A 114,966-nucleotide genomic window follows, 5' to 3' on the forward strand; every position below is an offset into this window, starting at 1 on the left:
CGGCGTGGTGATGCCCGAGCACGACGTGTAGACGGGTGCTCCGGTGAGTCCGAAGGACGTCGTGCCCTCGCGCCGCGCCACGTACAGCGGGACGGCGACGCACCGCCAGGAGCCGTCCTGGATCTGCACGGTCGCGTGCACCGTCCCCCGGTCCTCCCCGGTCCGCTGGACGTCCCGGCCGATCACCATGTCGAGCACGCTCTGCCGTCCCGAGCCGTTCCAGCCGAGCTGCGGGTCCAGGCCGTTGATCGCGTACGGGGCGAGGGCCTGGGAACGCTGCTCGGCGAGTTCCGCGTCGTAGGTGGCGAAGGCCTTGACGACCGGGGCGGCCCACAGCTGCGCCGCCCCGTCGGGGAAGGTGTCCTGCTCCGGCTCGGCCTGCCCGTCCACGATCGCCCGCACGTCGGCGGGCGTGGCCTTGCCGTTCACGGTGACGGTCAGGAAGAACAGCAGCAGGACGGCCAGGACGCCCAGGAACCGGCGTGCCATCACCGGCCGACGCGCCCCCGCCCACTTCCGGGCGGGCGAGACGACGCGGCCCTTGGGCGCCTTGCCCGACGTCCCCGCCGTTCCGCCGTCACCCGGGGCGTCGGCCGTCTCCGGCGCGCGCTTCCGCTTCCCCTCGCGGCCCGCAGGCCGCCGCCCGCGCCGGTCGCGTCCCTTTCCGCCCGTGCGCCCCTTCCGGCCCCGGCCGCCCCGGTCGCCCGCCGTGCCGTCGGCCGTGCCGGTCCCGGGCTCCGGGAGCGAGGGGGCGGGCTCGGCGCGTACCGTCGGCGTCCACGCCTCGCCCGGCGGGGCGGGCTCCGACAGCTGCTTCCGCCGGCCCGCGAGCCCCCGCACCCGCTCGGACGGGCCGGTCCGTCGCCGGATGACCATGTCCTCGGTCAGGGGCGGCAGGTGCGCCTGCGCGCGGCCGTCCTGCTCGGCGGGGGCGCCGCCGTGCGCGGCTCGGCGGGGTTCCTCCGGCGGCTGCGTGCTGCCCTGGGGCGGCGTGGTCACGGTGTCCCCTTCACTGCCACCGCGCTCCGGCACGGAACGCACGAACGGTTCGCGGGCGGCGTCGGCGCGCTGGTCAGCGTGGACCCCCCGGGCTTCTCTGTCTATACACTGGTCAGTATAGGGCCCGGTGCCGACATCGTCCCTGGTCGGTCGTCGTGCGCCCAGGGCTGCAGCAGGACTGAGACCTTTTCAGCACCCCCGCGCGACAGGGTGGTTGACGTCGAGGAGGCACCCTCGGGGGCGTCCGGGCCCGACGGACGCGTGGCCGCGGGGGCGGGCCGGCGCCCGTCCGTCCGCCGACCTGAGGACGGCCGCACAAGCGGCGCCGGGACCGGGCACGGTCTCCGGCGCCGGGGCGCGGGTCATCGTCCCGAGCGGTGCCGCGACGTCGTCGCACCACGCCCGCTCCCCACCTCGCACCGGGGGCCGACCGAGGTGTGGGGGCGCGTCCGGCGACCGCGCCGCCGTGCCGCCCGGCGGGTCAGCGGTTGCCGCGGTGCTTGACGGTCGCCTTCTGCGTCTTGCCGTGGTGCTTGGCGTTCCCGCCGCCCCACGCCTCGCGCATCGCCTGCCGGGTGTGCTGCCGGAAGGCGGCGTTCTTCGAGCTCTCCTGCTCGGCGAAGCCGCCACGGTCCTGCCGGTGCTTCTTGGACATGGCCTGCCCCTCCTCGTCGTCCCTCCACTGTCGCCCGAACGGAGCAATCCGGCATCTCGGGCCGCCCCTCGCCCCTCCGCACCCCGGGGCCGTACGATCCGGCCATGGCGAACAACGGCCCGAACGGTCAGTGGTACCCGCCGACGTGGCCGGACCGCATCCGCGCCCACCGGCGCGGCGAGCTCACCCCCGTGGTGCCCCGGCGGGCCGCCACCGTCATGCTCCTGCGCGACGGCGCCGGGACGCGGACCGGGCCCGAGGTGCACATGATCCGCCGCCGGGCGTCGATGGCCTTCGCCGGCGGCGCCTACGCCTACCCCGGCGGCGCCGTCGACCCGCGCGACGAGGCGGAGGTCCGCTGGGGCGGTCCGGACCGCACCGCCTGGGCGGACCGCCTCGGAGTCGGCCCCGCCGAGGCCCAGGCCGTCGTCTGCGCGGCGGTGCGGGAGACCTTCGAGGAGGCGGGCGTCCTGCTCGCCGGCCCGGACGCGCGGACCGTCGTCGCGGACACCACCGGCGCCGACTGGGAGGCCGACCGCCGGGCCCTCGTCGAGCGCGAACTGTCCTTCGCCGCGTTCCTCGCCCGCCGCGATCTCGTCCTGCGCAGCGACCTCCTCGGCGCGTGGGCCCGCTGGATCACGCCGGAGTTCGAGGAGCGCCGCTACGACACCTGGTTCTTCGTCGCCGCCCTGCCACCGGGCCAGCGCACCCGCAACGCCTCCACCGAGGCCGACCGCACGGTGTGGACCGCCCCCGCCGACGCGGCCGCCGGGTACGACCGGGGCGAGCTGCTGATGATGCCGCCCACCATCGCCACCCTCCGCGACCTGGCGGGGCTCGACGCGGCGGCCGACGCCCTCACCGCGTCCGCCGGACGCGACCTGACGCCGGTCCTGGCCGAGGTCACACTGGAGGGTGAGGAGATCGTGCTCAGCTGGCCCGGGCACGAGGAGTTCGAGAAGAGGATCCTCCCCCGATGACGAACGCCGCCGAGCTTCCGGGGCAGCCGCGCGGAGCCGTGGTCAGCGGACCGGCGACGCGGCGGGCCCGCTGCGTCCTGGCGCCCAACCCGTCCGCGATGACGCTGGACGGCACCAACACCTGGATCGTCGCCGAGCCGGACGCCCGCGACGCCGTCGTCATCGACCCCGGGCCGCTCGACGAGGGCCACCTGCGCGAGGTCGTCGCCACGGTGGAACGCGACGGGAGGCGGGTGGCGCTCACCCTGCTCACCCACGGCCACCCCGACCACGCCGAAGGCGCCGCCCGGTTCGCCGAGCTGACCGGGTCGAACGTCCGCGCGCTCGACCCCGCCCTGCGTTTGGGCGACGAGGGGCTCGGCGTCGGGGACGTGGTGACGACGGGCGGCCTGGAGCTGCACGTCGTCCCGACGCCCGGCCACACCCGGGACTCGCTGAGCTTCCACCTCCCGGCCGACGCCGCCGTCATCACCGGGGACACCGTCCTCGGGCGCGGCACGACGGTCGTCGCCCACCCCGACGGCCGGCTCGGCGACTACCTGGACTCGCTGCGGCGGCTGCGCTCCCTCGCCGTGGACGACGGCGTCTCGACGATCCTCCCCGGCCACGGGCCCGTCCTCGGCGACGCCCAGGGCGCCATCGACTACTACCTCGTGCACCGCGCGAAGCGGCTGGCCCAGGTGGAGACGGCGGTGGAGAACGGCCTGCGCACCGCCGCCGAGGTCGTCGCCCACGTCTACGCGGACGTCGACCGGAGCCTGTGGCCCGCCGCCGAGCTGTCCGTCCTGGCCCAGCTCGACTACCTGGAGGAACACGGCCTCGTGTGACCCGGCCCCGGCGGTTCGGCCACCGGGGCCGCGGCGGCCGGTGGGGCGGCGGCCGTCAGCGGGAGCGCTTGGCCAGCCGCTCGACGTCGAGCAGGATCACCGCACGCGCCTCCAGCCGCAGCCAGCCCCGGCTGGCGAAGTCGGCGAGCGCCTTGTTGACCGTCTCCCGGGAGGCGCCGACGAGCTGGGCCAGCTCCTCCTGGGTGAGGTCGTGGACGACGTGGATGCCCTCCTCGGACTGCACGCCGAACCGGCGGGAGAGGTCCAGCAGGGCCTTGGCCACGCGGCCGGGCACGTCGGAGAAGACCAGGTCCGACATGGAGTCGTTGGTGCGGCGCAGCCGGCGGGCCACGGCGCGCAGCAGCGCGGAGGCCACCTCGGGCCGCACGTTCAGCCACGGCTGGAGGTCGCCGTGCCCCAGGCCCAGCAGCTTCACCTCGGTCAGCGCGCTGGCCGTGGCCGTGCGCGGGCCCGGGTCGAAGAGGGACAGCTCACCGATGAGCTCGCCGGGACCGAGGACGGCGAGCATGTTCTCCCGGCCGTCGGGGGAGCTGCGGTGCAGCTTCACCTTCCCCTCGGTGACGACGTAGAGCCGGTCGCCGGGGTCGCCCTCGTGGAAAAGGGCCTCGCCTCGGGCCAGCGTCGTCTCTGACATGGAGGCACGCAGCTCAGCCGCCTGCTCTTCATCCAGCGCCGCGAACAGCGGGGCGCGCCGCAGAACGTCGTCCACGAGTGTTCTCCTTGTCGACCTGCGCATGAGGGTACGGGGCCCATGATGCCGGACGTCTGAAACAGTGCGATCAATCACAAGTTTGACGCACCGGGCCCTCACAGTGTGAGGCAGGGGTGCGAACGGGCAGGGATTGGTCCGGGTCAACGGCGAATGTCGGCCCGCCCCCGTACGCTGGCCGGGTGGTCGATAGCCCAGTGAGAGCACAGGAGAGGGGGCCGGACGGGTGAGCGCTTCCGGTGGTTCCGCCCGGGGCGAACGTGGTTCCGCCAACCGGTCGAAGGCGGCGAGCCCGGGACGACGGAAGGGTGCCCGCGCGAAGCCCGAGACCCGGCTGGGCATGGTCCGCCGGGCGCGTCGCATCAACCGCGAGCTGGCCGACGTCTACTACTACGCCCACCCCGAGCTGGACTTCGACAACCCCTTCCAGCTCCTCGTCGCCACCGTCCTGTCGGCCCAGACGACGGACCTGCGGGTCAACCAGACGACGCCCGCCCTCTTCGCCGCCTACCCGGCCCCCGAGGACATGGCGGCGGCCGACCCGGAGCTGCTGGAGGAGCTGATCCGCCCCACCGGCTTCTTCCGCAACAAGACGAAGTCGCTGATCGGGCTCTCGGCGGCGCTGCGGGACGACTTCGCGGGCGAGGTGCCCGGGACGCTGGAGGAGCTCGTGAAGCTCCCCGGCGTCGGCCGCAAGACGGCGTTCGTCGTCCTCGGCAACGCCTTCGGCGTCCCCGGGTTGACCGTCGACACCCACTTCGGCCGCCTCGTGCGCCGCTGGGGCCTCACCGACCAGACCGACCCCGACCGCGTCGAGGCCGAGATCGCGGAGATCATCCCGAAGAAGGAGTGGACGGACTTCTCGCACCGCACGATCTTCCACGGCCGCCGCGTCTGCCACTCCCGCAAGCCCGCCTGCGGCGCCTGCCCGATCGCCGAGCTGTGCCCCGCCTACGGGGAGGGCGAGACGGACCCGGAGAAGGCGCGGAAGCTGCTCAAGTACGAGATGGGCGGGCAGCCCGGCCAGCGGCTGCGGCCCCCGGCCGACTACCCCGGCCGGCCCGCCCCCGGCCCCTCCGCCGACCAGCCCGCCGATCCGGGGGCGGCCCGGTGAGGGTCCCGGAGACGGACGGCGCGCCCGTCCTGGTCAGCGCGGACGGCATCCCCACCTGGCTGGAGCCGGTCGCCGAGGCCGTCGCGACGGTCCGCCCCGAGCAGCTGAGCCGCTTCCTGCCCCCGGCCACCGGTGGGCGGCAGTCCGCCGTGCTCGTGCTGTTCGGCGAGGTGGCCGGACCCGACGGCGCCCCGGGAGCCGACCTGCTGCTCATGGAGCGGTCCAGCACCCTGCGGTCGCACGCCGGTCAGCCCTCCTTCCCCGGCGGCGCCCTCGACCCGGAGGACGGCGACCCGCAGGGCGACGGCCCGCTGCGGGCCGCGCTGCGGGAGGCCCAGGAGGAGACGGCGCTCGACCCGGCGGGCGTCCAGGTGTTCGGCGTGCTGCCCAAGCTCTACATCCCGGTGAGCGGATTCGTCGTCACGCCCGTGCTGGGCTGGTGGCGGGACCGCACACCCGTGCAGGTCGTGGACGTCGGGGAGACGGCACGGGTGTTCACCGTCCCCGTGCACGAGCTGGCCGACCCCGACAACCGCGGCACCGTCGTGCATCCCAGCGGCTACCGCGGCCCGTGCTTCCAGGTGCGCGGCAGTCTCGTGTGGGGCTTCACGGCCGGCGTGATCGACCGCATCCTGCACTACTCCGGCTGGGAGCGGCCCTGGGACGCCGGGCGGCGCATACCGCTGGACCGGTCCCCCTGAGCCACCCGCCGCGCGGCGGTCCGCGGCGGAGGTCCGCAGTGCGGCCGGGACGGATGGTGCATACGGTGCTGCTGATGCGGACGACGAAGAGACGGCGCACGTCGACGACGGCCCTCGGCGACGCGCGCGCACGTGGTGAGACGGCGAACGAGGCGAGGCTGACACGGTGAACGTGCTGGACATCCTGCTGGTGCTCGCGGCCCTGTGGTTCGCCGTCATCGGCTACCGGCAGGGCTTCGTCGTCGGCGTGCTCTCCGTCGCCGGCTTCCTCGGCGGCGGGCTGGTCGCCGTCATGCTGCTGCCGCCGCTGTGGAGCGAGCTGAGCGGGGGTGCGGCGGCCGGGACCTGGCAGGCGGTCGCCGCCGTCGTCATCGTCATCGTGTGCGCCTCCGTCGGGCAGGCGTTCACCACGCAGCTGGGGAACCGCGTCCGCCGCCACATCACCTGGTCGCCCGCCCGGGCCCTGGACGCCTCCGGCGGGGCCCTGGTGCACGTCGTGGCCCTGCTGTTCGTCGCCTGGCTGATCGGCTCCGAGCTGGCGAAGACGTCGCTGTCCACGCTCGGCCGCGAGGTGCGGGGCTCCGTCGTGCTGCACAGCGTGTCGCAGGCGATGCCGCGGCAGGCGAACACCTGGTTCACGGGGTTCAGCACCGTCCTCGGGCAGAACGGCTTCCCCCAGGTGTTCTCCCCGTTCGCCAACGAACCGATCACCGACGTCCCCGCGCCCGACCCGCAGCTCGCCACGAGTTCCGCCGTGGACCGGGCCAGGGGCTCGATCGTCAAGATCACCGGAACCGCCCCCAGCTGCGCCAAGGCGCTGGAGGGCACGGGCTTCGTCTTCCACCCCGAGCGCGTCATGACCAACGCCCACGTCGTCGGCGGAGTCGACGAGCCGACGGTCCAGGTCGGCGGGGAAGGACGGCTCTACGACGCGCGGGTCGTCCTCTACGACTGGGAGCGCGACGTCGCCGTGCTCGACGTACCGGGCCTCGACGCGCCCGCCCTGAAGCTCTCCGACGGCGACGCGACCACCGGCGACGGCGCCGTCGTCGCCGGCTTCCCCGAGAACGGCGGCTTCGACGCCCGCTCGGCCCGGGTCCGCGGCCGCGTCCAGGCCAAGGGCCCCGACATCTACCACCGCGGCACCGTCCGGCGCGACGTCTACTCCCTGCGCACCGTCGTCCGGCAGGGGAACTCCGGCGGGCCGCTGCTCACGCCACAGGGCGAGGTGTACGGCGTCGTCTTCGCCAAGTCCCTCGACGACCCGCAGACCGGCTACGCCCTGACGCTGGACGAGGTCCGCGAGAACGTCACCCGGGGCCGCGCCGCCGGGCGTCCGGTGGACAGCCAGGGCTGCGCGATGTGAGACCCGCGAGGTGAGACCGCCGCCCGCGCCGTGGCGGGGTCAGCCGCGCGGATGGCGCAACCGGGCGCCCACCCAGCGGGCGCGGCGGCCCAGGATGCGGGGAATGCCGATTCCGGGATCGCCCCCCTCGCGCGGCTCGCGCAGGACGCGGGGATGATGCACCGCCCGTCCGGCCGGGTACGAACCGGCCCCCCTGCCACGGATGTTGCGAGACACGTCACGTTGGTCGTGCGTCCAGCCCATACCTCCGACTGTGCCCGCCCGGTGGCGCGGGTAACCGCGAAAAGTCCCACCCGATCGGCCTATGCGCCGGTCACGTGTCGGCCCGGGCGGCCGACCGTCGGAAGGATCCGGCCGGCCCGGTCAGCGGTCCGGCTCGGGGTCCTTCAGCCAGTCGACCAGCTCCGTGTTGAACGCCACCGGGTCCTCCTCGTGCGGGAAGTGCCCCAGCCCGTCGAAGAGCCGCCACCGGTAGGGCGCCTCGACGTACTGCCCGGACCCGGCCGCGCTGCGCGTGCGCAGCACCGGGTCGAGGGAGCCGTGCAGGTGCAGCGTCGGCACCCGGACCAGGCGTTTCATCCGGCGGTAGTACTGGAGGCCGTCCGGACGGGCGAGCGAGCGCACCAGCCAGCGGTAGGGCTCGACCGAGCAGTGCGCGGTCGACGGGATGCACATGGCCCGCCGGTAGACGTCGAGCACCTCGTCGTCGAACGCGGCGGACACCCGCGGCCCCGCCCACTCCCGCACCAGACGGCCCACGAGGGCGCCCTCGTCCGCCACGAGCTGCCGCTCCGGCACCCACGGCCGCTGGAAGCCCCAGATGTGCGAACCGGCGGTGCTCTGCCTGACGTCGCGCAGCATCGACGCACGCCAGCGCCGGGGGTGGGGCATCGAGACGACGGCCAGCCGCCGGATCAGCTTCGGACGCATCACGGCGGCCGTCCAGCCCAGGTAGCCGCCGAGGTCGTGGCCGACCAGCGCCGCGTCCGGCTCGCCCAGCGAACGCACCACGCCGGTGATGTCCAGCGCGAGGTTCGACGGGTCGTACCCGCGCGGCGTGCGGTCGCTGCCGCCCACGCCCCGCAGGTCCATCGCCACGGCCCGGTAGCCCGCGTCGGCCAGCGCCGTCAGCTGGTGGCGCCAGGTCCACCAGAACTGCGGGAAGCCGTGCACGAGCAGGACCAGCGGGCCGTCGCCCAACTCGGCGATGTGGAAGCGGGCGCCGTTGGCGGCGACGTCCCGGTGCGTCCAGGGGCCGTCGAGCGCCGGGACGGAGGGGCCGGGTGAGGCGGGGTCGGTCATAGCGAGGAGTCTGTCACTTCTCCAGCGTCGCGCCGCCCGACCCGGCCCCCACGGCGGGTTCCCGGTCGGCCGAGGACACCGGGACCGGCCCCGGCGCCGGACGCTCCCCGGCCCCGGCGCGCGGGTGCGGCTTGGCGTTCGACAGCACGGCCGCCGACTCCTTCGCCGAGGCGATGGACCGCTTCGGCGCCTGGATCTTCTTCAGCAGCGACTTCGCCACCAGCCCGCACACCACCGCGAACACCAGCATCAGGGCACCGACGATCGCCAGCGCGACCGCGAGCGGGATCTTCCACCACGCCTCCAGCCAGTACGCCAGCGCGAAGCTGAAGACCGGCACGGAGAAGAGCGCCAGCACACCCGCGACGATGATCGCACCGCTGCCGGCGACGCCGCGCGCGACGGACTGCCGCATCTCCGTCTTCGCCAGCGCGATCTCCTCGTGCACCAGCGCCGACAACTCGGACGTCGCCGAGGCGACCAACTGGCCGAGGCTGCGCCCCTCCTGGGCATCGCTCATCGCTCACTCCTTGGCTGACTTCTCTCAGCGTGTCGTTCCGTCGGTCGGGTCACACCACTACCACGGGTACCCGTGGTACCCGGGGTATCAGCATGCCGGACGGGCCCGCCCCCCGCCGCGTCCGGCTCCGCGTTTCGACCCGCCGCCGTGCCCGCCGGGGGCTCCCGTCGCCGCGCGTACCCCTGCGTACCGCCCGATATGCGGCACCCCGCACCCCGGCCACCCCCAGCGGAACGGCGAAGGTGCCGGGACGCCCACGCGTCCCGGCACCTCCTCGGCCCGCGCCCCGGAACCCCCCGGGGCCGCGCGCCCGCCGTCAGTCCTCGCCGGGGGCGCTGGGCAGCTTCTCCTGGATCAATCCCATGACGGAGGGGTCGGTCAGCGTGGTGACGTCCCCGAGCTGGCGGTCCTCGGCGATGTCCCGCAGGAGACGGCGCATGATCTTGCCGGACCGCGTCTTCGGCAGCTCCGCGACCGCCAGGACGCGCTTGGGCTTGGCGATCGGACCGAGCTGCTGAGCCACGTGCGCCCGCAGCTCGTCGACCAGCCCCTCGCTCTCGGCCGCCGTACCGCGCAGGATGACGAACGCGCAGATCGACTGCGTCGTCTGCGGGTCCGCCGCCCCGACGACGGCCGCCTCGGCGACCGAGGGGTGCGACACCAGGGCCGACTCCACCTCCGTGGTGGAGATGTTGTGCCCCGAGACCAGCATGACGTCGTCGACGCGGCCGAGCAGCCAGATGTCGCCGTCGTCGTCCTTCTTCGCGCCGTCACCGGCGAAGTAGCGGTTCTCGAAGCGTGCCCAGTAGGTGTCCAGGTAGCGCTGGTCGTCACCCCAGATGGTGCGCAGCATCGACGGCCACGGCTCGGTCAGCACGAGGTAGCCGCCGCTGCCGTCGGGCACCTCGCGGGCCTCGTCGTCCACCACCGTCGCCGCGATGCCCGGCAGCGGGACCTGGGCGGAGCCGGGCTTGGTGGCGGTGACGCCCGGCAGCGGGCTGATCATGATGCTGCCCGTCTCCGTCTGCCACCAGGTGTCGACGACCGGCGTGCGGCCGCCGCCGATGTGCTCGCGGTACCAGACCCACGCCTCGGGGTTGATCGGCTCGCCCACCGAGCCCAGGATCCGCAGCGCGGAGAGGTCGTACTTCGCCGGGATGTCGTCGCCCCACTTCATGCAGGCGCGGATCGCCGTGGGCGCCGTGTAGAAGATCGTGACGCCGTACTTCTCGGCGATCTCCCACCAGCGGCCCTTGTGCGGGGAGTCGGGCGTGCCCTCGTACATGACCTGGGTCGCCCCGTTGGCCAGCGGGCCGTAGACGATGTACGAGTGGCCCGTCACCCAGCCGATGTCGGCGGTGCACCAGAAGACGTCCGACTCGGGCTTGAGGTCGAAGACGGCGTGGTGGGTGTAGGCGGCCTGGGTCAGGTACCCCCCGCTGGTGTGCAGGATGCCCTTGGGCTTCCCGGTCGTGCCGGAGGTGTAGAGGATGAACAGCGGCTGCTCCGCGCCGAACGCCTGCGGGGTGTGCTCCTCGCTCTGCCGGTCCACCAGCTCGTGCCACCACACGTCCCGGCCCTCGGTCCAGTCGACGTCCTGGCCGGTGCGGCGCACGACGACGACGCTGCGGACGTCCTCCGTGCCGGGGCGGGTCAGCGCCTCGTCCACGGCGGGCTTCAGCGGGCTGGCCCCGCCCTTGCGGTAGCCGCCGTCGGAGGTGATGACGACGCGGGCCTGGGCGTCCTGGATGCGGGTCGCCAGCGCGTCGGCGGAGAAGCCGCCGAAGACCACGGAGTGGGGCGCTCCGAGGCGGGCGCAGGCCAGCATCGCGAACACGGCCTCGGGGATCATCGGCAGGTAGATGGCCACCCGGTCCCCGGCCCGGACGCCCAGCTCGGTGAGGGCGTTGGCCGCCCTGGAGACCTCGCGCTGGAGGTCGGCGTAGGTGATGGTGCGGCTGTCGCCCGGTTCGCCCTCGAAGTGGATGGCGACCCGGTCGCCGTGCCCGGCCTGGACGTGGCGGTCCACGCAGTTGTGGGCGACGTTCAGCTCGCCGTCCTGGAACCACTTGGCGAACGGCGGGTTCGACCAGTCGAGGGTCTCGGTGGGCTCGGTGGCCCAGTCCAGCCTGCGGGCCTGCTCCGCCCAGAAGCCCAGCCGGTCGGCGCGCGCCCGCTCGTAGGCGTCGGCGGTCACGTTGGCGGCGGCGGCCAGCTCGGTCGGCGGCTCGAACCTCCGCTCCTCCTTGAGCAGGTTGGCCAGGCTTTCGTTGCTCACGACATCTCCCTTTCCCAGGGTGTGCGCTGTGTCCCAGCTCATACCTCAGCAGCTCGCCGGGGGGTGTGACAAGGGTTTCCCGATGATTGGTTTAGACCTCTTGCGCCAAGTGGTCGAACCCCGGGCCGAGCGGCCCACGGATGGCCCGTGGGCGGCGGGGGAACGGCGGCCTCACTCCGCCCGCACCGGGGTGAAGACCGCCGCACGACCCGTGGCGCCGTCCGTCGCGTCCAGGACGTACGCCTGCGCGTCGCCCACGTGGAAGTACATCCCGTGCAGCTCCAGCGACCCCTCCGCGACCCGCTTCGCCACGCACTCGTGCGCCCGCAGGTGCTGGATCTGCTGGACGACGTTCGTCAGGCACAGCGCCTCCACCTCGTCGCCGACCGGCCGGTCGGCGAGGCGGGGCTCCGTTTCGCCCCGGGCGGCGAAGCGGTCGAGACTCGGCCGCCCGTGCCGGAGCCAGCGCGCCAGCGACTCGGGCAGGGCGTCGGGGGCGCTCCCCCCGGTGTGCAGCGCCTGCATGGCACCGCACCCGGAGTGGCCGCACACCGTGATGGAACCGACGCGCAGGACGTGCACCGCGTACTCGATGGCGGCGGCCACCGAGTCGTCGCCCCGCTCGGCCCCCGGTTCCGCCGGCAGCGGTACCAGGTTCCCGACGTTGCGCACGGTGAACAGGTCCCCCGGGCCGCTCGACGTGATCATGCTGGTGACGAGGCGCGAGTCGGCGCAGGTGAGGAAGAGGTGCGACGGCTTCTGCCCGTCCCGCGCGAGCCGGGCCAGCTCCTCGCGGACGAGCGGTGCCGTCGTCCGCTGGAAGTTCCGCACCCCGCCGACCAGTTGTCCGCGCCGCTCCGGCTGCTCGCTCCCGGAGGTGTTCTCCGTGTCGGGGCGGGTGCACTGGTGGTTCCGCCACGGCGTCCACGGCGTGCAGTGGTGCACGGCCGACGGCTCGGCGATGCGTGCTCCGGCCCGGCCCGCGAGGCGCACGGTGCCGCCGTGCGCCTCGTGCGCCGCGCGCCAGTCCTGCAGGGTCTCGTACGCGGCGTGGTCCATGAACGAGCCGTCCAGCTCCACCACGACCGGGCTGCCGGCGGGGACCTGGTTGAGCGCCCGGCTCAGCCGGGGCACCGCGAGGAAGGTGAGCTGGCCGCGCACGGTGATCCGGTGCACGCCCTCGTCGGCGCCGCCCCCGGCCTCCGGGCCGAGGGCGGTGGCGGACGTCACCGTGTGCACGACACGGGTGTGCGCCAGCCGGTGCAGGGCGACGGCGACGGCCACGGCGATGCCGATCCCCACCCCCTCCAGCACGCCGAGCAGCACCACGCCCGCCGCCGTCGGGATGTAGACGACCACCTCGCGGTGCCGGGTGACCGTGCGGATGTGCGTGATGTTCACCATCTGCACCCCGACGACCATGACCAGCGCGGCCAGGGAGGCGAGCGGGATCAGCTCCAGGACGCCGACCAGCAGGACGGTGGCCAGGGCCAGCCAGCAGCCGTGCCAGATGGCGGAGTTGCGGCTGACGGCTCCGGACCGGACGTTGGCCGAGCTGCGCACGGCGACACCGGTGACGGGGAGACCCCCCAGGGCGCCGGAGACCATGTTCGCCGCGCCCTGGCCGCGCAGCTCGCGGTCGAGGTCGGCACGGGGGACGGGGACCTCGCCGGTCCGCTTGGCCCGTGCGGCGGCCAGCTTGTCGATGGCGCAGGCCGACAGCAGTGACTCCACGCTCGCCACCAGCATCACCGTGAGGACGGCGGCGATCAGGCCCAGTACCGGGCCCTCGGGCAGGCCCGGCAGTGCGTGGCTGCTCCAGGACGGCAGGTCCACCCGGGGCAGCTGGAAGGCGGCGAGCGCGGCCAGGCCCGTCGACAGGACCACGGCGGCGAGCGGCCCCGGCACGACGCGCAGCGCCGCGCCGAACCGGCCGCGCAGCCGGGGCCAGAGCAGGAGGACGGCCACGGTGAGCGCGCTCACCGACAGCGCCGCCGGGTGCGGGTCGGACAACTGCTGCGGCAGTTCGCGGACGTTGGCGACGACGGAGCTCTCGGGGCTGCCGCCGAGCACGATGTGCAGCTGGGCGATGGCGATGGTCACGCCGATACCGGCCAGCATGCCGTGCACGATCGCGGGGCTGACCATGAGCGCGGACCGGGCGACCCGCAGGTGGGCCAGGGCGAACTGGGTGAGCCCGGCGAGCACGGTGATCGCGCACGTCGTCCGCCAGCCGTAGACCTGGATCAGCTCGGCGGTGACGACCGTCAGCCCGGCCGCCGGGCCGCTGACCTGCAACGGCGCGCCGCCCAGCCGTCCGACGACGATGCCGCCGACGGCGGCGGCCACCAGGCCCGCCTGGAGGGGGGCGCCGGTGGCCAGCGCGATGCCGAGGGACAGCGGCAGCGCCACCAGGAAGACGGTGATGGACGCCGACAGGTCGGCCCGGTGCCGCTGTCGCGGCCCGGGGGCCGTGGCGGCGGTGGGCGGGGGGTCGGGCGGCGGTGCGGTGAGCGCTCCGGTGCCGGGCGTGGGGGTGCGGTCGGACATCGATCCCTCTCCGTCTTCGGTCGCGGCGGCGCGCCGGGTGCCCGTCAGCGGGCAGCCGGTCGTGCGGCACAGACGTGGGTCACGGTGCGTGCTGGATTGGCTACTGCCAAGGTTTCGTAAACGAAGCGTAATGCCGGGTAAAGAGCCGTGGAAGCGAGCACGGGCGTTCGGCCGTCGCTTTCCCTCGCAAGGGTGAAGAGTCCTCGCTAAGTCGGTTTGTCATACCGGCGTAATAAGTCACATTGTGCGATTTTCGGTTCACGCGGTGTGGAGGTCCGCGCCGGACCGGAGCGCACCGCGACAGGACGTCGATGTGACGAGGTGACCGATGGCGGGCGTTCGTGGCCGTCGCGGCGGAGCCGTGGCGATGATGGCGATGACGGTGCTGGTGGCGGGCTGCGGAAGCGGCACGACCGACGAGACCGGCGAGTTGAGCGGCAAGAGCCGCACGGAGAAGCAGGCGAACGAGAAGCAGCTGCCCCGGATCATCGGGGACGGCTCGACGTCCTTCACGGGAGCCCAGCCCCACCAGCCCGAGGTGGCGCGGCTGAAGCCCGGGGAGCGACCGCCCCAGTTCGTGGTCTTCTCGTGGGACGGGGCCGGGGAGGACGACAAGAAGCTGTTCTCACACTTCCGCGAGGTCGGCCGGAAGTACGACGCGCACATGACGTACTTCCTCAGCGGCATCTACCTGTTGCCGGAGGACGAGGCCCCGCGCTACCGGCCGCCGGGGCGCGCGCCCGGCGCGTCCGACATCGGCTACCTCAAGGACGAGAACGTCCGGGCCACGCTGGAACAGATCCGCGGTGCCTGGCTCGACGGCAGCGAGATCGGCACCCACTACAACGGTCACTTCTGCGGCCCCACCGGGGTCGACACGTGGTCGAAGGCGGACTGGCGGAGCGAGATCCGACAGGCCAAGTGGTTCGTCAAGAACTGGCGCACCACGACGGGCTGGCAGGACGTCGAGGCGCTGCCCTTCGACTACGAGCGGGAGCTCATCGGCGGCCGTACCCCCTGCCTGGAGGGGCGGGAGAAGCTCGTCGAGGCCGCCCGCGAGGCCGGCTTCCGCTACGACTCCAGCGGCATCGGACGCCAGGTCTGGCCGCAGCGGGCCGGCGGCCTGTGGGACATCCCGCTCCAGCTCGTCCCCATGCCCGGGCGCGAGTTCGAAACGCTGTCCATGGACTACAACTTCATGGTCAACCAGTCCGGGCCCGGCAGCGGCGACCCCGCCAAGCGCCCGCACTGGCGGCGGCAGATGCGTGACGGTCTGCTCCAGGGCTTCGAGCGGGCCCACGACGGCAACCGGGCGCCGCTCATCATCGGCAACCACTTCAACAACTGGAACGGCGGCATCTACATGGAGGCCGTCGAGGACGTCATCAGCACGGTGTGCGTGAAGGACGACGTGCGCTGCGTGTCCTTCGAGCAGCTCGTCGACTGGCTCGACGCCCAGGACCCCGCCGTGCTGGAACAGCTCCGCACGCTCGGCGTGGGTGAGGCTCCGACGCAGGGGTGGAAGGCGTTCATGACGCCGATCGCGGCCCCGGACGAGGACACCCCGGGGACGCGGAAGTCCTGACGGACGGGCCGCTCCGCGCGTCACCGCCCCACCGCCCCCGCCGCGTCCTGCGGTGGGGGCGGGCGCCGGACGGGGGACGGCCGGAACGCCGTCCCCGGCGCGTCAGGCGGGCTGCGCGGTCGTCGTCAGCGAGCCCTCGCGCAGGACGAAACCGGGGTCGACCTGCTCCGCGAGATCGACTCCCGCCCGCGCGTTGCCCCAGCTCTCGGCGTTGCGCAGGTGGAAGTGGACCATCTGGCGGGTGTAGCGCTCCCAGTCGCGGCGTGCGTAGGCCGCGTCGGCCGTCCCGAGGAGGGTGTCCAGCGCCTCCCGGTTGACCTCCTCCAGCGCGGAGAGCGGCTGCTGCCGTCCCTTCTCCATCGCCCGCACCCACCCGGAGTGACCGACCGTCACGAGCAGGTCGTCCCCCACCTCGTCCCGGAGGAAGGCCAGGTCGTCCGGCCCCTGCACCTTGTTCCCGACGACCTTCAGCGCGACGCCGTAGTCCCGCGCGTAGCTGCGGTACTGCCGGTACACCGCGACGCCCTTGCGGGTCGGTTCGGCGACGAGGAACGTCATGTCGAAGCGGGTGAACAGGCCCGAGGCGAAGGAGTCCGAACCGGCCGTCATGTCGACGACGACGAACTCGTCGCGCCCGTCCACCAGGTGGTTGAGGCAGAGCTCCACCGCCCCGACCTTGGAGTGGTAGCAGGCCACGCCGAGGTCGGCCTCGGTGAACGGGCCCGTGACCAGCAGCCGGACCGTGCCGCCCGCCCCGCCGTCCAGCACGACCTCACGGGCGCAGGCGTCATAGACGGGGTTGTCCTCGGTGACGCGCAGCAGCCGTGAACCCGCACCCGGGGGCGTCGTCTTGATCATCGACTGCGCGTCGGCGATCCGGGGGTTCGAGCCGCGCAGGTAGTCCTTGATGAGCGGCAGCCGGGCACCCATGGCGGGCAGGGCCGCGGCCTCGTCCTCGGGGAGACCGAGAGCGGCGCCGAGGTGCTGGTTGATGTCGGCGTCCACGGCGACGACCGGCGTGTGCCGGGCGGCGAGGTGGCGGATGAAGAGGGAGGACAGCGTCGTCTTGCCGCTGCCGCCCTTCCCAACGAAAGCGATCTTCATGTTCAATAGACTAGGCCGCGCGGCCGGGCCGCACGGGAAAGCGGGTGATCGAGTGAACAAGACCACTCGAACGTGGGCCGTGGGCGCCGGACGCGGTGCGTAGGGTCGTGCCCATGATTACGAAGCCTGACGCGCTGGCCCCGCTCGGCGCGCTGCCCGGCGTCGACGACTCCGTCGAGGCGATGCGCAAGGCCGTGGACCGCGTCTACGGGCACCGGGTCATGCGGCGCCGCAGCGCCGAGGTCACCTCCGAGGCGGTGCTGCGCGGCGCGCGCGCCTCGGCGGCCCTGGCCGGAGCCGACTGGGCGCTCGAAGAGGTGCGCCGCCGTACCGACTTCAGCGGTGACCCGCAGGCGCGGACGGTCGGCGCGGCCCTGCGGGTCACCGCCGAGGCGGGCCACCTGCTCTCCGTCTGGCGCCAGTCCCCGCTGCGCGTGCTGGCCCGGCTCCACCTCGTCGCGGCGGGCGGGACGGACTCCGAGGAGACCGTCGGGCGTCCCCGGCTGGCGGGCGAGGCCGTCGACGAACCGGCCGTGACCGCGCCGCTGCCGGACGCCGAGGAGGTGGCCGCACGCCTCGACGGGCTGGCGCGGGTCGTCGTGACCGGATCCTCAGCCCCCGCGCTGGTGACCGCCGCCGTGGTGCACGGCGAACTGCTGGCGCTGCGGCCCTTCGTCTCGCACAACGCCCTGGTCGCGCGCGCGGCGGAACGTGTCGTCCTGGTCGGCAGCGGGCTGGACCCGAAGTCGATCTGCCCGGCGGAGGTCGGCCACGCCGAAGCCGGGCCCGACGCCTACCGCGAGGCCCTGGACGGATACCTGGCCGGGACGCCCGCCGGCATGGCCGCGTGGATCGCGCACTGCGGTCGCGCGGCGGAGCTCGGAGCCCGCGAGTCGACCGCGGTGTGCGAGGCCCTCCAGCGCGGCGCGGCGTGAGCGGATGCCGGAAACGCGCCCTTCCGGAGGTTGAACCGGAAAGTAAAGTTCCTTGCCTCGGCTTCCGCTTCGTCCGCTTCGGGGGTACAAAGGACTTACGGCCCGCGAGACCAACGGCATCCGAGACGGATCACCGTACGCATCACGGCCCCACGGACCGAGCATGAACATCGGGAACCCACGCGACGCCGACCCGTCGATTACGGGCCTACCGCACCAGGGACGGGCGAAGACTCCGCCCTGAGCGGCTACTCGAGCACGCACTGGTACCCCGGTGGACATGCCAGCGGCGGCACGGCTCCACGGAGTGGTGCCGCCGCACACCTGTGTCCGGGCCCGTCCGTCAGGGTCGGGCGCGCAGTCGCGTGCGCCGTCGGCTGGAGTACCAGACCAGCCCGGCCGTGGCCGCGGCCGCGCCCACCGCGGCGGCGGCCAGCAGCGGCGGGGGCGGCATCGAGAGCGCCGGCAGCCGCTGCTTGAGCCGCACCGGACGGGTGAAGGTGAGGACCGGCCAGTCGCGGGCGGCGGCCTCGCGGCGGAGAGCCCGGTCCGGGTTCACCGCGTGCGGGTGGCCGACGGCCTCCAGCATCGGCACGTCGGTTCCGGAGTCGGAGTAGGCGTAGCAGCGGGAGAGGTCGTAGCCCTCCGATTCCGCCAGTGCCGCGAGGGCGTCCGCCTTGGCCGGGCCGTAGGCGTAGTACGCGACCTCGCCCGTGTAGCGGCCCTCGTCGACGACCATCCGCGTGGCGATGACGCGGTCCGCCCCGAGCAGCTCACCGATGGGCTCGACGACCTCGGCCCCCGAGGTCGAGACGATGACCACGTCCCGGCCCGCGAGGTGGTGTTCCTCGATCAGGGACGCGGCCTCGTCGTAGATGATCGGGTCGATGAGGTCGTGCAGGGTTTCGGCGACGATCTCCTTGACCTGCTCCACGTTCCAGCCGCGGCAGAGGGCGGACAGATACTCCCGCATCCGCTCGATCTGGTCGTGATCGGCCCGGCCGATCGACAGGATGAACTGTGAGTACGCGGTGCGCAGGACGGCGCGGCGATTCATCAGGCCACCCCGGTAGAAGGACTTACCGAAGGTAAGCGTGCTGGACTTCGCAATGACCGTCTTGTCCAGGTCGAAGAAGGCGGCGGTGCGCGGCGGCGGGGCGTTTTCCACATGGAGAGGATAAGGCCCGCCATTCGGCGTAAGCTGTGGCGCGTGGGTTTGCCTGAGAGGGCTCTCGGGTACACCATGGAAGTCACGGATCGTTCGCGACCGTGCTAACCCGGTTCGACTCCTCCCCCCCCGAGTCGACCGAGGAAGACGACCCCCGCTCTCCCCCCCGGCGGGGGTCGTCGCATGTCCGGGGGCGTTTTCGCGTGCTGCCACGGGCCTGCTGCGGCTCGGTGCCGCCTGCGGTCGTCATCACGTCGAGGCTGCCGTCACCCGTCAAACACGTAACCGAACGTAATCGTCAATGTGCGTTCCGGTTGCCACTGAGACGAGTGGCGAAGTTATTCACAACCGTTGAGTTCTCCACAGATTTGGACCAAGATCCCCGGAATTCTCCAAGGTTCTGCACGGTGATTGCGCACGGCCTCCGCGGGTGTTCGCGGATGCGAGAGTGCGAAGCCGGAAGGAGAAGGCCCGATGGCCGAATCCCGTGTGGAACCGATCCTGATCGTCTCTGAGAACGCACAGCTTCTCGACGACCTGCTGCGCCTGTGCGCCGCGGCCGGGGCTGAAGCGGAAGTGGCGCACGGTGCACCCGTGAACGAAGAGGCATGGCGCGCCGCGCCTCTCGTCCTCGTCGGCGACGACCGCGCCGAGCGGCTGCGCTCGCCCGGCGGGCGCCCACCGCGCCGCCCGGGCGTCCTGCTCGTCAGTCACGACCCGAAGGACCGGGGCGTGTGGGAGCGAGGCGTCGGGGCCGGTGCGGAGCAGGTGGTCTTCCTGCCCGACTCCGAAGCCTGGCTGGCGGGTCGTATCGCCGACGCCACCGAGGGCACGGCCGAGCCGGCCCTCACCCTCGGAGTCGTCGGCGGCCGGGGCGGCGCGGGTGCGTCCACCCTGGCCTGCGCCCTGGCCGTGACGGCCGCCCGGGCCGGCGTCCGCGCCGTCCTGGTCGACGCGGACCCCCTCGGGGGCGGCCTCGACGTGCTGCTCGGCGGGGAGACGGCGGACGGGTCGCGCTGGCCCGCGTTCAGCCGGTCGCGCGGCCGGGTCGGCGCCGTCGCGCTGGAGGAGTCCCTGCCGATGCTGCACGGCGTGCGCGTCCTCAGCCAGGGACGGGATGACGGCGGCGGCACGGAAGCGAGCGCACCGCACCCCGAGGCCCTGCGATCCGACGCCCTGCGTTCCGTCCTGGCCGCCGCGCGGCGGCCAGGCGGCGTGGTCGTCGTGGATCTTCCACGGCACATCGACGACACCACCGCGGAAGCGCTCGCCCAACTCGACATGGGCCTGCTGGTCGTCCCCGCCGAGCTGCGCGCCGTCGCCGCCTCCGGGCGGGTGGCCGCACAGTTCGCCGCGGCACTGACCGATCTGCGCGCGCTCGTGCTCCGCCCCGCCACCTCGGGATTGGACGGCTGCGAGGTCGCCCGGCTGCTGCGGCTTCCCCTGGTCGGCGAGCTGAGCGCCGAGAACGGGCTGCCCCTCGCGGTCGAGCGCGGCATCCCACCCGGCGTCACCCCCGGCCCTCTGGCCCGCTTCTGCGCCGCCTTCTGGGAGCACGCCCTCCCGGCCCGACCGCTGGGGGGCGTGGCGGCATGACGACGCACGCCCTTCCCACCACGCCGCAGCGGGCACGGCCCGACGGCGCGTCACCCGAGCTCCTCGACGCCGTGCGGACGCGGCTCGCCGCCTCCGGCGCCGAGCCCAGCCCCGCCGCCGTGGCGGCCGCTCTCCGCGCACAGGGGCGGCTGCTGGGGGACAGCGCCGTTCTCGGGGTGGTCACCGCCCTGCGCTCGGAGCTGATCGGCAGCGGCCCGCTCGAACCGCTCCTCGCCGATCCCGCCGTCACCGATGTCCTGGTCAACGGACCCGACACGGTCTGGGTCGACCGGGGGAGCGGCCTGGAGCGCACGACCGTGCGCTTCCCGGACGCCGCCGCAGTCCGGCGACTGGCCCAGCGGCTCGCCTCGGCCGCCGGCCGTCGGTTGGACGACGCCCGGCCCTGGGCCGACGCCCGGCTGCCCGACGGGACACGGCTCCACGCCGTCCTGCCGCCCGTCGCCGTCGACGCGCCCTGTCTCTCCCTCCGGGTCGTCCGGCCACGGGCGTTCTCCCTGAGCGAGCTGGTCACCGCCGGCACGCTGCCACCGGGGGGTGACGGGCTGCTGCGCGCGGTGCTCGACGCCCGCCTGTCGTTCCTCGTCTCCGGGGGCACCGGTACCGGCAAGACGACCCTCCTGAGCGCGCTGCTCGGGCTGGTCGGCCACGGGGAACGCATCGTCCTCGCCGAGGACTCGGCGGAGCTGCGCCCCGACCACCCCCACGTCGTGCGGCTGGAGGCCCGCCCGGCCAACCAGGAGGGAGCGGGACGGGTGGACCTGCGGGACCTCGTCCGTCAGGCCCTGCGGATGCGGCCCGACCGCCTGGTCGTCGGCGAAGTCCGGGGCGGTGAGGTGCTCGATCTCCTCGCCGCACTGAACACCGGCCATGAAGGAGCCGCGTGCACCTTCTCCGAACTAACCCATGGTCCTGGTCTGCAACCAGTCGCTACTGTGTGTCGATGCAAGCGAAGAGGGCCATCGAAGTCCTGACAGAACTCAGGGAAGAAGCTGACCGGCGAGGGGTGGAACTCCGGCCCGCCGGTGAATTCTCGTCCTGGAAGGGTCGGGTTAGGTCGACTCTTATCCGGTCACTCGGCAAAGACCATCACTTGCTGACGGACTTCGAGAACATCAAGTATTCACTGATGGCATTCTCCACGGGAACGTCCGATTCATCTTTCGAACGCGCCTTTCTGGGCGGCTTGCGAAAGGCTGGAGGCGTCATCGAGGCCGCCATCTTCGAGCTGCGAGAAGCCGGGACGAGCGATGATGCAGCAGACGAGACTGCATTCGATCCCGACTTGTGGTCTCACGTCCAGGCTCACGTTCATAACGAGGACTGGCAGACGGTTGCCAGCCAGACGGCCATCTTTGTGGAGGATTGCGTTCGAAAGTGGTGCGGAAACCCGCGCGGCAACAATGGGCAGACATTGGTTGGCAAGGGTCTCTTTGCCGCAGTCTTCGCGACCGATGCCCAATTTCGCCTCGGAAAGGAACCCGGCGAGTGGGAGGGATGGCGAGGGCTCGGCATGGGATTTGCTCAAGCGTTGAGCAACGTCGACCGCCACAACATCCAAAAACGTGATGACGCCAAGCGATATGCGTTTGGAGTACTTGGGGTAGGGAGCCTGATCCTAACCCAGCTTCGCTACCAATATAGCGACGACCTGCATAAAGAGTAGAGATGGGGGCGGAGTCTCAGCTCCGCCCGCTCTTTTAGGACGCGACGTGGCGTCACCGCTGCAGCGGGCAGCTCGATGATGACGCTTCGCGGTCACGAGGGCTCCTGCTGCGTGCCGACCGTAGTAGTGCGGGCAACGATTTCCCGGAAGGTAGGGATTCCCAGATCGATGGCCTCCTGCTTCCGAGCAATCTGCGCATCAAGTTGGGCGAGTTTCTCCTCAGCGTGAGTGAGACTGCTCTGCAGTCCCTCGATTTCGCCGAGCCAGCCTTCACGTTCGGCTTCCTGAATCCGGGCTTGGAGGTTGTCACGAATCTCGACCATTCGCGGCCTTTCCGTCGCGTGCACGATCAGGACTGGGCAGCGGACACAAGCGTGTTCATGAGCGCAATCGGTGCCGTAGGCGCGACCGCAGTCACCCATGGCTAGTTTGCGACGTTCGAAGTGCCCAAGGAACTCGTCCCATTCCTCCGGCGTGACCGTGCGATATTCCTCGACCGGCCTCAGGGCCCGACGACGGGCAATGAACGCCCGATGGGCCTCGATGGCGTCCGCAGGATAGATCGCGGCGTATCCCATCGTAGTTCCGATGTGTTCATGGCCTGCAATCACTTGTGCAATATGAGGAGGCAGGCCGTTAAGGATGGAGTCCGTGATGAAGATCCTGCGGAAGTCATGGGGCTGGAACGTCAATGGCTTGCCGAGGCTGTCGAGAAGCCCTGTCGCCGCCAGAGTCTGATGGATTGCATCGCGGAAGAAGCGTGGTGACAACCGATGATGTTCTCCTGCCTGGCTCTCCTGGAACAGCAGGGGCATCGGCGAGTTCCAGGTCCGCTCATGCCAGTCGTAGCTCGGAATCACAGGCACCTTCCCGTCAGCGTCGCGGACCCGGGATACGACTGTGCTCAGCACATCGGCCAGCTCCGGGGTGACCAGGAGGAGGCGTTCCTGATCACTCTTCGACGGCGCGATCTGCAGAAGCGGGACGACCTGTCCTGTGGTGGGGAGGGTGTAGCTAATGATGCTGTGATGTCCCAGCTCCAAGAGCTCTTCGATGCGGATACCCGTGTGCCGCAATGTCTCGATGCCCGCCCACGCCCAGAACGCAAGCCGCTCCTCTGCGCCAAAGTCACGCGCGGCACCCTGGTCGTCCCAGGCCCGGGTCGGTCGGCCGCTGACGCGGACGGTCGTGCGCGGGACTGTGAACGTCTCGCCAAAGACCGTGAACGTCGTCCCGAGAGGGGCCTCGTTGAGCGCGTCGAGGCGGGCCTGGGCCTCCTTGAGGCGGCGCTCGGCAACCTTGACGAGTATCGGCACGGCCGGTAGTCGTTCTCGGGTGCGCTGGTCCATGCGGGACTTCCGCTGACGGTCTGCTTTTTTGACTACGATCTCGGCCGCGCTGATCGGGCAAGGAGCGACCCAGCCGGCCCACTTCTCGGGTTCCTCAAGAGCCCACTGCGCAAGGTCCAAATAGAAGGCCCGCACCTGTGTCTTTACGGCCACGGCGCTTTTGCGCGGCTCGGTGGTTTCCACCACGGAACCGTCTGGCTGGCGTTTGCGTACGACTTTCGTGGCCAGTCGGGCCTTCCAAGCCGTACTGACCTCAGCCGACAAATGCAGGGAGCTGATTCCCGGGTGATGGTGTTCGAGATCTGCCCAGAATCGCAGGGCAAGCGTGGCCGACAGCGCCTTCACCGTTCCGTAGTCAACGGCCGGAGACCGCTCCAGCAGATAGGCCACGATGGCGTCGCGGACTGGTCGGCACTTCAGGTGATAGCGGTCCACGAGTTGCTCCGGGTGGACTTGCCCACTCCGGTATGTGATGCGGCGCAAGGTTGGGGGCGCGTCCGCAGGAAGATTCCCCAGCTCACGGAGCCATTCATATACCGTTAGGATTCGAATGGTTTCTCTGCTGTCGGATATCCGAAGCCACAACAATAGATCCCCGACGGTAATGTCCCGGACGCCGCCGCCTTGCGCGACGATGATCTCGGCGATCAACTTTAGAGCTTTGGATCCGTTCTTGCTTGACACCACGTCAGCTGGCAGCAACGCCTTCAAGTAGGCGAAACCATCGGGATCACGGGAAACCTCGATGGCCGGCCGCAGATGCCTGGACAACACACCGTTGATGAACTCAGGGTTAGGCCGGATCGCATCCGCGCAGAGCAAGGCAAGTAGGCCCGTTCTGGATATTGCTCTCCCCGGCCGGTGTCCGGTCGATCTGGCCCACGCCGTGAAATCTTCCTGCCAGCCTGCGGATAGGGCCTGCTGGGACGAGCAAGGACTCGCCTGCCAGCGTTGCTGCCAAGTCGTGCCGGGAAACGTTTCCAACCAGCTCAGCAGGAGACGCGCTCCACGCATCCGGGCGTTCTGTGCCCGGTCGTTAGCAGCTCGCAGCGGGGGCTGCCCAAGTCGGTGAAGAATCTCCTCGCGTGAGGCCTCCGCCCCTGGCCACGTAGTAAGGGGCGACCTCGGAGGAAACCGGCCGATCAGGGCGACCGCTTCAGCGCCCGTCAGGTCGGTGTTCCGCGGAGCGAAATGCGCAACGGCCTGCGTCGCAGTGGTGGTCACGGCATGTCCCGGCCGAACAGTACGGACAAGGAGTTGGGGTTATAGGCAGGCTCGACCGTCGCGGGGGGATCGTTGCGCCGCTGTTCCTGACGGGCATGATGGGCGAGGCCGGCGACAATGACATCGTCCCTGGTGGGGCGGTTGTAGACGTCCAGCGTTGTTAGGCTCTTGTGGCCGAGGATGTGCTGAACGTAGACCGGCGGCATTTCCGGGTCGTCGAGCATCAGGAACGTGGCCGTGTGCCGTAGGTCGTGAAGGGTCCAATTGGCGCCCAGGAGCTCGTTGGCGCGGTTGAACATCATGCGGGCCGCGTCGTACTCCAACGGCCTCCAGGGGCGGCGTAGCGTCCACCACAGCGGCTGCTGTCGGCCGCGGGGCACGCCTTTCTTCCAGGCATCTTCCTGGTAGAGCCGTAGCCAGACGAACGCGTCGGGGGTGGCCGGCAGCTCTTGGTAGTCACGGGTGCCCTTGCGGATCACGCCGAGGGTCTGCTGGCCGACGATCGCGCCGCCCTGCTTGGCGGTGAGCAGTTCCTCCGCGCGGGCGCCGGTGGCGACCCAGAAGGCCAGCAGGGCCCGGTCGCGGTGCGAGCGGAGGCCGGCAAAGACCTCGGTGTACTTCTCATCGGGGATGCGTCGCGGGATCCGCTTGGGGATCTTCGGCCGGTAGAGACCCGTGTGCTGCCTCTTGTGTTCTTTGTCAGGATTGTGGTGGGCGTGAGCGCGTGCAGAACGCCGACTACGGTCGAGAGGGAAGGGGTTGACCAACAGCGATCCCGTGTTGTGTTCCAGGTGGAAGTCGTAGAACGACCGAAGCACCGTCTCGCAGTGAGCTCGGGTGTTAGGCGCGTACTTTGAGCCGATTGTGGGCTTGCCGGTCACCGGGTTCGGTGCTCCGGGTGCCGGCCTGCCGGTCCGGACCGGTCGGGGTATCTCGGCAGGCTCCTTGCCGCGGTGGCGCCAGTGGACGCGTACCGGCTTGTCCGTCAGCTTCATCCACAGCATGAAGTCCCGGGCATCCTCACGAGTCGCACGGTCCCACTCAATCCCGAGCACCCACAGGTAGCGCCACCAGCGAAGTAGATCCATGCCGTACGAGCGCGGCGTCAACGGTGAACAGTCCCTCGCCAGAAGGTCCTTCAGGTACACCGCGGTAGGCTCCATCGGCCTTCCGAACGGATCCAGCAGTTGGTACGGCTCCCACGGATCTCCAGTCGCGAGTAGCACGCCTATCTCAGGCAGCACAAAGCTCTTCAGGTCCCTTCCGGGACGTTGTTTACCGGGCATGCCGGGAAGCTAGCAGAAACCCCAACTGACCTGCGAAGACGTATGAGTTAGTTCGGTCAATAAGTCGTCCACGCCAACGCCGCCGCTGACGTACCCGCCCGCCTGGAGGCGCTCGGCATGACGGCGGGGCTCGACCGGGCGGCCCTGCACAGCCAGTTGGCGGCGGCGCTCTCCCTGGTGGTGCACCTCGTCAGGGACCGCTCCGGGCGGCGCCGCGTCGCCGAGGTCCACGTACTCGAACGACGCCCGGACGGGCTGGTCGGCACGGTGCCGGCCGTGCGGTGGGCTGCGACGGGCTTCACCCGGGCCGACGGCTGGGCCCGGTTGCGCGAGCTGTGCGAGCGCGGCGGAGGCACGCCGTGACGGGGCCGGGCGGTCCGGAGGCCGCCTACGCGGCGCTGCTGTGCGCCGGTGCCGCCGTCTGGATGGTCGGCGGGCCGGATCCGTCGCGGCGCCGCGTCAGGCTGCTGTGCGCCGGTGGGGGACCGCAGGGAGTGGCGGGGGTGCTGCGCCGTGCGCTCCCCTCCTCCCTCCGGGCGTCGGAGACGGCGGCCCGGCTGCGGGCGCGGGCCGGCCCGCACTGGCTCTGCCCGCCGGTGGGGGTGGGTCTGGGGTTCCTGGGCGAATCCGTCCTGCCGGTGCTGGCCGGGGCCCTGGCCGCCCCCCTCGTCGGCCGCTGGAGACGCACCGGGGCGCGGCGCCGGGCGGCGGAGCGGCGGGAGGCCGCCGTGATCGAGCTGTGCGCCGCCCTGGCCGCCGAGGTGCGGGCGGGCCGCCAGCCCGAGCAGGCGCTGCCGACCGTGATCGAGATCGGCGGTGCCGCGCTGGGCGGGCCGGGAGCCGACGTCCTCGCGGCGGTCCGATTCGGGGGCGACGTCCCGGCCGCCCTGCGCCGGGCGGCCGAGCTGCCCGGCGCACGGGGGCTGGCCGGGGTCGCGGCCTGCTGGCGGGTGGCCGTCGACGGCGGCGCGGGTCTGGCGGACGGACTGGACCGGGTCGCCGGGGCCCTGCGCGCGGAGCGGGACCAGCGGGAGGAGCTGCGGGCCCAGCTCGCCGGGCCACGCGCCACCGCGGTGACGCTGGCTCTGCTCCCGGTCTTCGGGGTGCTGCTGGGGACGGCCATGGGGGCGGAGCCCCTGCGCTTCCTGCTGCACTCCCCGGCCGGGTGGGTCCTGCTCGCGGGCGCGGTCCTCCTGGAGTGCGCGGGCCTCGCCTGGACACGGCGGATCGTTCAGGTCGCCGAAGGCGCCCGGTCGGCGCGCCCCGCCCGGTCGGTGGAGAGGAGGGCGCCCTCATGAACGGCGACGTCGTGCACAGCCTGTGGACGGCCGCGCTGCCGGGCGCGGTCGCCGTCCTCACCCTCGCGCCCCCGGCCGTCTCGGCGGTCTCGGCGCGCCGTCGTGCCATGGGCGTCCGCCGTCGGCTGGCCGCGTCGCTCGGCACGGGCGGAACGTCGGCGCGGTCGCGGAGGTGGTGTCCGCGGGCCGGGCCCCGGCGCCGGACGCGCCGACCCGCGCGGCACGCCGCCCTGGCCGCCGGGAGCGGAGCGCTCGTCCTCCTGGCCCTCGGAGGCGTCGGTGGAGCGCTGGCGGCGGCGTGCGTCGCCTTCGGCGCCGGGCGATGGCTGCGGACGCGCACCACCCGGGCCGAGCAGGCGGCCCACCGTGCACGGGAGCATGAGGTGGCCGAACAGCTCCCCCTCACCGCCGAGTTGCTGGCGGCCTGCCTGGCCGCGGGATCCGCGCCCACGGCGGCGGCACGGGCGGTCGGCGAGTGCGTGGGCGGACCCCTGGGCCGACAGCTGGGCCGGACCTGCGCCGAGCTGCGGCTGGGCGCCGATCCGCCGGCCGCCTGGGCCGGTTTGGCGCGGCTGTCGGGAGCGGCGGCACTGGCCCGCTGCCTGGAGCGGGCCCACCGCTCCGGTGCGCCGGCCGTCGCGCACGTGGCACGGCTCGCCGAGGAGTGCCGGGCGAGCCGGGCCCGGACGGCTCAGGCCCGCGCCCGGCGTGCCGGTGTCCTCGTCACCGGGCCCCTGGCGCTGTGCTTCCTCCCGGCCTTCCTGCTGGCGGGCGTCGCACCCGTCGTCGTCGGACTCGGCCGGGCCCTCCTGTGACCCGCCGCCGCCCGCGCAGCCCCGCAGACCCCCTGACGACCGGACCAGACCCGTACCGACCGATCTCCACCCGACTCCGAGAAGGACGAGACCCATGCGCGACACGAAACTCCGCGCCGCCTGGCGCGACCTGCGTGGCCCACGCCGCGACAGCGGTATGAGCACGGCCGAGTACGCCGTCGGGACGATCGCCGCCTGCGGCTTCGCGGCCGTCCTCTACACGGTGGTGACCAGCGAGCCGGTGAGCTCGGCGATGCAGCAGCTGGTCGAGAGAGCGCTCGATGCGAGCTTCTGACGACCGTGGGCAGGCCACGGCCGAGACGGCTGCCGTGGTCCCGTGCCTCGCCCTGCTCCTCGCGATGATGATGTGGGGCCTGCTCGTGGCAGCCGCCCAGATCCAGTGCGTGGACGCCGCCCGGGCCGGTGCCCGGGCGGCCGCCCGGGGAGAGTCGCGGGAGACGGCACTCGCCGCCGCCCGTGCCGTGGCGCCGGAGGGCGCCCGGGTGAGGCTCTCCCGGCAGGGGGAGGAGCTGCGGGTCCGCGTCACCGCCCGGCCGGACGGCCCCGGGCCCCTGACCGTCGGTGTCCACGCGGAGGCGGTGGCCCATGTCGAGCGTGGCTGACCGGTGGCCGGGCCGCACACGCGGGGCGGACCGGGGTGCGGCCACGGTGTGGGCCGTCACCTGCACGGCCCTGCTCGCCACCCTGTTCGCCGGCCTGCTCGGCATGGGGCAGGCCGTCTCCGCCCGGCACCGCGCCGCGGCGGCGGCCGACCTCGCGGCCCTCGCCGCCGCCGAGCACGCGCTCCTCGGAGAGGACCGGGCGTGCGCGGCGGCCCGGCGCATCGCCTCGGCGCAGGGCGCCCGCGTGGCGCGGTGTGCGGTGCGTGGCCTGGTCGCCGACCTCACGGCCGAGGCCCGCTGGGGTCCGTACGCGCCACGGATCCGCGCCCGGGCCGGGCCCGGCCGAGCGGCTCCGGGCGCCGGGGCGCACGCCTCCGCCCCGGCCGGATCAGTCGGCCTCGCGCAGCAGCTCCGTCAGAAGCCGCAGAGCGCCCCGCTTGTGCAGCGGGTCGTTCCCGTTGCCGCACTTCGGCGACTGGATACAGGAGGGGCAGCCGCCGTCGCACTCGCAGGACGCGATGGCCTCGCGGGTGGCCGCCAGCCACGCGCGCGCCGTGTGGAAGGCCCGCTCGGCGAACCCCGCGCCGCCGGGGTGCCCGTCGTAGACGAAGACGGTGGGCAGCAGCGTGTCGGGATGCAGGGGCACCGAGACGCCGCCGATGTCCCAGCGGTCGCACGTGGCGAACAGCGGCAGCATGCCGATCGACGCGTGCTCGGCGGCGTGGAGCGCGCCGCCGAGGATCTCCGGTGCGATGCCCGCCGCCTCCAGCTGGTCCTCGGTGACGGTCCACCACACCGCGCGGGTGCGCAGCGTGCGCGGGGGCAGGTCCAGCCGGGTCTCGCCCAGCACCTCGCCGGTGATCAGCTTGCGTCGCAGATAGGAGACGACCTGGTTGGTGACCTCCACCGACCCGAAGCACAGGCGCGCTTCGCCCCACGGCACCTCGGTGTCCGTCTCCAGCACGGTGATCGCCGTGGTGTCCCGGGCCATGGTCGTCCACGGCGGGCTGGCCTCCTCCACGAGGGCCACCGAGCCGTCGGGCTCCTCCAGGTGCAGCTCCCGCACCACGTAGCTGCGCCCCTGGTGGAGATGGACGGCGCCTTCGTGCACGGTCGTGTGCGCGGCGGCGGCGTCGACGGTGCCCAGCAGCCGCCCGGTGCCGCTCTCGACCACCTGGACGGGGCGCCCGCCCTGCCCCCGGATGTCGGCCAGGTCTGCGGCGCGTCCCCGGCTCGTCCAGTACCAGGCGGCACCCCGGCGGCGCAGCAGCCGACGCCGTTCGAGCTGCGGCATCAGCGCGGCGGCAGCCGGCGAGAAGAGGGCCAGGTCGGTGTCCGTGAGCGGCAGCTCGGCGGCGGCGGCGCACAGGTGCGGTGCGAGGACGTAGGGGTTGTCCGGGTCGAGGACGGTGGTCTCGACGGGCTGGGCGAAGATCGCCTCCGGGTGGTGTACGAGATACGTGTCCAGCGGGTCGTCGCGGGCGATCAGGACGGCGAGTGCGCCCTGCCCGCGACGACCGGCGCGACCCGCCTGCTGCCACAGGGAGGCGCGGGTGCCGGGGTAGCCGGCGAGCAGCACGGCGTCCAGGCCCGAGACGTCCATGCCGAGTTCCAGTGCCGTCGTGGCGGCGAGCCCCAGCAGGTCTCCGCTGTGCAGCGCCCGTTCGAGCGAGCGTCGTTCCTCGGGGAGGTAGCCGCCCCGGTAGGCGGCGACACGCCCGGGCAGTGAGCGGTCCACGTCGGCCAGCCGCTCTTTGGCCAGCACCGAGATGAGTTCCGCGCCGCGTCGGGAGCGGACGAAGGCGACGGTGCGGACGCCGCCGACGGTCAGGTCGGTCAGCAACTCGGCCGTCTCGGCCGTGGCCGTGCGTCGCACCGGTGCTCCCCGCTCGCCGCGCAGGTCGGTCAGCGGCGGTTCCCACAGGGCGAAGACCAACTCGCCCCGGGGTGAGGCGTCCTCGGTGATCTCGGTGACGGGGAGGCCGGTCAGGCGGGACGCGGCCCGGCCGGGCTCGGCGGCGGTGGCGGAGGCCAGCAGGAAGGCCGGTTCGGCGCCGTAGCGCGCGGCCACCCGCCGCAGTCTCCGCAGGACGTGGGCCACGTGGGAGCCGAAGACGCCCCGATAGGTGTGGCACTCGTCCACCACGACGTAGCGCAGGGCGCGCAGGAAGGAGGACCAGCGGGCGTGCCCGGGCAGGATGCCCCGGTGGAGCATGTCCGGATTGGTGAGAACGTAGTTCGCGTACTGGCGGACCCACTCCCGCTCCTCGGGCGGTGTGTCACCGTCGTAGACGGCCGGCCGGACCGCGCCGCCCAGGGGCGCGGCCAGCTCGGCCAGTGCCCTGCGCTGATCCGCCGCGAGCGCCTTGGTCGGCGCGAGGTACAGGGCGGTGGCGCCGCGACCGCCCGGTCGTTCGGCCCCGTCCACCAGCGCGCTGAGCGCCGGGACGGTGTAGGCGAGTGACTTGCCGGACGCCGTCCCGGTGGCGACGACGACGGACTCGCCGAGCAGGGCCCGCTCGACCGTGCGGGCCTGGTGCTCCCAGGGTCGGTCGATCCCGGCGGTCCGCACGGCGGCGATCACTTCCGGCCGAATCGGAGCAGGCCAGTCCGCATGACGACCCGCTCGTGCGGGCAGGTGCTCCGTATGGGTGATGCGTGCGGAGCGCGTGCCCCCGGCGGTGAGTCGTGCGAGCACCGACCGGGGTGACGCGGCGTCGGTGCGGGCCCCCGCGACGCGCGGGTGCCGGGCGTCGAGTTCGTCGAACCCGCCGGGGCTCTCGGCGTCGTCTGGGGTACCTGGGTTCGCGGCCATCGGCATCGAGTGTGTCACCGGCACGGCCGACAATGGCGGCAAGGCGTCGTGCACCATCGCACTGAAGTGATTGAATGCCCCTGCGGCTGCCGATCCATGGGGGGCGACCGCTCGCTTGCAAGGTGCTGGAGGAGATCCGTGGACCTGTCCTTGTCGACCCGGACCGTCGGTGATCGCACGATCGTCGACGTTGGCGGCGAGATCGATGTGTACACCGCGCCAAAGCTGCGCGAGCAGCTCGTGGAACTGGTGAACGATGGAAACTTCCACCTCGTGGTGGACATGGAGCGTGTCGAGTTCCTCGACTCAACCGGCCTCGGTGTGCTGGTGGGCGGGCTCAAGCGGGTCCGTGCCCACGAGGGGTCGCTGCGTCTGGTGTGCAACCAGGAGCGCATCCTGAAGATCTTCCGGATCACCGGGCTCACGAAGGTGTTCCCGATCCACAACTCAGTCGACGAGGCCGTCGCGGCCACCGACTGACGCCGCTTCACCGAAGACCCCCGGGTGGACGCCCGGGGGCAGCGCTCCAGGGAGCGGGGGCCGGTCGCGTACCGCCCGCCCCTGGACGACGCACCCGTACCACCGTCAGGGGGATGGCATGGCCACCGTCGAACTGCGTTTCAGCGCCCTTCCGGAGCATGTGCGCACCGCGCGGCTGGTCGCGGCGGCCGTCGCCCGCCGGGCCGGAGTGGACGAGGCGGTGCTCGACGAGGTCCGGCTGGCCGTGGGCGAGGCGTGCAGTCGCGCGGTGGGCCTGCACCGGAGCGGGGGCCTGGAGTCACCCGTCCGGGTGGCGTTGATCGAGGACGAGAAGGCCTTCTCCATCGAGGTGGGGGACGACGCCTCCGCCGCCTCCGGCCGTGTCCCCGGAGCGCGGGACACCGAGGCGCCCGCTCGGGCGGAGGCCGCCGACGCCGACAGCGACATGGGCCTCGCGGTGATCAGCGGTCTGGTGGACGACGTCGAGGTGACCGCCGATGAGCGCGGTGGCCTGATCCGGATGTCCTGGCCCACCACGACGGCGGCCGTTCTCCCCTGAGCCGACACTCCGCACGAAGCGGCGCCCGCCCCCTGCGGCCGGCGCCGTTCTTCGTGTGACCTCCGCTTCTCCTTCCGCCGGGCCGGCTTCCGGGGCGACGGGTGGGGTGTGCGGGACGTCGAATTAATCACCGGAAGATCGTTAAACAGATCATTTTCTCGGTGTCAGGAAATGGTGCCCTGTCCTCCTTGTGAGTGAATTCTCAAAGCGGCGTGCCTATTGATCTTCGCTGATGCAGGCGAATTCCCGTTACCGCGCCCTGTTTCCCGGCGCCGGTGATCCCTAGAATCCGCCACATCTTTCCCGCACGCCATGAGCGCACTCACGTGCCACACGTCAAGGAGGACGAATGGCGGGGCAACTTCCCCCACTTCACAACCATCATCAGATGGCCGCGGACGCCGTGCTCACCTCCGGCAACCGCAGCCTGGTGCTGGTGATCGCCGTCATCGCCGCAGCCGCCCTCGTCGTCGCCGTGGTGCTGCTGCGCCAGGTGCTCGCCGCCGGTGAGGGCACGGACGGTATGAAGAAGATCGCCGCCGCGGTACAGGAGGGCGCGAACGCGTATCTCGCCCGGCAGCTGCGCACGCTCGGCGTATTCGCCGTGGTCGTGTTCTTCCTGCTCATGCTGTTGCCCGCGGACGACATGAATCAGCGCGTCGGCCGTTCGCTGTTCTTCCTGGTCGGTGCGTTCTTCTCGGCGGCCACCGGGTATATCGGCATGTGGCTCGCGGTCCGGAGCAACGTCCGGGTCGCGGCGGCGGCCCGGGAGGCGAGTTCGGGCGCCGGTGGTCCGGAAAAGGATCTCGTCACCGTTTCGCACAACGCGATGAAGATCGCGTTCCGCACCGGTGGCGTCGTCGGCATGTTCACCGTCGGCCTGGGCCTGCTCGGCGCGTCCTGCGTGGTGCTCGTCTACACCGCCGACGCGCCCAAGGTGCTGGAGGGCTTCGGCCTGGGCGCCGCTCTGATCGCGATGTTCATGCGGGTCGGCGGCGGCATCTTCACCAAGGCCGCCGACGTCGGCGCCGACCTCGTGGGCAAGGTCGAGCAGGGCATCCCCGAGGACGACCCGCGCAACGCCGCCACCATCGCGGACAACGTGGGCGACAACGTCGGCGACTGCGCGGGTATGGCGGCCGACCTGTTCGAGTCCTACGCCGTCGTGCTCGTCGCCAGCCTCATCCTGGGCACGGTCGCCTTCGGCGACGCGGGGCTCGCCTTCCCGCTGCTCGTCCCGGCCATCGGTGTCATCACCGCGATGATCGGTGTCTTCGTCGTCGCTCCCCGGCGCACGGACCGCAGCGGCATGACGGCCATCAACCGCGGCTTCTTCATCTCGGCCGTCATCTCCCTGGCGCTCGTCGCCGCCGCGGCCTACGCCTACCTGCCGGCGACCTTCGCGGAGCTCGACAACGTCGGGGACAGCGAGATCGCGGCCCACAGCGGTGACCCGCGGCTCATCGCGCTCGTCGCGGTGGCCATCGGCATCGTGCTGGCCGCGCTCATCCAGCAGCTCACCGGGTACTTCACCGAGACCACCCGCAAGCCGGTCAAGGACGTCGGCCGCTCGTCGCTGACGGGTCCGGCCACCGTCGTGCTCTCCGGCATCTCCCTCGGCCTGGAGTCGGCCGTCTACACGGCGCTGCTCATCGGTCTCAGCGTGTACGGCGCGTTCCTCCTGGGCGGTGCGTCGATCATGCTCGCGCTGTTCGCGGTGGCGCTCGCGGGGACCGGCCTGCTGACCACGGTCGGCGTCATCGTGGCCATGGACACCTTCGGCCCGGTGTCCGACAACGCCCAGGGCATCGCCGAGATGTCCGGTGACGTGGAGGGTCCGGGGGCCCAGGTCCTCACCGACCTGGACGCCGTCGGCAACACCACGAAGGCCATCACCAAGGGCATCGCCATCGCCACGGCCGTGCTGGCGGCGGCGGCCCTCTTCGGCTCCTACCGGGAGGCCTTCGAGACGGAGGCGGCCAAGGTGGGCGCCGCGGCCGACGAACTGGGGCTCAGCCTGGACATCGCACAGCCGAACAACCTCGTGGGCCTGATCCTCGGCGCCTCCGTGGTCTTCCTCTTCTCCGGCCTCGCGATCAACGCCGTGTCCCGTTCGGCGGGCGCGGTGGTCTACGAGGTGCGCCGTCAGTTCCGCGAGCGGCCCGGAATCATGGACTACACGGAGAAGCCGGAGTACGGCCGTGTCGTGGACATCTGCACGAAGGACGCCCTGCGCGAGCTGGCCACGCCGGGCCTGCTGGCCGTGATGGCGCCCATCGCCGTGGGCTTCACCCTCGGCGTCGGCGCGCTGGCCTCGTTCCTGGCCGGGGCGATCGGAACCGGCATCCTCATGGCGGTGTTCCTGGCGAACTCCGGGGGCGCCTGGGACAACGCGAAGAAGCTCGTGGAGGACGGTCACCACGGCGGCAAGGGCGGTGAGGCGCACGCGGCGACCGTCATCGGCGACACCGTCGGCGACCCGTTCAAGGACACCGCCGGACCGGCGATCAACCCGCTGCTCAAGGTCATGAACCTGGTGGCGCTGCTGATCGCCCCCGCGATCGTGACGCTCTCCTACGGCGACGACGCGAGCCCCGGCGTGCGGGCCGTGGTCGCGGTGCTGGCCATGGCCGTCATCGTCGGCTCCGTCTACGTCTCCAAGCGGCGCGGTTCGGTGATGGAGGGCGACGGCGCGGCCGAGCGGCAGGCGTCGGCGCCCGATCCCGTGACGGCTCCGTGACGGGCTGACCCCGTGGGCGGGGGCGGACGGCGCACCCTGGGCGCGCCGTCCGCCCTCGGCATGCCGGGGCCATGTCCCGGGGTGAGACAAAATGGCTGCGGTAAGGCCGGAAGCGGATCAACCGTGCCCGCACGCGCCGTCGACGCCGCCGCGACGTGTATCTTCCGGCGCGGTAGCCATGAAGGGATGGGTCAACCGGTGAACAGGAAGCTTGCCTTGGTGCTCAGCACCGGCGCGGTCCTCGCGATGACGATGACCGGCTGCGGTGACGACACGGACGCCGAGACCCGCGCGTGGGCGGAGAAGGTCTGCGGCGAGGTGGAGCCGCAGGTGGAGAAGATCCAGAACGCCAACGAGACGATCGCCGAGGCGAGCGAGGCGGACGCCACCTCCGCCGAGGTCCAGGAGGCGGACTCGGCGGCCTTCCAGCAGCTCTCGGAGGCGTACGGCTCGCTGGCCGACGCCATCGACGAGGCGGGCGACCCGCCGGTGGACGACGGCGCCGAGCTGCGGGAGAACGCGGTGGGGGAGCTCAACGACATCTCCACCGCCTACGCGGGCCTGAAGAAGCGGATCGACGGCCTCGACACCGAGGACCAGTCCGCGTTCGCCGACGGACTGGCGGGGATCGCGGAGGAGCTGCAGCAACTCGGCCGCAGCGGTGACGAGGCGCTCAACACGCTGCAGTCCGGTGAGCTGGGCCAGGCCATCTCCGAGCAGGAGGGCTGCCAACGGCCCGTGACGGCCTCCCCGGAGGCGTCCGGGGACGCGTAGCGGGCCGCCGGTGCCGGTCGGTCGGCCGGGTGCCGCGGCGTCAGACGCCCGTGAGCCGCGCCGTGCTGACGCGGCGGCGCCCGTCGCAGCGCGCAGGCAGCACAATGGAGCGGTGAGTACGCATCCCCTGCCCACCGTCACCGGCGCGACCTCCGACCGCCTGCGCGAGGCGTTCCTGACCGCCGACTTCACTGTGGACGGCCTGCTGGAGCTCCTCGGCGCCCCGGCCTACGCCGCTCTCGCCCGCAGCGAGACCGTCCCCGCGCTGCGGGCCACGCGCGGCGGGAGCCCGCTGGAGGCGCTCGTGCGGCTGTTCCTGCTCCAGGAACCCGTCGCGCGGGCCCGAGCGGAGGCGGTGCTGCCGCTGGCGCCCGCCCTGGCCGACGGGTGGCTGACCGGCGGGGACGGCGATGACGTGCGCGCCTCCGTCGACGTGCGCCCCTACGGCGGCCCGGAGGGGGAGGACTGGTGGATCGTCTCCGACCGGGGGTGCGCGGTCGGCGGCGCCAGCGGTATCGGCCACCGGGACGCGGACGTGGTGCTGGGGGTCGGCGGTGCGTCGACGACGCTGGCCGGGATCACGGTCCGCACCCCCGTGCGCCGGGCCCTGGACCTCGGGACCGGCTCCGGCATCCAGGCGCTGCACGCGGCCCGCCACGCCGCGCACGTGACGGCGACGGACGTGAACCCCCGCGCGCTGCGCTGCGCCGCCCTCACGCTGGCGCTCTCCGGGGAGCGGGCGGCGGACTTCCTGGAGGGTTCGCTGTACGCCCCGGTCGAGGGCGCGGAACCGTTCGACCTGATCGTCTCCAACCCCCCGTTCGTCATCGCGCCGCCGCGCCGGGGGGAGGAGCGGCTGGTGTACCGGGAGGGCGGGCTGGGCGGTGACGACGTCTGCCGCACCCTCGTCGCGGACGCGGCCGCCCACCTCGCCGAGGGCGGCCACTGCCAGCTGCTGGCCAACTGGCAGCACGTGCGGGGGGAGGACTGGCGGGAGCGGCTGCGGTCCTGGCTGCCGTCCGGCTGCGACGCGTGGGTGGTGCAGCGCGAGGTGCAGGACGTCGCCCAGTACGCGGAACTGTGGCTGCGCGACGCCGGGGACCACCGGCCCGGGCCCGAGGGCGCCGGTGAGTACGCGGCGCGGTACGACGCCTGGCTGGACGAGTTCGAGCGCACCGGCACCGAGGCCGTCGGCTTCGGCTGGATCACGCTGCGCCACTCGGGGGCGTTCGACCCGGCCGTCACGATCGAGGAGTGGTCGCACCCGGTCGAACAGCCGCTCGGCGACACGGTGGCGGGCCACTTCGCGCGGCAGGACTTCCTGCGGTCCCACGACGACGCGGCCCTGCTGGCGACGCGGTTCCGGCTCGCCGAGGGGATCGTCCAGGAGCAGATCGGCCCGCCCGGCGCGGAGGACCCCGAGCACGTGGTGCTGCGGCAGAGCCGTGGCATGCGCCGGGCCTCGCAGGTGGACACGGTGGGCGCGGGGTTCGCCGGGGTCTGCGACGGCACGCTCCCTGCCGGACGCATCCTGGACGCCATCGCGCAGTTGGTGGGGGAGGAGCGCGCGGTGCTGCGCGACCGCACACCGCAGGCGATCCGCCTCCTGGTGGAGCAGGGTTTCCTGCTGCCCGCCGGGGACTGACGGAGCGGACGGGCCGCCGCGGGGGTGGGGAGGTCTCGTGCGGCCCGGGCGGGCGGAGGTCGGTTGGTCGGACGCCGTTTGTCAGCCGTTCAGCCGTTCGCCTCCGAGGCGTTCCGGCGCGGGCCGCCGCGCGGTGGCACGCTCCCCGCATGGAAAGTGCACCCGCGGCCTTCGTCGGTCTGGTCTGCGCCCTGTTCGGCGCCGCGCTGTTGCTGTGGACGGTGATACGGACGGGGCAGCGCCGTCCGGTGGTCGCCCCCACGGAGCACGTCTCCCCGTCCGGGGCGGCGTTGATCGCGGCCGTCTCGGGGCTGGTGCTCACCGGGACGGGCGGCTGGCTGCTGCTCGGCCTGTGACGTGTGTGGGGACCGCGACGCGCCGGTGGCCCGGCGACCGGGGAGGTCGCCGGGCCACCGGCTTCGGTCACGGTCGCGCCGAGGTGTCAGGGGTGCAGCACACGGCCCTGGGCGTCGGTGCGGTCGTTGCTGGTGAGGAAGAGGATGCCGTCGATCAGCGCCCAGACGCCGAGGCCGCCGCAGGTGAGCAGCTGCGCGATGGCCATGCCGGTGTGGCCGGTGTAGAAGCGGCCGATGCCCAGGCTGCCGAGGAGCAGGGTCAGGATGCCCGCGGTGATCTTGGACTTGTCGGAGTAGGGCTGGCCGTTGGGGGCCGTGGTGCCGGCGTACGCCATGGGTGGTGCTCCTTCTGAACAGTTTGATCAGGACGCGACAATCCGAGCGCCCACGGCCGCCCGGGTACACACGAGCCTGAGGCGGCGAAGATCTGGACCCCCTTCGCCCGCGTGTGGTTGTACGAACGGTTGAGTTGTGATCGAACCGTGATCACGTAGAGGGTGTGAAACGGTCTGGCCCGGCCGAAAACCGACGAAGCGGTTCCGGGGTGTCCGGGGCGGCCGGTGAACCGCACGGCTGCCCCGCCGGGGTCAGCCCAGGAGGTTGCGCAGGACCGTCCACGTGACGGCGACACCCACGATCGCGAGGACGCCCCGGGTGCCGATCGCGGGCCGGTAGCGCCGTCCCCGCAGGCCCTCGACCAGCCAGCGCCCGCCGAGATAGGCGGCGCCGGGAAGGCCGAGGGTGAGCAGGACGGCGTTGTCGGCGAACGCGGCGGCCACGTCGCCGTGCATGAGGTCGTACGCCATCCGGGTGCCGCCGCAGGCCGGGCAGTCCAGGCCCGTCACCCAGTTGAACGCGCAGCGCGGCAGCAGCTGCCCCGCCTCGTGGGGATTGGTGCCCCACAGGTACGCCGCACCCGCGCCGCCGGCCGCCAGAGCGGCCAGCGGCGCCACGGCCGGGTGGATCCGGCGGGTGCGCGGTTCCGGGAGTCCGGTACGCGTGAGCACGAGCGGTCAGCTCCGCAGGATGCGGCCCTGTGCGTCGGTCGCGTCGTTCTTCGTCAGCGTCATGATGCCGTCGATCAGCGCCCAGATGCCGAGGCCGCCGCAGGTGAGCAGCTGGGCGACGCCGATGCCGACGTGGCCGGTGTAGAAGCGGCCGATGCCGAGGCTGCCGACGAGGAGCGTGAGCAGACCCGCGGTGATCTTGGACTTGTCGGAGTACGGCCGGCCGTAGGGGTCGTAGCCGTACGGCGCGTTCGGGTCGCCGGTGTACTGGCCGGGGGCGACGCCGCCCGGGGCGGGCGGGGCCTGCGGGTAGCCGTAACCGGGCTGGCCGGGCTGGCCGGGGTACTGGCCGGGCTGACCCGGCTGCTGGTCGTAGGGGCCTGGCTGGCCGTAGGGGTTCTGCTGCGGGTCTGACACGTTCGTCCCCCGAGTGAGCGTTGTATGAGCAGTGACGCCGCCATACTGCCAGCCGTTGCGGGCCCGCAGGAACGGGGTTGTCGGCGCAGCGTCCGGGGTCACTCAGGGTGTGGTGTTCACGACAGATCGAGGCGGCTTCCGGGGATCGCCGCCGGGTGGATACCGTGAGAGTCGGGCACTCTGGGGCGTGTCCGGACGTTTCGGCATGTACGGGCTTGGCTGCGCCCATGGTGCCCGGGCCTCGTCGAACGGCGGTGAGGTGATTAGTCGGGTTACCGTTCGAGTGGCGTTGCTGACTTTTCCCGTTTGACAGGAGAGCGGGAGGTACGGTCACACTCCGACCCACCAGCGCGACGGAGCACCATCCCACCGCGCCGACGTCGGATACGGGGGACGTGCGCCAAGCTCCTCCCCCGTGCACGGCGTCGCGCCGGACGCGGCACCGCACCACCCCGCACCACCCCCGCAGCGCACGCGCTGACCACCGACCGGAGAGAAGAGCGAGAAGTTGTCCCCGACCAGCGATACCGCAACGGGCGGTCGTCGACTCGTGATCGTCGAGTCGCCCGCCAAGGCGAAGACGATCAAGGGCTACCTCGGCCCTGGCTACGTCGTCGAGGCGAGCGTCGGGCACATCCGCGACCTGCCGAACGGCGCCGCCGAGGTGCCGGCCAAGTACAAGGGCGAGCCGTGGGCCCGTCTCGGCGTCAACGTGGACCACGACTTCGAGCCGCTCTACGTCGTCAACAGCGACAAGAAGGACCAGGTCAGGAAGCTCAAGGAGCTGCTGGCCGAATCCGACGAGCTCTACCTCGCCACGGATGAGGACCGGGAGGGCGAGGCCATCGCCTGGCACCTCCAGGAGGTGCTGAAGCCCAAGGTCCCGGTGCGGCGGATGGTCTTCAACGAGATCACCAAGGACGCGATCCGCGCCGCCGTCGACAACACCCGCGACCTGGACCAGAAGCTCGTCGACGCCCAGGAGACCCGCCGCATCCTCGACCGCCTGTACGGCTACGAGGTCTCCCCGGTGCTGTGGAAGAAGGTCATGCCGCGGCTCTCGGCGGGCCGGGTGCAGTCCGTGGCGACGCGGCTCGTGGTCGAGCGGGAGCGCGAGCGCATGGCGTTCCGCTCCGCCGAGTACTGGGACCTCACCGGCACCTTCGGCACCGGCCGCACCGGTGACGCGTCCGACCCGAGCACGCTGACGGCCCGGCTGACCGCCGTCGACGGCCGCCGTATCGCCCAGGGCCGCGACTTCGGCGCCGACGGGCGGCTCAAGCGCGCCGACCAGGTCCTGCACCTGGACGAGGAGACCGCCCGCGCGCTCGCCGCCGCCCTCGCGGACGCGCCGTTCGCCGTCCGGTCGGTGGAGTCCAAGCCGTACCGCCGCTCCCCGTACGCGCCCTTCCGCACCACCACCCTCCAGCAGGAGGCGTCCCGCAAGCTGGGCATGGGTGCGAAGGTGACGATGCAGGTGGCGCAGCGCCTGTACGAGAACGGCTTCATCACCTACATGCGTACGGACAGCACCACGCTGTCCGAGACGGCCGTCTCCGCCGCCCGCGCCCAGGTCACGCAGCTGTACGGCGCCGACTACCTGCCGGACAAGCCGCGCTCGTACGCGGGCAAGGTCAAGAACGCGCAGGAGGCGCACGAGGCGATCCGCCCCTCCGGCGACCGGTTCCGCACCCCCGCCGAGACGGGGCTGACCGGCGAGCAGTTCCGGCTGTACGAGCTCATCTGGAAGCGGACCGTCGCCTCGCAGATGAAGGACGCCGTCGGGCAGTCCGTCACGGTGAGGGTGGCCGGACGCGCCGCCGACGGCCGGGACGCCGAGTTCTCCGCCACCGGCAAGATCATCACCTTCCACGGTTTCCTCAAGGCGTACGTCGAGGGCGCGGACGACCCGAACGCCGAGCTCGACGACCGCGAGCGCCGACTGCCGCAGGTCAGCGAGGGCGACGCCCTGGGCGTCGAGGAGATCACCGCCGACGGCCACGCCACGAAGCCGCCCGCCCGCTACACCGAGGCGACGCTGGTGAAGGAGCTGGAGGAGCGGGAGATCGGCCGCCCGTCCACCTACGCGTCGATCATCAGCACCATCCTGGACCGGCGGTACGTGTTCAAGAAGGGCACGGCCCTCGTGCCGTCCTTCCTCTCCTTCGCCGTCGTGGGCCTGCTGGAGAAGCACTTCGGGCGCCTCGTCGACTACGACTTCACCGCGCAGATGGAGGACGACCTCGACCGCATCGCCCGTGGCGACGCGGAGTCGGTGCCGTGGCTGCGGCGCTTCTACTTCGGCGAGGGCGAGGCGACCGCGGGCGGTGCCGCCGAGGCCGGGAACGGTGACGGCGACCACCTGGGCGGCCTGAAGGAACTGGTCTCCGACCTCGGTGCGATCGACGCCAAGGGCGTGTCGTCCTTCCCCGTCGGCCAGGGCATCATGCTCCGCGTCGGCCGCTACGGCCCGTACGTGGAGAAGCCCGGTCCCGAGGGCGAGACCGGGCAGCGTGCCGACGTTCCCGACGACCTGCCGCCGGACGAGCTGACCGTCGAGATGGCCGAGGAGCTGTTCGCCCGGCCCAGCGGCGAGCGGGAGCTCGGTACCGACCCGGCGAGCGGGAACCCGGTCGTCGCCAAGTCCGGCCGCTACGGCCCCTACGTCACCGAGGTACTCCCCGAGGGCACCCCGAAGACCGGCAGGAACGCCGTCAAGCCGCGCACGGCCTCGCTGTTCAAGTCGATGGACCTGGACACGGTCACGCTGGAGGACGCCCTGCGGCTGTTGTCGCTGCCCCGCGTCGTCGGCGTCGACCCGGAGTCGGGCAACGAGATCACCGCGCAGAACGGGCGCTACGGGCCCTACCTGAAGAAGGGCACGGACTCCCGCTCCCTGGAGACCGAGGAGCAGCTCTTCACGGTCACCCTGGAGCAGGCGCAGGCGCTCTACGCCCAGCCCAAGCAGCGGGGGCGGGCCGCCGCCAAGCCGCCGCTGAAGGAGCTGGGCAACGACCCGTTCAACGACCGCCCGGTCGTCGTCAAGGACGGTCGCTTCGGCCCCTACGTGACGGACGGCGAGACGAACGCCACGCTGCGCCGCGACGACGACGTCGAGACGATCACCAAGGAGCGCGCCTTCGAACTCCTCGCGGAGAAGCGCGCGAAGGGCCCGGCGAAGAAGACGGCGAAGAAGGCCCCCGCGAAGAAGGCGGCGGCCAAGAAGACGGCCGCCAAGAAGACCACGGCGAAGAAGACGACGGCGAAGAAGACGACCACGGCCAAGAAGACGGCGGCGAAGAAGACCACCGCCAAGAAGGCCCCCGCGAAGGCGGCGGCGAAGAAGACCACCGCCGACGACTGAGCCCTCGCCCGGCGACCGGCCGACGCCCGAGCACCCCGCACCCGCGGGGCCGCCCGTGCGGACCGGTCGCCGGGCGGTCCTTTGTTCGGGTCCGGGCCAACCGTGTCGGCCGTAGTCGATACGCTGCCCGTATGACGCGTGCAGAGCAGCCAACGGCGGGCAACTCCGCCTCCGAAGCCCTCGCCGCGGACTCCCGCGAGCGTGCCGTACGGGCTCTGGTCCGCTACGCCCCGCTGCGGCGGCTGTGGAGCGCGAGCTACGTCAGCGGTATCGGGGACGCCCTCGCGCTGCTGGTCCTGACCCTCCTCGCCGTCCAGGCGGCCGTCCGCGTCGAGCTGACCGGCGGCGAAACGGTGTTCGGCGGTGGCTACCAGGGTGCCGCCCTGGCCGTCACGGCCGTGTTCGCCACCCGCCTTCTCGCCACGCTGCTCTTCGGCGCCGTCCTGCTCGGCCCGGTCTCCTCCCTCGTCACGCCCGGTGGCGCGCTCGACCGTCGCTGGACGATGGTCGGCGCCGACGGCCTGCGGGCCGCGCTGCTGATCGTGGCACCGCTGTGGATCACCTGGACGCCGGACAGCGCCTACGCCTTCCTCCTCATCACCGTCTTCCTGGCCGGTGTGGCCGAGCGGCTGTGGACGGTGGCCAAGGACAGCGCGGCCCCCGCCCTGCTGCCCGAGCCCCCGCCCGAGGGCGCCGCCGTACGGCCGCTTCCGGACCAGCACGACGCGTTGCGTCGCCTCTGGGCCCGCAGCGCGTTCCTGGCCTTCCCGGCGGCGGCGCTCGTCCTCCTGGCCGTCACCCTGGTCGGCAACCTGCTGGGCACGGGCATCACCTGGTTCAGCGAGCACCAGGCCGCCCTGTCCTCGTACGTGGCGGCCGGGATGTTCGCCGCGTCGATCTCCCTGCTCGTCATGCTGACGCTGCCCGCCACGCAGACGCCCCGGCCGCGCTCCCCGCTGGAGGGGCTGCGCCGTCCCCGGACGGCCGCCGGTACGGACAAGGGGCGCACCGGGTCGATTCCGCCGCTCGTCCTCACGGCCGCGGCGGTGGCCGGCGCGGTGGCCGGTGCCGTCGCGGTGGGCGTGCTGCAGGCGTTCGACGTCGGCGGCGGCCCGGTGACGTACGCCCTCCTCGTCCTGGCCCTGACCGGCGGCACGACGGGCGGCGTCCGGTGGGCCGGCCACGTGCTGCCCGGTCTGCCCCGGCGGCGCGTGCTGGCCCTCGCCCTCATCGTCACCGGTTCCGGGCTTCTGCTGACCGGGCTGATCGCCGACACGGCGACGATGCTCGCCGCCGCGCTCCTGAGCGGACTGGCCGCCGGTGTGGCCGCCCGGTCCGCGCACACCGTGCTGGACCAGGAGACGGAGGAGGCGCGCCGCTCGCGGATGACCGAGCACCTCGGCGCCGTCGTCCGGCTCACCGTCGCCCTCGCCGCCCTCGTCGCCCCCGCGCTGGCCGCGCTCATCGGCGACCAGCGGGTGGAGAGCGGTGCGTTCGTGTTCGCCCACGGCGGCGCCGCCTTCGTCCTGATGCTGCTCGGCGCGCTGCTCCTGCCCGTCGCCGCCCTGGTGCTGACGCGGGTCGACGACCGGCAGGGCGTCCCGTTGCGCCGCGACCTGCTCGACGCGCTGCGCGGCGGCGACCCGGCCCAGGCCCCCGCCGGAACCGGGTTCTTCATCGCCCTGGAGGGCGGTGACGGCGCGGGCAAGTCCACCCAGGCCGAGGCCCTCGCGGAGTGGATACGCGGCAAGGGCCACGAGGTCGTCGTCACCCGCGAACCGGGCGCCACACCGCTCGGCAAGCGGCTGCGCTCCATCGTGCTCGACGTGTCCTCGGCCGGGCTGTCGGACCGCGCCGAGGCCCTGTTGTACGCGGCGGACCGCGCGGAGCACGTCGAGTCCGTCGTCCGTCCCGCCCTCGAACGCGGGGCGGTCGTCATCACCGACCGCTACATCGACTCCTCGGTGGCCTACCAGGGCGCGGGCCGGGACCTGTCGCCGTCGGAGATCGCCCGCATCTCCCGCTGGGCGACCGGCGGTCTCGTCCCGCATCTGACCGTCCTGCTGGACATCTCCCCGGAGACCGCGCGGGAGCGCTTCACCGAGGCCCCCGACCGACTGGAGTCGGAGTCCTCGGAGTTCCACCAGCGTGTGCGTGCGGGCTTCCTGGCGCTGGCCGCCGCCGACCCCGCGCGCTACCTCGTCGTGGACGCCGGCCAGGAGGCCGAGTCCGTCACCGGCGTCGTCCGGCACCGCCTCGACCAGGTGCTCCCGCTGTCGGAGCAGGAGATCCGGGAGCGCGCGGAGGCGCGCCGCAGGGCGGAGGAGGAGCGCAGGCGCCGCGAGGCCGAGGAGGCCGCCCGCCGCGCCGAGGAGGAGCGCCGCAGGGCCGAGGCGGAGCGCCTGGAGCGGGAGCGGCAGGAGGAGCTCGCCCGACTGGAACGGGAGCGACAGGAGGAGCTGGCCCGTCAGGAGCGGGAGCGGCAGGCCGAACTCGCCCGGCAGCGCGCCGAGGAGGAGGCCAGGGAGCAGGAGCGGCGCCGTCAGGAGGCCGAGGCCGCCCGCCGCGCCGCCGAGGCCCGCATCGCCGAGGAGACGCGCCGCCGCGCCGAGGAGATGCGCGCCCGCGCGGAGGAGGAGCGCAGGCGCCGCGAGGCCGAGGAGGCCGCCCGCCGCGCCGAGCAGGAGCGGCTGGCCCGGCAGCACGAGGAGGAGAAGCGCCTGCGCCAGGAGGCGGCGGACCGGCGCGCGGAGAAGCAGCGCAAGGCGGAGGAGGCGCTGCTGCGCTCCGAGCAGAGCCGCGCCGCGCGGCGGCCGGAACGACCGCCGGCCGCGTCCCCCGACGAGGACACCGTGCAGGTGCCGCAGGTCCCGGACGCCCCGGGCGGCGAGGACGAGACGCGGGTGCTGCCGCAGGTCGACGCCGACGAGCGGCGGGAGGCGGACCCGGCCGACCGGACGCGCGAGCTGCCGCGGCCGGACGCCTCGGGCGAGCCCGAGGACGCCACCCGCGAACTGCCCCGGCTCGACACCGAGGGACGCTCCCGGCCGCGTCCCGCCTGGGCCGAGGAGACGCCGATGGACGACCTGCCGACCCTGGCGGACGAACTGCTCGGCCCCCACCGCACCCCCGACGACGAGGCCGACGAGGACACGCCGGCCGAGGGCGCTCCGGTTGCCGACGACCGTCGGAGTACGACGGAGGGGCGCGGCGAGGACGACCGGGGGAGCAGGCGTACCGGGAGCGGCGGGAAGGACTGAGTCGTTCGTCGTCCGGGCCGCCCCCGCGGCCCGGACGACGCGTGCGCAGCCCGGTCCGATCCGTCGGCGACCGGTGCCCGGCGGGCGGTCCGTCGAAGGCGGACGCCACGCGGGCTGTCCTCGCGTCCTTGGGAGTCCGGCAAGGATTGGGAGTCGCGGAGCCGGTCGCGGCGAGAAGCCGGACCTGCGGCTGCATGGCGACCATGCCATATGACTAGTCGGATTCCGGCGTGTCCGTCCCGGGAGGACGCCCCGGATTCGCCCGTCCGGCGTAGTGGGGCCCGGTGTCAGCGCCATCCACGACAATGGACGCGACAGGGGCAGTGGCAGCGGTCAGCGGCAGCGGAGAGGCAACCATGGCGGTGTGGGACGACCTGGTCGGCCAGGACAGGGTGGCGAGCCAGCTCACCGCCGCCGCCCGGGACGCCGACGCCTACGTCACCGCACACGCCCGCGCCGGCGCCGACGCGGCGGCCGCGCACGTCGCCGTCGACACCTCCGCCGAGTCCGCCGTCGCCGCCGGCTCGTCCATGACGCACGCCTGGCTGTTCACCGGGCCGCCCGGCTCCGGCCGCTCCACGGCGGCCCGCGCCTTCGCCGCCGCCCTGCAGTGCGTCAGCCCCGACCGCGCCCTCGGCGGCGCCCCCGGCTGCGGCTTCTGCGACGGCTGCCACACCGCGCTCGTCGGCACCCACGCCGACGTGGACGTCGTCCGCACCGAGCAGCTGACCATCGGCGTCAAGGAGACGCGTGAGCTCGTGCGGCGCGCCCAGCTGTCGCCGGCCGGAGGCCGCTGGCAGGTGATCGTCCTGGAGGACGCCGACCGACTCACCGAAGGAGCGGGCAACGTCCTGCTGAAGGCCGTCGAGGAGCCCGCACCGCGCACGGTCTGGCTGCTGTGCGCCCCCTCGACCGAGGACGTGCTCCCCACCATCCGCTCCCGCTGCCGCCACCTGGGCCTGCGCACCCCGCCCGGCGCGGCCGTGGCCGACCTCCTCGCCCGGCGGGACGGCATCGACCCCGCGCTCGCCGCCGCGTGCGCGCACGCCACCGGCGGCCACATCGGCCGCGCCCGTCGCCTCGCCACGGACGAACGGGCGCGCGCCCGCCGCACCGCCGTCCTGCGGCTGCCGCTGCGCGTGGACACGGTCGGCGGCTGCCTCACCGCCGCGCAGGAGCTCATCGACGCCGCCACCGAGGACGCCAAGCAGGTCGCCGAGGAGCTCGACGCCCGCGAGACGGACGACCTGCGCGCCGCGCTCGGCGGCGCCGAGGGCAAGCGCATGCCGCGCGGCACGGCGGGCGCGATGAAGGAGCTGGAGGACCGGCAGAAGCGGCGCGCCACCCGCACCCAGCGGGACTCCCTGGACCTCGCCCTCACCGACCTCGCCGGCTTCTACCGCGACGTCCTCGCCCACCAGCTCGGTGCGGCCCCCGTCCACCCCGTTCCGGACCAGGGCCTGTCCGCCGCCGAGGGCGTCGCCCGCGTCGCGGCCGGGTCCCGCCCCGAGCAGACACTCCGACGCATGGAGGCGATCCTGGCGTGCCGGGAGGCGCTGGAACGCAACGTCGCGCCGCTCCTCGCCGTCGAAGCCATGACGCTCGCGCTGCGCACGGGCTGACCGGGCGATATACGCTCCGGGGAACTGCCCACGGCCCCGATCCGGCGAAGGTGACCCGATGGAAACCAGGCGGCTGCTCCGTACCTCCGGCACGCTCACGGCCGCGGCCGCGCTGCTCCTCTCCGCCTGCACGGCGCAGGACGGCTCGGCGCCGCCCAACCCGGCGGGGGGCAACGTCGACCGCGGGGTCGACCGCGTCCTCGAGCCGCTGTCGGCGGAGATCCCCGGCAGCCTGCGCCCGTACTACGACCAGGAGCTCGACTGGCGCGACTGCGGACCCGAGGGCTTCCAGTGCGCCGACCTCACCGTCCCGCTCGACTACGAGGCCCCCGACGCCGCCGACGACATCGAGGTCGCCGTCGTCCGCGCCCGCGCCACGGACGACGGCGAGCCGACCGGCTCCCTCCTGGTCAACCCCGGCGGCCCGGGCGGCTCCGCCGTCGACTTCGTGCAGAACTTCGCCGGGGTCGGCCTGCCCGCCGACGTCCGCGCCGCGTACGACATCGTGGGGATGGACCCGCGCGGCGTCTCCCGCAGCGAACCCGTCGAATGCCTGACCGACGAGGAGATGGACGCCCACACCCAGACGGACGTCACGCCCGACGACGCCGCCGAGACGGCCGCCCTGAAGGAGGCCAACGACGCCTTCGCCGCCGGCTGCGCGGACGACGCGGGCGAGCTCCTCGGCCACGTCTCCACCGTCGAGGCCGCCCGCGACCTGGACGTCCTGCGCGAGGTGCTCGGCGACGAGAAGCTCACCTACCTCGGCTACTCCTACGGCACGTTCCTCGGGGCCACCTACGCCGGCCTCTTCCCGTCCCGCTCCGGCCGCCTCGTCCTGGACGGCGCGATGGACCCCTCACTGCCCGCCGAGAAGCTCAACCGCGACCAGACCGCCGGCTTCGACACCGCCTTCACCGCCTTCGCCGAGGACTGCGCCGAGCAGTCCGACTGCCCCCTCGGGGACGACCCCGAAGCCGCCGGTGCCACACTCGCGTCCCTCCTCGCCGACATCGACGAGAAGCCCCTGCCCACCGGCGGGGACCGCGAACTGACCGAGTCGCTCGCCACCACGGGCGTGATCAGCGCCATGTACACCGAGCAGTACTGGCCGCGTCTGCGCCAGGCCCTCACCGACGCCCGGGACGGCGACGGAGCCGGGCTCCTCGCCCTCTCCGACAGCTACTACGAGCGCGCCCCCGACGGCTCCTACGGCAACCTGATGTACGCCAACGCCGCCGTCAACTGCATCGACCAGCCCGCCGCCTTCGACGGCGCCGAGGCGGCCGAGGCCGCCGTCCCGGACTTCGAGAAGGCCTCCCCGGTCTTCGGCCGGAACTTCGCCTACTCCGCGCTGATCTGCACCGACTGGCCCGTCGAGCCCACCGGCCGCGCCCACCGCATCGAGGCCGAGGGCGCCGACCCGATCCTCGTCGTCGGCACCACCCGCGACCCGGCCACCCCGTACGTCTGGGCCGAGGGCCTCGCCGCCCAACTCGACTCCGCGACCCTCCTCACCTTCGACGGCGACGGCCACACCGCCTACGGCCGGGGCGACACCTGCGTCGACGGCACGGTCAACTCCTACCTCCTGGAGGGCACCGTCCCCGACGACGGGAAGCGATGCTGACCCCGGCGCGAGCACCCCGCCAACCTGTGTAAACTGAACCGCGCTGCACCGCAGCAACGCCGCCTTAGCTCAGTCGGCCAGAGCGACGCACTCGTAATGCGTAGGTCAAGGGTTCGATTCCCTTAGGCGGCTCCGAGGAAGGGCCAGGTCAGACTCTGTCTGGCCTGGCCCTTCTCGTATCCCTCGGCTGCTACGGACTCACCTCCGACGCGACTCGAAGGGCCGACCGGTGAGGGCGCCCAGGTGGGCGAGGACGCCGCCACCCACCACGACAGTCGGACAGTCGCTCACCTGGTGGACGTCTCCACCGGACACGGTGGCCGCCCTCATCACGGACGCCCCCTTCGTAGCCCGGACGCGTCCGGGGCCGTGACGGTGTGGTTCGGTTCGCCCGTCGAGAGTGCCCCGGGCGTGGCCCGCGCTGCCGGCTCTCCGTCAGGCCGCACTTCGGTCCTGCGGTGCACGTCCGGTCAGGTGCGCGAGGTCGTTCGCGTACTTCTCGATGAAGGCCGGCCACAGCCGCGGAATCCGGCCCGTCGGGCCGAGGCGTGCGTCCTCGACCGCGGCCCGGAAGCGGGCGGAGGGGATCGCGGATCCGTTGACGACGGCCTCCGGCTTCCGGTGTGCGTTCAGGAGCGGGAGGATCGAGTGGTTCCGCTGCGCTTCGGGTGCCGCGCGCAGGGCCGTCTCGAACCGCGCGAACCAGTCGGCGTAGTCGTCCACGCGGTCGATGCGGTGTCCGGCCTCGTTGAGCCAGTCGACGAAGGTGTCGAGCGAGATGCCGTCGTCGTGCGGGTTCACCAGGCTGTACGTCCGGTATCCCGCGTGGGGGGCGCCGCCCAGGGCGACGACGGCCTCGGCGGTGAAGTCGACGGGCAGGCCGTCGTAGTGGGCGCGCTGCCGGTTCCCCGCGCTGTCGGTCTCGTAGAAGGAGTGCGGGGCGATGCCCGTGATGATGAGGCTGAGCAGCAGCCGGGTGAACATGTCGGGGATGTTCAGCTGTCCCGGGTAGTCGGTGTGCGCGAGGATCATGTTCGACCGGAACGTGGTGACCGGGAGTCCGTGCAGGTCGTACGCCTCCCGCAGCAGCACCTCGCCGGCCCACTTGCTCGTCGCGTAGCCACTGGCGTAGCCGTCGTCGACCGGCTGGTCGGGGAGGGCCACGCGCACGTCGGCGTCCTCGTCCAGGGCGCCGTCGCCGGGCAGGGACGCGGCGACCGCCACGCTGGAGATGTAGGTGAACGGCTTGAGTCGCTCCGTGAGGCCCAGGTGGATGAGCTCGGCGGTGCCCACCACGTTGGCGTCGAACAGGTGGTTGTAGGGCAGCACGTGGTTCACCAGGGCACCGGCGTGGACGATCCGGTCGACGTCGACGGACAGTCGCTGCCACACCTGGTCGCTCAGGCCCAGCTGCGGCTCTGCCATGTCGCCGGCCAGGACCTCCAGGTGGTCGGCGGCCAGCTCTCGGAAGGCGGCGGCGGGCTCGCCGTCCCCGCTGCCGAAGGCGTCGGCGAGCCGTGCGCGGGCCGCGGCGTCGTCTGTTCCGCGCACCACGGCGATCAGCTTTCCGCCGGACGGGGCGAGCCGCTTCAGCCACTCCAGGCAGAGGAAGCGACCGAGGTAGCCGCTCGCGCCGGTGAGCAGCACGGTGTGCGGGTCGCCGAGGACGCGGGGCAGCGACCGGGCGGCTGCGAGGGTGTCCGCGTCGATGAACTTGTCGAGAGTGAGGTCCTTCGCGTGGACCCGGGTGCTGTCCGCCCCGTGGACCGACGCGAAGCTCGCCCCCTGTTGCCCGGTCGCGAGCTTTGCCTCGATGTAGCCCGCGAGGCGCCGCAAGTCGGTGCCGGCACTGGCGATCACGTCTACGGGAACGCGGATCTCGAAGATGTCGTGGAGGAGGTCGGAGTAGTTCACCGCGGAGATGGAGTCCCCGCCGACGTCGCGGAAGCGCGTGTCGGGGGTGATCTCGGCCGGGGTGGAGAGCAGTGCCCGGACGGCCCGCTGCACGGTCTCCAGGACCGGGCGGTCCTTGCCACTGCGGCGCACATCGCGCAGCTCGTCGTTCTCCCTGGCGGCGATGGCGGCGTAGGTGTCCTCCAGAACCCGGCGGTACTTCGCCAGGAGCTGGGGTCGCAGGAGCTTGCGGTGGTCCGAGAGCAGGCCGTTGCTCTGGCTGAACGGCTCCGTCTCGATCAGGACGTCGCGGGGGATCTCGTAGGAGTTGAGGCCGGCTTCCTTCGCGATCTCCTGGAACGACTCCCCGATCAGCTTCTTGAGCGTCGTCTCGTCGTCGCGGTACTGCTCCAGGATGTCCGTGGTCGGGACGACCACGGACAGCAGGTAGGGCCGTTCGCTGTTTCCGTAGACGAAGATCTGCCGGACCAGCGGGCTGACGGCGAAGGCAGCCTCCAGGCGCGAGGTGGCGACGAACTCTCCCTGGGACAGCTTGAGGACGTTCTTCCGCCGGTCCACGACGACATGCCGGCCCGGCTCGGTCTCGGCGACGATGTCGCCCGTCCGGTAATAGCCGTCCTCGTCGAATATCTCCGCGTTGAGTTCGGGCCGTTGGTAATAGCCGGGGACCATGGCCTCGGACTTCAGCAGGAGTTCCCCGCGCGGGTACGGCACGTCCGTCCTGTAGTAGCCGAGTTCGGGGACGTCCACGAGTTTGTAGTCGGTGACCGGAGGGCGCAGGAGTCTTCCGTCGACCGAGACGGCGGCGGCCTCGGTGGATCCGTAGATGATGTGCACGTCGATGCCGAGCAGAGACTCCGTGAATTCCTTCAGCTCGGCCGAGAGCGGGGCGGATCCGCAACTGGCCCACGCCACGCGGCCGCCCAGGACGTTCTCGCGGAGGTCCTTCTTGACGTCCGCCTCGATCCGCTCCGTCACGCGGTCGCCGGGTTCGCCGAGACGGCGGTCGAGTTCACTCTGGTATCTCTGGAAGAGCATTTCGCACACGCGGGGGACCAGGGACATCTCCGTGGGCCTCGCGAGTGCCATGTCCTCCAGGAAGGAGGACAGGTCGCTCATCGCGGTGAAGTACGTCGTGCCACCGCGCGCCAGCGTGTTCTTCAGCGAGGAGTGCCCGGCGACGTGGCTCATCGGCATGTAGTGGAGGTTCGCCGCGTGCTCGTCTGAGAACAGCTGCGACCAGGCGCCGCCCCACATGGCCGCGGCGAGGCGCTCCGTGTACATGGCGCCCTTGGGGGTTCCGGTGCTCCCGGAGGTGTAGATGAGCATGGCCAGCGGGTCATCGTCGCCTTCGGCGTGGAACAGCGGTGCCCCGGGGCGCTCGGCGCCGAGTTCGAGCACGTCCCGCAGGAGGTCGATGTCCAGGTCGCTCCCCTGTTGCGCCAGGCGGTCCCGGACGGCCGTGAACCTGGCGCGCTGCTCGTCCACCGCCGGTTCGTAGTCGAAGAGCACCAGGCGCCGCACAGACGGGCTGCCCAGCGCCAGTTCCGCCGCGGCGTCCAGGCGCTCGATGCTGGTGGCGATCAGCACCGGCTCGGTCTCACCGACGATCGCACCGAGCTGGGAGACCGCGGAACTGGTCTGGAGCGGAACACTGACCGCACCGAGATGGGCACAGGCCAGATCGACCACCGTGTACTCGACGCTGGCGAATCCGAGAATCGCCACCCGGTCCCCGGCATCCACCGTGCGTTCGGCGCCGTGGTGCCATGCGCCCGCCACCGAGCGGACGCGTTGCCACAGTTCTCCGTAGGTGGTCATGTCGTACCGGGGCAGCAGGCGTATACGCGTACGGCCCGTGTGGTCGTCCTTGACGATTTCCCTCGCGCGTTCTCCGAGAGCCGGGCGCTCGGTATAGCGCTCCATTATGTCGGCCATCACTCGCGCAAGTCGCATGATGAATCTCCGCATCGGATTGCTGGATGACGCCAACTCCTGATGTCGAGGGCGCGTTGCGATGCTAGGCACGCACCGGTCGCGGCTCCCAGCAAAGGATCACCAGTCCATCAGGTCCGTCCCGGCGCCGGCGTGACCGGGTTGTACGTCCGCGGCCCATCTGACGGACTATGTTTCCGCGGGCTTGCTCGCCGATCGGCTCCTGCTCCACCATGGCACTGGTCCGAGAGACGCTCCCGGTCGCCGATGTGAAGGCACCGCAATGCGGGACCTGAGCAGTGGACGAACGATTCAACGTCCCGAGAATTCACGGGTGCCAGCGTCATCGGGGAACCCTGCGGCCGAAATTCGCCGAAGGGCGCGTGAATTCCGAATGTGAAACTGCGCCACGTTTTCCGTACGACTCGGCGCAGCACCAGGTCTGTCGACAGCCGGACACGTGTGCCCGGCCGATTCGAGGGAACTCTATGAGCGACATCGTCACTTACCTCCGTTCCATACCCGCACGACAACAGCCCGACTGGGCGGGTGATCCGCGACTCGAAGAGGTGCGCGCGAGCCTCAGCTGCATGCCGCCCCTGGTGGACTCCGAGGACGTGCAGCGGCTGCGTTCCCTGCTCATGGAGGCGGCGACGGGGCGCCTCCAGGTCATCCAGGCCGGAGACTGCGCGGAGGACCCCGCGGAGGCCAACCCGGCCGACGTCACACGCAAGGGCGCCCTGCTCGACGTCCTCGCCGGGACGATGCGCCTGGCGTCCGGCCGGCCGGTGCTGCGGGTCGGGCGGCTCGCCGGGCAGTTTGCGAAGCCTCGCTCCTCACCGGTGGAGAAGGTCGGCGGACGTGAACTGCCGGTCTACCGAGGCCACATGGTGAACCGCCCGGATCCCGACCCCGACCTGCGGCGTCCGGACCCGCAGAACCTGCTGTCCGGGTACCGGGCCGCCAGCGACATCATCCACTTCCTGGGCTGGCGCGGTACCGGGAGCGGGAAGGGTCTCGACGCACCGGTCTGGACGAGCCACGAGACGCTGCTGCTCGACTACGAACTCCCCATGCTGAGACGCGAGCCCGACGGCTCACTCCTCCTGACCTCGACGCACTGGCCGTGGGTCGGGGAGCGGACCCGTCAGCTCGACGGCCCCCACATCGCCCTGCTCGCCACCGTCTCCAACCCGGTCGCCGTCAAGGTCGGGCCCACGATGACGCCCGACGAGATCCTCGCCCTGTGCGACCGCCTCGACGCGCAGCGCCAGCCCGGTCGTCTCACGCTCATCGCGCGGATGGGCGCGGAGAACGCCGCCCGCGTCCTCCCCGGACTGGTGACGGCGGTGCGTGACGCGGGGCATCCGGTGCTGTGGCTCGCGGACCCCATGCACGCCAACACGGTCAGCGGCCCGGACGGGACCAAGACCCGGTACGTGACGACGGTGGCGCAGGAGGTCCTGGAATTCCAGAAGGCCGTGACCGGGAACGGCGGGATCGCCGCCGGGCTCCACCTGGAGACCACTCCGGAGGCCGTCGTCGAGTGCGTGCACGACGCCAGTGAGACGGGACGTCTGGGAGAGAAGTACCTGAGCTTCTGCGATCCGCGGCTCAACCCCCAGCAGGCGGTCGAGGTCGTCTCGGCCTGGCGGGGCTGAGCGGCGCCTCGGAACAGCCGCCGTGCCGACACGTCCCGGTCGGCCCGGCGGCACCGGGCCCTGTCGTCGCCCCCCGTTTCCCCTCCCCGCGACGACGGGGCCCGCCTCCTTCACGTCCCCTCGACCCAGCGGGCCTCAGCTCTTGGCCCCCACCTCCATGGAAGGACCTCACCCCCATGTCCCACATACCGCCCGTCGAGCCGTACCCCATGCCCGGGGAAGGGGACCTGCCCGAGAACACGGTCAGATGGGTACCCGACGCGAACCGGGCCGTGCTGCTCCTGCACGACATGCAGGAGTTCTTCCTCAGGCCCTTCCCCCGCACCGGCGAGCCCGGCGGTCCCCTGGTCTCCAACGCCACGCTGCTCCGGGAGCGCTGCGCCGAGCTCGGCATCCCCGTGGCCTACACGGCGCAGCCCGGTGGCATGACAACCGAGGAGCGCGGCCTGCTCCGCGACTTCTGGGGGCCCGGAATGGACCCGGAGCCGGAGCACCGCAGGATCGTCTCCGGTCTCGAATCCCGGCCGGGGGACTGGACGTTCACCAAGTGGCGGTACAGCGCATTCCACAAGTCCCGCCTCCTGGAGCGTATGCGCCTTCATCAGCGCGACCAGTTGATCGTCTGTGGTGTGTACGCGCACATCGGCGTCCTGATGACCGCGGTGGACGCCTACACCCACGACATCCAGCCCTTCCTGGTGGCCGATGCCGTGGCCGACTTCTCGGTCGAGGACCACCGCCTCGCTCTGCACTACGTCGCCCGGCGCTCCGGCCGGGTGCTCACGACCAAGGCCGCGCTCGAAGAACTGGGCGGGCCCGCGTCCGTGGAGAGCACGGCCGCGCCGGTGGGCGTGGGACGACCCGGAGCAGCCCGGTGAACGCACGGTCCGCAGCAACGGCTCACAGGGGGAACACCATGGCAGCACCGCTGGAGACACCCGAGCTCCTGGCCCACATCCTCGACGGCAGCGCGGAGGAGTTCGCGCTGCTGTACCGGCCGGAGCAGGCCGGGGCCGACACCTTGGAGATCCTGCTCGGTGACGTCACGGAGGTCACCGCGCTCAAGGACCTGCCGCTCGACGAGGAGCCCGAGCCCGGCGCGGGACACGACCTGCTGGTTCTCGTCCCCTACGGCCAGATCACCGAGCGGGGCTTCCAGGCGCGCACCGACGGCGAGCCGCTGCTCTCCATGGCCGTGCGCGAACAGGCCGCGGTGCCGCTCGGCGCCACCGTGCCCCACCTCCCCGGCAGGCCGGTCAAGTTCGTCGACGGAGAGTTCGACGTCACCGACGCGGACTACGCGGACATCGTGCGCCGGGTGATCGAATCCGAGATCGGTACGGGAGAGGGGGCCAACTTCGTCATCAAACGCTCCTTCACCGCGCAGCTGCCCGACTTCTCGCGAGAGGTGGCCCTGTCCGTCTTCCGACGGCTTTTGGAACGCGAGGTCGGCGCCTACTGGACCTTCCTCGTGCACACGCACGGGCGCACATTCGTCGGCGCCACACCGGAACGGCACGTCAGCGTGCACGGCGGCGTGGCCGTCATGAACCCCATCAGCGGCACCTACCGGTACCCCGCGGACGGCCCCAGCCTCGACGGCGTCCTGGCGTTCCTGGACGACCGCAAGGAAGCCGACGAGCTCTACATGGTCGTCGACGAGGAGCTGAAGATGATGGGCCGCGTCTGCCCGTCGGGCGCCCGTGTGGTCGGCCCGTTCCTGAAGGAGATGGCGCGTCTTGCGCACACCGAGTACTTCATCGAGGGCAGGACCGACCGCGATGTCCGCGACATCCTCCGCGAGACGCTCTTCGCCCCGACGGTGACCGGCTCCCCGCTGGAGAACGCGGCCCGGGTGATCCACCGCTACGAGCCCGTCGGCCGCGGGTACTACAGCGGGGTCGCCGCCCTCATCGGCCGTGACGCCGCCGGCGGGCGCACCCTCGATTCCTCGATCCTCATCCGCACCGCCGACATCGACGCCTCGGGCCGGATGAGCATCGGGACCGGTGCGACGCTCGTGCGCCACTCGGACCCTGTGTCCGAGGTCCGGGAGACCTGGGCCAAGGCCGCAGGGCTCCTCGCGGCACTCGGCGAGGGCGAGCCCCTCCGCTACGGCGCCCACCCGCAGGTCCGCGCCGCGCTCGACCGGCGCAACGAGGGGATCGCCGACTTCTGGCTTCGCGACCAGGCCGCTCCGGCCGGGCAGAAGCAGCCGCTGGCCGGGCAGCGGATCCTCATCGTGGACGCGGAGGACACCTTCACCGAGATGATCGCCCATCAGGTGCGCTCGCTGGGCTGCGAGGTGGCGGTGCGGCGTTTCGACGAGGCGTACGACGTGGCCGAGCACGACCTGGTGATCCTGGGGCCCGGGCCCGGGGACCCGCGTGAGACGGATCATCCCAAGATCGCCCACCTGCGGGACGCCGTCACCGGGCTGCTCGCGCAGGGCCGGCCCTTCCTGGCCGTGTGCCTGAGCCATCAGGTGCTGAGCGGCCTCCTCGGGCTGCGACTGCGCCGCAGGCCGGTGCCCAACCAGGGCGTGCAGCATGAGATCGACTGGTTCGACGGGCCCGCGCGGGTGGGGTTCTACAACACCTTCGCCGCCCACGCCGAGAGGGACGCGTTCGACCACCCCGTGCACGGACGCGTGCGGATCAGTCGCGATCCGGTGAGCGGTGAGGTGCACGGCCTGCTGGCCGACGGCTTCGCCTCCACGCAGTTCCACGCCGAGTCCGTGCTGACCCAGGACGGCCCGGGCGTCATCGCCGGGCTGTTGGAGCACCTGGGCGCCGCACGCGTCGGCTGACCGACCGAGGAACCTCCCCCTACGACTTCTAGGAGCCCCGCCATGTCCTTCGAAGACCAGACCCCCGCCACGGCGGCGTCCGCGACGGCGCCGGCGGCCGTGGTGGCCGAGCTCGTGCTCGAACTCGCCGACGTGCTGCAGGTGAAGCCCGAGCAGATCGACCCCGGGCAGCCGTTCCGCGCGCTGGGCGTCGGATCCGTACCGGCCGTCCAGTTCGTGTCTCTGGTGAACCGCCGGTACGGAACGGCCATCAGGGCCAGCGCGCTGTTCGAGTACTCGACCCCGCTGGCCTTCGCCGGGCTCGTGGTCCGCGAAGCCGAGGGCCGGGAGGAGGACGCCGACGCCGACCAGGTGGCCGCCGAGGAAGTGGGGGCCCTGCTCGACGCGGTGCGCGAGGATCGGCTCTCCGTGGACGAGGCGCTCACCCGACTGCCTCAGCGGGCGTGAGCGGACCAGGACGATGGACGAACGAGAAGTACTCACCCGGTTCAAGGCCGGGGTTCTGGAACGCGGACAGGCCGTGTGGCTCCTCGTGGACCGAGGCAGGGCGCTCGACCGCGGACAGCAGGCGGCTCCCGACAGCCTCCCCGTCCGGGGCGGGTCCGGGACGGCGCCGGAGCGGCCCGCACCCGTCAAACTCTGGTTCTGCTCCGATGACGAGCTCGACTCCGGGCTCGCCGTCACGCTGGCACGGCACTGGCTGGACGAGCACGAGCAGGAGATCGCGGAGCGGTTCCTGTTCGAGGACGACCGGCGCCAGTACCTGGTCGCTCACGCGCTCGTGCGGCGGGTCCTCGCACTGGAGAGCGGACTGCCCGAGGCGGAGGCCGTGATCTGGAGGTCTCGGCGGGGGCGGCCGTTCCTGCGCCGGCCGGCTCGCGGGCTGCCCCGCGGCGGACGGGAGCTGGACTTCAACCTGTCCCACGCCGGGGGCTACAACCTGCTCGGCGTGGTACGCCGACACCGGGTCGGGGTGGACGTGGAGCGGGTCGATCGCGGGGGGCAGGGGCTCGACGCGATCATCGACACCTTCGCGCGTGAGGAGCGGGACTGGGTGGCACAGGCCGCTCCGGGCCGCGCACGAGACTGTCGGACCCTGCGGTTGTGGACGCTGAAGGAGGCGTATTCCAAGGCGCGCGGCCTGGGCCTTGAACTCCCCTTCGACAGTTTCTCCTTCACTCTGCACGAGGAGCGCGGCGTCCTGCGGTTCCGGCCGCCCGAGACCGAGGAAGCGCTGCCGTGGCGGTTCCTGGAACTGGAACCGGAGCCCGGGGTCCTGGCTGCCGTGGCGCTCCTGGACGACGCCGAGGTGCCGTCCGTTCTCCTGCTGCACCACGGCTTTCCCTGGAGCCGGGAGGCACCGCAGGAGCTGGAGCTGCCGCAGACGGTCTCCTGACGCCGCAACGGTGCCAGGGGGTGTCCTGTCGATCCTGGCGGTTCCGCCAAGACCGACAGGACACCCCCTGGTCGGCCGCGCGAACGGCGGACCGGTCAGGATTCGCCGCGTGGTTCGAGGTCGATGCGGGGTAGGGTGCCCGGTGTGGCGATTCCCGGGAGCAGGAGCCGCCACATCTCCACGGTGCGCTCCGGCAGGTCCTCGCGCTCGTTCACCAACTGGGCGTACAGCTGGACGCCCGTGCACGCGCTGACGATGAACTCGGCCACCATCGCCGGGTCGACCCCGGGCAGCAACTCCCCGCTCTCACGTGCGTCGCGGAGACATTCCTCCATGACGTCCCGCCACTGCACGAACGAGGTGACGTCGTGCACGCCGAAGCCGCCCTGCTCCACGGAGAGCCGGACACCGGCGCGCAGCAGGGGGTCGCGCAGAAGCTGCTGCGCCCACACGCGCGTGATGTCCACGAGGCGCTGCAGCCCCTGGGTGTCGAGGTACGGCTCGATGCTCTGGGGCTGCGCCTGCATCACCGCCTTGGCGATGCCCTCCTTCGACTCGAAGTGGAAGTACAGGGATCCCACGGTCACACCGGCGCGCTTCGCGATCTTGCTGAGCCCCGTGGCGGCGTACCCGCATGCGTCGAACTCCTCGGCCGCCGCTTGAAGCAGCAACTGGCGCGTCCGCACCGCTCTCTCCTGCATCTGACGTTCCACGCTTGAGCTCCGCTCGTCCGTCGGCCGGTACAGGCGTCGGCCGGTACAGGCCTAGACAAAAAAAAGAATCATCCTTATGTTATCTGCCGTGGCCCGTGCCGTCCAGGCGACCGTGTCCTACCGGGCCCTTCCTGCTCGCCGCACTCCCGTAAGCGCCCCTGTCGTGCGTCAGCGGCATGCCCCTGTGCGCGTCGTATCCCTACCTTCCGGAGGATCACCGATGCCCAGCACCGCCACCCTCGCTCCCCTTCCTGTGTTCGTGCCGGGGGAGCTCGTCCACAAGGTCCGCCCCGCCGAAGTGCTCCTGACCGGCTTACGGCCCGACGACGGCGACGGATTCGTCGTCTCGGCCCACTGGCCCGAGGCGCACGGGTGCTACGCCACCGGGTGGACCGAGCTCGACCCGCTGCTCCTCACGGAGACGGTACGTCAGTGTCTTCCGCTGCTGTGCCACAGCGCGTACGACGTCCCGCTGGGCCACCATCTGCTCTGGGACACCTTCGGCTACGCACTGACCCCTGAGGCCCTGAGACCCGACGACCGCGCCGGAGAGCTCGAACTCCACGTCACATGCCTGGAGTCGGCCTTCCGCGGCAAGCGGATCTCGGCACTGTCGCTGCTCATCACCGTGCTGCGGGGGACGCGTCTGCTCGCCGAGTGCACGACGCGCCTGACGGTGCAGTCCCCGGCCGTCTACCGGCGTCTGCGGGCGGGGCGCGGAACCCCCGATGCCGTCGCCGCCCTGCCGGCCACCCCCGCCGCGCCGATCGTGCCGTCCGCCCTGGGGCGCACGCGGCGCCGCGACGTGGTTCTGGGTCCTCCGACCGACCGCGGCCGACGTCTGCGCGTCGACACCACGCATCCCCTCTTCTTCGACCACCCGCTCGATCACGCTCCGGGCCTGCTCCTCCTGGAGGCCGCCCGGCAGGCCGCGGTGATGCTGCCTGCCGGCCGTCGCCCGTCGGTGACCGCGATGGAGACCTCCTTCCACCGGTACGTGGAACTCGACGCCCCGTGCTGGACGGAGGCGCGGCCCTCGGACGCGGACCCGGACGGCCACCGCCGTGTGGCCGTCGCTCTGTGGCAGAACGGCGTCCGGCGGTTGTCCGCGACGGTGCGACTCGTCTGAGACGGCAAGCGGCCTGTACGCCCCTCCGCGGGGTCGTACAGGCCGCCCGTGGTGGGTGCGGCGTCCGGAGCCGGGGGTCAGGCCGCGGTCCAGCCGCCGTCGACCGGCATCGCGGCGCCCGTGACGAAGGAGGCCCGGTCGCTGCACAGCCAGGCGGCGCTGTGGGCGATCTCCTCCGGTGCGGCCATCCGTTTCTGGACCGAGCGGCCGACGAACGACTCCTCCAGGGACGGGGTGTCCTCCAGGACCTCGTCCATCAACTCGGTACGGGTGCTCCCCACCACGAGGGCGTTCACGCGGACGCCCCGCTGCCCGTACTCGGAGGCGGCCGCCCGGGTGAGGCCCAGAACCGCGTGCTTGGCCGCCACGTAGACGGAGGACACACCCGCTGCCAGAACCCCTGCCACGCTGGACGTGTTCACGATCGCCGCAGGGCGCCCGGAGTCGAGCATGGCGGGGATCTGGTGCCGCATGCAGTTCCACACGCCTCGGACGTTCACCGCCATGATCTGCTCGAAGACCTCGGGATCCGTCTCGTGCAACAAGCCCCCGGCCACCGTGTACCCGGCGTTGTTGAAGGCCCCGTCCAGCCTGCCGAAACGTGACACCGCCTCCGCGACGGCCCGTTCGACGTCGGCCTCCCGGGTCACGTCGCCCGTGGCCGCCAGGGCACGGCCCCCGGCCGCCGCTATCTCGTCGGCCAGCTCGCGCAGCCGCTCCTCGCGCCGCGCCACGAGCACGACGGCCGCGCCCTCGGCGGCGAACACACGCCCGGCCGCCGCGCCGATCCCGCTGGACGCTCCCGTGACCATGACGACCTTGTCCCGCAGTAAGCCTCTGCCACCTGCCATAGTGATCCTCACTCCCCCTCGGCTGCTTCCTTCGACCGTCAGGGGTGGCCTTGCCTCAGCCCCTGCCGCTGACACTCGAAAGAATAATGCTTCTTATGTGATTTTACAGCCCCGAAGGTGATCGCGCTGCGACGTTCCGTAGTCTGGTCGCCGGCGGGCGCGTCGGGAACGTGGCGTCGTCCGCCCGGAGTGCGGGGGTCTGGCGCGTGCGGTCGCGAGGCGGAGGGAGAAGGGTGCGGGGCACCTCCCGGCGTGGGCCGGGGGAGTGCGTGCGGGGCGCTCCCGGCCGGACGGAACGTCCGGAACGCCCCCTATCGGGGCTCTGGCGGGCGCAGGGCCGAGGCTCCGTAGAGGAGCAGGTCGCAGAGCTCGGTGAAGCGCGCCCTGGTGGTCTCCGTGCCCTCGGCGGTCGAGGCGTTGCCGCGGGCCCGCACCTCGGTCCCGGTGGCCAGGTAGAGGGTCATCTCCGTCACCGCGTCCGGTGTGACGCCCTTCCTCAACTGCCCACTCTCGTTCGCGCCCTCCAGCATCTCCCGCACCAGCGGGAGCCAGGTATCCGACCAGTTGGCGGCCCCCGGGAGCTCTCCGGACAGCCGGACGGCCGCACGTGTCACGACGTCGCCCTGCAGCAGTTCCTGAAGGGCGAGGACGAGTAGGCATGCCTTGCGCAGGGGCGGCACCGGGAGCTGGGCCACCTCGTCGGCCCGCTCCCTGATACGGGAGAGGCCGAGCTCCGTCAGTTCCGCGAACAGGCGTCCCTTCGTGGGGAAGTGGAAGGTCAGAGCGCCCGTCGTGACATCGGCGGCCTTCGCGATGTGGTGCATGGCCGCGGAGGCGTGGCCGTGCGCGTCGATCTCCCGTGCGGCGGCGTCCAACAGAGCGTCGCGTGTCAGCAAGGACCTCTCCTGCTGTCGTGCTGCCCTCCTTCCCTTCGCGTCTGGCGCCACCGCGACCTCCCGCTCCCTGTTCTCAGACATCCGTTGATCACCAGACACGGTCCACGACTCACCTGCTGTTCACAACGGCGAGTTGACGAACTTGTCCATGTAAGGCACTCTCTTTCTTCAAGAGAAGAAGAATCATTATTATGTTTTGCCTCGTGAGTGGTTCCCCGCGTCAGGACTGACCAAGGAGACAGCCATGTCCGCACAGGCCGCCGCCGCCCTCGTCGCGCCGGAGCGCCCGCAGCACGGCTGCCCCGCCGGCCTGACCGCCTACGGGGAGCGGGTCTTCGGATACCTGCTCCGCAGTGACCGGCGCCGCTGGGAGGCCGCCGACCTGCGGCGGACCTCCCCCACGCAAAAACGCCGCTCCTGGGTACGGGACCACCGCGCTCCACGACGCGCCGCCGGTCTCCGTGCGGGTGCTCGCGCAGCGCACCGCCGTGACCGAAGCGGCCGTCCGGGACGTTCAGAACGAGCTCAGGCTCCTCGACTTCGAGGGGCGTTCCCTTCCCGGCCGGCATCGCCACATGACGCCGCCCTCCGCCGCGTACCTCTCTCTCCGCCTGGAGACCAGCAGGTCCGCCCGGGCAACTGTGAGGAAGCCATGATCGATGTACACCCGCGTGACATCCGTGCCCGTGACGACCGCCCGACTCCCTCCGACGCCGCCTCCCGTGACACGGTGCTCGCCGAGCTGACCTCCCGGGTCTTCGCCTCGCTGCCCCGTAGTGACCAACGCCGCAAGGGCACCCAGTACCTGAACGGACTGCTGTCCACCCAGGGGCGCAAGTCGATACGCAACATCGCGAACCTGCTCGGAAGCCAGGTCTCGGAGCAGAACCTGCACCACTTCATCAGCGACTCCACCTGGGACTGGGTCCCCCTCCGCCGGGCCCTCGCCGACACCCTGGAGGCGGCCCTGCCGACCCGGGCGTGGGTGGTGACGCCCATGACCATCCCGAAGGCGGGGCAGAACTCCGTCGGAGTGTGGCGGTACTTCTCTCCGGCGCTCGGACACACCCTCAACGCGCAGCGTGCCGTCGGGGTCTGGGCGGCCTCGGAGTCCGCGAGCGTGCCGGTGAACTGGCGTCTGCAGCTGCCCTCTTCGTGGCTCGTGGACGGCTCCCGGCGCAGTCAGGCGGCGATCCCGGAGGGAACGAGCTCGGAGAGCCTGGCCGAATGCGCGGCCGAGGCCTTCCGGGAGACCGCTCTGGGCTGGGGACTGCGGGCGCGGCCCACCGTCCTCGACCTCGGCGACGCGCACGAGCCGCTCCCGGAGAAGCTGGCCGCCACCCGCGCCCCGCTCCTGGTACGCGTGGGGCGGGACACCCCGCTCACGGTGACGGACCCCGCCGTGCCCGGCCGGGAGCAGACCACGCTCACCGCGCACGAGATCATGGGCATGGCCCGGAACATGCGGCGGCCGGTGCCGGGGAGGCGCCCCCTGGCGGGAGTGGCGGAGGGTCTGCCCCTGGCCGCCGCCGTCCGCGTGGCGCTGCCCCGGCCTCCGGGGCCGGGGCGCGGGCACCTGGCGCTCGTGGGCCTGGGCACGTACGGCGCCCGTTGGCCGGGCGAGCTGTGGCTGTCCAACCGCACCACGGTCCCCGTGGAGCATCTGGCCCGCCTCGGGTGGCTCGCGAACCGGGTGACCCAGGACTCCGCGGCCGTGGCGGACCGGGTGGGCCTCCGGGACTTCACGGGACGCTCCTTCACCGGCTGGCACCGGCACGTCACCCTCGCCTCGGTCGCCCACGCCGTCGCCGTCCTGGCCGGCCGGCCCCAGCAGTCGCTCCGCAGCGCTTCATGAACCCGTCTTGCGGTTCTTCCGGACCGCCGAACTCCTTAGGGACGAGACCCATGCAGTTACGACCGCAGACCGCACCGGAACAGTCGACACGGCGCGCCGAGGAACCCACCCGCCGCCCCGACCAGTGGAGCGCGCTCGACCAGCGGGCCGTCGACACCGCCCGCGCCCTGGCCATGGACGCGGTGCAGCACGCCGGGCACGGACACCCCGGAACCGCGATGAGCCTCGCGCCGGCCGCGTACGTCCTCTTCCAGAAGGTGATGCGGCACGACCCCGCCGACCCTTCCTGGGCGGGGCGGGACCGCTTCGTCCTCTCGGCGGGCCACGCCAGCGTGCTGCTGTACGTCCAGCTGATGCTGGCGGGCTACCCGCTCACCCTGGACGACCTGAAGGCGTTCCGCCGCTGGGGCAGCCGCACTCCCGGCCACCCGGAGTACGGCCACACCCCCGGGGTGGAAACGACCACCGGGCCGCTGGGGCAGGGCGTCGCCAACGCGGTGGGCATGGCGATGGCCGCACGGTACGAGCGCGGCCTGTACGACCCCGGGGCCCCGGCCGGTTCGTCCGTCTTCGATCACACGGTCTGGGCCATCGCGGGCGACGGCGACCTGCAGGAAGGCGTGTGTGCCGAGGCGTCGTCCCTGGCCGGACACCAGAAGCTGGGCAACCTCGTCGTGCTCTACGACGACAACCACATCTCCATCGAAGGGGACACCGACACCGCCTTCTCCGAGGATGTCGTGCAGCGGTACGCCTCCTACGGCTGGCACGTGCGGCGGGTGGAGCCGAAGGCCAACGGCGACCTGGACCCCGGGGCGCTGTGCGAAGCCTTCCTCGCGGCCAGGGAGGAACGCGAGCGGCCCTCGCTGATCGCCGCGCGTTCGGTCATCGCCTGGCCCGCTCCCCGGGCCCAGGGCACCGCCGCCGCACACGGCGCCGCACTCGGCGCCGAGGAGGTCGCGGCCACCAAAGAGGTACTCGGTCTCGACCCCGGACTCTCGTTCCACGTACCGGAGGAGGTGCTCGCCCACACCCGTACCGCCCTCGACCGCGGCCGTGGTGAACACGACGTCTGGGACGCGCGGTTCGCGAACTGGCGGGATGCCCACCCCGAACGGGCCGCGGAGTACGAGCGGATCACCCGGGGGGACCTGCCGACCGGGTGGGAGAGCAAGCTCCCCACGTTCGCGCCCGGAACCGCCGTGGCCACCCGCAAGGCGTCGGGTACCGTGCTCGCCGCCCTGGGGCCGCTGCTGCCGGAGCTGTGGGGCGGCTCCGCCGACCTCGCGGGCTCCAACAACACCACGATCGACGGCACGTCCTCGTTCCTTCCGGTGGGCAACCCCCTGCCGCAGGCGGACCCGTACGGCCGCACCGTGCACTTCGGCATCAGAGAGCACGCCATGGCGTCCGTGATGAACGGTGTGGCCCTGCACGGCTCGACCCACATCTACGGGGGCACCTTCCTGGTCTTCTCCGACTACATGCGCCCCGCGGTGCGGCTGGCCGCGCTGATGCGGCTCCCGGTCACCTACGTGTGGACCCACGACTCGATCGGGCTCGGCGAGGACGGCCCCACGCACCAGCCGGTCGAGCACCTCGCCTCCCTGCGGGCGGTACCGGGCCTCAACGTCGTACGCCCCGCGGACGCCAACGAGACGGCGGCGGCCTGGGCGGAGATCCTGCGCCGGCGCGGCACCGACCCGGCCCCGCACGGACTCGTGCTGTCCCGGCAGAACCTGCCCGTGTACGCCCCCGACGCGGGGGCCGCGCGGGGCGGCTACGTCTTCCGTGAGGCCGAGGGCGGGGATCCGCTCGCCCTGCTCGTGGCCACCGGGTCCGAGGTCTCCCTGGCGGTCGCCGCACAGGAACTGCTGCGGGACCTCGGCATCCCGGCCCGCGTCGTGTCGATGCCGTGCCTGGAGTGGTTCATGGAGCAGGACCGCTCCTACCGGGACCAGGTGCTGCCCCCCGGTGTCCGCGCGCGGGTCACCGTCGAGGCCGGCGTCGGCCTGGGCTGGGAACGCATCGCGGGCGAGGTGGGACACGTGGTGTCCCTGGAACGGTTCGGGGCCTCCGCCGACGGTGCCCTGCTCTTCCGCGAGTTCGGCTTCACCCCCGAGGCGATCGCCGCCGCGGCGCAGAACGCCGTGGAGAGGACGGTCCGCCGATGACGCCGCGACCCGCTCCGCCGCGACCGCTGACCGCCCACGTCCCCGGCTCCAAGAGCATCACCACCCGGGCCCTGCTTCTGGCCGCCGCCGCGAACGGCACCAGCACGCTCTGGGCCCCGCTGGTCAGCCACGACACCCTCGCCTTCGGGAAGGCCGTCGGCCGCCTCGGGGCTCGGGTCGAGAACAGCCCCAGCGACCAGTTCTGGGCCGTGACCGGCTCCGGTCGCGGCCCCACCGGCACGGCGGTGGTGTGGTGCGCGGACGCCGGCACCGCGGCCCGCTTCCTGCCCCCGTTCTGCGCGACGGGGGAGGGCGTCTTCACCTTCGACGGCTCCGAACAGCTGCGGGCCCGGCCGCTGAGTCCCCTGATGACGGCCATGACCGAGCTCGGCGCCGAACTGGAGACCCCGGTTCCGGGACGGCTCCCGCTGACCGTCCGCGCCGCCGGCCTGGAGGGCGGTGAACTTCGGGTGGACTCCTCCATGAGCAGCCAGTTCCTCAGCGGCCTGCTGATGGCGGCCCCGCTGATGCGGCATCCGGTCCGGGCCGACCTGCGCGCTTCGGTCAGCCGCCCCTACCTCGACATGACACTGGACCTCATGCGGCGCTTCGGCGCGGACGTCAAGGAGCCCGAGAGCGGCGTGATCGAGGTGCGGCCGGGCGGCTACCGGGCCACCGCCCTCGTCATCGAGCCCGACGCCTCCACCGCCTCCTACCTCTTCGCGGCCGCCGCGGCGACGGAGCAGCGGATCACCGTGCCCGGTCTGTGCGGGCGCAGCATCCAGGGCGATCTGCGGTTCGTGGAGGCGCTGAGCACGATGGGTGCCCAGGTGGAGGTCGGCGACCGCGCCGTCACGGTGACGGGCACCGGCAGGCTGCGCGGCGGCTTCGACCTGGAGATGGGCGACATCTCGGACACCTTCATGACGCTCGCCGCCATCGCCCCGCTCGCCGACGCGCCCCTGACCCTCGGGGGTGTACGGCACGCGCGGTTCAAGGAGTCGGACCGCGTCGCCGCGGTGACGCGGAACCTGCGCGCCTGCGGGGTCCGGGTGGACGAGACGGAGGACTCGGTCACCGTCCATCCCGGCACCCCGCGCCCTGCCCGGATCGCCTGCCACCGCGATCACCGGATCGCCATGGCCTTCTCCGTCCTGGGCCTTGCCGCGCGGGTCCCGATGGTCCTCGACGACCCCTACTGCGTGACGAAGACCTTCCCCGGGTTCCACCAGGAGATGGCGCGGCTCTTCCCCGACTACACCGTCCCGGAGCGGGTTCCGTTCAGCGAGCCGCACGACGTAGGCGGCCACCGGGACACGAGGAAGGCGGGAGAACGATGACCAGGTTGCGCTGGCTGACCGCGGGGGAGTCCCACGGCCCCGCCCTCGTCGCGACGCTGGAGGGCCTGCCCGCCGGCGTACCGATCACGACGCGGATGGTGGTGGACGAGCTGGCGCGGCGGCGCCTGGGCCACGGGCGTGGCGCGCGCATGACGTTCGAGCGGGACGAGGTGACCTTCCTCGGCGGGGTACGCCACGGCCGCACGCTGGGCTCTCCGGTGGCGATCACGGTGGGCAACACCGAATGGCCCAAGTGGGAGCAGGTCATGGCGTCCGACCCGGTCGACCCCGCCGTCCTGGCGAGCCTGGCCCGCAACGCCCCGCTGACCCGCCCCCGCCCGGGCCACGCGGATCTGGCGGGTATGCAGAAGTACGGCTTCGACGAGGCGCGGCCCGTCCTTGAGCGGGCCAGCGCACGGGAGACGGCGGCGCGCGTGGCGCTCGGCGCGGTGGCACGTTCGTATCTGCGGGAGACGGTCGGCATCGAGATCCTCAGCCATGTCGTGGAGCTCGGCGCTGCCCGGGCCCCTCGCGGGGTGACGCCCGGGCCGGGCGACGTGGCGCGCCTCGACGCGGACCCGGTGCGCTGCCTGGACGCGGGCGCGTCGAGGGCGATGGTCGCGGAGATCGACCGGGCACACAAGGACGGCGACACCCTGGGCGGTGTGGTCGAGGTCCTCGCCGACGGCGTGCCGGTCGGCCTCGGCTCGCATGTGCACTGGGACCGCAGGCTGGACGCCCGGCTCGCCGCGGCCCTGATGGGCATCCAGGCGATCAAGGGAGTGGAGCTGGGTGACGGCTTCGGCCTGGCGCGGGTGCCCGGCTCGCGGGCGCACGACGAGATCGTGCCCACGGCCGACGGCATCCGCCGTTCCTCCGGCCGCGCGGGCGGCACCGAGGGCGGGCTGACCACCGGTGAACCGCTGCGCGTGCGGGCCGCGATGAAGCCGATCGCGACCGTCCCGCGCGCGCTGGCCACCGTGGACGTCACCACCGGGGAGGCGACCACCGCGCACCACCAGCGCTCGGACGTCTGCGCCGTGCCGGCCGCCGGGATCGTGGCGGAGGCGATGGTGGCGCTGGTGCTCGCCGACGCGGTGGCGGAGAAGTTCGGCGGCGACAGCACCGCTGAGACCCGTCGCAACGTCACCGGCTTCCTCGCCCACGTGGAGATCGCATGACCTCCCCCCTCACCGTGCTCATCGGACCGTCCGGCGTGGGCAGGACCTCGGTCGCGAGTCTCCTCGCGGCGCGCACGGGTGCGACAGAGCGCGACACCGGGCCGGACGCCGAGACGGTCGAGGGCCGAGAGCCGGTGGGGGCCCTTCACCGTCCCGGACGGCCCGGGCCGGTCCGGACCCCTCGACGGCCCCGGACCGGACCGGCTCCGTGCCGCCTAGGCCGAAGGCGTTGCCGTCACACCGGCCGGCGGCGCCGCGCCCTCGACGGACTTCGTACGGAAGGCGGCCTCATGGCGTCGTGCCCACGCCCGGAACGTACCCGGCTTACGGCCGGTCGCCTCCCGCACGCCGTCGTGCACACCGCACTTGGCCCCACGGGCCTGTCGGTCCGCGCTCTCCAGCAGCGCCCGGGCGAGTTCGGCGGGGTAGCGGGAGCGCCACGCCCGCAGGGCCTCCGCCTCCGTCAGTTCCTCGTGACGCACGGGACGGCCGAGCACCTCCGCCAGTTGCGCGACCTGCTCGCGGGCCGAGAGAGGGTCGGGGCCCGTCAGCGCGTACGTCCCTCCCCGGTACTCCCGGCCGGTCAGCGCGCGGGCCGCCGCCGCGGCCACGTCCCCCGGATCGACACAGGAGTTCCGGGAGCCGCCGTGCAACGTGCGCACGACGCCGCCGTCGCGCACGGTCTCCGCCCAGCTCAGGCAGTTGGACATGAACGCGCGGGGGCGCAGCAGCGTCCAGGACATCCCGGAGGCCCGTACCCGTTCCTCGCACGCGCGCTGCCAGCGCGTGATCGCGTCCTGCGCCCGCGGGTCGGTCACCGCGAGGGCCGAGAGCTTCACGACGTGCCGGACCCCGGCGCGGCGTGCGGCGGTGAGGAGGTGCGCGTCATGAACGTCACGTAGCGGGTCGAACGTGACCACCAGGAGCGCGTCCGCCCCGGTCAGGGCTCGTCTCAGCGAGGCCGGGTCGCCCAGGTCCGCCCCGACGGCCAGGCCGGGCACCCCCAGGTGGGACGCCCGCTCGGGTGAGCGGGTCAGGCAGCGCAGCCGGTGGCGCGGGGCCAGGAGGCGGGCCACGTGGCCCCCCACCGTCCCCGTCGCGCCGGTCAGTGCGATGAGCACGGCCTGTCCCCCGTCCCCCGATCAAGATCCCCCGCGCGCGTGGCGCATCACCGCCACGCCGTGTCCCGGAGTGCTCGGTCACTTCGGAAACATCATCATGCCCCCTATCTTCTCGATGGAGGAAGTACGTTGACTGCGCGCAGCTCAACACCTCGCCGGACGTGGTTCGGCTTCGCTCTCGTCCTGAGCCTGGTCGGGCTCGTGGCCATGGACAACTCGGTGCTCTACCTCGCGATGCCGAGTCTGACCGAGGCCATCGCCCCGACCGCCGGTCAGGCGCTGTGGATCGTGGACATCTACGGCTTCGTGGTGGCCTCGCTGCTGATCGCGTTCGGCAACCTCGGCGACCGTCACGGTCGGCTGAGGTTCCTGCTCGGCGGCGCGAGCCTGTTCGGCCTCGGCTCGGCCGGTGCCGCCTTCACCGGCACTCCTGAACTCCTCATCGCTTCCCGGGCGTTGATGGGAATTGGCGGCGCGACGCTGCTGCCGTCCGGCCTGGCGATCGTCAGCAGCCTCTTCCCCGACGTCAGGCAGCGCGCCCGCGCGATCGGGATCTTCGCGGCCACCTTCGCGGCGGGCTTCGCGGTGGGACCGGTCGTCGGCGGCCTGCTCCTCAACCACTTCTGGTGGGGCTCGGTCTTTCTGATCAACCTGCCCGTCGTGGCGGTCTTCCTGACCTTCGCCCCGAAGCTCCTCAAGGAGGTCCGCGAGGCCCGGCCCGGCCGGGTGGACCCGCTGAGCGTGGCGCAGTCGGCGCTCGGCATCCTGCTCGTCGTCTACGCGGTCAAGACCGCCGCCGCGGAGGGCCTCTCCGTCGGGCAGCTCGCCGTCGGCGCGGTCGGCGTCGCCATCCTGGTCTGGTTCGTGCGTCGGCAGCTCACGCTCGACGAGCCGCTGCTCGATCTCAAGCTCTTCCGTGACCGGGTCTTCACCGTCGCCGTTCTGACGGGTCTCCTCTCCCTCGTGGCCTGGGCCGCGGCCGGCTACCTCAGCGGTGTGTACCTGCAGTCGGTGCTCGGGTTCAGCGTGCTCACGGCGGCGTTCCTGGCGCTGCCCGGGGCGGCCGTGCTCACCACGGCCTGCGTCGGCACCGCCGGTGTGGTCGAGCGGCTCGGCAAGCGGACCGCGCTGATCGCCTCGCACTTCTTCATGGGCACCGGCCTGGTGCTCCTCCTCTTCGCCGGGACGGAGACCGGCGCGGTCTTCTACATCGCCTCCACCGTCATCGCGGGCGTCGGCTACGGGCTCTCCTTCAGCCTGGTCGCGGAGACCGCTGTCGCCGCTGTGCCCGCGGAGCGGGCCGGTTCGGCCGGTGCCATCGCGGAGACGAGCAACGAGCTGGGCAACGCGCTCGGTGTCTCCCTGCTCGGCTCGCTCGCGGCGTTCCTCTTCCGCCTCCTCGGCCCGGGCACCGACGGCACGCTCGACACGACCCTGAGCACCCCGGGGCTCTCCGCCGACGACGCGGAGCAGGCCAAGGAGGCCTTCGTCACCGGGCTGCACGCGGCGATCGGCGTCGCCGCCGCCCTCACGTTCGCGCTCGGCCTCCTCGCGCTGCGCTGGCTGCCGCGGGAGAAGCCGGACGCGGCCGCGGAGCCGGACGCGGCCGTCGAGGAACTCCCGCGCAGGGAGGAGCAGCCCGTGTCCTGACCCCCGGCGCACACCCGGCACGCCACCTCCCGTACGACGCTCACCCCTCCGGGCGTCGTACGGGAGCGGCCGTCCGTCGGCCCGCCGTTCACGTCCGGGCGGCCCGGTCCGTCCGGTTCAGCGGTGTTCGCTCAGTTCCGGTTGGTCGTCCCGGCCGCTCTGCTGGGTCAGGACCCGCACCGCGTCGGACGAGGTGGAGTCGTTCGCCGTGTAGATCTCGACCCGGTGGTCGGGGCTGTCGGGCTGGAGCCACACCTGGTAGTCCACGTTCACCGCACCGACGGTGGGGTGCTGTAGGTGCATGGCCCCGACGGTGCAGTCGGCGACGTCGCCGGTGGCCCACATGGTCGCGAAGTCGTGGCTGTGCATGCTGAGTTCCCCGATCAGGCCCGCGAGTCGGGCGTCCGTCGGATACCGGCCCGCGGTGAGCCGCAGGTAGGCGACGTGGACGCGGGCCAGCTCGTGCCAGTTGCGGTACATCTCGCGGGTGTGCGGGTCGAGGAAGAACATCCGGGGGATCGACGGGCGCTGCTCCGGGTCCCGCGGCGCCTCGTAGGGCGTGTGCTCGGCGAAGAGCGCGTGCCCGGTGCGGTTCCACGCCAGCACGTCTCCACGCCGGCCGAGGACGATCGCGGGAGTGGCCTCGCCGAGCGACTCCAGGAGTGCGAGGACGCGCCGGTGCGGCTCCTCGGCGGGGGGTTCGCTCAGGCCGGGCTTCGCGGACTGCCGGGCGAGGTTGTGCAGGTGGACGGTCTCCACCTGGTCGAGCTTGAGTACCCGGGCCAGCGCGTCGAGCACCTGCTCGGACGCCGTCTCCGCCTGGCCCTGCTCCAGGCGCGTGTAGTAGCCCGCGCTCACCCCGGCGAGCTGAGCGAGCTCCTCGCGCCGGAGACCGGGGACCCGTCGGGAGGTGCCGTAGGTGCGCAGGCCGATCTCGGCCGGAGTGACCCGATCACGGCGGCTCTTCAGAAACGTTCCGAGGCTCTCCATACGTTCGAGACTAGGACGCCGGGCGGGTCCGTGGGTGCACCTGTCGGGTGTACCCACGGCACGGGGATGGTTGTCGCGCGCGCGGTGCCGGACCGTCGAGGGCATGACTCAACAGCATGCGCACACCTCCCCCGGCCTGCGGGCCTGGCTCGGGCTCGCGGTCATCCTCGGCCCGGTCCTGCTGGTCTCGATGGACGGTTCGATCCTGTTCCTGGCGATGCCGAGCATCACCGAGGCCATCTCGCCCACCGCCGACCAGGCGTTGTGGATGCTGGACATCTACGGCTTCGCCGTGGGGTCCCTGTTGGTCGCCTTCGGCAGCATCGGTGACCGCTACGGCCGTCTGAAGCTCCTGATGACCGGCGCGACCGTGTTCGGCCTCGGGTCCGTCGGTGCGGCGTTCGCGCCGAACCCGGAGCTGCTCATCGCCTGCCGGGCCCTCATGGGCGTGGCCGGCGCGACCCTGCTGCCCTCGGCACTCGCGGTGCTGAGCGAACTGTTCCCCGACGCGAAGCAGCGCGCCCGTGCCATCGGGATCTTCGCCGCCGCGTTCGCCGCGGGCTTCGCCATCGGGCCGGTCGTCGGCGGGCTGCTGCTCACCCGCTTCTGGTGGGGCTCGGTGTTCCTGGTCAACCTGCCCGTCATCGTGGTGTTCCTGGCCTTCGCCCCGGTCCTGCTGCGCGAGGTCCGGTCGACCCGGCCCGGCCACGTCGACCTGGCCAGCGTCGTGGCCTCCGCCGGGGGTCTGCTGCTCACGATCTACGGTCTCAAGCACCTGGCCGCGGACGGCCTCTCGCTCCTGCCGGTCCTGACGGGCGCCCTCGGCCTCGCTGTTCTGACGTTCTTCGCCCTCCGCCAGCGGCACCTTGAGCACCCGCTGATCGACTTCTCCCTGTTCCGCGACCGCACCTTCACGATCGCGATCATCACGGGTCTGCTGCCGCTGGCGGCGTGGTCGGCGACGGCGTTCCTGTCCGGCATCTACCTTCAGTCCGTCCTGGGCCTGGACGTCCTGCACGCGGCGCTGCTCGCGCTCCCCGGGGCGGCGGTCCTCACCGTCACCTGCATCGTGACGCCCGCCTTCGTCGACCGCATCGGCAAGAAGGCCGCGCTCATCATCTGCCACTTCACCATCGCCGGCGGCCTGCTGCTGCTCCTGCCGGTCACCGTCACCAGCGGCGTCGGCTGGTACATCGCCGCGACCGTGATCGCCGGAGTCGGGTACGGCATCTCCTTCAGCGTCGTCGCCGACACCGCGGTCGGCGCGGTCCCCGCGGAGCGTGCCGGGTCGGCGGGCGCGATCGCGGAGACCAGCAACGAGATCGGCAACGCGCTCGGCATCGCGATCCTCGGCTCGCTCGCCGCACTGATCTTCCGCCTCCAGGGCCCGGACCTCGCCCCCACCCTGGACGAGACGCTGGAGCTGCCGAACCTCCTGCCCGCAGCGCTCACGGACGCGCAGGGCGCCTTCGTCACCGGCCTGCACGCCGCCGTCCTGGTGGCCAGCCTGCTGCACGTCGCGCTCGGTGCCGCCGCGCTGCGCTGGCTCTCCAAGGCGACGGCCGGCGAACCGGCCCCGACCGACACCGAGGAGCCCGCCCAGAAGCAACTGGCGGGCAGGCCCTGACCGCCCCCGCACAGACCCGCCCCGGCCCGTCCCACCCGCCTCGCTCGCCAGAAGCCGCGGGCGGGGCGGGCCGCGGGCGTCTCCGCGCCGGGCGGGGCCTCCCGGGGCGTGGTCGAAGGAGGGTCGGCCATGGCGTAAGGTGGTGTTCACCGACGCGGGGTGGAGCAGCTCGGTAGCTCGCTGGGCTCATAACCCAGAGGTCGCAGGTTCAAATCCTGTCCCCGCTACTGGCCGAAGTGGCCCGGCGCATCAGCGCCGGGCCATTTTGCTGTTCCGACGCCTTCCAGGAGAGGCGGGGGCGGCGGGGGCGTGCTGCGGGTTCGAGTGGGGCTCGGGCGGGGGGTGGCAGCGTGAGGGGCGTTACCCCGAAGGCGAGCGAGGAGCCGTCGTGCCGGATGTGGACGTCAGGGATGTGCCGAGTGGTGTGACGGGTCGGCGCGTGCGCGGGGGTGCCGGGTCGCCGCTCGGGTTGCGGCGCATGCTGGCGGAGGACCTGCGGACCGTCGTGGAGCGGGATCCCGCGATCCGGAGCCGGCGGGAGGCGCTGCTGCATCCGGCGCTGCCGGCGTTGTGGTCCCACCGTGTCGCGCACCGGCTGCACCGGCGGGGTTGGCGGATCGCCGCGCGGCTGGTGAGCCTGCCGGCCCGCTTCGCCACCGGGGTCGAGGTGCATCCGGGCGCGGCGCTGGGGCGGCGGGTGTTCGTCGACCACGGTACGGGCGTGGTCATCGGGGAGACGGCCGTGGTCGGTGACGACGTGACGATCTACCACCAGGTGACGCTCGGCGCCCGGGGCTGGTGGGAGGACAACCTGCGGGCGCCGGGGGAGCGCCGTCATCCGGTGATCGGGGACGGGGTCGTCCTCGGCACGAACGCCTCCGTCCTGGGCCCGGTGACCGTGGGGGACGGCGCGCTGGTCGGCGCGCACTCCATGGTGCTGAGGGACGTGCCGCCCGGGGCGACGACGCAGGCCCCCGGCGCCGCCCTGGCCGACCGGGACGTGCCCCGGCACCGACTCGAACTGCTCCGTCAGACCGCAACGATGGGCTCGTGGTGACCCCGGTGGGTCCGCGCACGGCGCCGCATTCGTCCAGACCCCACCAGCAACGGAGACCGCCTGTGTCCCACCGCATGTCACTGGAGCCGCCGACCGTCGCGACGCCGCCACGGGTCGTCGACGGCATCGACGAGCTGATCGGGAACACCCCCCTGCTGAGGATCCCCGTCGAGAACGGGGCGCCCGGCGTCCGGGTGCTCGGGAAGCTGGAGGCGGCGAACCCGCTGTCCAGCGTCAAGGACCGGACGGCGCTGTGGATGCTGCGGGCCGCCGAGGAGTCCGGGCGGCTCGCCCCCGGCGGCACCGTGATCGAGGCGACGTCGGGGAACACCGGGATCGCGCTGGCGGCGCTCAGCGCGGTGCGCGGGTACCGGTGTGTGATCGTGCTGCCCGACAGCGTCACGCGGGAGCGGGTCGCGTTGCTGGAGGCGCTGGGCGCGGAGGTCGTGCTGACGCCGCGTGAGCTGCTCTACCAGGGCGCCATCGACCGGGCGTGGGAGCTGCACCAGCGGACGCGGGGCTCGTGGTTCGCCCGACAGCACGAGAACGCCGCGAACGTGGCGGCGCACCGGGAGAGCACCGGCCCGGAGGTCTGGGCCGACACCGGGGGCCGGGTGGACGTGTTCCTGGCCGGGATCGGGACGGGCGGGACGTTGTGCGGCACCGCCGGATACCTGAAGGAGCGCGACCCCGGGGTGCGGGCGATCGGGGTGGAACCGGCCTCGTCGCCGCTGCTGACGCGGGGGCGGGCCGGGGAGCACGCCATTCCGGGCCTCAACGGCGGCTTCGTCGCCCCGACGACGGATGTGAGGCTCATCGACGAGGTCCTCGTCGTCTCCGACGAGGACGCCCTGGCGACGGCGCGGTGGCTGGCGGCGCGGGTCGGTGTCCTGGCGGGCATCTCCTCGGGGGCGGCCGTCTGCGGGGCGCTGAGCGTCGCCCGTCGGCCGCAGAGCGCGGGGCGGACGATCGTGACGGTGCTGCCCGACACGGGCGAGCGGTATCTGAGCATCTGGTCGCAGGCCGCCGGTGACCCCGGCGCGGACCGGACGGAGGGGGAGGGCCGATGAGGACGGAACGGACCGTGCTGCTCGTCGGGGCGACCGACGAGACGGTGCGCCAGGCGGTGGAGTTGGGGCTGCACGTGCTGCTGCTCCAGCATCCGACCAAGGTGAGTGAGGAGCAGCGGCGGCTCACCGCGTCGCTGACGGTCGTGGACTACACGCGGTGGGAGCTGGTGGAGCCCGTCGTGCGGGAGCTGTTCGCGTCGCCGGGGTTCGCGGCGGCGACGTCGCTGACCGAGCCGGGGTTGGAGAACGCGGCCCGCGTCAACGACCTGTTCGATCTGGGCGGGACGGGCCACGAGGTCGCCCGGCGGTTCCGCGACAAGCGGGTCATGCGGGCCCACCTGGCGGCCGTCGATCCGGGTGCGGTGGCGGCGGAGCCGCTGCGGAGCCGGGCGGAGCTGGACGCGTTCGGCGTGCGGCACGGCTACCCGTTCATCGTGAAGCCGACGGACGCGACGGCGAGCATCGGCGTGCAGCGCGTCGACGGGCCGCAGGACGCGGACCGGGTGTGGGCCCGCGTGCGGGCGCTGTCGGGGACCCGGACCGACCGGGTGACGTCGTTGTTCCTGCTGCGGGACTTCCTGATGGAGGAGTACCTCGACGGGCCGGAGTTCAGCGTCGAGTCGTTCAGCTTCGCGGGCCGGCACGTCGTGGTCGCGATCACGGAGAAGTTCACGCATCCGGCGCACTTCGCCGAGCTCGGCCACGCCCTGCCCGCACGGGTGGCGCCCGCGACGGAGGAGCGCGTCCGGGCCGAGGTGGGCCGCTTCCTGGACCTGATGGGCTTCCGCGACGGCGTGTGCCACACCGAGATTCGGATCGGCGAGCGGGGCGTGCGGGTCATCGAGAGCCACAACCGGGTCGCCGGTGACGCCATTCCGGAGCTGGTGCGGGCCGCGTACGGGGTGGACCTCGGCACGCTGGCCCTCGGCTGGCCGTTCCGGCTGGTGGCGGAGCTGCCCGACCGGCCCGTGGCGCACGCGGGGGCGGCGGTGCGGGCGGTGGTGGGCGAGCCGGGGGAGGTGGAGTCCGTCGGCGGGGTCGAGGAGGCGCTGCACCGGGACGACGTCCTGGACGTGCGGCTGACCGCACGTCCGGGCCAGGCCGTCCGGGACGTGGCCGACAACTGGGACCGGCTGGGCCTGGTGGCCGTCACCGCCGAGGACACGACGGCCGCCGTCCGGCGCGGGGCGGAGGTCGTCGACGAGGTCGTCGACGTGCGGGTGCGCGCGGCCGACGGCGTCTCCCGCCGGGCGCGGGCGGCGCGGATCGTGGAGCGGGCGGTGAGTCCGGCGTGAGCGTCCTGGTGCTGCACCGCAATCCGCTGGAGCCCTTCCCCTACCGGGAGTGGCTGACCGGGCTGGAGGGCGACGTCGTCCTGCTGGCCGACCGGGGGAAGATCCTGGCGGCCGGTGAGGAGCCCCCGGCGGGCGACCTCGGTTACGCGCACCTGGAGGTCTTCGACGACTTCGACGCCCCCGGCGTCCTGGAGCGGGCGCTGGAGCTGGCCGTCCGCCACCGCGTCACCTCGGTGATCGCCTTCCACGAGGCGGACGTCGCGCGGGCGGCGTGGCTGCGCGAGCGGCTCGGGCTGGCCGGGGCGTGGCCGCGGGACGTCCTGCCGTTCCGGGACAAGCTGCTGATGAAGCGGCTGGCGGCGGAGCACGGCGTGGAGGTCGCCCCGCACACCGTGCCCGCGACGGCCGGGGCGGCCCGGGCGTTCGCCGACGCGCACGGGCTGCCGCTGGTGTTCAAGGAGCGCGACGGCTTCAACGCGATCGGGCTGCGCGTCGTCCGGGAGGAGGCGGAGCTGGCCGACTGCCTGGCGGCGCTGTTCACGGGCGCCGGGCCGCGCGAGGACGTCCTGCTTGAGGCGTTCGTGCCCGGCCGGATGTGCCACGTCGACGGGCTCGTCGTGGACGGCCGCGTCGCGGCGGCCTGGCCGTCGCAGTACCAGTACGACCTCTCCTCCTTCGGCGCCGACCCGGGACCGCGCGTCGATCTGACGCTCGATGAGGACGACCCGCTCACGCCCCGGCTGCTGGAGCTGACGGACCGGACGCTGGCGGCGCTGACGGGCGGCGGCTCGCGGTTGCGCGACCACGCGTTCCACGCCGAGATCTTCCACACCCCCGACGACCGGCTCGTGCTGTGCGAGATCGCCTGCCGCCCCGGGGGCGCGAAGATCCGGGAGGTCTTCGAGGTGCTCTTCGGCATGCACCTGGGTGCGTACGCCTCGCGGGCCGAGGCGGGGCTGCCGCTGGCGGGCCTGGGCGGCGGTGAGCGGCCCCGGCCGCGCGCCATGGCGGGCCAGGTGCTCACGATGAAGCGGCCCGGCCGGGTCCGTGCGGTGCCCGAGGCGCCGGACGAGCCGTGGGTGGAGGGCTTCTGGCTGTACGTCCGGCCGGGCCAGGTGATCCCCCGGGCCGCCACGTCCTCGGACTTCCTGTCGGCGGCGGTGGCCTCGGGGTCGTCGCGGGCCGAGGCGGAGCGTCGGCTGCGGGCGCTGGGCGATCGCGTCCTGGCCGGGACCGTGGTGGAAGCGGCCTTGGAGGGCGCCTCGTGAAGCGGCCGTCGACCAGGGTCCGGTACATGCTGGGCATGGTGGTCGACGCCACCGGCAGTGGCATGTTCCTGCCGCTGTCGCTGTTGTACTTCCACCACGTGACCGACCTGCCCCTGACCCGGGTCGGCACCATCATGACGGCCGCGGCCGTCCTCGCGCTGCTCAGCAACCCGGCCGCCGGCGTTCTCATCGACCGCTTCGGGGCGCGGGCCGTCCTGGTCGGCGGCTACCTGCTGCGGGCGGTCGGCTTCTGTGCCTACCCGCTGGTCGACGGCGGGTACGCGATGTTCGGGGTGCTGCTGCTCGTCGGCCTCGGGGACGTCTCGTTCCCGCCCGCCGTACAGTCCTTCGTGGCGGAGATCGCGCGCGGCACGGAACGCGACACGCTGCTCGCCGCGCAGCGCAGCCTGCGCAACGCGGGGCTGGGCGTGGGCGGTCTGGTCGCCAGCGGGCTGCTCGCGCTCGGCAGCGACTCGGCGTACACGGTGATCGTGCTGGTCGTCAGCGCCGGGTACGTCTCCGCGGCGCTGCTCATCCGCACCATCGGGACGGGGAGCGGGGCCGCGTCGGCCGCCGGACGCCCGCCCGTGCCGGGCAGCGGCTTCCGCACGGTGATGCGGAACCGGCCGTTCATGGGGCTGACGGCGCTGAACGTGCCGACGGCGTTCGGCTACATGGTGCTGTCGGTGAGCCTGCCCGTCTACATCACGCGGGAACTCGACGCGTCCCACTCGCTCGTGGGGGTGCTGTACGCGGTCAACACGGTGTGCATCGCGCTGCTCCAGATCCCGGTGACGCGCTTCCTCGTGCGGTACCGCAGGACGCGCGCGGTGGCGCTGGGCGCGGTGGTGTTCGCCGGCTCCTTCGGCGGCTTCGCGCTGCTCGGCGTCCTGTCGAACGGGACCACGCTGATCGTCGGCGTCTTCGTCGCGACGGCGGCCTTCACCGCCGGTGAGCTGATGCACGGGGCGACGGCCTCCGCGCTGGTCGCCCAGGCGGCCCCGGAGGCGACGCGCGGGCGCCACATGGCGGTCTACCAGCTCTCCTGGGCGGTGCCGATCGCGCTGGCCCCTGCGGTGCTGACGGCCCTGCTGACCCTGTCCCCGACGGGCATGTGGCTGCTGCTGGCGGCCGGGGTGACCGTCTCGGCGGTGGGGATGGTGCGGCTGGAGCCCCGGCTGCCCGCGCACGCGGTGCGGCCGGACGCGCCTGCGCCCGCCCGAACGGCGGATCCGGCGGGGGCCCCGGCGGGGTCGGCGGTCCCGGCGCCCACCGCGCCACCGGGACGGTCGGCGGGCGGGAAACGGCGCGTTCGGGTGTGAACCGCGTCGGGAGGCGACTGTCAGAGGCGGGTGCGAACCTGACGCCGAGGGGATCGACGCGAAAGGACATCGCCATGATCACTACGGACTTCACACCCGGCTCGCCGTCCTGGCTGGACCTGGGTGCTCCCGACATCAACACCGCCACCGCCTTCTACCGTTCCGTCTTCGGCTGGGACACCGAGACGATGGAGGGCGAGGACGGCGAGGTCGGCTACGCCATGTTCCAGGAGGGCGGCAAGTACGTCGGCGCCGTCGGCAAGCTGGAGGAGCAGGGCGCCCGCTCCGCCTGGATGGTCTACTTCGGCACCGACGACATCGACGCCACGACGCGGGCGGTGGAACGCCTCGGCGGCACGGTCCGCGTCCCTCCGATGGAGGTACCGGGCGAGGGCAGGATGGCCCAGTACACCGACCCGCAGGGCGGGCAGTTCGCCGCCTGGCAGCCCGGGACGGACGGGTCCTCCGGCCTGCAGCTGACGGACGCCCCCAACAGCCTGTGCTGGACGGAGCTGATGACCACGGACGCCGCCGGGGCCCGCGACTTCTACGGCGAGGTGTTCGGCTGGCGGTTCGACGACATGCCGCTCCCGGGGAACGCGGAGGGCACCTACACGTGCCTGACGCCGGCCGGTCAGCCGGAGGAGCGGATGCACGGCGGGCTGATGGAGCTGCCCGCCGACGCCTTCGCGACGACGGGCGGCACGCCCTACTGGCACCCCGTGTTCGCGGTGGAGGACGTGGACGTCGCCGTGGCCCGCGCCCAGGAGATGGGCGGCATGCTCCGGATGGGGCCCGACGACGCCGAGGGCGTCGGCCGCATGGCGGTCCTCGTGGACGAGGCGGGGGCCGACTTCGTGCTGCTGAAGCCCCAGCCGCCGCAGTGAGGCGGCGTCCGCCCGCGCCTCAGGCCGTTCCGCCCGCGCCTGCGACCGTCTCGCCCGAGGCTGCGACCGTCTCGCCCGAGGCGAGGGAGTCGAGGTAGGCGTCGGCGGCGCGGTCGAGCAGGTCGGCGGCCTCCGTCAGGTTGCAGGTGACGGCGAAGCGTTCCATGCGCAGGCCGGTGCGCTCCTCGATGATCGTGCCCAGCTCGGTCAGGGCGAGGGAGTCCATGTCGAGTTCGGCGAACGTCGCGTGCGGATGCAGGTTCATCCGCGGGAGGCCGAAGGTCTCGTGCAGGATCTCCACGAGCAGGTTCAGGGCCACAGACATCGCATTCCCCTTCCGGGACGGTCCGACGGCGGCGCGGCGGCAGCGGGCCGACGCGCGGGCTCCACGATGCAGGCCGCCGTGGCGCGCTCCCGGTAGCGTGCCGTCCCCGTCCCGCCGTCTTCACCCTCGTGGGCCATCCGCCACGGGCCGGCGGGTTCCGGGACGGGGCCTGCGGGGGCACGGGCGTCGGATCCTCGCGGGTGCGCCTGTCGAGGTGATCGGACGCAGCGGATCGGACGGCCCGGGGCGGCGGCGCGGGGTTCCGACTCGGTTGCCGTGGAGCGGAGTTGGCGCTCGTCCTCGGCCGTCCGGGCGGTTTGGGGGTGCGTGGCGGCGGCTCGCACGGATGGCTCACCCCAGGTGTGAAAAGGGCGGTTTGGTGCGAAATTGCAGTTGATCACATTTACCCCCTCGACCTGGAGGAGAGACATGACCCGCATCCGTACCCTGGCCGCCGCCACCGCCATCGCCGCCTTCGGCGTGATGGCCGGCGCGGGGACCGCCGCCGCCTGCGACCGTGGCGGCGACGCATACGAGACGGAGATCACGACCGTCGTGAACGCCTGCAACTCGTACGGCGACCAGTACGGCCTGATCAACCTCTCCGGCGGCAACGTCTGCGTCGACTTCGACTGACGTACCGCGCACCACACGGCTGCCCCGGACCGAACGGTCCGGGGCAGCCGTGTGTCGTCGCCGGATCAGTGCCGACCGCGGGCGGTGCTCGACGCCCCGCTGAACAGCCGGGCGACAGCCCGGAAGGGCAGGGTGACGAGGGTCGCGAGCGCTCCGCCGATGGAGCGCAGTACGTCTGCGATGGCCCTCAGCATGATGGTGCCTCCGTCCTGGTCCGCAAGGGGTCCGTGCCCAGCGCGTGCCCGGCGCGGCCGGACGGAAACCCGTCGGCGGGGCGGCCGGTCAGTCCGCCGCCCGGAAGGAGCGCAGCCGCATGCTGTTGGCCACGACCGAGACGGAGGAGAACGCCATCGCGGCTCCGGCGATCATGGGGCTCAGCAGACCGGCCGCGGCCAGCGGGAGGGCCAGGACGTTGTAGCCGAAGGCCCAGACGAGGTTCGACCGGATGGTGGCCAGCGTCCTGCGGGAGAGCCGGACGGCGTCGGCCGCGGTCCGCAGGTCGCCCCGGACGAGGGTGAGGTCGCCCGCCTCGATGGCGGCGTCGGTGCCGGTGCCCATGGCCAGCCCCAGGTCGGCCTGGGCGAGGGCGGCGGCGTCGTTGACCCCGTCGCCCACCATCGCCACCGAGCGTCCCTCGCTCTGGAGCCGCCGCACGACGTCGACCTTGTCCTGCGGCATGACCTCCGCGATGACCTCGTCGATGCCCACCTCCGCGGCGACCGCGCGGGCGACGGCGGTGTTGTCGCCCGTCAGCAGGACGGGGGTGAGGCCGAGCCCGCGCAGCCGCCGAACGGCCTCGGCGCTGGTGGGCTTGACGGCGTCGGCCACCTCCAACAGGGCCCGGACCTCGCCGTCCCACGCGACGGCGATCACGGTCCGGCCCCCCGCCTCGGCCTCGGCCTTCGCGGCGGCCAGGGGTTCCGGCAGGCGGAGCGACCACGCGGCGAGCAGCTTCTCCCGACCGACGAGGACGGCGTGCCCCTCCACGACGCCCTGCACGCCGAGGCCGGGGACGTTGCCGAAGTCCTCGGGCCGGGGCAGCTCCCCGACGCGCTCGGCGGCCGCCGTGGCGACGGCCCGCGCGACGGGGTGCTCGGAGGCGTGCTCCAGGGCGCCGGCCAGCCGCAGGACCCGCTCCTCGTCCTCGCCCTCGGCGGTGCGGACGGCGAGCAGCGTCATCCGGCCGGTGGTGACGGTGCCCGTCTTGTCCAGGACGACGGTGTCGGCCCGGCGGGTCGTCTCCAGGACCTCGGGGCCCTTGATGAGGATGCCGAGCTGGGCGCCGCGCCCGGTGCCGACCATGAGGGCGGTCGGCGTGGCCAGGCCCAGGGCGCAGGGGCAGGCGATGATCAGCACGGCGACGGCGGCGGTGAAGGCCGCCGTCAGCCCGGCGCCGCTGCCCAGCCAGAAGCCGAGGGTGCCCACCGCGAGCACGATGACGACGGGCACGAACACGGCGGAGATGCGGTCGGCCAGGCGCTGCGCGGCGGCCTTGCCGTTCTGCGCCTCCTCCACCAGCTCGGCCATGCGCGCGAGCTGGGTGTCCGCGCCGACGCGGGTGGCCCGTACGACGAGCCGTCCCCCGGCGTTGAGCGTGGCGCCGGTGACGGCGTCGTCCACGGACACCTCCACCGGGACGGACTCGCCGGTCAGCATCGAGGCGTCCACGGCGGAGGAGCCCTCCACGACGACGCCGTCGGTGGCGATCTTCTCGCCGGGGCGGACGAGGAAGTGGTCCCCGACGGCGAGCTCCGCCGTCGGGACGCGGTGCTCGCGGCCGTCGCGCAGGACGGTGACCTCCTTGGCGCCCATCTCCAGCAGCGCCCGGAGGGCCGCACCGGCCCGCCGCTTGGAGCGGGCCTCGAAGTACCGGCCGGCCAGGAGGAACGTGGTGACGCCCGCGGCGGCCTCCAGGTAGATGTTCCCCGCCCCGTCGCTGCGCGAGATCGACAGCTCGAAGGGGTGCGTCATGCCCGGTGTCCCGGCGGTCCCGAGGAACAGCGCCCACAGGGACCAGAGGAACGCGGCCGAGGTGCCCACCGAGACCAGGGTGTCCATCGTGGCCGCCCGGTGGCGGGCGTTGGTCACGGCGGCCCGGTGGAACGGCAGCCCGCCCCACACCACGACGGGGGCGGCCAGCGTCAGGGACAGCCACTGCCAGTACGTGAACTGCAGGGCCGGGATCATGGCCAGGGCGATGACCGGGGCGGACAGCACGGCGGAGACGATCACCCGCTGCCGCAGCGCCGCCAGCGCGTCCGGACCGCCGCCCGGGGCCTCCCCGGTGTGGGGTCCGCCGAGGTCGGGGGCCGGGCCGCGGGGTGGGGGCTCGGCCGCGGTGTAGCCGGTGGCCTCGACCGTGGCGATGAGATCGGCCACGGCCACGTCACCCCCGTAGGTGACCTTGGCCTTCTCGGTGGCGTAGTTGACGGTGGCCTCGACCCCGTCCATGCGGTTGAGCTTCTTCTCGATCCGCGCGGCGCACGAGGCGCAGGTCATGCCGCCGATGGCGAGTTCGACCTCGGCGGTGCGGGAGGCGGCGGTGGTCATCACGGCTCCGGACGTCGGCTGAACAGTTCCAGGGTACCCGGGAGGGGTAACCAGTTCCTCCATTGATACCCCTAGGGGGTATGAAACGCAAGCACGGGGGCCGGGGCGCCGGGCAACGCGAACGCCCGCCCGGTCGCGGTCGACCGGGCGGGCGCGGGGAGGAACGGCCGAGGGCCTACTTCTCCAGCGTCGGTTCGGCGAGGACGCCGACCAGGTTGTTGTCGCAGCCGCTGGGGTCCATGTCGATGCGGACGCGCAGCACGTCCGTGACGTCCACGCTCATCTCCTGCGGGCGGCCCAGGGTGAGGGCGCGGGTGGCGAGCTGCTTGCCCTCCGCGTCGCTGATGGTCAGCTGCAGCTGCTCGCCCGCCGTGGAGGTGTCGGTGACCCCGGCGACGAAGGTCAGCGTCCTCCACCCGCGCTGGAGGTCGTACTCGGTGACCGAACCGCAGCTGTGCCGGGTCAGGAGCGCGTCCGCGTAGAACGTCGTGTCGAGCGTGGCCGTGGCCTGCTCGAACCCGCCGTTGTCCTGGATCGGCTGGAGGAGCGTCAACGGGATCTCGTCGCGGTCCTCGGGGACGACCGGCGGCTCCGAACTGGCGGCCGGGTCGGGGCTCTCCGCCCCGGGGTCGTCCTGCGGGCCGGTCGGGGTGGGCGTCGCGTCGGCCGGGACGTCCCCGGCGTCGTCGGTCTCCTCCGGCGCGGCCTCCTCGGGGGTGTCCTCACCCTCGGGGGCGTCCTGGCCGGTCCGGCCGTCCTGGGAGGCCGCGGCGTTCTCCTTGTCGCCGCCCAGGTACGTCGTCGCCACGAAGGTGCCCGCACCGGCGAGGAGGGCCACGGCGAGCACGACGGAGGTCACGAGCAGGGCCCGGCGGGACTTCTTGCGCGCGGGGGCCGGGGGGTGGGCGCCGTGCCCCGTGGGGCCGGGCACCGGCGTCGGCGCCGTCGCGTAGGGGTTCGGCTGCGGCACGCCGGGCGCGCCGGGGTACCCGTACCCCGTACCCGCCGCGTACGGAGAGGCGGCCCGGGTGGGGACGTGCGCGGGTGCGTGCGGGCCCGCCGCGGAGCCGAGGACGAACGTCGGGTGGTCGGGCCCGGGGTCCGGTGCCGGGGGCGGCGACGGCTGCTCCGCCGGCGCGGGGATCGCCGGGGGTGCCGCCGCGTCCTGTGGCCCCGCGTCCTGTGGCCCCGCGTCCCGCGGTCCGGCGTCCTGCGGTCCCGCGTCCCGCGGTCCGTCCTGCGGTCCGGCGTCCTGCGGAGCCGCGTCCGGGGGTGCCGGGGCGTGGGACGGGGTCGGGGGAGCCGTGGGCCGGGCCGGGGCCGGGGCGGCGCTCGGCAGTGGCGGTGCGTCAGGCCGAGCGGGTGCCGCCTGACCGGCGCTGGCCGCGCCTCCCGCGCCCGCCGCCCGCGAGGTGGACGACGTCGTGGTGAAGACCGCCCGCCGCAGCCGCTTGACCCAGGCGGACAGGGAGTCGGGCCGCGTCGCCGGATCGGCCGCGAAGATCGCCAGCACCTCCTCGCGGCTCTCCTCGTCCAGCACCGCGAGGGAGGGCAGCGCGCGGAACTGGCCGCGGACCTGCTCGGGGGTGCTCGCCGGGGACTCGCCCGCCAGCAGGAAGTAGGCGATGGCCCCGAAGGCGTACCGGTCGGTGGCGGGCGTCCGACGGCCCTCGAACACCTCGGGGGCCGCGAAGCCCGGGGTGAACCAGACCTCGGCCGTCTGGTGCTCGGCGGTCAGTTTGCTCAGCCCGAAGTCGACGAGGGTGGCCTGGCCGTGGGCGTCGATCATGACGTTGCCGGGGGAGAGGTCGCCGTGCACGACGACGCGGCCCGAGGGCGTGCCCTTGCCCAGGTGCAGCCAGTCGAGCACCTCGGCCAGCTGCTCCAGGTAGCGCAGGGCCTCGCGGCGCTCGGTGACCGTCTCCAGGCCGTGCTCGGCCCGCCAGTCGCGCAGGTCCAGCCCCTCGACGTGGTTCATCACGAGGCACAGGGCGCGGCCGGGCGGGTTCCCGGCCTCCCCGGACCGGTGCGGTGGCAGCCCCTCGAAGTGCTCGCGGATGCCGACGACCCCGAGCCGGTGGACGAAGCGCAGCAGCTCCGCCTGCTCGCTCCAGCGCGTGCTGATCTTCGTGAACTCCTGCGGCCGCATCGTCTCCTGGGTGTCCAGCACCTTGACCACGACGGGCTCCGCCGCGCCGCCGAGCTGGATCTCCGCCAGGTACAGCACGGCCTCGCCGCCCCGACCGATGGAGCGCAGCAGTCGGTAGCGGTCCGGCGCGGACTCAGGACCGATGTAGAGACTGGTGTCCAACTCTCCCCCGTTGCTGATCTCAGGGCGAAGTCTCTCCAACTCCCCCTGGCCGTAAGCCCTGTCGGCGCGGGTCACTGTAGTGGAACGCCCGGACCCGGCGGGGGCGGGTCCGGGGGCGGCGCTCGGGGAGACCCCCGTCTTCCGCTGCGGGGACCGACCGGGGATCATGGGAGTCATGACTACCGCGCACGAGAACTCGGCGGCCGGCGGGCCGAACCCCGCGAAGGTCGTCGCGGACGGACAGATGCGGGACGGCGTCCTCGTCGTGGCCGTGACCGGTGAGGTGGACCTGGACGCGGCCCAGGAGCTCAGCCGTGCGCTGGAGGGCGGGCTGGAGGGCCCGGCGTCCTGTGTGGTCGCCGACTTCAGCCGGGTGACGTTCTGCGACTCCACCGGGCTCAACGTGCTGCTCCGGGCCCACCACGGCGGAGACCTGCGGATCGCGGGCCCGCCGCCCTCCGTCACCCGGCTGCTGGAGCTGACCGGCGCGGACGCCGTCCTGCGCGTCTACCCGGACGTGGCGACGGCGGTGGCCGGGGGCTGACACGAGCCCCGGCCACCGCCGCGGGTGGTCATCGCGCCGGCCACCTGCGGGCGGCCGTTCCGCGCGGTGGGTCAGCGTTCCGTCAGCAGCCCCTTGCGCAGCTTGCCGAGGGTGCGGGACAGCAGGCGGGAGATGTGCATCTGGGACAGGCCCAGCTCGGCACCGATCTGCGCCTGCGTCATCTCGTCCCCGAAGCGCATCTGCAGGATGCGGCGCTCGCGGTCGTCCAGCTCGGCCATCAGGGGCCGCAGGGACTCGAAGTTCTCGACGCCCTCCAGGGCCGGGTCGATCTCGCCGATCCGGTCGGCGACGCTCGGGCCGCCGCCGGTCTCACCGGTCTCGTCGCCGCCGGCGTCCAGCGAACCGGCCGTGTAGCCGTTGCTCGCGACGACGCCCTCGATGACCTCGTCCTCGCTCAGGTCGAGGTGCCGCGCCAGCTCGGCGGTCGTGGGGGCGCGGCCGAGGCGCTGCGCGAGCTGGTCGCCGGCCTTGGCGAGGTCGATGCGCAGTTCCTGGAGCCGCCGGGGGACGCGCACCGACCAGCTCGTGTCGCGGAAGAAGCGCTTGATCTCGCCCATGATGTAGGGCACGGCGAAGGTGGTGAACTCCACCTCGCGCCCCGGGTCGAACCGGTCGATGGCCTTGATCAGCCCGATCGTGCCGACCTGGATCATGTCCTCCGTCTCGGCCGCGCGGTTGCGGAACCGGCGGGCGGCGTACCGCACGAGGGACAGGTTGATCTCGATCAGCGTGTTCCTGGCGTACTGGTACTCGGGGGTGCCCTCTTCCAGCGTCTGGAGCCGGTCGATGAAGAGCCGGGTGAGGTCCCGGGCGTCCATGGGGGCGACGGCCTGCGCCTCGCTGACGCGCGGCAGACCCGCCTCCGCCGCCACACTCCCGTCCTGCGCGGCCGGCGCCGCGCCGGTGCCCTCCTGGACCGCGTGCGTCGACGGTGCGGCCGTTGCCATGGTGCTCACGAAAGCCCTCCCTGGATTCGTTCCGTGGACGGCGGTCCGCCTACCCCCCATTTCCATGACCACACGCCCCCGAGCGGCCACCTTCACAGAAGCATCACACGATCTCCACATCGGACCGGGGTGCCGCGCGGGCCCTCCGAGCGGGGGCTTCCGGCCTGCGGGGCGGGCGGTTCGCCGCTAGCGTGATGCCGTGAGGGCTCCGGACCGGGAGCCGGCGAGCGGAAGGCACGGTCATGCCCGCACGACCTGAGGGCGTCCCCTGCTGGGCCGACATGATGGTGGCGGACCTGGACGCGGCCGAGCACTTCTACGGCGAGCTCCTCGACTGGACGTTCGTCGACGGCGGCGACGCACTCGGCAACTACACGGAGGCCCGCTCCGACGGCGCCGCCGTCGCCGCGCTGGCACCGCTGCTGCCGGGCCAGGAGGACTGGCCGACCACCTGGACGCTGTACTTCTCCTCCCGGGACGCGGACGCGACCGCCGAGCGGGTGCGCGCCGGGGGCGGCGCCGTCGTGATGGGGCCCACCAGCATCTTCGACATCGGCCGGATGTGCGTCGCCCGCGACCCGGGCGGCACCGTGTTCGGCGCCTGGCAGGCCGGGCGGCACCCGGGGTTCGGCAAGCGGGGGGTGGCCGGTGCGTTCGCCTGGGCCGAGGTGCGCACCGGTGCGCCCGAGGCGGCGGACGCGTTCTTCCCGGCCGTCTTCCCCTTCACGGAGCGCCCGCTTCCGGTGGCCGGGGGCGACGTGGCCGGCTGGGAGGCGGACGGGGAGCTCGTCGCCGCGCGTCGCCGCACGACCGGCGTGCCCGCCACCGGGCCGCCGGCCTACGTCGACGTGCACTTCGGCGTCGCCGACTGCGACGAGGCCGTGGCCGCCGTGGAACGGCTCGGCGGGGAGGTGCGGGCGGGCCCCGCCGACGGCCCCTTCGGGCGGGTGGCCGCCGTGGCCGACCCGTGGGGCTCGCCCTTCTCCGTCATCGACCCCGCGCGCCGCGCGCCGTAGCCGCCGACGCACCCCCGGTCGCTTTCGGCGACCGGTTTCGGACACAGGTTTCACCGGACAGCCGGGACGGGCAGTAAGGGTGATTGTGTGCCCCGTCCCGTGGTCCGCCGTTCCGGGAGGAGTTGCCGTGGACACCGTGGTACAGAACGCCGACAGTGGTCCCGATCCCCGTTCCGCGGGACCGCCCCCTCGCACCGACACCGACTCCGACACCGACCCCGGCGACGCCGGAGGCGGGCACGTCCGGACCGCACCCGACCCCGGCGCCGCCGGGCTGACGGAGGCGCGGGCCGCCTCGTACATCGGGGGCATCTGCTTCAAGACCGGCCCGCCCCGACGCGTCGGGGTGGAGCTGGAATGGCACGTCCGCGACCGGGACGACCCCGCCCGCGCGGTGCCCGTCAAGCTGATCGACGCCGCCCTCGCCCCGTTCCTGCCGGGCGGCACCCCCGGGCGGCTGCCCGGCGGCAGCCGCATCACCCGGGAGCCGGGCGGTCAACTGGAGCTGAGCAGCCCGCCGGGGGAGTCGCTGGCCGCCTGCCTCAGCCTCGCCGCCGCCGATGTCGCCGTCGTCCGCGAGGTGCTGGCCGCCGCCGGGGCCGCACTGCACGGCCACGGAGTCAACCCCCACCGCACTCCGCCCCGGGTGCTCGACCACCCCCGGTACCGGGCCATGGAGGCCCACTTCGACCGGCTCGGTCCCTGGGGGCGGGCCATGATGCGCGGCACCGCCGCCGTCCAGGTCAGCCTCGACGCCGGTGACGAGGGTGACGGCCCCACCGGCTACCGGCGGCGCTGGGACCTCGTCCACCGGCTCGGTCCCGTCCTGGTCGCCGCCTTCGCCAACTCGCCGCGTTGGAACGGCCGCCGCACCGGCTGGGCCTCCACCCGGCAGCGCATCTGGTACCACACCGACCCCGGACGTACCCGGCCGCCGCGCCTGGGCGTACCGCCCCGGAGCGAGTGGGCCCGCTACGCGCTCGACGCGCCGCTGCTGTGCCTGCGCCGCGAGCACGACGGCCCGGGCGCGGACTGGACGGCCCCGCCCCGGCTGACGTTCCGCGACTGGCTGCGCGGCGACTGCGCCGAACGGCCGCCCACCCGGGCCGACCTGGACTACCACCTCAGCACCCTCTTCCCGCCCGTCCGCCCGCGCGGCTGGCTGGAACTGCGCATGATGGACGCCCAGCCGGGCGACGGGTGGGTCGCCGCCACGGCGGTCGCCGCGACGCTGCTGGACGATCCGCGCGCCGCCGCCGCCGCGTTCGCGGCCACCGAGCCCCTGGCCGCCCGGCCGCCCGGCCCGGCCCTGTGGTTGCGGGCCGCCCGCTACGGGCCCGCCGATCCGCTGCTCGGCCCGGCGGTGCGGGCCTGCGTGGCCGCCGCCGAGTCCGCGCTCGCCACCACGGCGGACGGCGGTACCGCGCACCGGGCCGTCGCCGAGTTCGCCGAACGTTACGCCGATCGTGGCCGTTGCCCGGCCGACGCCCACCGAGGAGCCGCCTGATGTCCGCCGTACCCGCCCGCCACGTGCCCCCGCCCGACGTGCCGCCGTCCGAGGTGGCCCCGTCCGGCGCGGACACCGCCGTGCCCGCCGTCGTCCCCTCGCCGCACCCCGACACCGCTCCCGAGTCCTGCGCCGCCCGGGCGCTCGCGGCCCTGGAGGCGGCACGGGCCCGCACCCTCGGCCTGGTCGACTGCCTGGACGAGGCCGGGCTCACCGCCCAGCACTCGCCCCTCATGTCCCCGCTGGCCTGGGACCTGGCCCACATCGGCAACCAGGAGGACCTGTGGCTGCTGCGCCGGGCGGGCGGCCGTCCCGGCGTCCGCCCGGACCTCGACCCCGTCTACGACGCGTTCCTCACCCCGCGCGCCGACCGGCCGGGGCTGCCGATGCTGCCTCCCGCGGAGGCCCGTCGCTATGTGGCCGAGGTGCGCGCACAGGCGCTGGAGGTGCTGGAGAAGGCGCCGTCGGACGCCGAACGGCTCACCCGCTCGGCGTTCGTCTTCGGCATGATCGCGCAGCACGAGCAGCAGCACGACGAGACGATGCTGGCCACGCACCAGCTGCGTCGGGGCCCGGCCGTGCTGCACGCGCCGCCCCCGCCCGGCGTGCCGGACGGCACCTCGCTGCCGCCGGAGGTCCTCGTCCCGGGCGGACCGTTCACCATGGGCACCGACGACGATCCGTGGGCCCTGGACAACGAGCGCTCGGCCCACCGCGTCGACGTCCCCGCCTTCTGGCTGGACACCACGCCCGTCACCGCCGGCGCCTACGCCGTGTTCATCGACGACGGCGGCTACGACGAGCCGCGCTGGTGGCATCCGGACGGCTGGGCGCACGTGCGGCGCACCGGGCTGCGCGCGCCGCTCTTCTGGCGCCGCGAGGCAGACGGCTGGACGCGTCGGCGCTTCGGCCGCGTCGAACCCGTGCCGCTCGACAGCCCCGTGCTGCACGTCAGCTGGTACGAGGCCGACGCCTACGCGCGCTGGGCCGGGCGGCGGCTGCCCACCGAGGCCGAGTGGGAGAAGGCGGCCCGGCACGACCCGGCCACCGGACGCTCCCGCCGTCACCCCTGGGGCGAGACCGATCCGGGGCCCGAGCACGCCAACCTCGGCCAGCGCCACCTGGAGCCCGCCCCGGCGGGGGCCTACCCGCTGGGCGAGGCGCCCTGCGGCGCCCGGCAGCTGCTCGGCGACGTCTGGGAGTGGACGGCCTCCGACTTCGCGCCGTATCCCGGCTTCGAGGCGTACCCGTACCGGGAGTACTCGGAGGTCTTCTTCCCCACGGGATCCGCCGGGGCCGGGGCCGGCGGATCCCCCGATTACAAGGTGCTGCGCGGCGGCTCGTTCGGCACCGCGCACGTGGCCTGCCGGACGACGTTCCGCAACTGGGACCATCCGGTCCGGCGGCAGATCTTCGCCGGTTTCCGCACGGCCCGTGCCGCCGACACCACGGCCGCCACCGCCCCGGCCACCGCAGCCCGACGGCCGGAGGGAGCCTGATGTGCCGTCACCTGGCCTACCTGGGACCTGCCGTCCCCCTGGCCCGGCTGCTCACCGGCGTCCGGTACGGGCTGTACGAGCAGGCGTGGGCGCCGCGTCGGCAGCGGTACGGGACGGTCAACGCCGACGGGTTCGGCGTCGGCTGGTACCCGCCGGGCGAGGGGGAGCGGCCCGCACGCTACCGACGCGCGGTGCCGATCTGGGCCGACGGGAACCTGCCGGACCTGGGCCGCGCCGTCCACAGCCACGCGGTGCTCGCGGCCGTCCGCGACGCCACGGCGGGCACGACGCAGGACGAGAGCGCCGCCGCGCCCTACACGGACGGCCCGTGGCTCTACAGCCACAACGGCGCCGTCCCCGACTGGACCCACCTCGTGGACGACCTCACGCCGTCGTCGCGTCCGCCCGCCGCCGAGCTGCTCGCGCTGGAGTCCCGCTGCGACTCCGCGCTGCTGTGGGCGCTGGCGCGGGCCCGGTTGCGCGCGGGCGAGCCGGCCGGAGGTGTCCTGGCCGATCTGGTGCTGCGCGTCGCGGCGGTCCGCCCCGGGGCGCGGCTCAACCTCCTCGTCACCGACGGCCGCACCGTCACGGCCACCCGGCACGGCGACACGCTGTGGTACCGGACGGCCGAGGGGAGCGTCACCGTCGCCTCCGAACCGGACGCGCGCGACGGGTGGCGGGAGGTGCCGGAGGGGTCCGTGCTGCGGGCCACGCCCACGGCCGTGCGCACCACTGCGCTCGACGCCGCCGCGCGCCGCCCGGAGCCGCCGCCCGGACCACCGGCCTCCCGGCCGGCGGACGGCGGCGCGCCGCCCGCGGCGTCCGGAACCGCCGGGCGGCCGGACGGCCGTCCGCAGCCCGCAGCCACCGCCCCGGAGAGGACCACCCCGGCATGACCAGCAGCTCCGACCGCTTCAGCCTCACCCGCCGCCTCCCCGCCGACCACCAGGCCGAGGCGCTGCGCTCCGACGTCCTCAAGGGCCTGACCGGACGGCCCAAGACCCTGCCGCCCAAGTGGTTCTACGACGGGCGCGGCAGCGAACTCTTCGAGCGCATCACGCGTCTGCCCGAGTACTACCCCACCCGCGCCGAGCACGCGATCCTGCGGGAGCGGGCCGGCGAGATCGCCGAGGCGGCCGGGGCGGCCACCCTCGTCGAGCTGGGTTCGGGCTCCTCCCGCAAGACGCGGCTCCTGCTGGACGCCCTCACCGCGCGGGGCACCCTGCGGCTGTACGCGCCGCTGGACGTCAGTGAGGACGCCCTCGTCGCGGCGGGCGGCGCCCTGACGGCGGACTACCCGGGCCTCACGGTCGCGGCGGCCGTCACCGACTACGAGGTGGACCTCACGCTGCCGGGGGAGGCGCCCCGGCTCGTGGCCTTCCTCGGCGGCACCCTCGGCAACCTGGACGACGCGGGCCGCCGTGCCTTCTACGCCGCGCTGCGCCCGCAGCTCGGCCCCGGGGACGGGCTGCTGCTGGGCGCGGACCTCGTGAAGCCGGCCGACGTCGTCGTGCCCGCCTACGACGACGCCGAGGGGGTCACCGCCGCGTTCAACAAGAACGTCCTGCACGTGCTCAACCGGGAGCTGGGCGCGGGCTTCGACCCGGACGCCTTCGACCACCGCGCGCTGTGGAACGCGCGGGAGTCGCGGATCGAGATGCGGCTGTGCTCGCGCCGGGCGCAGACGGTGCCGGTGCCGGCGCTCGACCTCACCGTCGACTTCGAACGCGGCGAGGAGCTGCGCACGGAGATCTCGGTGAAGTTCCACCGCGACGGCCTGACCGCCGAGCTGGCGCGGGCGGGTTTCGACGTTCGCCACTGGTGGACGGACGAGGGCGGGCGGTTCGCCCTCCTCCTCGCCACCCCTTCCCCGCAGGGCTCCTGAGCCTCCGTCACCTCCGCTGTCCGCCGCGACGCCGGCGCCGGTTCCGACCGGTGCCGGCGTCGCGCTGTCGTCCGGGGGTGCGCGGGTGTGCGCGGGGGTGTGCGCCGGGGCGGTCGCGCGGCGATTCGCACGGTTTGCGGCGCGTGCGACCCGCCGGGTGGGGTATACGAACCGGGAGTCATCGCCCGAATGGGTCAACCAGACGGGACATTGCTCACATATCACCTCAGCCTGAAAGCACACAGGTACACCCGGGCCGGGGAGCGGGTGCGCGCGCATCGCCGCGTGGCCCGCTCGTAGGAGGTGCCGCTATGCCGCAGGTGCAGGTCTACGTCTCTATCCCCCTGCCCGTCGACGAGGTCTTCGGCTTCCTGGCCGACGGACGCAATCTGCCGCAATGGCATTCCGGGGTCATGGAGATCCGGGGCACCGACCCCTTCGGGCCCCGGTGCGGCGAGGGGTGCGTCTACCGCTACCGCTTCCCGGGCCGGCACCGCGACTTCCGGCTGGAGTGCTGCGCGTTCGAGCCCGGCCGCCGGATCGGCTTCCTGGGCCAGCGCATGTGGACCCCGCTGGGCACCCAGGTGCCGCGCTACGACTTCCGGTTGTGGCCGCACGGCCCCGGCTGCCGGGTGGGGGTGCAGGTCACGTGCTCGCTGACCGGCGGCATGCTCGCGCTGTGGCCGGTGGTGTCGGTGGGCTGGCGCCGCGACCTGCCGGACGACGTCCAGCGGCTCCACGAGGTGCTGACCGGGTCCGCGGAGCCGGCCGAGATCGGCTTCGACCCGGGGCCGGGCGTCATCCGCCCGCAGCACCCCCGGCCCCCGCGGTCCACCCAGCACCGCCCCCGCCGTCCGGCCCGCCGCTTCCGGCTCCCCGCCACCCGCTGACCGGCCGCCCCGGGCCCGGCCCGACGACAGCGGGCCCGGCCGCCCCGCGACCGGGCGACCGGACCCGTTCCGTCGGGCGTCCCGGGATCAGTGCAGGGCGTCGAGGGAGAGCAGGGGGCGCACCCGCCCCTCGATCATCGCGGTGACGCCGCCCACCGCCGCGGCCGCCGGGTCGTCGGCGACGTGCACGGCCATGGACGTCGCCCCGTGCAGCCGGTCGGCCAGGCCCGGAAGGTCGGCGTAGCCGCCGGCCAGCATGACGCCCCGGTCGGCGAGGTCGGCCACGAGGTCGGGCGGGCAGCGGTGGAGCACGCCGCGGATGGTGTCCAGCACCGCCATGAGTGGGCCGTGCGTCGCCGCGTGCACCTCGTGGGCGTCGATCCGCACCGTGCGGGCGAGCCCGGTGGCCGCGTCGCGGCCGTGCACGACCGGGCCGTCGGGATCCCCGGGCAGCCCGCCCGTGCCGCCGGCGGTGACCTCGGCGTGCAGGTCGCGCACGGCGTCGGAGGGGATGGAGAGCTCGTAGCGGTTGCGCAGGTGACGGCCGACCGCGCCGTACAGGGTCTCGCCGCCGACGCCGACCTGGGCCGCCGCGACGATCGCCCCCAGCGAGAGGACGGCGACCTGCGTGGTGTCCGCCCCGCAGAGCACGATCATGGTCGCCTCGGGACGTTCGACCGGCAGCCCGCACCCCACGGCGGCCGCGAAGAGGGTGTCGACCAGTTCCACCCGGCGGCAGCCGAGCCCGGTGAGGGTCGCCACCGCGGCCCGCCGGGCGAGCGGGTCGGCGTCGTGGGGGACGCACACGGCCGCCCGCAGCAGCGGACGGCGGCGCCAGGCCCGCCGGACCTTCTCCCCGACCATGGCGCGCAGCATGCGCTGGGCCATCTGGACGTCGTGCACGGTTCCGTCGGCGACGGGCCGGACGACCCGGATCCGCGGCGGCGTCCGCCCGTACATCCGCTGCGCCGGGGTGCCGACGGCGATGAGCGCGCCGGACCGGGTGTCGACGGCGACGACCGACGGTTCGTCGACGACGACCCCGGCCTGTCTGAGGTACACCCGCGTCCGGTCCGCGCCCAGGTCGACGGCGACGGTGCAGCGGCGCAGTTGCTCGTAGCTGAAGTTCACGGCGCTTTCTCCCCGCGCGAGGCTGTAGGTCCCACCATCGTCGGCCGGTTCCCGCAACCCCGCGCGCGCGGCTGCGCCGTCCGGCCCAGCGGCCCGGCGCACGCCGTGCCGCCGGGCCGCCGGGGAGGGCCGGGCCGTCAGCCGCTGACGGCGGGGGCGGACGCGGCGAACTGGGTGCGGTGCAGTTCGGCGTAGCGCCCGGCGTGGGCCAGCAGCTCCTCGTGGGTGCCGCGTTCCACGATGCGGCCGGCCTCCAGCACGAGGATCAGGTCGGCCTGACGGATCGTCGAGAGCCGGTGGGCGATCACCACGGAGGTGCGGCCGGTCAGGGCCTCGGTCAGGGCCTCCTGCACGGCCGCCTCGGAGGTCGAGTCGAGGTGGGCGGTGGCCTCGTCCAGGATCACGACGCGGGGCCGGGCCAGCAGGAGCCGGGCGATCGTCAGGCGCTGCCGCTCACCGCCGGAGAGCCGGTAGCCGCGTTCGCCGACGACCGTGTCCAGGCCGTCGGGCAGGGCGGCGACCAGGGCGTCGATCCGGGCGCGGCGCAGGGCGTCCCACATCTCCTCCTCGCTCGCACCGGGGCGGGGCAGGAGGAGGTTGGCGCGGATCGTGTCGTGGAAGAGGTGGCCGTCCTGGGTGACCATCCCGACGGTCCGCCGCAGGGACTCGGCCGTCAGGTCGCGCACGTCCGTCCCGCCGACGCGGACGGCGCCGCCGTCGACGTCGTACAGTCGCGCGGCGAGCTGGGCGACGGTGGACTTGCCCGCACCGGAGGAGCCGACGAGCGCGACCATCCGGCCGGGCTCCGCGCGGAAGGAGACGCCGTGCAGCACGCGCTCCCCGCCGCGCGCGTCCAGGGTCGCGACCTCCTCCAGCGAGGCGAGGGAGACCGCCGTCGCGGCGGGGTAGCCGAAGTCGACGGCGTCGAACTCCACCGAGGCCGGGCCCGGGGGGACCGGGACGGCGTCGGGCGCCTCCTCGATCAGCGGCGTGAGGTCCAGCACCTCGAAGACGCGCTGGAAGCTCACCAGCGCGGTCATCACCTCGACCCGGGCCCCGGCCAGTGCCGTCAGTGGAGCGTAGAGACGGGTGAGCAGGAGGGCGAGGGAGACGACGGTGCCGGCGGCGAGTCCGCCCCCGACGGCGAGCCAGCCCCCGAGCCCGTAGACGAGGGCCAGGGCCAGGGCGGAGACGAGGGTGAGCGCCGTGACGAACGACATCTGGAGCATGGCGATGCGCACGCCGATGTCCCGCACCTCCGCGGCCCGCCGCGCGAACTCGGCGGACTCCTCCTCCGGCCGTCCGAACAGCTTGACCAGCGTCGCGCCCGGGGCGGAGAACCGCTCGGTCATCCGGGTGCTCATGACGGAGTTGTGGTTGGCCGCCTCCCGGGACAGCCGGGCGAGCCGGGTCCCCATGCGCCGCGCGGGAAGGACGAAGAGCGGGAGGAGGACGAGGGCGAACAGGGTGACGCGCCAGGACAGCTGGAGCATCACCACGAGTGTCAGCAGCAGGGTGACCACGTTGGAGACGAGCCCGGAGAGGGTGTCGCTGAAGGCGCGCTGGGCCCCGATCACGTCGTTGTTGAGGCGGCTGACGAGGGCCCCGGTGCGGGTGCGGGTGAAGAAGGCGACGGGCATGCGCTGCACGTGGTCGTAGACGGCGCCGCGCAGGTCCAGGATCAGGCCCTCGCCGATGCGGGCGGACAGCCAGCGCGTCAGCAGCCCCGTCGCCGCCTCGGCGACGGCGATCAGGGCGATGAGGACGGCGAGCAGGACGACGGTGCGGCGGTCCTCCCCGGCCACGATGACGTTCACCACCCGGCCGGCGAGCAGGGGCGTCGCCACGGCGAACACGGCGGCGAGGGTGCTGAAGGCGAGGAAGAAGCCGATGAGCCGCCGGTGCGGCCGGGCGAACACCGCGATACGCCGCAGGGTGGCCCGGGAGAAGGGGCGTCGGTCCTCGCTGGCGTGGCGGGCGTTGTAGAGGGCGTTCCACGCGGTCATGTGCATCGACATCCGGGCCTCCGGCGCGGCGGGCGGTGGGTGGAGTCCCGACGCTAGGAGTTCAACCGGACTTCAGGTCAAGGTGTTCCGGCGTGGCGCGGCGCGCACGCCCCGGGCCCGGGGCGTGCGAGGACGCCGGGCCCGGGGCGGGCCGTCACCAGCTGGACTTGCGCACGCCGGGCAGCTCACCGGCGTGGGCCATCTGCCGCAGCCGGATCCGGGAGAGGCCGAACGCCCGCAGGTGGCCGCGCGGGCGGCCGTCGACGGAGTCGCGGTTGCGGACGCGGGTGGCGCTGGCGTCGCGCGGTTGGCGCCGCAGCTCCCGCCGCGCGGCCGTCCGCTCCTCCTCCGGGGTGGCCGGGTCGGCGAGGACGCGCTTCAGCTCGGCCCGCCGGACGGCGTACCGGGCGACGACGGCCCGCCGCTGGTCGTTCTTCGCGATCTTGCTCTTCTTCGCCACGGTGCTCCCTCAGACCTTCCCGCCGCGGGCCCGGATGCGGGCGACGGCGGCCTCGATGCCGATGGCGTCCACGGTGCGCAGCCCCTTGGCGCTGAGGGTCAGCCGCACGTGGCGGCGCTCGCCGGGCAGCCAGTAGCGCTTGCGCTGGATGTTCGGGTCGAAGCGGCGCGACGAGCGCCGGTGGGAGTGGGAGATCTGCTGGCCGAAGACCGGCGCGCGGCCGGTGAGCTGGCAGTGAGCGGACAAGGAGAGCCCCTTTCCGAGCCTTAATGAACATGATTTTCGTTTGTGTATAGTACCCCGCATGCCACGCAACGACGTCCGCCCCGTCATCAAGCTCAGGTCCACCGCCGGCACCGGCTACACCTACGTGACGCGCAAGAACCGCCGGAACGACCCCGACCGGCTCCGGCTGCGCAAGTACGACCCCGTCGCCCGGCGCCACGTCGAGTTCCGCGAGGAGCGCTGACCCCCGGCCGCCCCCGACACCGGCCGCCCGACCGACCACGACCGACCGGCCCCGCCGGTCCCACCCGCCCTCCCGAAGGGAGCACCCCGTGAAGCCCGGTATCCACCCGCCGTACCGGCCCGTCGTCTTCCGCGACCGGGCCGCCGGATTCGCCTTCCTCACCCGGTCCACCGCCACCAGCGACCGCACCGTCACCTGGGAGGACGGCGCCACCTACCCGGTGGTGGACGTGGAGGTCTCCTCCGCGAGCCACCCCTTCTACACCGGCACCGCCCGCGTCCTGGACACCGCCGGCCGCGTTGAGCGCTTCGAGCGCCGCTACGCCCGACGCGAGGCCCGCTGATGCTGCCCGTCGTCATCGTGGCCGGGCTGCACGCCGACGCCCGCCGGGCCGCCGTCGACCGGGTGCTCGCCACCGTGCCCGGCAGCGTCGCCCTCCACCACGACCTCACCGACGCCCCCGCGGGAACGGTGCGCCGCACCGTCCGCGAGCACGGCGGCGTGCTGGACGCCGGGCACACCCCGCTCGTCGGCGACTGCGCCTGCTGCGCCCTGCGCGAGGACCTCGTCCCCGAGCTGGAGCGCATCGCCCGCGCCGGGGCGCACCGGCTGGCCGTCGTCGAGCTGTGGGACTCCGTGGAGCCGCGCTCCATGGCGGAGGTCGTCGCGGGCTGCGGTTGCGCGGACGTCCGGCTGACCGGCGTCGTCACCGCCGTCGACCCGGCGCTGACGCTGCCCTGCCTCGGCAACGGGGACGACCTCGCCGAGGTCGGGCTCGCCGCCGCCGCGAGCGACCGCCGCACGGTCGCGGACACCTTCGCCCGGCAGCTGGAGTACCCGGAGCTCCTCGTCCTGGCCGACGGGCCGGAACCGGGCGACGCGGAGGACCACGCGCTGCTGGACCAGCTCACCCCGGGCGCCCGACGGGTGCGCGTCGAGGACGCGGCGTTCCCCGCCGCCGTCACCGGCGGCCGGCGCCCCTTCGACGTCGAGGCCGCGGCGGCGCGCCAGCACCCGGCCTCCGCCCTGCTGCCGCACGACACGCAGGGCCCGGAGCGCACCGGTGGTGCGGACGGGGACGGAGGCGTCGGCACGCTCGTCTGGCGCCGCGCCCGGCCGTTCCACCCCGGGCGGCTGTACGCGGCGCTGGAGGACCTGTGCTGTGCGGCGGCCCGCAGTCGCGGCCGGTTCTGGCTGGCCGACCGCCCCGACACCCTGCTGAGTTGGGACGCCGCCGGGGGAGCCCTGTGCGTGGAGGGCGCGGGGCCGTGGCTGGCGTCCCTCCCGGACGCCGCCTGGGAGCTCGTGCCCGCCACCCGCCGCGCGGCAGCCGCCCTGGACTGGCACCCCGTCCACGGTGACCGGGGTCAGCACCTGGTGTTCACCTCCCCGGACCTCGACCGCGAGAACCTCACCGCCGTCCTGGACTCCTGCCTGCTGACGGACGCCGAGTACGCGGCCGGGCCCGTCGCCTGGCGCACGCTGCCCCGCGCGTTCGACGCCCTCCTCGACCCCGTCTCCTGACCCGCCCCGCACCGCCCCGCGCCACCCCGAAACCGAACCGAACCGAAGGACCGTCACCCGTGCCCCGTCGCCACGAACCCCGCAAGCCCGCCCGGCCGCGTCCGAACCCGCTGGACGCGGCGGGCGTCACGTACATCGACTACAAGGACACCGACCTGCTGCGGAGGTTCCTCTCCGACCGCGGGAAGATCCGCAGCCGCCGGGTGACGCGGGTCACCGCCCGGCAGCAACGGCAGTTGACCCGTGCGATCAAGAACGCCCGGGAGATGGCCCTGCTGCCGTACGGCTCGCGGTGAGCGCCGGTTTGCGGACCGCCATCGGGGGAACCCGGGGCGCGCTCACTGCGTCTACCGGTGCGTAGGCCCACGGCCACCGCCTGAGGCCTGCACGCCCTGCGCAGGTCTCAGGCGGTAGCCGTGCCGCAACCCGCTGTCGTGCACGTGCATCGGCACATGCATATGCAATTGAACGACGTTATGATCCCGCATAGTTGACCCCACAACCGGCATTGACCTACCCGGGAGAGTCCTATGCAGCAGGCGTACAACGGCATGGCCGCAGTGGACCTCTCCGGGGTCACCTGGCAGAAGAGCCGGCACAGCAACTCGCAGGGCACGTGCGTGGAGTTCGCCAAGCTGCCCAGCGGTGACGTCGCGGTGCGCAACTCCCGCTTCCCCGAAGGACCGGCGCTCGTCTACACGCCCGCCGAGGTGGAGGCGATGCTGCTCGGCATCAAGGACGGCGAGTTCGACCACCTCATACGCGACTGACCGGTCGGCCGTCCGACCGACCGGCCGACCCCGGTCGACGGCGGGTCCCGGCATGCGGGAGGGGCCGGACGTCCGCCGTCCGGCCCCTCCCGCATGCCGCCGCTGTCGCTCCGGCCTCCGGGGCGCGACGACAGCCCCGAAGGCTCCCCGCTACGTCGCGGGGGAGGCCACCCGGAACAGGGCCCAGACGACCTTGCCCGGCAGCGTCCCGTGCAGGGGCTGCCAGCCCCAGCTGTCGCTGAAGGCCTCGACCAGGAAGAGGCCGCGGCCCGACTCGGCGGTTCCCTCCGAGAAGCCCACGGCGTCCGGGTTGCCGGAGACGGGCGCCTCCCGACTCGGATCGCGCACGGCGCACACCAGTCGGGACGCCCACCGCATGAGGTGCAGCCGCACCGGCGGGTCCGCCGGGGTGGCCGCCGCACACGGCAGGCCGTGCCGCAGGGCGTTCGTCACGAGTTCCGAGACGGCCAGGGTGACGTTGTCGCACTCCCCCTCCAGCCCCCACCCGCACAGCGTGACGCGGGTGAACTCGCGTGCGGCGCGTACGGCTTCGAAGTGCGGGGGAAGGGCGCAGGAGGCCGATCCGGACAGGGATCCGGCGTCCTGCGGGGGGAGGCCACGCCATAACGGATCCAGCACCGTCGTTCCTTCAGTCCCCATGAACGAGGTCCCCCTGACTGTGACGGCTGTTGCGTCCCCGAATGACGCGGGAACCCAAATCTGTTGGCACTTAGTGCACTTGGGCACTGTCCATGGTTCCGAATGCTTGCGGCGGATGCAAGGGCAGATGCACGTGCACGAAGAACTTTCGATTCTGTGTAACCACTTGGGCACGCAATGAAGCCCGAAGATGGCAGACTGATCCCCTGGCGGGGGTGCTTGTCTGATCAGATAAGGAGTGTTCCGGTGGCAAGCGGATCAAATGGGGCAGGCGGGTCCAACGGCTCGATGGTCCGCCGGATACTGCTCGGCTCACAGCTGCGGCGCCTGCGGGAGAGCCGTGGCGTCACCAGGGAGGACGCCGGGTACTCCATCCGCGCTTCCGAGTCCAAGATCAGCCGGATGGAGTTGGGTCGGGTGAGCTTCAAGGCACGGGACGTCGCGGATCTGCTGACGCTCTACGGCGTCACGGACGACGCCGAACGGGAACCGCTGCTCAACCTGGCGAAGGACTCGAGCGTCGCGGGCTGGTGGCACAGCTACAACGACGTCCTGCCGTCCTGGTTCCAGACGTACGTCGGGCTGGAGGGCGCCACCTCCCAGATCGACACCTACGAGGTCCAGTTCGTGCACGGCCTGCTCCAGACGGAGGAGTACGCCCACGCCGTCGTGTCCAGCGGCCACAAGGCGAAGCGGCTGTCGAAGGCCGAGATCGAGCGGCGCGTCGCCCTGCGCATGGAGCGGCAGAAGATCCTCTTCCAAGAGAACTCGACCGTCCTGCGCTGCGTCCTCGACGAGGCCGTTCTGCGCCGGCCCTTCGGCGGTTCGGCCGTCATGGACAAGCAGATCCAGCACCTCATCGACCTGTCCGAACGGCCCAACATCCAACTCCAGGTGGTCACCTTCGACCTGGGCGGCCACCCCGCCGAGTCCGGCGCCTTCACCGTGCTGCGCTTTCCGGAGCCGGAGATCCCCGACCTCGTCTACCTGGAGCAGCTCACGGGCTCGCTCTATCTGGACAAGCCGGAGGAGGTGGCCGCCTACGGCGCGGTCCTCGACCGGCTCATCGAGGACGGCAGCCTCTCCCCGCGCGAGAGCCGGGAACATCTGCACAAGGTCCGTCAACTCCCCTGAGCTGCACGTACGATGACGTGGCATCAGAGGCGTTCTCACTCCTTACGCATGAAGGAACCCCACGAAGGAACGACATGCCCTACTTCACGGACCTGGCGCAGCAGTACATCGACGGTGAATGGCGGTCCGGGAGTGGCTCCTGGGACGTCATCGACCTCAACCCCTACAACGGCGAGAAGCTGTGTTCCATCACCGTGGCCACGGCCGCGGAGATCGACCAGGCGTACCGCGCCGCCGAACGCCACCAGGTGACCTGGGCCGGCATCAGCCCCTACACCAGGCGCCTCGTCCTCGAGCGGGCCATCCGCCTCATCGAGGAGCGCGAGGAGGAGATCACCGAGGCGATCATCGCCGAGCTGGGCGGCACCCGGCTCAAGGCGGCGTTCGAGCTCCACCTCACCAAGGAGGCCCTGCGCGAGGCGATGGCCATCGCCCTGCGCGCGGACGGCCGTATCCTCCCCTCGCCCGTCGACGGCAAGGAGAACCGCCTCTACCGGGAGCCCGTCGGCGTCGTCGGAGTCATCGCCCCCTTCAACTTCCCGCTCTTCCTGGCCATGAAGTCCGTCGCCCCGGCCCTGGCCCTGGGCAACGGGGTCGTCCTCAAGCCGCACGAGGACGCGCCCGTCGTCGGTGGCACGCTGCTCGCCAGGATCTTCGAGGACGCCGGTCTCCCGGCCGGTGTGCTGAACGTCGTCGTCACCGACCTCGCCGAGATCGACGACGCCCTCCTGGAGCACCCGGTCCCGAAGGTCATCTCCTTCACCGGGTCCGACCGGGTGGGCCGCCACGTGGCGACCGTCGCCGCCTCCCACCTCAAGCACGTCGTCCTGGAACTGGGCGGCAACAGCGCCTTCCTCGTGCTGGACGACGCCGACCTCGACTACGCCGTGGACGCCGCCGTCTTCAGCCGCTACGTCCACCAGGGCCAGGTCTGCATGGCCGCCAACCGGATCATCGTCGACCGGTCCGTGGCGGCCGAGTTCACCGAGAAGTTCACCGCCAAGGTGCGCACCCTCGCCTGCGGGGACCCGAGCGACCCGCGCACCGTCATCGGCCCGCTCATCAACTCCTCGCAGGCGGACCGGCTCAACACCCTCGTCGAGCAGGCCGTCGGGGCGGGCGCCACCGCGCTCGTGCGCGGCCGGGTGGAGGGGAACCTCGTCCACCCCACCGTCCTCACCGACGTGCCGGCGGACTCGCCGGTGCTCACCGAGGAGATGTTCGGCCCGGTGGCCGTGATCATCCCGGTGGACGGTGAGGACGAGGCCGTCCGCGTCGCCAACGACAGCCGCTACGGGCTGAGCGGCGCGGTGCACACGGCCGACGTCGAGCGGGGCGTGGCCGTCGCCCGGCGCATCCGCACCGGGATGGTCCACGTCAACGACGGGACGGTCGCCGACGAGCCCGTGGTGCCGTTCGGCGGCGAGAAGAGCTCCGGACTCGGACGGCTCAACGGCGACCACTTCGTCCACGCGTTCACCACGGAGAAGTGGGTCGGCGTCCAGCACGGCCGCAGCACCTTCCCCTTCTGAACGAGGACAGGTTCTGACCGCAGGGGTCCGTAGCGTTCTTCTGGTCGGAGGGGCCGCCCGCACGGGGCGGCCCCCGGCCTCCTGCGAAAGGTGACGCGCCATGCCCACCCCCGTTGCTCCCGAGACCCACGGCGACGAACGCGGCGCCCTGCTGGCCTACCTGGACGCCCAGCGCGGCGGCATCCGCCGGGCCGCGCTCGGCCTCACCGAGGAGCAGGCGTGGTCCGCCCCCTCGGCGAGCGCCTGCTCGGTGGCCGGGCTCATCAAGCACGTCGCGCTGTGTGAGCGCGGCTGGCTGCGCACGATGACGGGCCGCCCCGTCGACTACACCGACCCGGCCGTCATGGCGGAGTGGTCGAACAGCTTCCTGCGTGAGGAGGGCGACACCGTCGCCGGGGTCCTGGCCCTGTACGACGGGGTCGCCTCGGCCACCGAGCGGGCGGTGCGCGCGGTGGCGTCGATGGACGAGACCTTCCTGCTCCCCGAGGCGCCGTGGGACGCGGGCGGCCCCCGCTCGTGGCGCTGGGCGCTGCTCCACCTCATCGAGGAGGTCGCCCGGCACGCGGGCCACGCCGACGTCGTGCGGGAGACGATCGACGGCAAGGGCGCCTTCGAACTGGTCGCCGAGGCCCATGAGGCATGAGACCGGTGCCGGGCGTGCGGAGGCGGCCTCCGGGTGATCCGGACGCGCCCCGGCTTGCACCTCACGCGACGTGAGGCGGCACGGTGGAGGCGTCAACCACACCAGGAGACGGCCGTGAGCCACACCGTCGGGCAGGTCGCCGGATTCGCCGGCGTCACCGTACGCACGCTGCACCACTACGACGAGATCGGCCTGCTGGTACCCGGCGCGCGCACCCGCGCCGGGCACCGCAGGTACAGCGACGCCGACCTCGACCGGCTGCAGCAGATCCTCTTCTACCGGGAGCTCGGCTTCCCGCTGGAGGAGGTGGCCGTGCTGCTCGACGACCCGCTCGCCGATCCGAGCGCGCACCTGAGGCGGCAGCACGCGCTGCTGACCGGGCGCATCGAGAGGCTGCGGCGGATGGCCGACGCCGTCCAGCACGCCATGGAGGCACGCACGATGGGCATCAACCTCACCCCCGAGGAGAAGTTCGAGGTCTTCGGCGACTTCGACCCCGACCAGTACGCCGAGGAGGCCGAGCGGCGCTGGGGCGGCACCGACGCCTGGGCGCAGGCGCAGCGGCGCGCCGCGTCCGCCACGAAGGACGACTGGAAGACCTTCATGGCCGAGTTCGACGCCATCCACGGAAGGATCGCCGCCCACCTCGACGCCGGAACGCCGCCGGACGCGCCGGAAGTGCTGGACCTCGCGGAGGAGCACCGGCGCTTCCTGTGCCGCACGAGCTACGACTGCACCTACGAGATCCACACCGGGCTGGGTGAGATGTACGTCGCCGACCCGCGATTCACCGCCTACTACGAGGCGATCCGCCCGGGGATGGCCGCCTACGTACGGGACGCCGTCGTGGCGAACGCCGCCCGCCACGGCCACACCCCGCCCGGTGCGCCCGCGCCCTGACCGCCACACCGTCCCACCGGCCCGGCGGTTCCGCACGCCGCATGCCTATGCTGCTGAAGGACGATCCGAAGAGAGGAGGGAGACGGAGGGACGTGGCCGCGGACCACAGGAGGCAGCAGCACCCCGGCGACGGCGAGGAGCCCGGGGACGGCAAGCCGCAGTCGGACGAGGCGCACAGCGCGTTCACCCCGCCGCTGGGCGTCCCCCTGCCCCCCTCGCCCCCCGAGAGCGAGCACCCCACCTCGGAGTTCGCCCTGCCCGAGGGCTTCCGCCCGCTGGCCCAGGAACAGCCGGGCAGCGCCTTCCGGGAGCCGGGGGAGGCCCGCCCCGCCGAGTACGGCCACTTCACCCCGGCCACCGGCGTCCCGGTCCTCGGCGCGCTCGTGAAGCAGAACGCGCCCTGGCAGGACCGGATGCGCACCATGGTCCGGCTGCCGCTCGGCGAGCGCCCCGCGCCACCCGAGCGGCGGCCGAGGAGCGAGGACGAACCGGCCGTCTCCGTGCCCCGCGTGCTCGACCTCACGCTCCGCATCGGCGAGCTGCTGCTCGCCGGGGGCGAGGGCGCCGAGGACGTGGAGGCCGCCATGTTCGGCATCGCCCACGCCTACGGCCTCGACCGCTGCGAACCGACCGTCACCTTCACCCTCATCTCCATCACCCACCAGCCGTCGCTGGTGGACGACCCGGTGACGCTGAGCCGTACCGTGCGGCGTCGCGGCACCGACTACACCCGGCTGGCCGCCGTCTACCGGCTGGTCTCGGACATCACCTCCTCCGAGGAGGAGATCTCGCTGGAGGAGGCGTACCGGCGCCTGGCCGACATGCGCCGCAACCGGCACCCCTACTCCAAGAACGCCCTCACCCTCGCCAGCGGCGTGCTGGCCGGTGCGGCCTCCACGCTCGTCGGCGGCGGCCCGACGGTGTTCGTGCTCGCGGCGATCGGGGCGATGCTCGGCGACCGGCTGGCCTGGATCTGCTCCAGCCGGGGGCTGCCGGAGTTCTACCAGTTCGCGGCGGCGGCCATGCCGCCCGCCGCGATGGGCGTCATGGTCATGCTCGTCCCCCACGCCTGGCTGGAGGGGGCGCGGGCGGCGGCCGTCGTCACCGGTGGACTGTTCGCGCTCATCCCCGGGCGGGCCCTCGTCGCCGCCGTCCACGACGGGCTGACCGGCTTCTACATCACCGCGTCGGCCCGCCTGCTCGAAGTGGTGTACCTCATCGTCGGCATCGTCTGCGGTGTCCTGATGATCCTCTACGTGGGCGACCAGTTCGGCGGCGACTTCCCGCCGGTGGACTCGGTCCGCGTCGAGCGGCCCGGCGTCCAGCTGATGGCGGCCACCCTGCTGGCCCTGGCGTTCTGCGTGATGCTCCAGCAGCAGCGGGACACGGTCGTGTGGGCCACCCTCAACGGCGGCGTCGCCTGGCTCGTCTACGGCGTGCTCGCGCACACGGCGGACTTCGACCCCGTCTTCGCCACCGTCACGGCGGCCGGGCTCGTCGGGCTCTTCGGCCAGCTGATGTCCCGCTACCAGTGGGAGTCGGCCCTGCCGTACGTCACGGCCGCGATCGGCCCGCTGCTGCCCGGTAGCGCCACGTACTACGGGCTGCTCAACATCGCCCAGGGCAACGTCAACGGCGGCGTCCAGTACCTCTCCACAGCGGCGGCACTGGCCCTGGCCATCGCCATCGGGGTGAACCTCGGCGGCGAGCTGGCCCGGCTGTTCATCACCTCACCCGGCGTCGAGACGCCGCTCCCCGGCCGCCGGGCCGCCAAGCGCACCCGCGGCTTCTGACGCGACGACGGGCGCGCCCCCGCGCAGGGGACGCGCCCGTCGACGTGTCGAGGTCCGGCCGCGCGGACGGCCGGACCGCGGGCGTCAGTGCGCGCCGCCGGCGGCCTCCAGCCGCTTCACCGACGCCTCGACCTCGGCCTCCGCGTCGGTCCGACCGACCCAGTTGGCGCCCTCCACGGACTTGCCGGGCTCCAGGTCCTTGTAGACCTCGAAGAAGTGCTGGATCTCCAGCCGGTCGAACTCCGACACGTGGTGGATGTCGCGCAGGTGCTCCATGCGCGGGTCGGACGCGGGCACGCAGAGCAGCTTGTCGTCGCCGCCCGCCTCGTCCGTCATCCGGAACATGCCGATGGCACGGCACTTGATGATGCAGCCCGGGAACGTCGGCTCGTCCAGCAGCACGAGCGCGTCGAGCGGGTCGCCGTCCTCGCCCAGGGTGCCGTCGACGAACCCGTAGTCGGCCGGGTAGACGGTCGAGGTGAACAGGTGACGGTCCAGGCGGATGCGCCCGGTCTCGTGATCCACCTCGTACTTGTTCCGCGAACCCTTCGGGATCTCGATGGTGACGTCGAACTCCACTGGGAGGCTCCTCCGTGATCAACACATTCTCTGGTGATTAAGTGTCCCCCACGCAGGTGTGTGCTCGCGAAAGGGGCTGGTCCGAGGTGCGCGGTACGGCCGGTGACGGATCGAACGGCACGTTCCGCGGCACGGTCCGGCGGGCCGGGACGGCATGGGCCCGGCGCGTCCGACGGCGCTGGCGGACGGTGCCGCCCGAGCGGCGGACCCTCGGGCTGACGGCGGGTTCGGCCGCCGTCGGCCTCGCGGTGTCCCTGGGCGCGGTGGCCGCCGCGGGACCGTGGGACTCGGGTCAGCGTACGGCCGAACGCTCCCGCGCGGTCACTCAGGAGCCGGACAGTGGCGTGCGCCACACCGACGACGCCCGCCCGCCCGGCCGGGCCGGTGCGAACGCCCCCGAACCGGCCCCGAGCGCCGCGCCCGTCCTCGGCCCGGTGGGGCCGGACGGCGCCCCGCCCACCCGCGCGGGGCTGGCGAGGGCGCTGGAGGACGGCCTCGACGACGAGGCCCTGGGGAAGACGGTGACCGCCTCCGTCGTGGACGTGGCGACCGGCCGGGTGCTGTTCCGGTCCGGTGGCGACCGGCCCGTCGTCCCGGCGTCCACCATCAAGCTGGCCACCGCGACCGCCGCCCTCACCGCGCTCGGCCCCGACCACCGGCTGGCGACCCGCACCGTCTGGGACGAGGAGGAGCGCCGCGTCGTCCTCGTCGGCGGCGGCGACCCGACGCTGGACGAGAAGCGCCTGGCCGCCCTGGCCGACGCCACGGCCGAGGCCGTCCGGGAGGCCGGCCTGAAGCCGCGTGCCGTCGCCTACGACGTCTCCCGCTGGACGGGCCCCGCCCGGCACCCCATCGGCGTCAACACCAACATCGCGCCGCTGAGCCCGCTGATGCTCAACGCCGCCCGCACCGACGACTCGTCCAGCGGCCCGGCGCCGCGCGCCGCCGACCCGGCCGAGGCCGCCGCCGACCGCTTCGCCGCCCTGCTCGCCGAGCGGGACGTCACCACGCGCACGACGGCGAAGGCGAGGGCGCCCCGGGACGCCCGGGAGCTGGCCGTCTCCCGCTCGGCGCCGCTGTCCGCCCTGGTGGAGCGCCTGCTCACGCGCAGCGACAACGACCTCGCCGAGGCCCTCGCCCGGCACACCGCCACCGCCGTCGGCGAGACCGCCGACTTCGACGGCGCCCGGGCGGCCACCGCCGACGTCCTCGCCGGCCTGGACCTGCCGGTCGACGACGCCCGGTTCGCGGACGGCAGCGGGCTCAGCCGGGACAGCCGGGTCACGGCCACGTTCCTGGCCTCGCTGCTGGCCACCGCCGCCGACCCGGACCACCCCGAGCTGCGCCCGGTCCTCACCGGCCTGCCCGTCGCCGGGTTCACCGGCACCCTCGGCGGCCGGTACACCGGGGAGACCACCCGGGACGCAGCCGGGCTGATCCGGGCCAAGACGGGCACCCTCACGGGCGTGAACGCGCTCGCGGGCACCGTCGTGGACGCCGACGGGCGGCTGCTGTCCTTCGCCTTCCTCGCCACCGGCTCCCAGGAGCGTGCCGCCGCGCACGCCGCGCTGGACCGCCTCGCGGCCACCGTCGCCGCCTGCGGCTGCCGCTGACCGCCCGCCGGCGTCCCCGGAAGGGGTGCCGCCGTTGATCGGACTGTGCCGGGCACCGCGGACGCCGTACGGTGAAGGCATGACGAGTCCCGGCCCCCGGACGGTGGAGAGCCCGTGAACCCGCTGAGCAGCCCCGACAGCCCCGACCGCATGGTCGACTGGAACCTCGCGGCCGCGACCGCGACCCGCCTCGTGCGGCCGGGTCCGGAGGTGGGCCGGGACGAGGCGCGGGCCGTCGTCGCGGAGCTCCGTCGGCACGCCAGGGCGTCGGAGGAGCACGTGCGCTCCTTCACCGGCCTGACCCCGCAGGGCCCGGCGGCCGACACCCCCGTCCTCGTCGTCGACCGGCCCGGCTGGATCCGGGCCAACGTCGCCGGGTTCCGCCAGCTGCTCGTCCCGCTGCTGGAGAAGATGCACGAGCGCCGCAGCAAGGCCCCCGGCGGCATGGTCCTCGGCACGGTCGGGAGCAAGCTCGCCGGCGTCGAGATCGGGATGCTGCTCTCCTTCATGGCCTCCAAGGTGCTCGGCCAGTACGAGACGTTCGCGCCGCCCTCGGCCGAACTGCCCTCGGCGCCCGGCGGCGGCGGGCGGCTGCTGCTCGTGGCCCCGAACATCGTCCACATCGAGCGGGAGCTGGACGTCCCGCCGCACGACTTCCGGCTGTGGGTGAGCCTGCACGAGGAGACCCATCGCACGCAGTTCACGGCGGTGCCCTGGCTGCGGGAGCACCTGGAGGGAGAGATCCACGCCTTCCTGTCCGAGGCCGACATCGACCCGTCGACGCTGCTGGAGCGGCTGCGCGAGGTGGGCCAGACCTTCGCGGGCGGACGCGGCGACGGTGCGGGCGCGGGCGGCGAGGGCGGGCTCCGCGACGGCGACGACGGGCGCGGCATCGTCGATCTCGTGCAGACGCCCGCCCAGCGCGAGGTCCTGGACCGGCTCACCGCGGTCATGTCGCTGCTGGAGGGGCACGCCGACTACGTCATGGACGGCGTCGGGCCGTCGGTCGTGCCGGCGGTGGGCGAGATCCGCGAGAAGTTCCAGAAGCGTCGTCAGACGGGCGCGAGCCGCCTCGACCTGGTGCTGCGGAAGCTGCTCGGCCTGGACGCCAAGCTGCGCCAGTACCGGGACGGCGCCCGCTTCGTGCGGGCGGTCGTGGACCGGGTCGGCATGGACGGCCTCAACCGGGTGTGGACGTCCCCCAACACGCTCCCGACGCGCGCGGAGATCGCCGAACCGGCCGCCTGGGTGGCCCGGGTGCACCGGCCTGCGGACTCCTGAGCCGGGAAATCACCCGTCCGAGGGACCGTCGGCGGGTGTGGCCGCGTGCGATGCTCGGAGCCGCCGTCCACCTCTGTCACCATCGACACACCCAGCGTGATCAGTGACCGGGTCGGTGGGCGGCGTCCCCGCTGACGGCAGCGTCTCGCTGTTCCGCAGCTCCCAGAGCCTTGAGGAAGTGAACGGACATGGGTCCTCATCCCGCGGTCGCCGCGATACGCCTGGCGGTTCGCCGCACCCTTCAGGACGTGCTGGCCGACGCGGCGGACGGAACGGCCGCCCCCGCCGGCTCCCCGCCCCCGCCGGCCCCCCTCGTGCTGGTGGCCTGCTCCGGCGGTGCGGACTCCATGGCGCTCGCCTCCGCCCTCGCCTTCGAGGCGCCCCGGATCGGCCTGCGGGCCGGCGGCGTGACCGTCGACCACGGGCTGCAGGACGGCTCGGACGTCCGGGCCGAGGAGGTGGCCGAACGCCTCACCGCCCTCGGTCTGGCGCCCGTCGAGGCGGTCGCCGTCACGGTGGGGCGCGGGGCCGGGCCCGAGGCCGCCGCCCGGCAGGCCCGCTACGCGGCGCTGGACGCGGCCGCCCTCCGCTCCGGCGCCGTCTGCGTCCTCCTCGGGCACACCCGGGACGACCAGGCGGAGACGGTGCTGCTCGGCCTCGCCCGCGGCTCCGGCACCCGTTCGCTGGCCGGGATGGCCGCCGTCTCCGGTTCACCGGCGGGCGGGCCCGGGGCCGAGCGCCGCTACCGCCGCCCCTTCCTCGCCGTCGACCGGCAGACGACACGCCGCGCGTGCATGGTCCAGTCGCTTCCCGTCTGGGACGACCCGCACAACGCCGACCCGGCGTTCACCCGTTCGCGCGTGCGCCACGAGGCGATGCCCACCCTGGAGAAGGCCCTCGGCAAGGGCGTCATCGAGGCGCTGGCGCGTACCGCCCAGCTCTCCCGCGACGACGCGGACGCCCTGGACGCCTGGGCCGCGCAGGCCGAGCGGACCGTCCGCGTCGTCCCCTCCGGAGGCCCCGAACGCGGGGGCGCGACGCGCGCGGCGCACGCCGTCGTGCTGGACGTCGCACCGCTGGGCGCGCTGCCGCCCGCCGTCCGCCGCCGGGTGCTGCGCCGGGCCGCCGTGGAGGCCGGTGCCCCCTCGGGTTCCCTCTTCGCGCGGCACGTGGAGGAGACGGACCGGCTCGTCACCGGCTGGCGCGGCCAGCGCGCCATCAACCTGCCCGGCCGCGTGGAGGCGCTGCGGCAGGGTGGCACACTGGTCATCCGGCAGAGCGAGAGCTGAGCCGCGCGGTCTTCCCGGCCGGCGCCGGGAGGCGCCCCCGGGGCGACCGGGCGTCCGGCGAACCACGAGGCGAGAGCAGCAGGGTGGACGACAAGGACATGGGCACCGACCTCAAGTCGGTGCTCGTCACCAAGGAAGAGATCGACGCGAAGCTGGCCGAGCTGGCCGAGCTCATCGACAGGGAGTACGCGGGGCAGGACCTGCTCATCGTCGGCGTCCTCAAGGGCGCCGTGATGGTGATGGCGGACCTGGCGCGGTGCCTGTCGACGCCCGTCACGATGGACTGGATGGCGGTGTCCTCCTACGGCGCCGGCACCCAGTCGTCCGGTGTGGTGCGCATCCTGAAGGACCTGGACACCGACATCCAGGGCAAGCACGTCCTGATCGTCGAGGACATCATCGACTCGGGCCTGACGCTGTCCTGGCTGCTGTCGAACCTCGGCTCGCGCGAGCCCGCGTCGCTGAACGTGTGCACGCTCCTGCGCAAGCCGGACGCCGCGAAGGTCGCGATCGACGTCAAGTGGGTCGGGTTCGACATCCCGAACGAGTTCGTCGTCGGCTACGGCCTGGACTACGCGGAGAAGTACCGCAACCTGCCGTTCGTGGGCACGCTCGCCCCGCACGTCTACGGCGGCTGAGGACGTCGGCCGCCGCGCGGGCGCTCCCGGTGGGCCGTGAGCACGCCGTGGAGGCCGCCGGGAACACCGGAGCCGCCCTCTCCGTTGGAGCAGGCGAGGGCGGCTCTCATTACCACGCCCGCGAGCGGTGGGGGACAATGCTGGGGTACCGTCCGAAGGTCGGTCTTTTCAACTCACGATGGCAGGAGGGACGGGGCGTCACCGCCTCGTATGGATGGACGTGAAGCGATACTTCCGTGGGCCGGTCATGTGGATCGTGCTGGCCGTCCTCGCTGTGGTCGTGTTGATGCAGGTCGTCGGGTCATCCGAGGGCTACAAGACCGTTGACACCGGCCAAGTGGTCAAGGCGATCCGAGAGAACCAGGTCGAGTCGGCGAAGCTGACGACCGGCGACGAACAGACGGTCGAGCTCGAGCTCAAGAACGACGTCGAGGTCGAGGACAGCGACAAGATCAAGGCCAGCTACATCGGCGACCAGGGCGTCGAGCTGGCCCGTGACCTGCAGGCCAAGTACCAGGACGGTCAGCTCGAAGGGGGCTACACCGTCTCGCCGAAGGAGCAGAGCCCGTTCGTCGGGATGCTCTTCTCCTTCCTGCCGTTCCTGCTGATCATCGTGATCTTCCTGTTCCTGATGAACCAGATGCAGGGCGGCGGCTCCCGGGTGATGAACTTCGGGAAGTCGAAGGCCAAGCTCATCACCAAGGACACCCCGAAGACCACGTTCTCGGACGTGGCCGGGTCGGACGAGGCCGTCGAGGAGCTCCACGAGATCAAGGAGTTCCTCCAGGAGCCGGCGAAGTTCCAGGCCGTCGGGGCGAAGATCCCCAAGGGCGTCCTGCTCTACGGTCCGCCCGGTACCGGCAAGACGCTGCTCGCCCGGGCCGTCGCCGGTGAGGCGGGCGTGCCCTTCTACT

Annotated in this window: 97 protein-coding genes, 2 tRNA genes and 4 pseudogenes (2 of these 103 cut by a window edge); 70 read left to right on the forward strand and 33 right to left on the reverse strand. The window is 73.1% G+C overall.

Translation table 11 applies throughout. From position 1 onward, the window contains the following. Together IF129_RS10955 and IF129_RS10960 are read right to left on the reverse strand one after the other, a co-directional pair. On the reverse strand, positions 1–999 hold the 5' portion of the coding sequence (locus IF129_RS10955; RefSeq protein ID WP_191209370.1) for a conjugal transfer protein. Its footprint begins 492 nt before the window's first position; the window shows 999 of its 1,491 coding nt (coding positions 1–999); its start codon is at positions 997–999; its stop codon lies beyond the left edge, outside the window. A 481-nt stretch (positions 1,000–1,480) separates the two neighbouring features. Next, positions 1,481–1,654 carry a hypothetical protein gene (locus IF129_RS10960; RefSeq protein WP_191209371.1) on the reverse strand — a complete coding sequence of 58 codons (174 nt, stop codon included), beginning with the start codon at positions 1,652–1,654 and terminating at the stop codon, positions 1,481–1,483. Between the two features lie 104 nt (positions 1,655–1,758). On the opposite strand from IF129_RS10960, the gene IF129_RS10965 reads away from it, so the two are divergent. After that, positions 1,759–2,634, forward strand: a complete 876-nt coding sequence (locus tag IF129_RS10965; RefSeq protein ID WP_191209372.1) for an NUDIX hydrolase — start codon at positions 1,759–1,761, stop codon at positions 2,632–2,634. Further along, positions 2,631–3,461: an MBL fold metallo-hydrolase gene (locus tag IF129_RS10970; protein WP_191209373.1), complete on the forward strand. Its 831-nt coding sequence runs from the start codon at positions 2,631–2,633 to the stop codon at positions 3,459–3,461. The genes IF129_RS10965 and IF129_RS10970 overlap by 4 nt, the downstream gene beginning before the upstream one ends. 55 nt (positions 3,462–3,516) lie before the next feature. Here IF129_RS10970 and IF129_RS10975 read toward each other — a convergent pair whose 3' ends face one another. Further along, positions 3,517–4,191 carry a Crp/Fnr family transcriptional regulator gene (locus IF129_RS10975; protein WP_191209374.1) on the reverse strand — a complete coding sequence of 225 codons (675 nt, stop codon included), beginning with the start codon at positions 4,189–4,191 and terminating at the stop codon, positions 3,517–3,519. A 226-nt stretch (positions 4,192–4,417) separates the two neighbouring features. On the opposite strand from IF129_RS10975, the gene nth reads away from it, so the two are divergent. The 3 genes from nth to IF129_RS10990 all read left to right on the forward strand — a co-directional run bounded on the left by nth (position 4,418) and on the right by IF129_RS10990 (position 7,372). After that, positions 4,418–5,305, forward strand: coding sequence for an endonuclease III (nth, locus tag IF129_RS10980; RefSeq protein ID WP_191209375.1), 888 nt, complete (start codon positions 4,418–4,420; stop codon positions 5,303–5,305). After that, the gene (locus IF129_RS10985) at positions 5,302–6,006 is read left to right on the forward strand and encodes an NUDIX hydrolase (protein ID WP_191209376.1); all 705 of its coding nucleotides are present in this window, start codon (positions 5,302–5,304) and stop codon (positions 6,004–6,006) included. The genes nth and IF129_RS10985 overlap by 4 nt, the downstream gene beginning before the upstream one ends. 166 nt (positions 6,007–6,172) lie before the next feature. Then, a complete protein-coding gene (locus tag IF129_RS10990) occupies positions 6,173–7,372 on the forward strand; it encodes a MarP family serine protease (protein ID WP_191209377.1) in 1,200 nt (399 codons plus the stop codon). A gap of 39 nt (positions 7,373–7,411) precedes the next feature. Here the strand turns inward: IF129_RS10990 and IF129_RS26275 are convergent, their stop codons facing one another. From IF129_RS26275 to IF129_RS11010, 5 genes are all read right to left on the reverse strand, one after another. Further along, entirely contained in the window at positions 7,412–7,615 is a 204-nt protein-coding gene (locus IF129_RS26275; RefSeq protein ID WP_224754741.1) for a hypothetical protein, read from the reverse strand. 120 nt (positions 7,616–7,735) lie between these two features. Next, positions 7,736–8,674 carry an alpha/beta fold hydrolase gene (locus IF129_RS10995; protein ID WP_191209378.1) on the reverse strand — a complete coding sequence of 313 codons (939 nt, stop codon included), beginning with the start codon at positions 8,672–8,674 and terminating at the stop codon, positions 7,736–7,738. A gap of 13 nt (positions 8,675–8,687) precedes the next feature. Continuing rightward, positions 8,688–9,194 carry a phage holin family protein gene (locus tag IF129_RS11000; protein WP_191209379.1) on the reverse strand — a complete coding sequence of 169 codons (507 nt, stop codon included), beginning with the start codon at positions 9,192–9,194 and terminating at the stop codon, positions 8,688–8,690. Between the two features lie 316 nt (positions 9,195–9,510). Beyond that, positions 9,511–11,472: an acetate--CoA ligase gene (gene acs / locus IF129_RS11005; protein WP_191209380.1), complete on the reverse strand. Its 1,962-nt coding sequence runs from the start codon at positions 11,470–11,472 to the stop codon at positions 9,511–9,513. A 171-nt stretch (positions 11,473–11,643) separates the two neighbouring features. Beyond that, complete coding sequence (locus IF129_RS11010; RefSeq protein ID WP_191209381.1) at positions 11,644–14,022, reverse strand: SulP family inorganic anion transporter; 2,379 nt, start codon at positions 14,020–14,022, stop codon at positions 11,644–11,646. Between the two features lie 328 nt (positions 14,023–14,350). Here IF129_RS11010 and IF129_RS11015 point away from each other — a divergent pair, with 328 nt between their 5' ends. Further along, positions 14,351–15,607, forward strand: a complete 1,257-nt coding sequence (locus IF129_RS11015; protein WP_191209382.1) for a polysaccharide deacetylase family protein — start codon at positions 14,351–14,353, stop codon at positions 15,605–15,607. 102 nt (positions 15,608–15,709) lie between these two features. Here the strand turns inward: IF129_RS11015 and IF129_RS11020 are convergent, their stop codons facing one another. After that, positions 15,710–16,711 (reverse strand): ATP-binding protein, encoded by a 1,002-nt coding sequence (locus IF129_RS11020; RefSeq protein WP_191209383.1) that lies wholly within the window; start codon positions 16,709–16,711, stop codon positions 15,710–15,712. A 113-nt stretch (positions 16,712–16,824) separates the two neighbouring features. Between IF129_RS11020 and IF129_RS11025 the strand changes: the two genes are divergently transcribed. Then, the gene (locus IF129_RS11025; protein WP_191209384.1) at positions 16,825–17,646 is read left to right on the forward strand and encodes a Fic family protein; all 822 of its coding nucleotides are present in this window, start codon (positions 16,825–16,827) and stop codon (positions 17,644–17,646) included. A gap of 343 nt (positions 17,647–17,989) precedes the next feature. Here the strand turns inward: IF129_RS11025 and IF129_RS11030 are convergent, their stop codons facing one another. Next, positions 17,990–18,814: an HAD family hydrolase gene (locus IF129_RS11030; RefSeq protein ID WP_191209385.1), complete on the reverse strand. Its 825-nt coding sequence runs from the start codon at positions 18,812–18,814 to the stop codon at positions 17,990–17,992. Positions 18,815–19,288: 474 nt separating this feature from the next. Here IF129_RS11030 and ssd point away from each other — a divergent pair, with 474 nt between their 5' ends. The 3 genes and pseudogenes from ssd (at position 19,289) to IF129_RS11045 (ending at position 22,094) form a co-directional block, all read left to right on the forward strand. Next, the gene (gene ssd, locus IF129_RS11035; RefSeq protein ID WP_191209386.1) at positions 19,289–20,410 is read left to right on the forward strand and encodes a septum site-determining protein Ssd; all 1,122 of its coding nucleotides are present in this window, start codon (positions 19,289–19,291) and stop codon (positions 20,408–20,410) included. Beyond that, a pseudogene (locus tag IF129_RS11040) lies at positions 20,407–21,318 on the forward strand (TadA family conjugal transfer-associated ATPase); the annotation flags it as partial. The gene ssd and the pseudogene IF129_RS11040, both read left to right, overlap by 4 nt. 203 nt (positions 21,319–21,521) lie before the next feature. After that, positions 21,522–22,094 (forward strand): TIGR02391 family protein, encoded by a 573-nt coding sequence (locus IF129_RS11045; RefSeq protein WP_224754743.1) that lies wholly within the window; start codon positions 21,522–21,524, stop codon positions 22,092–22,094. A 92-nt stretch (positions 22,095–22,186) separates the two neighbouring features. Here the strand turns inward: IF129_RS11045 and IF129_RS11050 are convergent, their stop codons facing one another. Beyond that, positions 22,187–24,217, reverse strand: a complete 2,031-nt coding sequence (locus IF129_RS11050) for a tyrosine-type recombinase/integrase (protein ID WP_318153686.1) — start codon at positions 24,215–24,217, stop codon at positions 22,187–22,189. A gap of 446 nt (positions 24,218–24,663) precedes the next feature. Continuing rightward, positions 24,664–25,815: a tyrosine-type recombinase/integrase gene (locus IF129_RS11055; RefSeq protein ID WP_318153664.1), complete on the reverse strand. Its 1,152-nt coding sequence runs from the start codon at positions 25,813–25,815 to the stop codon at positions 24,664–24,666. Between the two features lie 204 nt (positions 25,816–26,019). Here IF129_RS11055 and IF129_RS11060 point away from each other — a divergent pair. The 6 genes and pseudogenes from IF129_RS11060 to IF129_RS11085 all read left to right on the forward strand — a co-directional run. Then, positions 26,020–26,316: pseudogene (locus IF129_RS11060) on the forward strand (TadA family conjugal transfer-associated ATPase); the annotation flags it as partial. A gap of 62 nt (positions 26,317–26,378) precedes the next feature. Beyond that, positions 26,379–27,251, forward strand: coding sequence for a type II secretion system F family protein (locus IF129_RS11065; protein ID WP_191209535.1), 873 nt, complete (start codon positions 26,379–26,381; stop codon positions 27,249–27,251). After that, positions 27,248–28,066 carry a type II secretion system F family protein gene (locus IF129_RS11070; RefSeq protein WP_191209389.1) on the forward strand — a complete coding sequence of 273 codons (819 nt, stop codon included), beginning with the start codon at positions 27,248–27,250 and terminating at the stop codon, positions 28,064–28,066. Before IF129_RS11065 ends, IF129_RS11070 begins: the two co-directional genes overlap by 4 nt. 94 nt (positions 28,067–28,160) lie before the next feature. Beyond that, on the forward strand, positions 28,161–28,361 hold the full coding sequence (locus tag IF129_RS11075) for a DUF4244 domain-containing protein (protein WP_191209390.1): 201 nt from the start codon (positions 28,161–28,163) through the stop codon (positions 28,359–28,361). Next, complete coding sequence (locus tag IF129_RS11080; protein WP_191209391.1) at positions 28,348–28,689, forward strand: TadE family type IV pilus minor pilin; 342 nt, start codon at positions 28,348–28,350, stop codon at positions 28,687–28,689. Before IF129_RS11075 ends, IF129_RS11080 begins: the two co-directional genes overlap by 14 nt. Then, a pseudogene (locus tag IF129_RS11085) lies at positions 28,673–29,017 on the forward strand (Rv3654c family TadE-like protein); the annotation flags it as partial. The gene IF129_RS11080 and the pseudogene IF129_RS11085, both read left to right, overlap by 17 nt. A 60-nt stretch (positions 29,018–29,077) precedes the next feature. Here IF129_RS11085 and IF129_RS11090 read toward each other — a convergent pair. Next, complete coding sequence (locus tag IF129_RS11090) at positions 29,078–31,561, reverse strand: DEAD/DEAH box helicase (RefSeq protein ID WP_191209392.1); 2,484 nt, start codon at positions 31,559–31,561, stop codon at positions 29,078–29,080. An 81-nt stretch (positions 31,562–31,642) separates the two neighbouring features. On the opposite strand from IF129_RS11090, the gene IF129_RS11095 reads away from it, so the two are divergent. From IF129_RS11095 to IF129_RS11120, 6 genes are all read left to right on the forward strand, one after another. Then, positions 31,643–31,984, forward strand: a complete 342-nt coding sequence (locus IF129_RS11095) for an STAS domain-containing protein (protein WP_191209393.1) — start codon at positions 31,643–31,645, stop codon at positions 31,982–31,984. A 118-nt stretch (positions 31,985–32,102) separates the two neighbouring features. Beyond that, positions 32,103–32,543, forward strand: a complete 441-nt coding sequence (locus IF129_RS11100; RefSeq protein ID WP_191209394.1) for an ATP-binding protein — start codon at positions 32,103–32,105, stop codon at positions 32,541–32,543. A gap of 349 nt (positions 32,544–32,892) precedes the next feature. Continuing rightward, the gene (locus IF129_RS11105; protein ID WP_191209395.1) at positions 32,893–35,283 is read left to right on the forward strand and encodes a sodium-translocating pyrophosphatase; all 2,391 of its coding nucleotides are present in this window, start codon (positions 32,893–32,895) and stop codon (positions 35,281–35,283) included. A gap of 198 nt (positions 35,284–35,481) precedes the next feature. Beyond that, positions 35,482–36,057, forward strand: coding sequence for a small secreted protein (locus tag IF129_RS11110; RefSeq protein WP_318153666.1), 576 nt, complete (start codon positions 35,482–35,484; stop codon positions 36,055–36,057). 112 nt (positions 36,058–36,169) lie between these two features. After that, positions 36,170–37,702 (forward strand): DUF7059 domain-containing protein, encoded by a 1,533-nt coding sequence (locus IF129_RS11115; protein ID WP_191209397.1) that lies wholly within the window; start codon positions 36,170–36,172, stop codon positions 37,700–37,702. Positions 37,703–37,851: 149 nt separating this feature from the next. Then, positions 37,852–38,058, forward strand: coding sequence for a hypothetical protein (locus IF129_RS11120; protein WP_191209398.1), 207 nt, complete (start codon positions 37,852–37,854; stop codon positions 38,056–38,058). A gap of 86 nt (positions 38,059–38,144) precedes the next feature. Here the strand turns inward: IF129_RS11120 and IF129_RS11125 are convergent, their stop codons facing one another. From IF129_RS11125 to IF129_RS11135, 3 genes are all read right to left on the reverse strand, one after another. Beyond that, positions 38,145–38,393, reverse strand: coding sequence for a TM2 domain-containing protein (locus tag IF129_RS11125; RefSeq protein ID WP_191209399.1), 249 nt, complete (start codon positions 38,391–38,393; stop codon positions 38,145–38,147). Between the two features lie 252 nt (positions 38,394–38,645). Continuing rightward, entirely contained in the window at positions 38,646–39,065 is a 420-nt protein-coding gene (locus tag IF129_RS11130) for a DUF2752 domain-containing protein (RefSeq protein ID WP_191209400.1), read from the reverse strand. A gap of 6 nt (positions 39,066–39,071) precedes the next feature. Continuing rightward, positions 39,072–39,482, reverse strand: coding sequence for a TM2 domain-containing protein (locus IF129_RS11135; protein WP_191209401.1), 411 nt, complete (start codon positions 39,480–39,482; stop codon positions 39,072–39,074). Between the two features lie 508 nt (positions 39,483–39,990). Here IF129_RS11135 and topA point away from each other — a divergent pair. The 5 genes from topA (at position 39,991) to IF129_RS11160 (ending at position 49,490) form a co-directional block, all read left to right on the forward strand. Beyond that, complete coding sequence (gene topA / locus IF129_RS11140) at positions 39,991–42,846, forward strand: type I DNA topoisomerase (RefSeq protein ID WP_191209402.1); 2,856 nt, start codon at positions 39,991–39,993, stop codon at positions 42,844–42,846. Between the two features lie 131 nt (positions 42,847–42,977). Beyond that, a complete protein-coding gene (tmk, locus tag IF129_RS11145; RefSeq protein ID WP_191209403.1) occupies positions 42,978–46,106 on the forward strand; it encodes a dTMP kinase in 3,129 nt (1,042 codons plus the stop codon). A 356-nt stretch (positions 46,107–46,462) separates the two neighbouring features. After that, positions 46,463–47,728 (forward strand): DNA polymerase III subunit delta', encoded by a 1,266-nt coding sequence (locus IF129_RS11150; RefSeq protein ID WP_191209404.1) that lies wholly within the window; start codon positions 46,463–46,465, stop codon positions 47,726–47,728. 58 nt (positions 47,729–47,786) lie between these two features. Then, a complete protein-coding gene (locus tag IF129_RS11155; RefSeq protein WP_191209405.1) occupies positions 47,787–49,358 on the forward strand; it encodes an alpha/beta hydrolase in 1,572 nt (523 codons plus the stop codon). 58 nt (positions 49,359–49,416) lie between these two features. Continuing rightward, positions 49,417–49,490: transfer RNA gene (locus IF129_RS11160), tRNA-Thr, on the forward strand. Between the two features lie 303 nt (positions 49,491–49,793). On the opposite strand, the gene car is transcribed toward IF129_RS11160, so the two are convergent. Next, positions 49,794–53,243 carry a carboxylic acid reductase gene (car, locus tag IF129_RS11165; protein WP_318153668.1) on the reverse strand — a complete coding sequence of 1,150 codons (3,450 nt, stop codon included), beginning with the start codon at positions 53,241–53,243 and terminating at the stop codon, positions 49,794–49,796. A gap of 452 nt (positions 53,244–53,695) precedes the next feature. On the opposite strand from car, the gene IF129_RS11170 reads away from it, so the two are divergent. From IF129_RS11170 to IF129_RS11190, 5 genes are all read left to right on the forward strand, one after another. Continuing rightward, entirely contained in the window at positions 53,696–54,868 is a 1,173-nt protein-coding gene (locus IF129_RS11170; protein WP_191209406.1) for a 3-deoxy-7-phosphoheptulonate synthase, read from the forward strand. Between the two features lie 176 nt (positions 54,869–55,044). Further along, positions 55,045–55,746: an isochorismatase family protein gene (locus IF129_RS11175; protein ID WP_191209407.1), complete on the forward strand. Its 702-nt coding sequence runs from the start codon at positions 55,045–55,047 to the stop codon at positions 55,744–55,746. Positions 55,747–55,784: 38 nt separating this feature from the next. Then, positions 55,785–57,677 carry an anthranilate synthase family protein gene (locus IF129_RS11180; protein WP_191209408.1) on the forward strand — a complete coding sequence of 631 codons (1,893 nt, stop codon included), beginning with the start codon at positions 55,785–55,787 and terminating at the stop codon, positions 57,675–57,677. Positions 57,678–57,719: 42 nt separating this feature from the next. Continuing rightward, positions 57,720–58,124 (forward strand): acyl carrier protein, encoded by a 405-nt coding sequence (locus IF129_RS11185; RefSeq protein WP_191209409.1) that lies wholly within the window; start codon positions 57,720–57,722, stop codon positions 58,122–58,124. Between the two features lie 13 nt (positions 58,125–58,137). Continuing rightward, positions 58,138–59,073: a 4'-phosphopantetheinyl transferase family protein gene (locus tag IF129_RS11190; RefSeq protein WP_191209410.1), complete on the forward strand. Its 936-nt coding sequence runs from the start codon at positions 58,138–58,140 to the stop codon at positions 59,071–59,073. A gap of 95 nt (positions 59,074–59,168) precedes the next feature. Here IF129_RS11190 and IF129_RS11195 read toward each other — a convergent pair whose 3' ends face one another. Continuing rightward, positions 59,169–59,786: a ScbR family autoregulator-binding transcription factor gene (locus IF129_RS11195; RefSeq protein WP_318153670.1), complete on the reverse strand. Its 618-nt coding sequence runs from the start codon at positions 59,784–59,786 to the stop codon at positions 59,169–59,171. A gap of 220 nt (positions 59,787–60,006) precedes the next feature. Here IF129_RS11195 and IF129_RS11200 point away from each other — a divergent pair, with 220 nt between their 5' ends. Continuing rightward, complete coding sequence (locus tag IF129_RS11200) at positions 60,007–60,915, forward strand: ScbA/BarX family gamma-butyrolactone biosynthesis protein (RefSeq protein ID WP_191209411.1); 909 nt, start codon at positions 60,007–60,009, stop codon at positions 60,913–60,915. A 77-nt stretch (positions 60,916–60,992) separates the two neighbouring features. On the opposite strand, the gene IF129_RS11205 is transcribed toward IF129_RS11200, so the two are convergent. After that, positions 60,993–61,766, reverse strand: a complete 774-nt coding sequence (locus tag IF129_RS11205) for an SDR family NAD(P)-dependent oxidoreductase (protein ID WP_191209412.1) — start codon at positions 61,764–61,766, stop codon at positions 60,993–60,995. Between the two features lie 311 nt (positions 61,767–62,077). Then, positions 62,078–62,662 carry a TetR family transcriptional regulator gene (locus IF129_RS11210; protein ID WP_191209413.1) on the reverse strand — a complete coding sequence of 195 codons (585 nt, stop codon included), beginning with the start codon at positions 62,660–62,662 and terminating at the stop codon, positions 62,078–62,080. Positions 62,663–63,084: 422 nt separating this feature from the next. Between IF129_RS11210 and IF129_RS27150 the strand changes: the two are divergent. The 5 genes and pseudogenes from IF129_RS27150 to aroC all read left to right on the forward strand — a co-directional run. Then, a pseudogene (locus IF129_RS27150) lies at positions 63,085–63,318 on the forward strand (IS701 family transposase); the annotation flags it as partial. Beyond that, entirely contained in the window at positions 63,315–64,517 is a 1,203-nt protein-coding gene (locus IF129_RS11215; RefSeq protein ID WP_224754748.1) for an IS701 family transposase, read from the forward strand. The pseudogene IF129_RS27150 and the gene IF129_RS11215, both read left to right, overlap by 4 nt. Positions 64,518–64,567: 50 nt before the next feature. Next, complete coding sequence (tkt, locus tag IF129_RS11220; protein WP_191209414.1) at positions 64,568–66,691, forward strand: transketolase; 2,124 nt, start codon at positions 64,568–64,570, stop codon at positions 66,689–66,691. Next, positions 66,688–68,031: a 3-phosphoshikimate 1-carboxyvinyltransferase gene (gene aroA, locus IF129_RS11225; protein ID WP_191209415.1), complete on the forward strand. Its 1,344-nt coding sequence runs from the start codon at positions 66,688–66,690 to the stop codon at positions 68,029–68,031. Before tkt ends, aroA begins: the two co-directional genes overlap by 4 nt. Next, positions 68,028–69,212, forward strand: coding sequence for a chorismate synthase (gene aroC, locus IF129_RS11230; protein ID WP_191209416.1), 1,185 nt, complete (start codon positions 68,028–68,030; stop codon positions 69,210–69,212). Before aroA ends, aroC begins: the two co-directional genes overlap by 4 nt. A gap of 215 nt (positions 69,213–69,427) precedes the next feature. Here the strand turns inward: aroC and IF129_RS11235 are convergent, their stop codons facing one another. Next, positions 69,428–70,333, reverse strand: coding sequence for an NAD(P)H-binding protein (locus IF129_RS11235; RefSeq protein ID WP_191209417.1), 906 nt, complete (start codon positions 70,331–70,333; stop codon positions 69,428–69,430). Positions 70,334–70,462: 129 nt separating this feature from the next. On the opposite strand from IF129_RS11235, the gene IF129_RS11240 reads away from it, so the two are divergent. Further along, positions 70,463–71,983: an MFS transporter gene (locus IF129_RS11240; RefSeq protein WP_224754749.1), complete on the forward strand. Its 1,521-nt coding sequence runs from the start codon at positions 70,463–70,465 to the stop codon at positions 71,981–71,983. A gap of 117 nt (positions 71,984–72,100) precedes the next feature. On the opposite strand, the gene IF129_RS11245 is transcribed toward IF129_RS11240, so the two are convergent. Next, positions 72,101–72,973, reverse strand: a complete 873-nt coding sequence (locus IF129_RS11245; RefSeq protein ID WP_191209418.1) for a helix-turn-helix transcriptional regulator — start codon at positions 72,971–72,973, stop codon at positions 72,101–72,103. Positions 72,974–73,076: 103 nt separating this feature from the next. On the opposite strand from IF129_RS11245, the gene IF129_RS11250 reads away from it, so the two are divergent. The 8 genes from IF129_RS11250 to IF129_RS11285 all read left to right on the forward strand — a co-directional run bounded on the left by IF129_RS11250 (position 73,077) and on the right by IF129_RS11285 (position 81,499). Beyond that, positions 73,077–74,600, forward strand: a complete 1,524-nt coding sequence (locus tag IF129_RS11250; protein WP_191209419.1) for an MFS transporter — start codon at positions 73,077–73,079, stop codon at positions 74,598–74,600. A 153-nt stretch (positions 74,601–74,753) separates the two neighbouring features. Further along, a tRNA-Met gene (locus tag IF129_RS11255) sits at positions 74,754–74,827 on the forward strand. A gap of 161 nt (positions 74,828–74,988) precedes the next feature. Continuing rightward, a complete protein-coding gene (gene epsC, locus IF129_RS11260) occupies positions 74,989–75,657 on the forward strand; it encodes a serine O-acetyltransferase EpsC (RefSeq protein ID WP_191209420.1) in 669 nt (222 codons plus the stop codon). A gap of 74 nt (positions 75,658–75,731) precedes the next feature. After that, positions 75,732–76,727 carry a PLP-dependent cysteine synthase family protein gene (locus tag IF129_RS11265; protein ID WP_191209540.1) on the forward strand — a complete coding sequence of 332 codons (996 nt, stop codon included), beginning with the start codon at positions 75,732–75,734 and terminating at the stop codon, positions 76,725–76,727. Then, positions 76,724–78,022 carry an ATP-grasp domain-containing protein gene (locus tag IF129_RS11270; RefSeq protein ID WP_191209421.1) on the forward strand — a complete coding sequence of 433 codons (1,299 nt, stop codon included), beginning with the start codon at positions 76,724–76,726 and terminating at the stop codon, positions 78,020–78,022. The genes IF129_RS11265 and IF129_RS11270 overlap by 4 nt, the downstream gene beginning before the upstream one ends. After that, positions 78,019–79,290 (forward strand): ATP-grasp domain-containing protein, encoded by a 1,272-nt coding sequence (locus IF129_RS11275; protein ID WP_191209422.1) that lies wholly within the window; start codon positions 78,019–78,021, stop codon positions 79,288–79,290. Before IF129_RS11270 ends, IF129_RS11275 begins: the two co-directional genes overlap by 4 nt. Positions 79,291–79,316: 26 nt before the next feature. After that, positions 79,317–80,612 (forward strand): MFS transporter, encoded by a 1,296-nt coding sequence (locus tag IF129_RS11280; protein WP_191209423.1) that lies wholly within the window; start codon positions 79,317–79,319, stop codon positions 80,610–80,612. 74 nt (positions 80,613–80,686) lie between these two features. Continuing rightward, on the forward strand, positions 80,687–81,499 hold the full coding sequence (locus IF129_RS11285) for a VOC family protein (RefSeq protein WP_191209424.1): 813 nt from the start codon (positions 80,687–80,689) through the stop codon (positions 81,497–81,499). 19 nt (positions 81,500–81,518) lie between these two features. Here the strand turns inward: IF129_RS11285 and IF129_RS11290 are convergent, their stop codons facing one another. After that, positions 81,519–81,824, reverse strand: a complete 306-nt coding sequence (locus IF129_RS11290) for an acyl carrier protein (protein WP_191209425.1) — start codon at positions 81,822–81,824, stop codon at positions 81,519–81,521. A gap of 429 nt (positions 81,825–82,253) precedes the next feature. Between IF129_RS11290 and IF129_RS11295 the strand changes: the two genes are divergently transcribed. Beyond that, on the forward strand, positions 82,254–82,460 hold the full coding sequence (locus tag IF129_RS11295) for a hypothetical protein (RefSeq protein WP_191209426.1): 207 nt from the start codon (positions 82,254–82,256) through the stop codon (positions 82,458–82,460). 65 nt (positions 82,461–82,525) lie between these two features. On the opposite strand, the gene IF129_RS26710 is transcribed toward IF129_RS11295, so the two are convergent. The 3 genes from IF129_RS26710 to IF129_RS26280 form a co-directional block, all read right to left on the reverse strand. Beyond that, positions 82,526–82,654 carry an LPFR motif small protein gene (locus IF129_RS26710; RefSeq protein ID WP_263576212.1) on the reverse strand — a complete coding sequence of 43 codons (129 nt, stop codon included), beginning with the start codon at positions 82,652–82,654 and terminating at the stop codon, positions 82,526–82,528. A gap of 88 nt (positions 82,655–82,742) precedes the next feature. Further along, positions 82,743–85,010, reverse strand: a complete 2,268-nt coding sequence (locus IF129_RS11300; RefSeq protein ID WP_191209427.1) for a heavy metal translocating P-type ATPase — start codon at positions 85,008–85,010, stop codon at positions 82,743–82,745. A gap of 175 nt (positions 85,011–85,185) precedes the next feature. After that, positions 85,186–87,321, reverse strand: coding sequence for a serine/threonine protein kinase (locus IF129_RS26280; protein ID WP_224754750.1), 2,136 nt, complete (start codon positions 87,319–87,321; stop codon positions 85,186–85,188). Between the two features lie 175 nt (positions 87,322–87,496). Between IF129_RS26280 and IF129_RS11310 the strand changes: the two genes are divergently transcribed. Continuing rightward, positions 87,497–87,865, forward strand: coding sequence for an STAS domain-containing protein (locus tag IF129_RS11310; RefSeq protein WP_224754751.1), 369 nt, complete (start codon positions 87,497–87,499; stop codon positions 87,863–87,865). Positions 87,866–87,936: 71 nt separating this feature from the next. Here the strand turns inward: IF129_RS11310 and IF129_RS11315 are convergent, their stop codons facing one another. Beyond that, on the reverse strand, positions 87,937–88,833 hold the full coding sequence (locus IF129_RS11315; RefSeq protein ID WP_191209542.1) for a SigB/SigF/SigG family RNA polymerase sigma factor: 897 nt from the start codon (positions 88,831–88,833) through the stop codon (positions 87,937–87,939). 242 nt (positions 88,834–89,075) lie between these two features. Between IF129_RS11315 and IF129_RS11320 the strand changes: the two genes are divergently transcribed. The 6 genes from IF129_RS11320 to IF129_RS11345 all read left to right on the forward strand — a co-directional run bounded on the left by IF129_RS11320 (position 89,076) and on the right by IF129_RS11345 (position 95,630). Then, a complete protein-coding gene (locus tag IF129_RS11320; protein WP_191209428.1) occupies positions 89,076–89,849 on the forward strand; it encodes a VOC family protein in 774 nt (257 codons plus the stop codon). Positions 89,850–89,976: 127 nt separating this feature from the next. After that, a complete protein-coding gene (egtA, locus tag IF129_RS11325; protein WP_318153671.1) occupies positions 89,977–91,356 on the forward strand; it encodes an ergothioneine biosynthesis glutamate--cysteine ligase EgtA in 1,380 nt (459 codons plus the stop codon). Then, positions 91,356–92,855 (forward strand): ergothioneine biosynthesis protein EgtB, encoded by a 1,500-nt coding sequence (gene egtB, locus IF129_RS11330; protein WP_191209429.1) that lies wholly within the window; start codon positions 91,356–91,358, stop codon positions 92,853–92,855. Before egtA ends, egtB begins: the two co-directional genes overlap by 1 nt. Continuing rightward, positions 92,855–93,751, forward strand: a complete 897-nt coding sequence (egtC, locus tag IF129_RS11335; protein WP_191209430.1) for an ergothioneine biosynthesis protein EgtC — start codon at positions 92,855–92,857, stop codon at positions 93,749–93,751. Before egtB ends, egtC begins: the two co-directional genes overlap by 1 nt. Continuing rightward, complete coding sequence (gene egtD / locus IF129_RS11340; RefSeq protein WP_191209431.1) at positions 93,748–94,740, forward strand: L-histidine N(alpha)-methyltransferase; 993 nt, start codon at positions 93,748–93,750, stop codon at positions 94,738–94,740. The genes egtC and egtD overlap by 4 nt, the downstream gene beginning before the upstream one ends. 311 nt (positions 94,741–95,051) lie before the next feature. Continuing rightward, positions 95,052–95,630 carry an SRPBCC family protein gene (locus IF129_RS11345; protein WP_191209432.1) on the forward strand — a complete coding sequence of 193 codons (579 nt, stop codon included), beginning with the start codon at positions 95,052–95,054 and terminating at the stop codon, positions 95,628–95,630. Positions 95,631–95,717: 87 nt separating this feature from the next. Here IF129_RS11345 and IF129_RS11350 read toward each other — a convergent pair whose 3' ends face one another. The 4 genes from IF129_RS11350 to rpmB form a co-directional block, all read right to left on the reverse strand. Continuing rightward, entirely contained in the window at positions 95,718–96,761 is a 1,044-nt protein-coding gene (locus IF129_RS11350; RefSeq protein ID WP_191209433.1) for a rod shape-determining protein, read from the reverse strand. A gap of 137 nt (positions 96,762–96,898) precedes the next feature. After that, positions 96,899–98,779, reverse strand: a complete 1,881-nt coding sequence (locus IF129_RS11355) for an ABC transporter ATP-binding protein (protein ID WP_191209434.1) — start codon at positions 98,777–98,779, stop codon at positions 96,899–96,901. Between the two features lie 142 nt (positions 98,780–98,921). Then, positions 98,922–99,227 (reverse strand): 30S ribosomal protein S14, encoded by a 306-nt coding sequence (gene rpsN, locus IF129_RS11360; protein ID WP_191209435.1) that lies wholly within the window; start codon positions 99,225–99,227, stop codon positions 98,922–98,924. 9 nt (positions 99,228–99,236) lie between these two features. Next, complete coding sequence (gene rpmB / locus IF129_RS11365; protein ID WP_191209436.1) at positions 99,237–99,473, reverse strand: 50S ribosomal protein L28; 237 nt, start codon at positions 99,471–99,473, stop codon at positions 99,237–99,239. Positions 99,474–99,531: 58 nt separating this feature from the next. Between rpmB and rpmG the strand changes: the two genes are divergently transcribed. The 5 genes from rpmG to IF129_RS11390 all read left to right on the forward strand — a co-directional run bounded on the left by rpmG (position 99,532) and on the right by IF129_RS11390 (position 101,990). Beyond that, entirely contained in the window at positions 99,532–99,696 is a 165-nt protein-coding gene (gene rpmG, locus IF129_RS11370; RefSeq protein WP_191209437.1) for a 50S ribosomal protein L33, read from the forward strand. 88 nt (positions 99,697–99,784) lie between these two features. Next, positions 99,785–100,039: a type B 50S ribosomal protein L31 gene (locus IF129_RS11375; protein WP_191209438.1), complete on the forward strand. Its 255-nt coding sequence runs from the start codon at positions 99,785–99,787 to the stop codon at positions 100,037–100,039. Next, the gene (locus IF129_RS11380) at positions 100,039–101,220 is read left to right on the forward strand and encodes a CobW family GTP-binding protein (protein WP_191209439.1); all 1,182 of its coding nucleotides are present in this window, start codon (positions 100,039–100,041) and stop codon (positions 101,218–101,220) included. The genes IF129_RS11375 and IF129_RS11380 overlap by 1 nt, the downstream gene beginning before the upstream one ends. Before the next feature lie 59 nt (positions 101,221–101,279). Further along, a complete protein-coding gene (gene rpsR / locus IF129_RS11385) occupies positions 101,280–101,516 on the forward strand; it encodes a 30S ribosomal protein S18 (RefSeq protein WP_191209440.1) in 237 nt (78 codons plus the stop codon). Positions 101,517–101,750: 234 nt separating this feature from the next. Continuing rightward, positions 101,751–101,990 carry a DUF397 domain-containing protein gene (locus IF129_RS11390; RefSeq protein WP_191209441.1) on the forward strand — a complete coding sequence of 80 codons (240 nt, stop codon included), beginning with the start codon at positions 101,751–101,753 and terminating at the stop codon, positions 101,988–101,990. 150 nt (positions 101,991–102,140) lie between these two features. Here IF129_RS11390 and IF129_RS11395 read toward each other — a convergent pair whose 3' ends face one another. Next, on the reverse strand, positions 102,141–102,650 hold the full coding sequence (locus IF129_RS11395) for an ATP-binding protein (protein ID WP_191209442.1): 510 nt from the start codon (positions 102,648–102,650) through the stop codon (positions 102,141–102,143). Positions 102,651–102,938: 288 nt separating this feature from the next. On the opposite strand from IF129_RS11395, the gene IF129_RS11400 reads away from it, so the two are divergent. The 5 genes from IF129_RS11400 (at position 102,939) to IF129_RS11420 (ending at position 108,652) form a co-directional block, all read left to right on the forward strand. After that, complete coding sequence (locus IF129_RS11400; RefSeq protein WP_191209544.1) at positions 102,939–103,784, forward strand: helix-turn-helix domain-containing protein; 846 nt, start codon at positions 102,939–102,941, stop codon at positions 103,782–103,784. A gap of 74 nt (positions 103,785–103,858) precedes the next feature. Beyond that, the gene (locus tag IF129_RS11405) at positions 103,859–105,316 is read left to right on the forward strand and encodes an aldehyde dehydrogenase family protein (protein ID WP_191209443.1); all 1,458 of its coding nucleotides are present in this window, start codon (positions 103,859–103,861) and stop codon (positions 105,314–105,316) included. A 100-nt stretch (positions 105,317–105,416) separates the two neighbouring features. Then, complete coding sequence (locus tag IF129_RS11410) at positions 105,417–105,959, forward strand: DinB family protein (protein WP_191209444.1); 543 nt, start codon at positions 105,417–105,419, stop codon at positions 105,957–105,959. A 114-nt stretch (positions 105,960–106,073) separates the two neighbouring features. After that, a complete protein-coding gene (locus IF129_RS11415; protein ID WP_191209445.1) occupies positions 106,074–106,859 on the forward strand; it encodes a MerR family transcriptional regulator in 786 nt (261 codons plus the stop codon). A gap of 47 nt (positions 106,860–106,906) precedes the next feature. After that, positions 106,907–108,652, forward strand: coding sequence for a threonine/serine exporter family protein (locus tag IF129_RS11420; protein WP_191209545.1), 1,746 nt, complete (start codon positions 106,907–106,909; stop codon positions 108,650–108,652). An 84-nt stretch (positions 108,653–108,736) separates the two neighbouring features. Here IF129_RS11420 and IF129_RS11425 read toward each other — a convergent pair whose 3' ends face one another. Beyond that, positions 108,737–109,231 carry an inorganic diphosphatase gene (locus IF129_RS11425; protein WP_191209446.1) on the reverse strand — a complete coding sequence of 165 codons (495 nt, stop codon included), beginning with the start codon at positions 109,229–109,231 and terminating at the stop codon, positions 108,737–108,739. Between the two features lie 86 nt (positions 109,232–109,317). Between IF129_RS11425 and dacB the strand changes: the two genes are divergently transcribed. The 5 genes from dacB to ftsH all read left to right on the forward strand — a co-directional run. Next, positions 109,318–110,844, forward strand: coding sequence for a D-alanyl-D-alanine carboxypeptidase/D-alanyl-D-alanine endopeptidase (dacB, locus tag IF129_RS11430; protein ID WP_318153674.1), 1,527 nt, complete (start codon positions 109,318–109,320; stop codon positions 110,842–110,844). A 150-nt stretch (positions 110,845–110,994) separates the two neighbouring features. Next, entirely contained in the window at positions 110,995–112,125 is a 1,131-nt protein-coding gene (locus tag IF129_RS11435; protein ID WP_191209547.1) for a zinc-dependent metalloprotease, read from the forward strand. A gap of 188 nt (positions 112,126–112,313) precedes the next feature. After that, positions 112,314–113,414 carry a tRNA lysidine(34) synthetase TilS gene (gene tilS / locus IF129_RS11440; RefSeq protein ID WP_191209447.1) on the forward strand — a complete coding sequence of 367 codons (1,101 nt, stop codon included), beginning with the start codon at positions 112,314–112,316 and terminating at the stop codon, positions 113,412–113,414. A 98-nt stretch (positions 113,415–113,512) separates the two neighbouring features. Then, positions 113,513–114,052, forward strand: a complete 540-nt coding sequence (gene hpt / locus IF129_RS11445; protein ID WP_191209548.1) for a hypoxanthine phosphoribosyltransferase — start codon at positions 113,513–113,515, stop codon at positions 114,050–114,052. A gap of 214 nt (positions 114,053–114,266) precedes the next feature. Further along, positions 114,267–114,966 carry the start of an ATP-dependent zinc metalloprotease FtsH gene (ftsH, locus tag IF129_RS11450; RefSeq protein ID WP_191209448.1) on the forward strand. The gene runs 1,322 nt beyond the window's last position, so only the first 700 of its 2,022 coding nucleotides appear in the window; it begins with the start codon at positions 114,267–114,269; its stop codon lies off the right edge, out of view.

This window comes from Streptomyces chumphonensis (genome assembly GCF_014779715.1).
Lineage (GTDB): Bacteria > Actinomycetota > Actinomycetes > Streptomycetales > Streptomycetaceae > Streptomyces > Streptomyces chumphonensis.

What these genes read in the sequence shown, in the direction of transcription:
- IF129_RS10960 (WP_191209371.1), bottom strand. Translation starts at nt 1,654, where the DNA reads ATGTCCAAGAAGCACCGGCAGGACCGTGGCGGCTTCGCCGAGCAGGAG.
- IF129_RS10965 (WP_191209372.1), top strand. Translation starts at nt 1,759, where the DNA reads ATGGCGAACAACGGCCCGAACGGTCAGTGGTACCCGCCGACGTGGCCG.
- IF129_RS10970 (WP_191209373.1), top strand. Translation starts at nt 2,631, where the DNA reads ATGACGAACGCCGCCGAGCTTCCGGGGCAGCCGCGCGGAGCCGTGGTC.
- IF129_RS26275 (WP_224754741.1), bottom strand. Translation starts at nt 7,615, where the DNA reads ATGGGCTGGACGCACGACCAACGTGACGTGTCTCGCAACATCCGTGGC.
- IF129_RS10995 (WP_191209378.1), bottom strand. Translation starts at nt 8,674, where the DNA reads ATGACCGACCCCGCCTCACCCGGCCCCTCCGTCCCGGCGCTCGACGGC.
- IF129_RS11000 (WP_191209379.1), bottom strand. Translation starts at nt 9,194, where the DNA reads ATGAGCGATGCCCAGGAGGGGCGCAGCCTCGGCCAGTTGGTCGCCTCG.
- IF129_RS11010 (WP_191209381.1), bottom strand. Translation starts at nt 14,022, where the DNA reads ATGTCCGACCGCACCCCCACGCCCGGCACCGGAGCGCTCACCGCACCG.
- IF129_RS11015 (WP_191209382.1), top strand. Translation starts at nt 14,351, where the DNA reads ATGGCGGGCGTTCGTGGCCGTCGCGGCGGAGCCGTGGCGATGATGGCG.
- IF129_RS11020 (WP_191209383.1), bottom strand. Translation starts at nt 16,711, where the DNA reads ATGAAGATCGCTTTCGTTGGGAAGGGCGGCAGCGGCAAGACGACGCTG.
- IF129_RS11025 (WP_191209384.1), top strand. Translation starts at nt 16,825, where the DNA reads ATGATTACGAAGCCTGACGCGCTGGCCCCGCTCGGCGCGCTGCCCGGC.
- ssd (WP_191209386.1), top strand. Translation starts at nt 19,289, where the DNA reads ATGGCCGAATCCCGTGTGGAACCGATCCTGATCGTCTCTGAGAACGCA.
- IF129_RS11065 (WP_191209535.1), top strand. Translation starts at nt 26,379, where the DNA reads ATGGTCGGCGGGCCGGATCCGTCGCGGCGCCGCGTCAGGCTGCTGTGC.
- IF129_RS11070 (WP_191209389.1), top strand. Translation starts at nt 27,248, where the DNA reads ATGAACGGCGACGTCGTGCACAGCCTGTGGACGGCCGCGCTGCCGGGC.
- IF129_RS11075 (WP_191209390.1), top strand. Translation starts at nt 28,161, where the DNA reads ATGCGCGACACGAAACTCCGCGCCGCCTGGCGCGACCTGCGTGGCCCA.
- IF129_RS11080 (WP_191209391.1), top strand. Translation starts at nt 28,348, where the DNA reads ATGCGAGCTTCTGACGACCGTGGGCAGGCCACGGCCGAGACGGCTGCC.
- IF129_RS11090 (WP_191209392.1), bottom strand. Translation starts at nt 31,561, where the DNA reads ATGGTGCACGACGCCTTGCCGCCATTGTCGGCCGTGCCGGTGACACAC.
- IF129_RS11100 (WP_191209394.1), top strand. Translation starts at nt 32,103, where the DNA reads ATGGCCACCGTCGAACTGCGTTTCAGCGCCCTTCCGGAGCATGTGCGC.
- IF129_RS11105 (WP_191209395.1), top strand. Translation starts at nt 32,893, where the DNA reads ATGGCGGGGCAACTTCCCCCACTTCACAACCATCATCAGATGGCCGCG.
- IF129_RS11120 (WP_191209398.1), top strand. Translation starts at nt 37,852, where the DNA reads ATGGAAAGTGCACCCGCGGCCTTCGTCGGTCTGGTCTGCGCCCTGTTC.
- IF129_RS11125 (WP_191209399.1), bottom strand. Translation starts at nt 38,393, where the DNA reads ATGGCGTACGCCGGCACCACGGCCCCCAACGGCCAGCCCTACTCCGAC.
- tmk (WP_191209403.1), top strand. Translation starts at nt 42,978, where the DNA reads ATGACGCGTGCAGAGCAGCCAACGGCGGGCAACTCCGCCTCCGAAGCC.
- IF129_RS11150 (WP_191209404.1), top strand. Translation starts at nt 46,463, where the DNA reads ATGGCGGTGTGGGACGACCTGGTCGGCCAGGACAGGGTGGCGAGCCAG.
- IF129_RS11155 (WP_191209405.1), top strand. Translation starts at nt 47,787, where the DNA reads ATGGAAACCAGGCGGCTGCTCCGTACCTCCGGCACGCTCACGGCCGCG.
- car (WP_318153668.1), bottom strand. Translation starts at nt 53,243, where the DNA reads ATGCGGAGATTCATCATGCGACTTGCGCGAGTGATGGCCGACATAATG.
- IF129_RS11170 (WP_191209406.1), top strand. Translation starts at nt 53,696, where the DNA reads ATGAGCGACATCGTCACTTACCTCCGTTCCATACCCGCACGACAACAG.
- IF129_RS11175 (WP_191209407.1), top strand. Translation starts at nt 55,045, where the DNA reads ATGTCCCACATACCGCCCGTCGAGCCGTACCCCATGCCCGGGGAAGGG.
- IF129_RS11180 (WP_191209408.1), top strand. Translation starts at nt 55,785, where the DNA reads ATGGCAGCACCGCTGGAGACACCCGAGCTCCTGGCCCACATCCTCGAC.
- IF129_RS11185 (WP_191209409.1), top strand. Translation starts at nt 57,720, where the DNA reads ATGTCCTTCGAAGACCAGACCCCCGCCACGGCGGCGTCCGCGACGGCG.
- IF129_RS11190 (WP_191209410.1), top strand. Translation starts at nt 58,138, where the DNA reads ATGGACGAACGAGAAGTACTCACCCGGTTCAAGGCCGGGGTTCTGGAA.
- IF129_RS11200 (WP_191209411.1), top strand. Translation starts at nt 60,007, where the DNA reads ATGCCCAGCACCGCCACCCTCGCTCCCCTTCCTGTGTTCGTGCCGGGG.
- IF129_RS11205 (WP_191209412.1), bottom strand. Translation starts at nt 61,766, where the DNA reads ATGGCAGGTGGCAGAGGCTTACTGCGGGACAAGGTCGTCATGGTCACG.
- IF129_RS11215 (WP_224754748.1), top strand. Translation starts at nt 63,315, where the DNA reads ATGATCGATGTACACCCGCGTGACATCCGTGCCCGTGACGACCGCCCG.
- tkt (WP_191209414.1), top strand. Translation starts at nt 64,568, where the DNA reads ATGCAGTTACGACCGCAGACCGCACCGGAACAGTCGACACGGCGCGCC.
- aroA (WP_191209415.1), top strand. Translation starts at nt 66,688, where the DNA reads ATGACGCCGCGACCCGCTCCGCCGCGACCGCTGACCGCCCACGTCCCC.
- aroC (WP_191209416.1), top strand. Translation starts at nt 68,028, where the DNA reads ATGACCAGGTTGCGCTGGCTGACCGCGGGGGAGTCCCACGGCCCCGCC.
- IF129_RS11245 (WP_191209418.1), bottom strand. Translation starts at nt 72,973, where the DNA reads ATGGAGAGCCTCGGAACGTTTCTGAAGAGCCGCCGTGATCGGGTCACT.
- IF129_RS11250 (WP_191209419.1), top strand. Translation starts at nt 73,077, where the DNA reads ATGACTCAACAGCATGCGCACACCTCCCCCGGCCTGCGGGCCTGGCTC.
- IF129_RS11265 (WP_191209540.1), top strand. Translation starts at nt 75,732, where the DNA reads ATGTCACTGGAGCCGCCGACCGTCGCGACGCCGCCACGGGTCGTCGAC.
- IF129_RS11270 (WP_191209421.1), top strand. Translation starts at nt 76,724, where the DNA reads ATGAGGACGGAACGGACCGTGCTGCTCGTCGGGGCGACCGACGAGACG.
- IF129_RS11280 (WP_191209423.1), top strand. Translation starts at nt 79,317, where the DNA reads ATGCTGGGCATGGTGGTCGACGCCACCGGCAGTGGCATGTTCCTGCCG.
- IF129_RS11285 (WP_191209424.1), top strand. Translation starts at nt 80,687, where the DNA reads ATGATCACTACGGACTTCACACCCGGCTCGCCGTCCTGGCTGGACCTG.
- IF129_RS11290 (WP_191209425.1), bottom strand. Translation starts at nt 81,824, where the DNA reads ATGTCTGTGGCCCTGAACCTGCTCGTGGAGATCCTGCACGAGACCTTC.
- IF129_RS11295 (WP_191209426.1), top strand. Translation starts at nt 82,254, where the DNA reads ATGACCCGCATCCGTACCCTGGCCGCCGCCACCGCCATCGCCGCCTTC.
- IF129_RS26710 (WP_263576212.1), bottom strand. Translation starts at nt 82,654, where the DNA reads ATGCTGAGGGCCATCGCAGACGTACTGCGCTCCATCGGCGGAGCGCTC.
- IF129_RS11300 (WP_191209427.1), bottom strand. Translation starts at nt 85,010, where the DNA reads ATGACCACCGCCGCCTCCCGCACCGCCGAGGTCGAACTCGCCATCGGC.
- IF129_RS11310 (WP_224754751.1), top strand. Translation starts at nt 87,497, where the DNA reads ATGACTACCGCGCACGAGAACTCGGCGGCCGGCGGGCCGAACCCCGCG.
- IF129_RS11315 (WP_191209542.1), bottom strand. Translation starts at nt 88,833, where the DNA reads ATGGCAACGGCCGCACCGTCGACGCACGCGGTCCAGGAGGGCACCGGC.
- IF129_RS11320 (WP_191209428.1), top strand. Translation starts at nt 89,076, where the DNA reads ATGCCCGCACGACCTGAGGGCGTCCCCTGCTGGGCCGACATGATGGTG.
- egtB (WP_191209429.1), top strand. Translation starts at nt 91,356, where the DNA reads ATGTCCGCCGTACCCGCCCGCCACGTGCCCCCGCCCGACGTGCCGCCG.
- egtC (WP_191209430.1), top strand. Translation starts at nt 92,855, where the DNA reads ATGTGCCGTCACCTGGCCTACCTGGGACCTGCCGTCCCCCTGGCCCGG.
- egtD (WP_191209431.1), top strand. Translation starts at nt 93,748, where the DNA reads ATGACCAGCAGCTCCGACCGCTTCAGCCTCACCCGCCGCCTCCCCGCC.
- IF129_RS11345 (WP_191209432.1), top strand. Translation starts at nt 95,052, where the DNA reads ATGCCGCAGGTGCAGGTCTACGTCTCTATCCCCCTGCCCGTCGACGAG.
- IF129_RS11355 (WP_191209434.1), bottom strand. Translation starts at nt 98,779, where the DNA reads ATGTCGATGCACATGACCGCGTGGAACGCCCTCTACAACGCCCGCCAC.
- rpmG (WP_191209437.1), top strand. Translation starts at nt 99,532, where the DNA reads ATGCCACGCAACGACGTCCGCCCCGTCATCAAGCTCAGGTCCACCGCC.
- IF129_RS11380 (WP_191209439.1), top strand. Translation starts at nt 100,039, where the DNA reads ATGCTGCCCGTCGTCATCGTGGCCGGGCTGCACGCCGACGCCCGCCGG.
- IF129_RS11390 (WP_191209441.1), top strand. Translation starts at nt 101,751, where the DNA reads ATGCAGCAGGCGTACAACGGCATGGCCGCAGTGGACCTCTCCGGGGTC.
- IF129_RS11395 (WP_191209442.1), bottom strand. Translation starts at nt 102,650, where the DNA reads ATGGGGACTGAAGGAACGACGGTGCTGGATCCGTTATGGCGTGGCCTC.
- IF129_RS11400 (WP_191209544.1), top strand. Translation starts at nt 102,939, where the DNA reads ATGGTCCGCCGGATACTGCTCGGCTCACAGCTGCGGCGCCTGCGGGAG.
- IF129_RS11405 (WP_191209443.1), top strand. Translation starts at nt 103,859, where the DNA reads ATGCCCTACTTCACGGACCTGGCGCAGCAGTACATCGACGGTGAATGG.
- IF129_RS11410 (WP_191209444.1), top strand. Translation starts at nt 105,417, where the DNA reads ATGCCCACCCCCGTTGCTCCCGAGACCCACGGCGACGAACGCGGCGCC.
- IF129_RS11420 (WP_191209545.1), top strand. Translation starts at nt 106,907, where the DNA reads ATGCTGCTGAAGGACGATCCGAAGAGAGGAGGGAGACGGAGGGACGTG.
- IF129_RS11435 (WP_191209547.1), top strand. Translation starts at nt 110,995, where the DNA reads ATGGTCGACTGGAACCTCGCGGCCGCGACCGCGACCCGCCTCGTGCGG.
- tilS (WP_191209447.1), top strand. Translation starts at nt 112,314, where the DNA reads ATGGGTCCTCATCCCGCGGTCGCCGCGATACGCCTGGCGGTTCGCCGC.
- hpt (WP_191209548.1), top strand. Translation starts at nt 113,513, where the DNA reads ATGGGCACCGACCTCAAGTCGGTGCTCGTCACCAAGGAAGAGATCGAC.